115 protein-coding genes (2 of these 115 cut by a window edge) are annotated in these 115,343 nt (G+C 37.9%); 67 read left to right on the top strand and 48 right to left on the bottom strand.

Annotation, left to right across the window (positions count from 1 at the left end):
- Both kdpF and kdpC read left to right on the top strand, forming a co-directional pair.
- On the top strand, positions 1-146 hold the 3' portion of the coding sequence (gene kdpF / locus C7H19_RS07075) for a K(+)-transporting ATPase subunit F (protein ID WP_106456189.1). It extends 112 nt beyond the left edge of the window; 146 of the gene's 258 nt are visible here — the last part of the coding sequence; the start codon falls outside the window, past its left edge; it ends in the stop codon at positions 144-146.
- 6 nt (positions 147-152) lie between these two features.
- Entirely contained in the window at positions 153-734 is a 582-nt protein-coding gene (gene kdpC / locus C7H19_RS07070; RefSeq protein WP_106456188.1) for a K(+)-transporting ATPase subunit C, read from the top strand.
- 1 nt (position 735) lies between these two features.
- Here the strand turns inward: kdpC and C7H19_RS07065 are convergent, their stop codons facing one another.
- Positions 736-1,428 (bottom strand): Uma2 family endonuclease, encoded by a 693-nt coding sequence (locus C7H19_RS07065; protein ID WP_106456187.1) that lies wholly within the window; start codon positions 1,426-1,428, stop codon positions 736-738.
- A gap of 114 nt (positions 1,429-1,542) precedes the next feature.
- Positions 1,543-4,638: a M10 family metallopeptidase gene (locus C7H19_RS25290; protein ID WP_146136496.1), complete on the bottom strand. Its 3,096-nt coding sequence runs from the start codon at positions 4,636-4,638 to the stop codon at positions 1,543-1,545.
- Between the two features lie 459 nt (positions 4,639-5,097).
- Here C7H19_RS25290 and C7H19_RS07045 point away from each other — a divergent pair, with 459 nt between their 5' ends.
- From C7H19_RS07045 to C7H19_RS07035, 3 genes are all read left to right on the top strand, one after another.
- Positions 5,098-6,165 carry a universal stress protein gene (locus C7H19_RS07045; RefSeq protein ID WP_219907608.1) on the top strand — a complete coding sequence of 356 codons (1,068 nt, stop codon included), beginning with the start codon at positions 5,098-5,100 and terminating at the stop codon, positions 6,163-6,165.
- Positions 6,166-6,191: 26 nt separating this feature from the next.
- A complete protein-coding gene (locus C7H19_RS07040) occupies positions 6,192-7,037 on the top strand; it encodes a DUF1963 domain-containing protein (protein WP_106456185.1) in 846 nt (281 codons plus the stop codon).
- A gap of 201 nt (positions 7,038-7,238) precedes the next feature.
- Positions 7,239-8,378 (top strand): glycosyltransferase family 4 protein, encoded by a 1,140-nt coding sequence (locus tag C7H19_RS07035; protein ID WP_245927351.1) that lies wholly within the window; start codon positions 7,239-7,241, stop codon positions 8,376-8,378.
- A 101-nt stretch (positions 8,379-8,479) separates the two neighbouring features.
- Here the strand turns inward: C7H19_RS07035 and C7H19_RS07030 are convergent, their stop codons facing one another.
- Positions 8,480-10,066 (bottom strand): cation:proton antiporter, encoded by a 1,587-nt coding sequence (locus C7H19_RS07030; RefSeq protein WP_106456183.1) that lies wholly within the window; start codon positions 10,064-10,066, stop codon positions 8,480-8,482.
- Between the two features lie 302 nt (positions 10,067-10,368).
- On the opposite strand from C7H19_RS07030, the gene C7H19_RS07025 reads away from it, so the two are divergent.
- The 14 genes from C7H19_RS07025 (at position 10,369) to C7H19_RS06960 (ending at position 21,384) form a co-directional block, all read left to right on the top strand.
- Positions 10,369-10,869, top strand: coding sequence for a DUF2231 domain-containing protein (locus C7H19_RS07025; protein WP_106456182.1), 501 nt, complete (start codon positions 10,369-10,371; stop codon positions 10,867-10,869).
- On the top strand, positions 10,870-11,475 hold the full coding sequence (locus C7H19_RS07020; RefSeq protein WP_106456181.1) for a DUF2231 domain-containing protein: 606 nt from the start codon (positions 10,870-10,872) through the stop codon (positions 11,473-11,475).
- Between the two features lie 3 nt (positions 11,476-11,478).
- Complete coding sequence (locus C7H19_RS07015) at positions 11,479-12,378, top strand: cytochrome c oxidase subunit II (protein ID WP_342752267.1); 900 nt, start codon at positions 11,479-11,481, stop codon at positions 12,376-12,378.
- 18 nt (positions 12,379-12,396) lie between these two features.
- Entirely contained in the window at positions 12,397-14,070 is a 1,674-nt protein-coding gene (gene ctaD / locus C7H19_RS07010; RefSeq protein WP_106456179.1) for a cytochrome c oxidase subunit I, read from the top strand.
- Positions 14,071-14,126: 56 nt separating this feature from the next.
- The gene (locus C7H19_RS07005) at positions 14,127-14,726 is read left to right on the top strand and encodes a cytochrome c oxidase subunit 3 (protein WP_106456235.1); all 600 of its coding nucleotides are present in this window, start codon (positions 14,127-14,129) and stop codon (positions 14,724-14,726) included.
- A gap of 13 nt (positions 14,727-14,739) precedes the next feature.
- Positions 14,740-16,245: a GMC oxidoreductase gene (locus C7H19_RS07000; protein ID WP_106456178.1), complete on the top strand. Its 1,506-nt coding sequence runs from the start codon at positions 14,740-14,742 to the stop codon at positions 16,243-16,245.
- Positions 16,246-16,923: 678 nt separating this feature from the next.
- Positions 16,924-17,649 carry a V4R domain-containing protein gene (locus C7H19_RS06995; protein WP_106456177.1) on the top strand — a complete coding sequence of 242 codons (726 nt, stop codon included), beginning with the start codon at positions 16,924-16,926 and terminating at the stop codon, positions 17,647-17,649.
- Positions 17,646-18,008: a hypothetical protein gene (locus C7H19_RS06990; protein ID WP_106456176.1), complete on the top strand. Its 363-nt coding sequence runs from the start codon at positions 17,646-17,648 to the stop codon at positions 18,006-18,008. The genes C7H19_RS06995 and C7H19_RS06990 overlap by 4 nt, the downstream gene beginning before the upstream one ends.
- Positions 18,009-18,018: 10 nt before the next feature.
- Entirely contained in the window at positions 18,019-18,504 is a 486-nt protein-coding gene (locus C7H19_RS06985; RefSeq protein ID WP_106456175.1) for a globin family protein, read from the top strand.
- Between the two features lie 10 nt (positions 18,505-18,514).
- Complete coding sequence (locus tag C7H19_RS06980; protein ID WP_106456174.1) at positions 18,515-19,183, top strand: V4R domain-containing protein; 669 nt, start codon at positions 18,515-18,517, stop codon at positions 19,181-19,183.
- A gap of 12 nt (positions 19,184-19,195) precedes the next feature.
- A complete protein-coding gene (locus C7H19_RS06975) occupies positions 19,196-19,690 on the top strand; it encodes a 2Fe-2S iron-sulfur cluster-binding protein (RefSeq protein ID WP_106456173.1) in 495 nt (164 codons plus the stop codon).
- A gap of 24 nt (positions 19,691-19,714) precedes the next feature.
- The gene (locus tag C7H19_RS06970) at positions 19,715-20,188 is read left to right on the top strand and encodes a globin family protein (RefSeq protein ID WP_106456172.1); all 474 of its coding nucleotides are present in this window, start codon (positions 19,715-19,717) and stop codon (positions 20,186-20,188) included.
- A gap of 16 nt (positions 20,189-20,204) precedes the next feature.
- Entirely contained in the window at positions 20,205-20,528 is a 324-nt protein-coding gene (locus tag C7H19_RS06965; protein WP_106456171.1) for a 2Fe-2S iron-sulfur cluster-binding protein, read from the top strand.
- Positions 20,529-20,574: 46 nt separating this feature from the next.
- The gene (locus C7H19_RS06960; RefSeq protein WP_106456170.1) at positions 20,575-21,384 is read left to right on the top strand and encodes a tetratricopeptide repeat protein; all 810 of its coding nucleotides are present in this window, start codon (positions 20,575-20,577) and stop codon (positions 21,382-21,384) included.
- A gap of 7 nt (positions 21,385-21,391) precedes the next feature.
- Here the strand turns inward: C7H19_RS06960 and pyk are convergent, their stop codons facing one another.
- Positions 21,392-23,170, bottom strand: coding sequence for a pyruvate kinase (gene pyk / locus C7H19_RS06955; protein WP_106456169.1), 1,779 nt, complete (start codon positions 23,168-23,170; stop codon positions 21,392-21,394).
- A gap of 180 nt (positions 23,171-23,350) precedes the next feature.
- Between pyk and C7H19_RS06950 the strand changes: the two genes are divergently transcribed.
- The 6 genes from C7H19_RS06950 (at position 23,351) to C7H19_RS06925 (ending at position 29,252) form a co-directional block, all read left to right on the top strand.
- Complete coding sequence (locus C7H19_RS06950; RefSeq protein WP_106456168.1) at positions 23,351-23,599, top strand: hypothetical protein; 249 nt, start codon at positions 23,351-23,353, stop codon at positions 23,597-23,599.
- Positions 23,600-23,685: 86 nt separating this feature from the next.
- Positions 23,686-25,035, top strand: a complete 1,350-nt coding sequence (gene accC / locus C7H19_RS06945; RefSeq protein ID WP_106456167.1) for an acetyl-CoA carboxylase biotin carboxylase subunit — start codon at positions 23,686-23,688, stop codon at positions 25,033-25,035.
- Between the two features lie 110 nt (positions 25,036-25,145).
- Complete coding sequence (locus C7H19_RS06940; RefSeq protein ID WP_106456166.1) at positions 25,146-26,939, top strand: ShlB/FhaC/HecB family hemolysin secretion/activation protein; 1,794 nt, start codon at positions 25,146-25,148, stop codon at positions 26,937-26,939.
- Positions 26,940-26,960: 21 nt separating this feature from the next.
- A complete protein-coding gene (locus C7H19_RS06935; RefSeq protein ID WP_106456165.1) occupies positions 26,961-27,941 on the top strand; it encodes a bestrophin family protein in 981 nt (326 codons plus the stop codon).
- Between the two features lie 22 nt (positions 27,942-27,963).
- Positions 27,964-28,494, top strand: a complete 531-nt coding sequence (locus C7H19_RS06930; protein ID WP_106456164.1) for a hypothetical protein — start codon at positions 27,964-27,966, stop codon at positions 28,492-28,494.
- 11 nt (positions 28,495-28,505) lie between these two features.
- On the top strand, positions 28,506-29,252 hold the full coding sequence (locus C7H19_RS06925) for a segregation/condensation protein A (protein ID WP_106456163.1): 747 nt from the start codon (positions 28,506-28,508) through the stop codon (positions 29,250-29,252).
- Here C7H19_RS06925 and C7H19_RS06920 read toward each other — a convergent pair.
- The 5 genes from C7H19_RS06920 to C7H19_RS06900 form a co-directional block, all read right to left on the bottom strand.
- On the bottom strand, positions 29,239-30,195 hold the full coding sequence (locus tag C7H19_RS06920) for an asparaginase (RefSeq protein WP_106456162.1): 957 nt from the start codon (positions 30,193-30,195) through the stop codon (positions 29,239-29,241). The genes C7H19_RS06925 and C7H19_RS06920 overlap by 14 nt on opposite strands.
- A 34-nt stretch (positions 30,196-30,229) precedes the next feature.
- Positions 30,230-30,730: a CGLD27 family protein gene (locus C7H19_RS06915; RefSeq protein WP_106456161.1), complete on the bottom strand. Its 501-nt coding sequence runs from the start codon at positions 30,728-30,730 to the stop codon at positions 30,230-30,232.
- Between the two features lie 10 nt (positions 30,731-30,740).
- On the bottom strand, positions 30,741-31,166 hold the full coding sequence (gene rsfS, locus C7H19_RS06910) for a ribosome silencing factor (RefSeq protein ID WP_106456160.1): 426 nt from the start codon (positions 31,164-31,166) through the stop codon (positions 30,741-30,743).
- A gap of 101 nt (positions 31,167-31,267) precedes the next feature.
- Positions 31,268-31,843, bottom strand: a complete 576-nt coding sequence (gene yqeK, locus C7H19_RS06905; RefSeq protein ID WP_106456159.1) for a bis(5'-nucleosyl)-tetraphosphatase (symmetrical) YqeK — start codon at positions 31,841-31,843, stop codon at positions 31,268-31,270.
- Between the two features lie 130 nt (positions 31,844-31,973).
- Entirely contained in the window at positions 31,974-32,261 is a 288-nt protein-coding gene (locus C7H19_RS06900) for a ssr2422 family thylakoid membrane protein (protein WP_106456158.1), read from the bottom strand.
- A gap of 135 nt (positions 32,262-32,396) precedes the next feature.
- Here C7H19_RS06900 and thiO point away from each other — a divergent pair, with 135 nt between their 5' ends.
- Positions 32,397-34,343 (top strand): glycine oxidase ThiO, encoded by a 1,947-nt coding sequence (thiO, locus tag C7H19_RS27005; protein ID WP_106456157.1) that lies wholly within the window; start codon positions 32,397-32,399, stop codon positions 34,341-34,343.
- 2 nt (positions 34,344-34,345) lie between these two features.
- Positions 34,346-34,540 carry a DUF6887 family protein gene (locus C7H19_RS06890; protein WP_342752266.1) on the top strand — a complete coding sequence of 65 codons (195 nt, stop codon included), beginning with the start codon at positions 34,346-34,348 and terminating at the stop codon, positions 34,538-34,540.
- Between the two features lie 132 nt (positions 34,541-34,672).
- On the opposite strand, the gene C7H19_RS06885 is transcribed toward C7H19_RS06890, so the two are convergent.
- Complete coding sequence (locus tag C7H19_RS06885; RefSeq protein WP_245927349.1) at positions 34,673-35,749, bottom strand: spore photoproduct lyase family protein; 1,077 nt, start codon at positions 35,747-35,749, stop codon at positions 34,673-34,675.
- A gap of 220 nt (positions 35,750-35,969) precedes the next feature.
- Here C7H19_RS06885 and C7H19_RS06880 point away from each other — a divergent pair, with 220 nt between their 5' ends.
- On the top strand, positions 35,970-36,569 hold the full coding sequence (locus C7H19_RS06880) for a PIN domain-containing protein (RefSeq protein WP_106456155.1): 600 nt from the start codon (positions 35,970-35,972) through the stop codon (positions 36,567-36,569).
- Here the strand turns inward: C7H19_RS06880 and C7H19_RS06875 are convergent.
- On the bottom strand, positions 36,566-37,339 hold the full coding sequence (locus tag C7H19_RS06875) for an ABC transporter permease (protein WP_106456154.1): 774 nt from the start codon (positions 37,337-37,339) through the stop codon (positions 36,566-36,568). The two genes, C7H19_RS06880 and C7H19_RS06875, sit on opposite strands and share 4 nt — an antisense overlap.
- Positions 37,336-38,286, bottom strand: a complete 951-nt coding sequence (locus C7H19_RS06870) for a GGDEF domain-containing protein (RefSeq protein ID WP_106456153.1) — start codon at positions 38,284-38,286, stop codon at positions 37,336-37,338. Before C7H19_RS06870 ends, C7H19_RS06875 begins: the two co-directional genes overlap by 4 nt.
- 227 nt (positions 38,287-38,513) lie before the next feature.
- On the opposite strand from C7H19_RS06870, the gene C7H19_RS06865 reads away from it, so the two are divergent.
- Together C7H19_RS06865 and C7H19_RS06860 are read left to right on the top strand one after the other, a co-directional pair.
- Positions 38,514-38,768 carry a hypothetical protein gene (locus tag C7H19_RS06865; protein ID WP_106456152.1) on the top strand — a complete coding sequence of 85 codons (255 nt, stop codon included), beginning with the start codon at positions 38,514-38,516 and terminating at the stop codon, positions 38,766-38,768.
- 112 nt (positions 38,769-38,880) lie between these two features.
- Positions 38,881-39,987 carry a DegT/DnrJ/EryC1/StrS family aminotransferase gene (locus tag C7H19_RS06860; RefSeq protein ID WP_106456151.1) on the top strand — a complete coding sequence of 369 codons (1,107 nt, stop codon included), beginning with the start codon at positions 38,881-38,883 and terminating at the stop codon, positions 39,985-39,987.
- Between the two features lies 1 nt (position 39,988).
- Here the strand turns inward: C7H19_RS06860 and C7H19_RS06855 are convergent, their stop codons facing one another.
- On the bottom strand, positions 39,989-41,443 hold the full coding sequence (locus C7H19_RS06855; protein ID WP_106456150.1) for a DASH family cryptochrome: 1,455 nt from the start codon (positions 41,441-41,443) through the stop codon (positions 39,989-39,991).
- 78 nt (positions 41,444-41,521) lie between these two features.
- On the opposite strand from C7H19_RS06855, the gene C7H19_RS06850 reads away from it, so the two are divergent.
- Both C7H19_RS06850 and pgr5 read left to right on the top strand, forming a co-directional pair.
- Complete coding sequence (locus C7H19_RS06850; RefSeq protein WP_219907602.1) at positions 41,522-42,136, top strand: DUF938 domain-containing protein; 615 nt, start codon at positions 41,522-41,524, stop codon at positions 42,134-42,136.
- Positions 42,137-42,390: 254 nt separating this feature from the next.
- A complete protein-coding gene (gene pgr5 / locus C7H19_RS06845) occupies positions 42,391-42,588 on the top strand; it encodes a cyclic electron transport protein PGR5 (protein ID WP_106456149.1) in 198 nt (65 codons plus the stop codon).
- Between the two features lie 177 nt (positions 42,589-42,765).
- On the opposite strand, the gene C7H19_RS06840 is transcribed toward pgr5, so the two are convergent.
- A complete protein-coding gene (locus C7H19_RS06840; RefSeq protein ID WP_106456148.1) occupies positions 42,766-43,776 on the bottom strand; it encodes a type I glyceraldehyde-3-phosphate dehydrogenase in 1,011 nt (336 codons plus the stop codon).
- A 343-nt stretch (positions 43,777-44,119) separates the two neighbouring features.
- Here C7H19_RS06840 and murC point away from each other — a divergent pair, with 343 nt between their 5' ends.
- The 8 genes from murC to C7H19_RS06800 all read left to right on the top strand — a co-directional run bounded on the left by murC (position 44,120) and on the right by C7H19_RS06800 (position 53,938).
- Positions 44,120-45,520 (top strand): UDP-N-acetylmuramate--L-alanine ligase, encoded by a 1,401-nt coding sequence (gene murC / locus C7H19_RS06835; RefSeq protein WP_245927358.1) that lies wholly within the window; start codon positions 44,120-44,122, stop codon positions 45,518-45,520.
- 107 nt (positions 45,521-45,627) lie between these two features.
- Positions 45,628-46,542, top strand: a complete 915-nt coding sequence (gene murB / locus C7H19_RS06830) for a UDP-N-acetylmuramate dehydrogenase (protein WP_106456146.1) — start codon at positions 45,628-45,630, stop codon at positions 46,540-46,542.
- A gap of 33 nt (positions 46,543-46,575) precedes the next feature.
- Positions 46,576-47,619, top strand: a complete 1,044-nt coding sequence (tsaD, locus tag C7H19_RS06825; RefSeq protein WP_106456145.1) for a tRNA (adenosine(37)-N6)-threonylcarbamoyltransferase complex transferase subunit TsaD — start codon at positions 46,576-46,578, stop codon at positions 47,617-47,619.
- Positions 47,619-48,506: a tRNA pseudouridine(55) synthase TruB gene (gene truB, locus C7H19_RS06820; RefSeq protein ID WP_106456144.1), complete on the top strand. Its 888-nt coding sequence runs from the start codon at positions 47,619-47,621 to the stop codon at positions 48,504-48,506. The genes tsaD and truB overlap by 1 nt, the downstream gene beginning before the upstream one ends.
- A 259-nt stretch (positions 48,507-48,765) precedes the next feature.
- Positions 48,766-49,041: a BrnT family toxin gene (locus tag C7H19_RS06815; protein WP_106456143.1), complete on the top strand. Its 276-nt coding sequence runs from the start codon at positions 48,766-48,768 to the stop codon at positions 49,039-49,041.
- On the top strand, positions 49,025-49,291 hold the full coding sequence (locus tag C7H19_RS06810) for a BrnA antitoxin family protein (protein ID WP_106456142.1): 267 nt from the start codon (positions 49,025-49,027) through the stop codon (positions 49,289-49,291). Before C7H19_RS06815 ends, C7H19_RS06810 begins: the two co-directional genes overlap by 17 nt.
- A gap of 130 nt (positions 49,292-49,421) precedes the next feature.
- Positions 49,422-50,849, top strand: a complete 1,428-nt coding sequence (locus C7H19_RS06805) for an efflux RND transporter periplasmic adaptor subunit (protein WP_106456141.1) — start codon at positions 49,422-49,424, stop codon at positions 50,847-50,849.
- Positions 50,850-50,857: 8 nt separating this feature from the next.
- Entirely contained in the window at positions 50,858-53,938 is a 3,081-nt protein-coding gene (locus tag C7H19_RS06800) for an efflux RND transporter permease subunit (protein ID WP_106456140.1), read from the top strand.
- 48 nt (positions 53,939-53,986) lie between these two features.
- On the opposite strand, the gene C7H19_RS06795 is transcribed toward C7H19_RS06800, so the two are convergent.
- The gene (locus C7H19_RS06795) at positions 53,987-55,807 is read right to left on the bottom strand and encodes a serine/threonine protein kinase (RefSeq protein WP_106456139.1); all 1,821 of its coding nucleotides are present in this window, start codon (positions 55,805-55,807) and stop codon (positions 53,987-53,989) included.
- 105 nt (positions 55,808-55,912) lie between these two features.
- Here C7H19_RS06795 and C7H19_RS06790 point away from each other — a divergent pair, with 105 nt between their 5' ends.
- The gene (locus tag C7H19_RS06790) at positions 55,913-57,094 is read left to right on the top strand and encodes an aldo/keto reductase (protein ID WP_106456138.1); all 1,182 of its coding nucleotides are present in this window, start codon (positions 55,913-55,915) and stop codon (positions 57,092-57,094) included.
- A 12-nt stretch (positions 57,095-57,106) separates the two neighbouring features.
- Positions 57,107-57,925 carry an Rpn family recombination-promoting nuclease/putative transposase gene (locus C7H19_RS06785; RefSeq protein WP_106456137.1) on the top strand — a complete coding sequence of 273 codons (819 nt, stop codon included), beginning with the start codon at positions 57,107-57,109 and terminating at the stop codon, positions 57,923-57,925.
- Here C7H19_RS06785 and gcvT read toward each other — a convergent pair.
- Positions 57,922-59,034: a glycine cleavage system aminomethyltransferase GcvT gene (gcvT, locus tag C7H19_RS06780; protein ID WP_106456136.1), complete on the bottom strand. Its 1,113-nt coding sequence runs from the start codon at positions 59,032-59,034 to the stop codon at positions 57,922-57,924. The genes C7H19_RS06785 and gcvT overlap by 4 nt on opposite strands.
- 170 nt (positions 59,035-59,204) lie before the next feature.
- Here gcvT and C7H19_RS06775 point away from each other — a divergent pair, with 170 nt between their 5' ends.
- Complete coding sequence (locus C7H19_RS06775) at positions 59,205-59,321, top strand: photosystem II reaction center protein I (protein ID WP_106456135.1); 117 nt, start codon at positions 59,205-59,207, stop codon at positions 59,319-59,321.
- Between the two features lie 272 nt (positions 59,322-59,593).
- On the opposite strand, the gene C7H19_RS06770 is transcribed toward C7H19_RS06775, so the two are convergent.
- Genes C7H19_RS06770 through pdxA form a run of 3 tightly spaced genes read right to left on the bottom strand, consistent with a single transcriptional unit; the run spans position 59,594 to position 63,402 of the window.
- Complete coding sequence (locus C7H19_RS06770) at positions 59,594-60,508, bottom strand: branched-chain amino acid transaminase (RefSeq protein WP_106456134.1); 915 nt, start codon at positions 60,506-60,508, stop codon at positions 59,594-59,596.
- Between the two features lie 38 nt (positions 60,509-60,546).
- On the bottom strand, positions 60,547-62,316 hold the full coding sequence (locus tag C7H19_RS06765; protein ID WP_106456133.1) for a M61 family metallopeptidase: 1,770 nt from the start codon (positions 62,314-62,316) through the stop codon (positions 60,547-60,549).
- 27 nt (positions 62,317-62,343) lie between these two features.
- Positions 62,344-63,402, bottom strand: a complete 1,059-nt coding sequence (gene pdxA, locus C7H19_RS06760) for a 4-hydroxythreonine-4-phosphate dehydrogenase PdxA (RefSeq protein ID WP_106456132.1) — start codon at positions 63,400-63,402, stop codon at positions 62,344-62,346.
- An 86-nt stretch (positions 63,403-63,488) separates the two neighbouring features.
- Here pdxA and petM point away from each other — a divergent pair, with 86 nt between their 5' ends.
- The 4 genes from petM to C7H19_RS06740 all read left to right on the top strand — a co-directional run bounded on the left by petM (position 63,489) and on the right by C7H19_RS06740 (position 66,310).
- Positions 63,489-63,602: a cytochrome b6-f complex subunit PetM gene (petM, locus tag C7H19_RS06755; protein ID WP_106456131.1), complete on the top strand. Its 114-nt coding sequence runs from the start codon at positions 63,489-63,491 to the stop codon at positions 63,600-63,602.
- Positions 63,603-63,717: 115 nt separating this feature from the next.
- On the top strand, positions 63,718-64,080 hold the full coding sequence (gene psb28, locus C7H19_RS06750) for a photosystem II reaction center protein Psb28 (protein WP_106456130.1): 363 nt from the start codon (positions 63,718-63,720) through the stop codon (positions 64,078-64,080).
- Positions 64,081-64,095: 15 nt separating this feature from the next.
- Positions 64,096-64,998: a thylakoid membrane protein ThyD gene (gene thyD, locus C7H19_RS06745; RefSeq protein ID WP_106456129.1), complete on the top strand. Its 903-nt coding sequence runs from the start codon at positions 64,096-64,098 to the stop codon at positions 64,996-64,998.
- Positions 64,999-65,074: 76 nt separating this feature from the next.
- Positions 65,075-66,310 carry a glycosyltransferase family 61 protein gene (locus C7H19_RS06740; protein WP_106456128.1) on the top strand — a complete coding sequence of 412 codons (1,236 nt, stop codon included), beginning with the start codon at positions 65,075-65,077 and terminating at the stop codon, positions 66,308-66,310.
- A 12-nt stretch (positions 66,311-66,322) separates the two neighbouring features.
- On the opposite strand, the gene C7H19_RS06735 is transcribed toward C7H19_RS06740, so the two are convergent.
- Positions 66,323-66,691 carry an EamA family transporter gene (locus tag C7H19_RS06735; protein WP_106456127.1) on the bottom strand — a complete coding sequence of 123 codons (369 nt, stop codon included), beginning with the start codon at positions 66,689-66,691 and terminating at the stop codon, positions 66,323-66,325.
- A gap of 164 nt (positions 66,692-66,855) precedes the next feature.
- On the opposite strand from C7H19_RS06735, the gene trpS reads away from it, so the two are divergent.
- From trpS to C7H19_RS06720, 3 genes are all read left to right on the top strand, one after another.
- Entirely contained in the window at positions 66,856-67,866 is a 1,011-nt protein-coding gene (gene trpS, locus C7H19_RS06730) for a tryptophan--tRNA ligase (RefSeq protein WP_106456126.1), read from the top strand.
- Positions 67,867-67,934: 68 nt separating this feature from the next.
- Positions 67,935-68,825, top strand: a complete 891-nt coding sequence (locus C7H19_RS06725) for a methylenetetrahydrofolate reductase (RefSeq protein ID WP_106456125.1) — start codon at positions 67,935-67,937, stop codon at positions 68,823-68,825.
- A 109-nt stretch (positions 68,826-68,934) separates the two neighbouring features.
- Positions 68,935-69,288 carry a hypothetical protein gene (locus C7H19_RS06720; protein WP_106456124.1) on the top strand — a complete coding sequence of 118 codons (354 nt, stop codon included), beginning with the start codon at positions 68,935-68,937 and terminating at the stop codon, positions 69,286-69,288.
- Here the strand turns inward: C7H19_RS06720 and C7H19_RS06715 are convergent.
- On the bottom strand, positions 69,285-69,863 hold the full coding sequence (locus C7H19_RS06715) for an HdeD family acid-resistance protein (protein ID WP_106456123.1): 579 nt from the start codon (positions 69,861-69,863) through the stop codon (positions 69,285-69,287). The genes C7H19_RS06720 and C7H19_RS06715 overlap by 4 nt on opposite strands.
- 119 nt (positions 69,864-69,982) lie before the next feature.
- On the bottom strand, positions 69,983-70,363 hold the full coding sequence (locus C7H19_RS06710) for a hypothetical protein (protein WP_106456122.1): 381 nt from the start codon (positions 70,361-70,363) through the stop codon (positions 69,983-69,985).
- Between the two features lie 294 nt (positions 70,364-70,657).
- Here C7H19_RS06710 and C7H19_RS06705 point away from each other — a divergent pair, with 294 nt between their 5' ends.
- From C7H19_RS06705 to uvrC, 7 genes are all read left to right on the top strand, one after another.
- Positions 70,658-71,023, top strand: a complete 366-nt coding sequence (locus C7H19_RS06705) for a ferredoxin-thioredoxin reductase catalytic domain-containing protein (RefSeq protein ID WP_106456121.1) — start codon at positions 70,658-70,660, stop codon at positions 71,021-71,023.
- Between the two features lie 3 nt (positions 71,024-71,026).
- The gene (locus C7H19_RS06700; RefSeq protein WP_106456120.1) at positions 71,027-71,437 is read left to right on the top strand and encodes a DUF309 domain-containing protein; all 411 of its coding nucleotides are present in this window, start codon (positions 71,027-71,029) and stop codon (positions 71,435-71,437) included.
- A gap of 71 nt (positions 71,438-71,508) precedes the next feature.
- Positions 71,509-71,955 carry an LptA/OstA family protein gene (locus tag C7H19_RS06695; protein WP_106456119.1) on the top strand — a complete coding sequence of 149 codons (447 nt, stop codon included), beginning with the start codon at positions 71,509-71,511 and terminating at the stop codon, positions 71,953-71,955.
- Positions 71,956-72,057: 102 nt separating this feature from the next.
- Positions 72,058-72,786 (top strand): LPS export ABC transporter ATP-binding protein, encoded by a 729-nt coding sequence (gene lptB, locus C7H19_RS06690; protein ID WP_106456118.1) that lies wholly within the window; start codon positions 72,058-72,060, stop codon positions 72,784-72,786.
- Between the two features lie 67 nt (positions 72,787-72,853).
- The gene (locus tag C7H19_RS06685; protein ID WP_106456117.1) at positions 72,854-74,017 is read left to right on the top strand and encodes an LptF/LptG family permease; all 1,164 of its coding nucleotides are present in this window, start codon (positions 72,854-72,856) and stop codon (positions 74,015-74,017) included.
- A 65-nt stretch (positions 74,018-74,082) separates the two neighbouring features.
- The gene (locus tag C7H19_RS06680) at positions 74,083-74,955 is read left to right on the top strand and encodes a YML083C domain-containing protein (protein WP_106456116.1); all 873 of its coding nucleotides are present in this window, start codon (positions 74,083-74,085) and stop codon (positions 74,953-74,955) included.
- Positions 74,956-75,037: 82 nt separating this feature from the next.
- The gene (gene uvrC, locus C7H19_RS06675; protein ID WP_106456115.1) at positions 75,038-76,921 is read left to right on the top strand and encodes an excinuclease ABC subunit UvrC; all 1,884 of its coding nucleotides are present in this window, start codon (positions 75,038-75,040) and stop codon (positions 76,919-76,921) included.
- Positions 76,922-76,933: 12 nt separating this feature from the next.
- Here uvrC and C7H19_RS06670 read toward each other — a convergent pair whose 3' ends face one another.
- The 10 genes from C7H19_RS06670 to dacB all read right to left on the bottom strand — a co-directional run bounded on the left by C7H19_RS06670 (position 76,934) and on the right by dacB (position 89,945).
- Positions 76,934-77,218 (bottom strand): acylphosphatase, encoded by a 285-nt coding sequence (locus C7H19_RS06670; protein ID WP_106456114.1) that lies wholly within the window; start codon positions 77,216-77,218, stop codon positions 76,934-76,936.
- 2 nt (positions 77,219-77,220) lie between these two features.
- Entirely contained in the window at positions 77,221-78,126 is a 906-nt protein-coding gene (locus tag C7H19_RS06665) for a CoB--CoM heterodisulfide reductase iron-sulfur subunit B family protein (protein WP_106456113.1), read from the bottom strand.
- Positions 78,127-78,199: 73 nt separating this feature from the next.
- Complete coding sequence (uppS, locus tag C7H19_RS06660; protein WP_106456112.1) at positions 78,200-78,949, bottom strand: polyprenyl diphosphate synthase; 750 nt, start codon at positions 78,947-78,949, stop codon at positions 78,200-78,202.
- The gene (gene cdaA, locus C7H19_RS06655) at positions 78,946-79,869 is read right to left on the bottom strand and encodes a diadenylate cyclase CdaA (protein ID WP_106456111.1); all 924 of its coding nucleotides are present in this window, start codon (positions 79,867-79,869) and stop codon (positions 78,946-78,948) included. Before cdaA ends, uppS begins: the two co-directional genes overlap by 4 nt.
- 74 nt (positions 79,870-79,943) lie before the next feature.
- Positions 79,944-81,359 carry a diaminopimelate decarboxylase gene (lysA, locus tag C7H19_RS06650; protein WP_106456110.1) on the bottom strand — a complete coding sequence of 472 codons (1,416 nt, stop codon included), beginning with the start codon at positions 81,357-81,359 and terminating at the stop codon, positions 79,944-79,946.
- A gap of 98 nt (positions 81,360-81,457) precedes the next feature.
- Positions 81,458-82,987, bottom strand: coding sequence for a glycoside hydrolase family 1 protein (locus C7H19_RS06645; protein WP_106456109.1), 1,530 nt, complete (start codon positions 82,985-82,987; stop codon positions 81,458-81,460).
- Positions 82,977-84,134 carry an MGDG synthase family glycosyltransferase gene (locus C7H19_RS06640; RefSeq protein WP_106456108.1) on the bottom strand — a complete coding sequence of 386 codons (1,158 nt, stop codon included), beginning with the start codon at positions 84,132-84,134 and terminating at the stop codon, positions 82,977-82,979. The genes C7H19_RS06645 and C7H19_RS06640 overlap by 11 nt, the downstream gene beginning before the upstream one ends.
- Before the next feature lie 213 nt (positions 84,135-84,347).
- Positions 84,348-86,567, bottom strand: a complete 2,220-nt coding sequence (locus C7H19_RS06635) for a hypothetical protein (protein WP_146136495.1) — start codon at positions 86,565-86,567, stop codon at positions 84,348-84,350.
- Positions 86,568-86,674: 107 nt separating this feature from the next.
- Positions 86,675-87,634, bottom strand: a complete 960-nt coding sequence (locus C7H19_RS06630; protein ID WP_106456106.1) for a glycosyltransferase family 2 protein — start codon at positions 87,632-87,634, stop codon at positions 86,675-86,677.
- 808 nt (positions 87,635-88,442) lie between these two features.
- Positions 88,443-89,945 (bottom strand): D-alanyl-D-alanine carboxypeptidase/D-alanyl-D-alanine endopeptidase, encoded by a 1,503-nt coding sequence (gene dacB, locus C7H19_RS06625; RefSeq protein WP_106456105.1) that lies wholly within the window; start codon positions 89,943-89,945, stop codon positions 88,443-88,445.
- Between the two features lie 45 nt (positions 89,946-89,990).
- Between dacB and gorA the strand changes: the two genes are divergently transcribed.
- A complete protein-coding gene (gene gorA, locus C7H19_RS06620; RefSeq protein ID WP_106456104.1) occupies positions 89,991-91,343 on the top strand; it encodes a glutathione-disulfide reductase in 1,353 nt (450 codons plus the stop codon).
- 12 nt (positions 91,344-91,355) lie between these two features.
- Here gorA and C7H19_RS06615 read toward each other — a convergent pair whose 3' ends face one another.
- The 4 genes from C7H19_RS06615 to C7H19_RS06600 form a co-directional block, all read right to left on the bottom strand.
- Positions 91,356-92,189 (bottom strand): hypothetical protein, encoded by an 834-nt coding sequence (locus C7H19_RS06615; protein WP_106456103.1) that lies wholly within the window; start codon positions 92,187-92,189, stop codon positions 91,356-91,358.
- 138 nt (positions 92,190-92,327) lie between these two features.
- Positions 92,328-94,265 carry a hypothetical protein gene (locus C7H19_RS06610; protein WP_106456102.1) on the bottom strand — a complete coding sequence of 646 codons (1,938 nt, stop codon included), beginning with the start codon at positions 94,263-94,265 and terminating at the stop codon, positions 92,328-92,330.
- Positions 94,234-94,584 carry a hypothetical protein gene (locus C7H19_RS06605; protein WP_106456101.1) on the bottom strand — a complete coding sequence of 117 codons (351 nt, stop codon included), beginning with the start codon at positions 94,582-94,584 and terminating at the stop codon, positions 94,234-94,236. The genes C7H19_RS06610 and C7H19_RS06605 overlap by 32 nt, the downstream gene beginning before the upstream one ends.
- Positions 94,585-94,586: 2 nt before the next feature.
- Positions 94,587-95,138, bottom strand: a complete 552-nt coding sequence (locus tag C7H19_RS06600) for a thioredoxin family protein (protein ID WP_106456100.1) — start codon at positions 95,136-95,138, stop codon at positions 94,587-94,589.
- A gap of 49 nt (positions 95,139-95,187) precedes the next feature.
- On the opposite strand from C7H19_RS06600, the gene C7H19_RS06595 reads away from it, so the two are divergent.
- A complete protein-coding gene (locus tag C7H19_RS06595) occupies positions 95,188-95,592 on the top strand; it encodes an NIL domain-containing protein (protein WP_106456099.1) in 405 nt (134 codons plus the stop codon).
- A gap of 6 nt (positions 95,593-95,598) precedes the next feature.
- On the opposite strand, the gene C7H19_RS06590 is transcribed toward C7H19_RS06595, so the two are convergent.
- The 7 genes from C7H19_RS06590 to C7H19_RS27000 form a co-directional block, all read right to left on the bottom strand.
- Positions 95,599-97,191, bottom strand: a complete 1,593-nt coding sequence (locus C7H19_RS06590) for a gamma-glutamyltransferase family protein (protein ID WP_106456098.1) — start codon at positions 97,189-97,191, stop codon at positions 95,599-95,601.
- Between the two features lie 3 nt (positions 97,192-97,194).
- Complete coding sequence (locus tag C7H19_RS06585; protein ID WP_146136494.1) at positions 97,195-97,425, bottom strand: hypothetical protein; 231 nt, start codon at positions 97,423-97,425, stop codon at positions 97,195-97,197.
- Positions 97,409-97,603, bottom strand: a complete 195-nt coding sequence (locus C7H19_RS06580; protein ID WP_106456096.1) for a hypothetical protein — start codon at positions 97,601-97,603, stop codon at positions 97,409-97,411. The genes C7H19_RS06585 and C7H19_RS06580 overlap by 17 nt, the downstream gene beginning before the upstream one ends.
- Before the next feature lie 36 nt (positions 97,604-97,639).
- Positions 97,640-97,897 carry a hypothetical protein gene (locus C7H19_RS06575; protein WP_106456095.1) on the bottom strand — a complete coding sequence of 86 codons (258 nt, stop codon included), beginning with the start codon at positions 97,895-97,897 and terminating at the stop codon, positions 97,640-97,642.
- A gap of 20 nt (positions 97,898-97,917) precedes the next feature.
- Positions 97,918-98,832: a restriction endonuclease gene (locus C7H19_RS06570; protein ID WP_106456094.1), complete on the bottom strand. Its 915-nt coding sequence runs from the start codon at positions 98,830-98,832 to the stop codon at positions 97,918-97,920.
- Between the two features lie 187 nt (positions 98,833-99,019).
- The gene (locus C7H19_RS06565; protein WP_106456093.1) at positions 99,020-99,208 is read right to left on the bottom strand and encodes a hypothetical protein; all 189 of its coding nucleotides are present in this window, start codon (positions 99,206-99,208) and stop codon (positions 99,020-99,022) included.
- Positions 99,205-99,330, bottom strand: coding sequence for a hypothetical protein (locus C7H19_RS27000; protein WP_281261718.1), 126 nt, complete (start codon positions 99,328-99,330; stop codon positions 99,205-99,207). The genes C7H19_RS06565 and C7H19_RS27000 overlap by 4 nt, the downstream gene beginning before the upstream one ends.
- A gap of 384 nt (positions 99,331-99,714) precedes the next feature.
- Between C7H19_RS27000 and C7H19_RS06555 the strand changes: the two genes are divergently transcribed.
- From C7H19_RS06555 to C7H19_RS06535, 5 genes are all read left to right on the top strand, one after another.
- Positions 99,715-101,529 (top strand): ABC transporter ATP-binding protein, encoded by a 1,815-nt coding sequence (locus C7H19_RS06555; protein WP_106456092.1) that lies wholly within the window; start codon positions 99,715-99,717, stop codon positions 101,527-101,529.
- A gap of 151 nt (positions 101,530-101,680) precedes the next feature.
- On the top strand, positions 101,681-103,069 hold the full coding sequence (locus C7H19_RS06550) for a phospholipase D-like domain-containing protein (RefSeq protein ID WP_106456091.1): 1,389 nt from the start codon (positions 101,681-101,683) through the stop codon (positions 103,067-103,069).
- 16 nt (positions 103,070-103,085) lie between these two features.
- Entirely contained in the window at positions 103,086-103,892 is an 807-nt protein-coding gene (locus C7H19_RS06545) for an exonuclease/endonuclease/phosphatase family protein (RefSeq protein WP_106456090.1), read from the top strand.
- Between the two features lie 83 nt (positions 103,893-103,975).
- Positions 103,976-104,215: a hypothetical protein gene (locus C7H19_RS06540; protein WP_106456089.1), complete on the top strand. Its 240-nt coding sequence runs from the start codon at positions 103,976-103,978 to the stop codon at positions 104,213-104,215.
- A 228-nt stretch (positions 104,216-104,443) separates the two neighbouring features.
- Complete coding sequence (locus C7H19_RS06535) at positions 104,444-104,866, top strand: hypothetical protein (protein WP_106456088.1); 423 nt, start codon at positions 104,444-104,446, stop codon at positions 104,864-104,866.
- 70 nt (positions 104,867-104,936) lie between these two features.
- Here C7H19_RS06535 and leuC read toward each other — a convergent pair whose 3' ends face one another.
- The 3 genes from leuC to C7H19_RS06520 all read right to left on the bottom strand — a co-directional run bounded on the left by leuC (position 104,937) and on the right by C7H19_RS06520 (position 107,917).
- Entirely contained in the window at positions 104,937-106,340 is a 1,404-nt protein-coding gene (gene leuC / locus C7H19_RS06530; RefSeq protein ID WP_106456087.1) for a 3-isopropylmalate dehydratase large subunit, read from the bottom strand.
- A gap of 59 nt (positions 106,341-106,399) precedes the next feature.
- Positions 106,400-107,188 (bottom strand): ABC transporter permease, encoded by a 789-nt coding sequence (locus C7H19_RS06525; protein ID WP_106456086.1) that lies wholly within the window; start codon positions 107,186-107,188, stop codon positions 106,400-106,402.
- A gap of 153 nt (positions 107,189-107,341) precedes the next feature.
- Positions 107,342-107,917, bottom strand: a complete 576-nt coding sequence (locus C7H19_RS06520) for a Uma2 family endonuclease (protein ID WP_106456085.1) — start codon at positions 107,915-107,917, stop codon at positions 107,342-107,344.
- 177 nt (positions 107,918-108,094) lie between these two features.
- Between C7H19_RS06520 and C7H19_RS06515 the strand changes: the two genes are divergently transcribed.
- Genes C7H19_RS06515 through glnT form a run of 3 tightly spaced genes read left to right on the top strand, consistent with a single transcriptional unit; the run spans position 108,095 to position 111,329 of the window.
- Positions 108,095-109,012 carry a fatty acid desaturase family protein gene (locus tag C7H19_RS06515; RefSeq protein WP_106456084.1) on the top strand — a complete coding sequence of 306 codons (918 nt, stop codon included), beginning with the start codon at positions 108,095-108,097 and terminating at the stop codon, positions 109,010-109,012.
- Positions 109,009-110,013: an alpha/beta fold hydrolase gene (locus tag C7H19_RS06510; RefSeq protein ID WP_106456083.1), complete on the top strand. Its 1,005-nt coding sequence runs from the start codon at positions 109,009-109,011 to the stop codon at positions 110,011-110,013. Before C7H19_RS06515 ends, C7H19_RS06510 begins: the two co-directional genes overlap by 4 nt.
- A gap of 5 nt (positions 110,014-110,018) precedes the next feature.
- Positions 110,019-111,329 (top strand): type III glutamate--ammonia ligase, encoded by a 1,311-nt coding sequence (gene glnT / locus C7H19_RS06505; protein ID WP_106456082.1) that lies wholly within the window; start codon positions 110,019-110,021, stop codon positions 111,327-111,329.
- Between the two features lie 7 nt (positions 111,330-111,336).
- On the opposite strand, the gene C7H19_RS06500 is transcribed toward glnT, so the two are convergent.
- Entirely contained in the window at positions 111,337-112,236 is a 900-nt protein-coding gene (locus tag C7H19_RS06500; RefSeq protein WP_106456081.1) for a hypothetical protein, read from the bottom strand.
- A protein-coding gene (locus C7H19_RS06495; RefSeq protein WP_106456080.1) for a HEAT repeat domain-containing protein crosses the window boundary here: on the bottom strand, positions 112,233-115,343 show its 3' portion. It continues 864 nt past the right edge of the window; only the last 3,111 of its 3,975 coding nucleotides appear in the window; its start codon lies beyond the right edge, outside the window; it ends in the stop codon at positions 112,233-112,235. The genes C7H19_RS06500 and C7H19_RS06495 overlap by 4 nt, the downstream gene beginning before the upstream one ends.

Genomic DNA, 115,343 nt, shown 5'->3' with positions numbered 1-115,343 from the left:
ACCTGATTTTCGCTCCTGCCATCTATGCGGCTACAGGGTCGGATATCCCCCAAAAAACGGCTTATGCTTTGGGTTTATTAGGGCTTGTGACCGTTGCATTATCAATTTACCTCTTTTTTGTCATTTTCCAACCTGAGAAGTTTTAAACCACTATGTTTACCAGAGAAACCGTTACAGGAATTCGTGCTACCTTCGTTTTTTGGCTACTGACAGCACTCATTTATCCTGCTTTTATGCTAATTATCGGTCAAACTATTTTTCCGTATCAAGCGAATGGTAGTTTAATTAAAAATGATCAAGATCAAGTGATTGGTTCTACACTTATTGGTCAGAATTTTACATCCGATCGCTATTTTACCAGTCGTCCTAGTGCGGTAAACTATGCCGAGGGTGATGATTACAAAAAGACGGGTGTTTCGGGTGCAAGTAATTTAGCCCCTAGTAACCCTGATCTTATTAAACGCATTCAAGAAACGACAGCAACCCTTAAACAAAAAGGAATTCAACCAACAGCCGATTTAGTTTATAGTTCTGGATCAGGTTTAGATCCCCATATTAGTATAGAATCTGCTCAAGCCCAAATCGAACGAGTAGCACAAGCGAGAGGAATTTCACCCCAACAAGTCACAGAATTAATTCAGAAAAATACTGATCAAAAATTCTTGAGTCTGTTTGGTGAACCTGGGGTAAATGTTCTAAAACTTAATATTGCTTTAGATCAACTGCCACGTTAGATTAAACTTGATCTGGATCGATGCCCATTGCTCGTAAACGTTCTGCGAGTCTTGCGGCACGTTCTTCGGCTTCTTCGGCGCGTATTTCGGCAATTTCGGCACGTTCTTCGGCTTGTTCTTTCTGCTCGGCAATTTCTGTAAGAGTTACAAAAAGATTACCATTAGGATGATAAATTTTTAGCTCTGGTTCTGCAAGTTCAAAGCGAATATTTAGCCGAGGACTCACCCACTGATCGATCGGATCTATGATTTCAAATAAACTATCTGTCCGTAAATATCCTTTTAATAGATTTCGATCAGGATCATAAACATAGTATTCGTCTACACCAAAACCCTCGTATAAAGATAGTTTTCGTTTCATCTCGGCTTTAGTATTGCCTGGTGAAAGAACTTCAAACACAACTTGTGGAGCTAAGTTATCTTCTAGCCATTGTTTGTAGGAACCGCGATCGCCTTTTGGTCTTCCAAATATAACCATCGCATCTGGAGCAATCCTAGTTTTATTATCGCCTTCAATGGGGTACCAAAGCAAATCACCCGCAACGAACACGTCTGGATCATTAGCGAATAAATATTCTAGATTTTCCTTAATGACAACAATCCAACGAAACTGTTTAGTATTATCCGCCATTGGTTGTCCGTCACTGTCAGGATAAATAATTTCTGGTGTTGAAGATGGCTGTAGTTGAACCATACTTTTATCTTTTAACCAATCAAATGTACTACTAAATTAACATAACTTAAACCAAATCCAGACAAAAATAGGGTTTGGAAACCAAACCCCTAAAACCTATTAATCTAAGAATGTTTAAGCAATGACACCAATATCTGTATTAGTCATCGCTAACCCAGTATTGAGGGTGGCTAATTGAACTTGTGCCCCACCTCCTAAGCCATCTTGGTCAAAATAGAAGAAACCATTCAGGTTATTGTAAATAAAGCGTTGGACTGCATTAGTTGCGCCTGCACCAATCACAAATCGAGCCGCAGGAAGTGTTCCAACCACTAATCCTCCGCCAAAACCTGCCGCAGAAACTTGAATCGTGTCATTAATAACAACATAATCGTTGATCTGATCAATTCCTTCAGCAGGAGAGAAGAAACGGAAGAAATCATTACCAGCACCACCGGTTAATTTATCATTACCCAGACCGCCTACTAAGATATCATTACCAAGACCGCCATATAAGATATCATTACCATTACCACCTAATAAGGTATCTTGTCCGTTATTACCAAATAATGTATCAATACCAGCACCGCCCTGAAGGTTGTTATTCCAAGTATTCCCTGAGATATTATTGTTGAGTGCGTTTCCAGTGCCGTTAATCGATGCTGTTCCAGTTAGGGTCAGTTTTTCTAAATTGGCACCCAGCGTATAGCTTATAGAAGATAATACGGTGTCGATTTCTGTGGCTATGGTTGAGTATTCCCCTACAACATCTAAAGCACTGTCAACAACATAGGTATCGTTTCCAAATCCACCTTCTAGAGAATCATCACCAATTCCACCATCAAGATAATCATCGCCATAATAACCTTTAAGGGTGTCATTGCCATCTTCACCGTAGTAGAATTCGTTGCCAGCAGAGCCGTAAATGTAATCGTTGCCTAGACCACCATAGAAGGTATCATTACCTAATGCAACGGTGTCAACATAATCGTCACCAGCACCGAGATAAATCAGGTCATCGCCATTACCACCAGTAACGGTATCATTGCCATCACCACTACTAACGGTATCATTGCCATCGCCACCATCAATGGTGTTATTTGCGCTATTACCCGTAATAACATTGTTGAGAGTGTTTCCTGTGCCATTAATTGCGGCGGTTCCCAGTAAAGTCAGATTTTCGAGGTTAGCTCCCAGAGTATAGCTTATAGAAGATAGTACGGTGTCGATTTCTGTGGCTATGGTTGAGGTTTCATTTACGACATCTAAGGCACTGTCAACAACATAGGTATCGTTCCCCGTTCCACCTTCTAGGGAATCATCCCCAATTCCACCATCAAGATAATCGTTACCCAAATAACCTTTTAGGGTATCATTACCATCTTCACCGTAGTAGAATTCGTTGCCAGAAGAGCCGTAAATGAAATCGTTGCCCGTACCGCCATAGAAAGTATCATTACCTAATGCAAGGGTGTTAACGTAGTCATCGCCCGCACCGAGATAAATCAGGTCATCGCCATCACCACCAGTAACGGAATCGTTGCCATCACCACCATTGATAAAATCATTCCCTAGTCCACCATCAATATAATCGTTACCCGAATAACCTAAAAGGGTATCATTACCATCTTCACCGTAGTAGAATTCATTACCAGCAGAGCCGTAAATGTAATCGTTGCCAGTACCGCCATAGAAGGTATCATTACCTAATGCAATGGTGTTAACATAATCGTCACCAGCACCGAGATAAATCAGGTCATCGCCATTACCACCAGTAACGGTATCATTGCCATCGCCACCATTAACGGTATCATTGCCATCGCCACCATCAATGTTATCGTTGCCACCATTGCCAGACAGAACGTTATTAGCACTATTGCCAGTAAGGGAGTCATTGCCAGAACCACCGTTAGCATTTTCAATGAGCGATCGCACATCCCCATTGTACTGTAGTGCATTAAACACATGAGCGCGGGCATATTGAGTGATTCCGCCATAACCCGCATTAAGCATAGCACGTTGGAAATTTCCACCAACATTGAGATCAGACCATCCGCCCGGTGTCAGATTAATCGATAGATTGGTGGTATAGTTGGAGAAATCATAGGTATCGATCCCGTTGCCATCCCAGATGGTGCGAAAAACACGATTAGCCCCCGGTGTACCTTGTCCTACACCATTAACGAACATTTCTCCAGTAGTAGTTGAGAAGGTGTAATTGGTATTGGTGGAATTGTAGCCAAACCACGCACCGTACATCTGCTGGATCGCTCTGATGTCGTACATCATCAACGACTGTGCAAATCCCCAGGTTTCGTTAGTGTAATAGGGTAAAGCAGTAAGATTATGACCGACATAGGAGCGATAAGTCATGATGGAAAATTCCATCGAATCACGATCCGAGTTCATGGAAACATTGCGAACACCACCTGTCTCTTGACCGTGTTTTAATCCTACAGCGTGTCCGAATTCATGCCCAAAGGTGTGATAAGCATAGTTGCCAATGACGGGACTATTATAATCGATTTTGTTAAACCATACGTCGCCGCCTACGACAGAGCTACCATTAGGATAATAAGCGTATGCTGTGCCTGGATCGTTTGACATAGCCATACGAATCGTTGCATCTCGATCGCTTGCTCCTGTCAGTTCAGAAGGACTGAGCAGGGAAACATTGTAGAAGTGTTGAGTTAACCATTGTCGGGCGACATTTCTTTGGGTGGTGTTTAAGGTTTGAAAGCTAGGCCCATGAACCCCCGCACTTGGATAACCTGCCTCGTAGTCGTTGTAAAAGTTGTCAGTAAAACTAAAGCTAACTGAGGGTGATGCCCAATGAGTCCCAGCTAACAAACCATCAATATTATTGTCGAAGGTGGCTGTCGTCGTCGCTGTACCTACAGGGACTCCAAAACTTTCTGATCTCAGTGATCCTGACGAGCTTGGGCTGGGCGGATTTTCGTCAAATTTTCCCTGTGCCGTCAAACTGAGTGCTACTTGGTTTCCCTCTACTGTTCCATTGCTTAAGATCGTATTTTCACTTAGTTTGGCAGTCGATGTAGGAATTTCAACGCTAGTGGTTTTTACGAGTAACGCTGATTTAGAATCAGATGAATTTTCCTCAACACTGCTTTTAAGCTCAGTTGTACTCAGTGATACTGGGTCTTCTATGCCATTACTTAACATCGCTAAGGCATCATTTAAAATTATATTGCTGGCTGATTTGCTATCCATGATTATTTTGTGTCCTTTTCACTTATGTATTGTTGAAAGTTAGGTAAATCAAATTAGTTAGGGAAAAAAATTTTATGAATTATTTAAATGTCAAGAATTATCACAATTTTCTTAACATTTATTGAATTTGTTTTCAACACAATTTTTTCCAGCTTAAACTTTAGCCATTACCAATTTTTTTAATTATTTTTTAATAATTAAGCTAAATTGTTGGCTTATTATTTCAACTATGATTATGAAAGCTCATATCATAGGCTTGAAACCTTTAGTTTATCTTATTGAAACCATGATAATAATAGCTATAAAAAAGCGAAAATTATCAAAAATTTTACAAAAATTAAATATAAAAAAATAAAAAATTTTCTATTTATTGGTTTTCTTGAGAATTAGTATTCTTTATTGTATCTAAAATATATGACTGACAACACCTCAAATAAGTTTCCTATCGTTTCGGCTTCTATTCGACGGGGTAAACATCGTGTTTATATCGGAATGGCAGCAGGTGTGGGCAAAACTTATCGTATGTTAGAAGAATCCCACGAACTCAAAGAAGAAGGTATCGATGTCGTTATTGGTTTAATTGAAACTCATGGACGACAAGACACTATAGAAATGATTAGAGATTTAGAAAAAGTTCCCAAAAAAACGATCGCTTACAATGGAACTGTTTTAGAAGATATGGACGTAGAAGGGATTTTAAACCGTCAACCTCAGTTAGTTCTGATTGATGAATTAGCCCATACGAATATCCCAAGTGTAACCAACAAAAAACGTTACGAAGATGTCGAAATGGTGTTAAACGCTGGTATCGATGTTTTTTCGACACTGAATATTCAACATATTGAAAGTCTTAATGATTTGGTTGCAAAAATTACGGGTGTTGTCGTCCGAGAAAGAGTACCCGATCGCATCTTACACCAAGCTGATGAAATCGTTGTTGTTGATGTTACTCCAGAAACTTTGATCGAACGTCTTCAAGAAGGAAAAATTTATGCCCCGACAAAAATCGATCAATCATTGCAAAATTTCTTTCAGTTGCGTCATTTAATTGCATTGAGGGAATTAGCTTTACGAGAAGTCGCAGATAATGTCACTCAAGAAGCCGATACAAGATTGCTAGAGAAACCCGAATATAGTATTAAAGAACAGGTACTCGTCTGTGTTTCTACTTATCCTTATTCAGTGAAATTACTGAGGCGAGGTGCGAGAATTGCTCATTACTTAAGTGCTGGCTTATACGTCTTATATGTCAGTCATCCTGAGCGTTTTTTAAGCAAAGATGAAGCCTTGTATCTGGAAATGTGTGAAGATCTCTGTCAGCAATTAGGAGGGCAATTTATTCGTCATGAAGATACGGATGTCACACAAGCGATCGCCAAAATTGCTCATCAATACCGTATTACTCAAGTGGTTTTAGGACATACCCACAAAAGTAGATGGCAACTTTTGTTAAAGGGTTCTCCTGTACATCGACTAATGAGTTATCTTAAAGCAGTTGACCTACATATTGTTGTCACTGAAAAATAAACAGATTCAATTAGTAACGATATCAAATGCGACAAACACCACCACCCCCCATCGATATTACCGCGATAATCCCTGAATATGCTCCTTTGGCACGACAAACGGTGAGACTTCATCCACGAGCGGGAATCTGTGCAGTCGATGAAAGTAAACTCGGTGGTATGTTTCTCATGCCAAAAGATGAACCTTGGCCTTATGATGAAGAAAGCGGTTTCCCCTTTGTGCCAGTATTGCAGCTTCGCGCTGAAGATGTCCCTGAGATCGGTTTTCCCGAAGGAAAAGATATATTTCAGTTATTATGGTGTTTTAGTGGAGTGTTAATCTGTAAAGTTTTTTGGCGAAATCGTCGTGAAATTACCGATTTTTTCGCAGAAATGCCAGAAGATGTATTGATCGAAATCGAAGAAAATCCCTATTTTTATCCAACACCCTGTATTTTAGATCCTGAGCGAGTCATCGAATATCCTCATATATTTGATATTACTGATTTTTATCCTGATTTAGATGAGGCACTCGAAACATCCAAAAAATTCAGACTAGCGATCGCATCTATCCCTAACTTAGAATATGATGATCCATCAGACGTTTACCAAGATTTATTAAGTACAGCAGATGGTACAAAAGTGGGAGGATATCCCAACTGGGTACAAGATCCAGAAGCACCCGAAGATATGGAATATTTGCTAACTATTGCTAGTTGTGAATGTGATGCAGCAACTTGGCTAAGATGGTTACCAATTGAAGATCGTATTGGTTGGGATAACTCTGTTACCCAAGCGGCAAATTTAATGTTAGGGGATATGGGAAGTGTGAATATTTTTATTAACCGTCAGCGCGAAGATTATCCAGTCGTCGGAATTTATCAGTGTAGTTAACCAATTGTACTAATCAACTCTTTAGAGCGCCAATTTATCCAAAACATAAGTTACAAACATTAAAATTAAATTTCATGCTTGGATTAATTACCTATGATACTTGATTCTTAATAAAAATTATGTTTTTATTTTGAGTATTGTATCAGTTGTTATTTTAAGTATATGAAAAAACACTATATAGTTTATAGTTCACAACTATCAATGGAACCTAATTCAGCCCATGAAATCCATGATGTATTGTGTGCTAATTCAGTAGCTAATCTAAATTATTCTACTGCGATCATCTATCCTGATACTAAACGCAAATCAGTTAACCCGCTTGAATGGCTATACCCATTTTCTTTACAGACACCTAGTCAAAAGTTTATTGAGTTTTATAATACGGATGAGTTATTAAAAACAGCACCTTTACCCATTCCTTTTTTTTTAGAAAAATTTCAAACTAAAATACTCAATCCTAGTCATGCTATTTATAAATATTATTTACCTTATCATGTTTTTCCCGTAACAGAAATTATTCACACTCGTGACTGGAACTGTGTAAAAGCGGCGATTAAAGCGCAAATCCCTGTTATTTATGAGTGCCATTATTTTCAAGATAAGCCTTTTGAGCCTGAAATTGTTAATAGTCCTTTTTTTAAACTAGCGATTACACAAGCCGAGTTAATAAGAGAAAGTGTTATTCAAACAGGAATGCCCCCAGAAAAATCGGTTTGGCTTCATAATGGATTTAGTCAATCTTTTTTGAATCGACATTTAGAAGATGCTCAAAAATGGCGTAATGAACTTTTAAAAAATGGTCGACAATCTTTAGTCGTATATTCGGGTGCATTATATCCCTTTAAGGGTGTTAATCTATTAATAGATGTGGCTAAAATTTTATCCGATATTCAGTTTGTTGTAACAGGTGGAACCGAAGAACAAGTTAACTCATATCGTAAAATTGCTCAAGATAAACAAGTAAAAAATATTAATTTTTTAGGTTGGATTTTGCCGTTTTCTAGAGTTAATAGCCTCTTGCAAGCTGCTGATGTTTTGGCTCATCCCCATTGTTCGGGTAAATCAGCTAATTTTACAAATCCACTAAAGTTTTTTCAATATATGGCATCAGGTACACCTATTGCTATCACAGAAATTCCTCCTTTAATGGAATTTAGAAATACGCCGATTATTTCTGGTTGGTGTGAACCTGATAACCCTCATTCATTTGCAGATTGTCTTCAATGGGTAATTAAAAATTATCCTCGAAAAGCAGAAGGTTACAAAGAAAATATCGAGTTTTCTTCTCAATATACTTATGAAGGGAGAGCGGCGAAAATTTTGAGTTATATTAATCTTTAAAATCATGCTATTAAAGACAAAATTCAGTTAATAAGAGGGTTTGAGACCAAACCCCTACAATTAATTTGTAAAGCCATGTAAAGACGCGCCATGAAGCGTCTCTACGATATAACTTCCTCGCTTTGTAATTTGATGTCGATTTCTTCTAAAATCGGTGTCAGACTTGTATTTATCCAACCTGAGCGAAGTAATTCCGCATAAGTATCCGCTTCGACATCCAGCATCGTTCTTTTGTATTGTTCTTCGATTAGCGATCGCAATTGTGGATATTCTTTTTGCATAGATTGAATTTTTTCTTCAAGACTTTCTAATTCTTCTTCAACTAACTTGCTTTGATAGCGACGAAATTCAGGATCGAGATCGGGAAACTGTTCTACAGAATTATCCATTGATTTTTTGACGCGTTTTAAAGCAATTCGATGGGCTAACATTTGAGTGTATTCTTGACGTAACGGTTGATCGCCAACTAAATTTAGGGTTGTCATTAGCCATTGCATACTCAAACCTTGTACCAACAAAGTAAAGAGAACGAAACCAAAAACGATATCTATTAGTACATCTCGTCCTAGCAAGGTTTCAGGAATGCTTAAAACTAGAGCAATAGGAATAGCACCTCTTAACCCACCCCACCAAAGGGCGGTTTGTTCAGGTATAGTTAGTTTACTTTTACTGAAGGCGTTACTAATGATCGCTAAACCAAAGACGCTAATAAAACGCCCAATGGTAGCTGCACCGATCGCAATACCAATTATACCTAAATGACTAGCAAGACTATCGTAACGAATCTGAGTACCGATCAGTAAAAATATAATCGAATTGAGAAAAAATGCAATAAATTCCCAAAATTCAGTGACCACAAGACGGGTGCGCGGACTCATGCCAACTTGTGAACCAAAATTACCAAGAATCATACCCACCGCAACAACGGAAATTACACCCGAACCGCCGAGATGTTCAGCCACAAGATATGATCCATAAGCAGCAACTAAAGTTAAAGATTGTTCAACTAAAGGTAGATCAAAACGTTGTGTCAGATAGGATACACCAAAACCGACTACAAGACCGATCGCTAAACCAACACTGACAAAAGTTAAAAAACGAGCAACAGTACCACTGAGAGTAAATGCTTGTGTTCTTAAACAGATATCAAGTAGCAGAACAAAAGCAACAATTGCGACCCCATCATTTAATAAACTTTCTCCCTCTGTGACTGCTTTTAAGCGTGCATTTGCCCCTAAATCTTTAAATAAAGCAACCACAGCAACGGGATCAGTCGCCGAAAGACCTGTACCAATTAAAAGCGCGACTGGCAAAGAAAAAGCCGTCAATTGATTTAAGGCAACACCCACCAAGAGTGTACTAACAACTACACCAACAGTGGCATAAAGCCCAATGGGTAGCGAATATTCTTTAAATTCTCGCCATGAAAAGTTCCAAGCGGCTTCAAATAATAAAGGGGGTAAGAAGATTTCTAAGATTAACTGCGGTGAAAGAGAAACTAAACGAACATTAATAAACGCGAAACCCAGTCCAACAATGACGAGGAGCAGGGTATAGGGAAATCTGCGAAACCAAGGAAAAAGCTTAGATCTAGAGATTGCAGCAACACTTAAAGACACTGATAAAACAATCAAGAATTGCTCTAGATTATTCTCGATCGCTTCACCAGCCGTAGCCTCTAAACTCATTTTTTATACCTTTAGATAGATACATATAAATCGTGCCTTAAATTGTGGCATACTCCCGAAGTAGATGCTATAAATTTCAAAAATGTTTCATATTTAACATCATAAATGTATAACTTCTGTATAAATGATTATGGTTTAGACACTTAAGCTTTTTGTACGATAAATTAGTAAAAAATCCGAGCAAATCACTCAATACCTTGTATTGTGCATAACAATTTATCTCTCAACATTAGTAAAAATGCGAGCATAAATAGCGTTCAACTTTTAAAAATATTAAACTTGACTACCTTGGAAAACCGAAAATGTTTGATGATCTTTTACCCCCGCTCAATGAACACAATTTACCCTATCCCGACACGATACATCCGATCGTTGTTCATTTTGTGATTGCGATGGTCTTATTTGCTTTTTTGTGCGATATAATTGGCTATTTTAGCCAAAATACTCGTTTATACGAGGTTAGCTGGTGGAATATGCTGTTTGCGACTATTTCTATCTTTATAGCGATTATTTTCGGGCAAACTGAAGCAGGTTTAGCACAACCCTACGACGCAGTTAAACCTATTTTGAACTTACATACTCTAATCGGTTGGTCACTTTCAGCCATTTTAGCTACGATTACAGGATGGCGGTTTATTTTGCGTTCTCGTGATCCACAAAAAGTACCTGTTAGTTATTTGGCAGTGAGTTTAGTTCTAGTGGGTATTGTGTGTTTTCAAGTTTATCTAGGTGATGAACTCGTCTGGGTTTATGGACTTCACACCGTGAAAGTCGTTGAAGCGATCAAAGAAGGTACACTATAAATGAATACAGAATTGATTGATCAATTAACCCCATCTGTTGGAGCCAATGGTTTACCCTACCATATCCCAATCCATCCTAATCTCGTTCATCTGACGCTTGGTTTATTTATTATTGGAATTGCGTTTGATATTGCAGGGGCATTGTTCCCATTTCAAAGACCGATTTTCAAGTTTTTGGCTTTAACCGCGACTCGTTCTAACTTTTTTGATGTCGGTTGGTACAATGTACTAGCCTCCGCAATTATCACCTTTTTTACGGTTGCTAGTGGCTTTTATGAAATGTTGTTAGCCACGCCATCGCCTGATGTAGTGAGTGCTTGGGGACTTCACGCGCTAGATACAATGGTCTGGCATGGTGTCGGAGGTGTCTTATTACTCACCCTCATTGTCGGGATGGCGATTTGGCGAGGCTTTCAGCGTTACGCATGGCGAAAAGAGCGCGGGCGACAAGTTCAGTGGAGTTATCTTATAGCGGGTCTATTAATTCTATTTTTGATGTTTCTTCAGGGAACTTTAGGCGCACATCTAGGAGGCGAATTTGGTGTACACGTGACGGCTGATTATTTGTTACGTTCTGGAGAAGATCCTAATTCAATACTTAAGTAACCAATGATGAAATCTAAAGATATAGTATTCTTGATTTTTTTCGCTATTTTTCTCGCCCTAATTAGTTGGGGAATGGCGATCGCTTCTTACTCTTGGCTTCCTCCCGAAGCATCAGCCGAGTCTAAACTCATTGATAATCTGTTTGCTCTTTTTGTTTTCTTGGGTAGTTTTATTTTCTGTGGGATCACGGGAACCATTCTTTACTTACTTTTTACCCGAAGCGTGAGCCGTTTCGATACCAGTGATGGGCCGCATATTGAAGGCAATATCCCCCTAGAAATAGTCTGGACAGCGATCCCAGTAGTTTTAGTCTTGTTCCTTGCCTCGTATAGTTACAAAACTTATGAGCAGATGGCAATACGTGGCCCGATGGATCTGGTTCATTTAGATATGCCGGGGATGGAAAGTGCGTATGCTGCTCCCGTAGAAGATCAACCTACTGAAGAAATAGAAGTAGAGGCTAAACAATGGGCCTGGACATTTTATTATCCTCAAGCAAAGGTCACGAGTTCCGAACTACACGTCCCCAAAGATCAACGAGTTCGTTTAAAAATGCAAACGAATGATGTGATTCATGGTTTTTATGTCCCTGCTTTTCGCCTCAAGCAAGACATTATTCCTAATAAAATCATCGACTTTGAATTTACGCCAACAAAAGAAGGCTCCTATCTCATTCAAGACTCACATTTTAGTGGAACCTATTTCGCCATTATGCGGAGTCAAGTGGTGGTCGAACCCTCTCAAACCTATGAAAAATGGTTATCTGATATGGCGACTCATCCCCTAGTAAGAGCACCAAACCAAGCTTATAAAGAATATGCGATCCGTTCTAAACCGGGTATCAAAACAGGTTGGCCAACCGTTGCCCCTGCTGATCCCCCAATGGTTAATAGTCTCGAATAATTAAAAGGAATCTCATTTATGACTAATGCTCCAGTAGAAGGACTTGATCAGATTGTCAATAAATTAAAAAATAAACCCGCGTCTGAGTGGCGACCCTATTTTAGTTTCAGCACTGATCATAAAGTGATCGGGATTCAGTATCTGGTTACATCCTTCGTTTTTTTCCTCATTGGTGGTTTATTAGCGATGGTGATTCGCGCTGAACTGATTACACCCGATGCCGATGTGATTAGTCGAGCGTTTTATAACAGTATCTTTACCATGCACGGAACGGTGATGATCTTTTTGTGGATTTTTCCGTCTCTGGTGGGTCTGGCTAACTATCTTGTTCCTCTGATGATTGGGGCGCGAGATATGGCTTTTCCGCGTTTAAATGCACTGGCTTTTTGGCTGGTTCCTGTCGCTGGAACGATTCTACTCTCTAGTTATTTGTTACCCAGTGGTACGGCTCAAGCGGGTTGGTGGTCATATCCTCCTGTTAGTATTCAAAATCCAAGCGGTGATTTAATTAACGGTCAATTTTTGTGGATTTTGGCAGTTGCGATTTTAGGCGTTTCTTCGATTATGGGAGCCGTCAACTTTGTCGCTACAATCTTTAAAATGCGAGCGCCTGGCATGACTTTTTTTAGAATGCCTGTTTTTGTCTGGACAGTTCTTAGCGCACAAATTCTTCAACTAACCGCCCTTCCTGCACTGACTGGAGGCGCGATTATGTTACTTTTTGACCTTTCTCTAGGAACGAGTTTCTTTAACCCCGAAACAGGTGGTAATCCAGTTCTCTATCAACATTTTTTCTGGTTTTATTCCCATCCTGCGGTTTATGTAATGGTTTTACCCGTTTTGGGCGTTTTTTCAGAAATCCTGCCTGTATACTCCCGTAAACCCCTATTTGGTTATCGAATTGTTGCGGTATCATCGTTACTAATTTCGATTGTGTCGGTTTCCGTCTGGGTACATCATATGTATGCTAGTGGTACGCCTGGTTGGATGCGAATGCTATTTATGTTTACAACGATGTTGGTTGCTGTTCCCACAGGCGTTAAGATTTTTGCTTGGACAGCGACCCTTTGGGGTGGCAAAATACGTCTACAAACGCCGATGCTGTTTGCTTTAGGTGCAATTATTATGTTTTTGTTTGCTGGCATTACAGGCGTGATGCTGGCTTCGGTTCCCATTGATATTCATGTCAATAATACTTATTTTGTGGTTGGACATTTCCACTACATTGTTTACGGCACGATTACAATGGGGATGTTTGCTGCAATCTATCATTGGTTCCCGAAAATGACGGGCAAAATGTATTATGAAGGCTTGGGGCAACTTCATTTTTGGCTTGCTTTTATTGGAACTAACCTAAATTTTTTGCCGATGCACCCCCTCGGTTTACAAGGGATGTTGCGCCGTGTTTCCTCATATGCACCTGAATACGCTTTTTGGAATGTTCTGGCGAGTCTTGGCGGTTTTCTCCTCGGTATGTCTACCCTTCCTTTTATTTTAAATATCGTCAGTTCTTGGATTCAAGGGGAAAAAGCCCCCGCTAATCCTTGGCGGGCTATTGGGTTAGAATGGTTAGTCTCCTCACCTCCACCAGTGGAAAATTTTGAAGAAATTCCGATCGTTATTTCTGTACCCTATGGTTATGGAAAATCTGATCCGTTAGTTTCTAATGAAGCAGCACTAAAAGCCGAATAAATGGCAATGGTAGGGGTTTGATGCTCCTACCTTCTTTTTTATTACTAGGATTAAACATGGATAGTTCAATTAAAACAGAATCATTACACCACACCGAAGAACATACCCACGATGTCCAAGGAACCAGTCTATTTGGTTTTATTATTTTTCTACTTTCTGAAAGCGTCATCTTTTTAAGCTTTTTTGCGGGTTACATTGTTCTGAAAACCACTTCCCCTAGTTGGCTACCTGAAGGAGTCGAAGGACTCGAAACACATGAACCATTAATAAATACTATTGTATTAGTTTCAAGTAGTTTCGTGATTTATTTTGCTGAAGAAGCCCTAAAAAAAGGCAAGCTTAATTTATTTCGATTCTTTTGGTTACTCACTTCAGCAATGGGAATTTATTTTCTCGTTGGACAAGCTAAAGAATGGAGTGAACTTAGTTTTGGCTTAACATCGGGTGCTTTTGGTGGAACTTTTTATCTACTTACAGGATTTCACGGACTACACGTCTTAACGGGCATTCTTCTACAGTTTTATATGCTGTTTCGCTCTTTCATCCCTAATAATTACGAGCCTGGACATACGGGAGTAACGCAGGTTTCCCTATTTTGGCACTTTGTTGATGTGATTTGGATTATTCTGTTTTGTTTAATTTATCTTTGGCAGTAAAGAGGAACAACCCATGATTATAGATGATCAATATTACGACATAATTATTATCGGTACGGGTGCAGGTGGTGGGACTTTAGCCTATAAATTAGCACCTACTGGTAAGAAAATTTTAGTGCTAGAAAGAGGGGATTTTATGCCCCTCGAAGAACAAAACAGAAGTAACGTTGATGTGTTTAAAAAAGAACGCTATTATCCTCCTGAAAGATGGTTTGATATTAATGGTGAACCCTTTTCCCCACAAACCAATTATGCGATCGGTGGTAATACTAAAATCTACGGCGCAACCCTAATGAGAATGCGTGAGCGAGATTTTGAAGCGGTGAATCATCAAGACGGTATTTCTCCCGCTTGGGGTCTAAAATATAGCGATTTTGAACCCTATTACACCGAAGCGGAACAACTCTACAAAGTTCATGGGCAAGCTTCAGATGACCCCACAGAACCCCACAGAAGCGCAGATTACCCCTATCGGGCCCTCGATCATGATCCCCAGGTCAAAGACATTGTAGACGCACTTTCTAAACAGGGTTTACATCCATCGTCGTTACCTTTAGGATTAACACGCGAAACCGAAGACCCAACCAATGATTCAGAAGTTAGCGGAATCGTTCCAGCCTTAACTCATCCCAATGTGACGGTCAAAACTTCAGCTAAAGTCGTTTGTTTACATACTAACCCCTCTGGAAGTGCCATCAAAGCAGTAGAAGCAGAAGTCGCAGGACAATCTTATTTATTTATGGCGGATATTATTGTACTCGCTTGCGGGGCAATTAATTCGGCTGTTTTATTGTTGCGATCGGCTAATGATGTTTGTCCCAATGGAGTCGCCAATAGTTCGGGGATGGTTGGGCGTAATTTCATGAAACATCGTATTACATCAGTAGTACAGCTTAGTGCTAGACCGAATTCGGGTAAATTTCCCCGTAGTGTAGTGATTAACGATTTTTACTGGGGTGATCAAGATTTTCCCTATCCGATGGGACAAGTTCAAAATACGGGGGGACTTCTCCAAGATATTATTTTTGCTGAATCTCCGCCCATTTTATCGGTACTCGCTAAAGTAATGCCTGGTTTCGGACTCAAACAAATGGCGACTCATTCTATAGGTTGGTGGGTACAAACCGAAGATTTACCAAATCCCACAAATCGCGTGCGAATTGAAGGAGAAAGGATCTATTTAGATTATACGCCTAATAATACAGAAGCTCATGAGCGTTTAGTTTATTTTTGGACAGAAGCCCTCAAAGAAGCCGAAAAAATAACGAATCAACGGGGGGGATTACATCCTTATGGAGAAATGCCCATTTCAGTTGTAGCAAATCAATGTGGTACGTGTCGCTTTGGTGAAGATTCTACTACTTCGGTACTTGATCTTAATTGTCGTTCTCACGATGTAGATAATTTGTATATCGTCGATAGTAGTTTTTTCCCTTCTAATGCAAGTGTTAGCCCTGCTTTAACCATTATTGCTAATGCGCTACGGGTGGGAGATCATTTAATAGAACGCCTTAAATAAATATAAATTAAAGTCATGCTCGTAGGGGTGCGGAATGCACTGCACGCCGTTTCGCGGAATTTAAAATTCCACGAGCGGTGCAGTTTGGTTGCCAAACCCTTAGATGAGTTTAAGTAGTAAAGCATAATAAAAATATTTTAGCGATCGTTTGACTTTTATCGCATAAAACAGATCGCAACTCAAAAACCTAAGTCAATTGTTCAATAAATAAACAACAAAACTTAGACTTTGATAAAAAGGTAGAAATTGAGATTGAGACAAATCAAAAGAGCATATTGGATGTTGTTCTTAGTCTAGATGACTCATCAAAAAAAAGCAGTGATCTAGATCACAGGTTAGCAGTGATCTCTATCTCATCATTTAGGGTAAACTATACTTTAAGCGATATGGCAGACCCAAAAACTATTTCTGTAATCCGCCCTTATCTTAAAATTACAAATATATATTTTTATCAAGAAATACAAAGTTTTGCTTCAAAAATTAACTTAAAAAATACGAGATTAACTAGCTTTCGGAAAAAGTGCCAAAAAGTAATTAAGTAAAATTACTGAGCTAAATTATAAGCGTTTTCAATTTAGTTAGAGAATCCGTAAATTCAACATCTTTTTTAAGAAATCAATTTGTCTTAAGATCAAATTAAATAAAGCTAAATAAAACGAATTAAAGGATTTAATAACAATGGTTTTTACCTCAAATGCAACCATAAAAACTGAAAAAATCCCAATTCCTCGACCCGAACACTGGCTGAAAAAAAAATATCCGCAAAAACATCACCATTACCGACTAGAAGACTTTTTTACTTTTCATACACCAAGCGGAACAATCATCGACTGGAACGATTGCCGTAATATTTTAGCAAGTGAAGATTTTATTATTGGTCTCATCGAAGGTTTAGAAGCAGAAGTTGGTAACGCTTCTGGCGTTGTCATGTATCAAATTGGTAAACAATGGGGAATAAAAGACGCAGCATTTTTTCGTCAATGGTTTACAAAAGAATACCAATATGAAAAAGAACTCCATCAACTCAATTTAGCCTATGTTTTAGAGGCTTGGTGGTGGCCTTTTACAAGTCAAGGTTGGGGAAATTGGGATGTAGATATGGGTGAACAAAAAAACGGTTTTATGTTCATCAATATTTATGATTCGGCAGTAGCACGTACTCTAGGAGATGTTGGTAAACCAGTTTGTCACATTTATGCTGGCTTAATGGCGGGATTTTTTAGCGAATTGATCAAAAAACCTCTTAGTTGTATCGAAATTCAATGCTACTCAATGGGTGAAAATTATTGTAAATTCCTTTTGGGCAAACAAGATCGCATTGATGCAGCGACTTTCTGGCAAAACGAAGGCGCGATCGCTAAAGACATCGAAAAACGGTTAATTAATGGAGAATATCTCAAATGATCAGCCTAACCGTTTTAGCTCAAATCAGCGTTGAAGACTTTTTCAATGATTCTAACTGGCGAGGGCAACCACATCAAATCAAACCTTTTCCTCAACCGGCGATCGATCCGACTGCACAACTATGGCTTAACGTAGAGGAATTCTTAAAGATCAGTAATTGGCAAGGTTCCTCAATATTAGATCAAGCCCTACCGACCCAAACTAAAAAAGCATTGCCTTTAACCTTATCTGTTCAAGAATATCTTAAATGCAATGGGTGGGACAGTAAGCTAACTATAACCAAACCGGAAGTAATGCCGAAACAACCCACAAAAACGGCGCGAAAAATGCAAGTAAACGACTTAACTAAACTATTTTAAGGACAAAACCATGCAAACCGACTTTGAAGATTTTTTTCATCGCTCTGAACATCATTATTTACAAAAATCAGAGATCCTACTGTTCAGACAACATATAGGAATTCTACGTCAACGTTTAGCGACTTATGAAGCCTTACGAAATAAAGAAATTGAGATATTTCAGGCTGTCGCAAATCAACTCGAAGTAGAATGCACCACAGAATCAACACAACAGTTAGGAAAAGCTCTAAAACATTGGATTTGTGTCATGCGTTACTGTGCAATGGCGATGTTGCTCAACAACCCTGAATTTTTACAACATCGTCTCCTAGAGTGGCTGACTGACATCGTTACAGCCCATCAAATGCAAACACTAGAACAAAAACTCTATGAGATATTAAACGACCAACTTACACAAATGTTGCCCCCGCGACAAAATGAACTCATTAAACCCTTTTTACAACAAGCTCAACAAACCCTCTTGAGTGATACCAGTAAAGCCGAAGTTTTAACCTAGGAGAAGACATATGATTGATATTGCAGAATTAATCGACAAACAACCCGTAAAAGGCAATTATTTCGCACCCGATGTCTATGTACAAGGTGATGTAGAATTGGGTTTAATCGAAAATCGTCACGGTTCCCGACTCCTCGCCTTACCCGAAACACTTTTACAAGGTTTATTTGCTGCACTTGAAGAAGAACTAGGACTCAGTGGTAATGTTGCCCTTTTTAGTTGTGGTCGTTGGTGGGGAAAAAGTTTCTATCGACGGTTTACCAAAGAAATAGAAGGATACTACGGTAAACCTTTGGGACAAATGGAAATGATTGAGTTTCTTCAATGTTTTAAAGAATGCTGGAAAACTCACGGTTGGGGTGTACTCGATGTTGACTTAAAGTATTATCATCAGGGGTTTATCGTCCTCAAAATTGTTAATTCTCCCTTTATTGAAGCCGCGCCCCATCATCAACGACCAATGGGTGCATTAGAAACAGGTCTTTTAAGTGCTTTCTTTAGCCAACTGACGGGACAAGAATTACATTGCGTGCAAACCGCTTGTGAGTCACTAGATGCAGAGTGTAATTATTTTGTTGTTGGTCTTGCAGACCGTTTAAAAACAATTTCCGCTTGGATGGCAGAAGGTCATGACCATGCAACAATCATGGAATTACTTTGCCGAAATCAAACAACATAAGGAGATATTGGAGTGACTAAACTGATTAAACTTGATCCAATAAATCAAGAAATTGCGCTTCAAACTAACGATAATTTACTTGCTGCTTTGCTCAAAAAAGATTTGAATGTTTCCGAAGAATGCGGCGGTCGGGGGATGTGTTCTACGTGTCATATTTATATCAAAGATGGCATGGACAGTCTATCACCTCTTAATCGTCGAGAACAAAGAACATTAGAAGTTATTACGACAGCAAATCATTATTCTCGTTTAGCTTGTCAAGCGCGAGTTATTGGTCAAGGTGTTGTCATTGAAATTCCATCGGGAATGTATCTCAATGAAATTGATAATATTGAAGATTTAATTGGTCGTCGCGCTGAAAAACCGATCCTTCATCCAATCACCAGTAAGGTTTTAGTCGAAGAAGGAAAATTAATTACTCGCTCAATGATTACTCAACTGAAAGACACTAAAATAGCGGTTTCTGACTATTTAGCTAAAACCTCGGATGCGTCAATAATACTCTAATTATCAACAAACTAAAAGTGAATTATGTTAAAACAATTAGCCAGTTTAAGTATTAAAACAGATGGACGTTATGCGACAGAATCTGAGTTAAAGTTTTTAAAAGATTATTTAGATTCTGTTGAGTTACGGATTAGTACTTACGAAAAAATTCGGGATCAAGAAGAAGAAATTCTACAAAAATGGGAAGCCGTAAAACGTAGCCATACAGAAGATCTTTATCACATGGGGGATTATGATATGACAAAAACTTGCCGCCGCGATCAGACTAATTCTCTTCGGTTTGCAACAACAGCAATGTTATTAGATGAATTAGATCGGTTTAGAGAAGGTACATTAATTTGGTACAAAACGATTGTTAACTCTTTTAAATATCAAGCCTACGCTAAAGTTAATTATCTTTTAATTCAAGAGGTCATTAGGCTTTATTTATCGGCTGAAGAAGTCGAGTTAATTAATCCAGCTTTTCAGCTTGAACACACAATTTTATCATCCAATTAGTTAGAGGATTTGTCCAATGATTAGTCAAAAAAATTATACAGTAACTCTGCTCAATGAAAAAAAAGGCATTCAACAAACTCTTGAGATTAATGCTGATGAATACATTCTTGATATTGCTGAAGAATCTAGCCTAAATCTACCTTATTCTTGTCGGGCGGGTGCTTGTTTTGACTGTTTAGGTAAAGTAGTCGAAGGGAAAGTTGTACAAACGGAAAAAGCCCTCGAATTTTTAAGACCAGATGAACTAGCCCAAGGGTATATACTTTTATGTGCATGTTCTCCTCGTTCTAATTGTACAATTCTTACCCATCAAGTTGAAGAATTGTTTGGCGAAGAGTAAATAAAAAGGTTTAATTACAGTCATCAATCAAAGGATTTTTAAGACAATGGATAATCAAGGTAAATTAGATGGAGTATCTGCTGTTTGTGCAGTTGGAGGCGCGATCGCTGCTCTTGTCACGAATTCTGCGGCGGCGGCAGCCCTTCCCTTAGCAGGTGCAATGATGCTACAAATTTATAACCGCAAACAACTCATGAATGAGATTAATAATCATGGGCAAAATGTGGAAAAAACACTAAATCTGATTCAAGAACAACAAAATCAATTTTCACTTTTCTCCGAAAAAATACAATTGATTCAGACAGATTTTGCTACACAAATCAAACTACAAAAACAAAATTATCTCAATAATTTTGAGAGACAAAACCAAAAAATAGAACAACATCAACAACTTTTGAATGAACTGAATCAAATTACAAATAAACTCATCACTAAACAAGAAGAATTAAGCCATGTAGTCGAAGAACTCAAACAAATTGAAAACGTAACTCAAGGATTACTCAATAGTCAACATCCTTATGAAATGTACTATCAAAGAGGATTGAGCCATCAACGCTTAGGTGATGAAAATGGAGCGATCGCAGATTTCACCACCGCCATTCAACTTAATCCCCATTATGCCAAAGCCTATCATATGCGAGGACTACTCAACGCCAATCTATGTCAATATCGAGCGGCTGTTTCCGACTTACGTTATGCGGCTAAATATTACTTTGAAATTGGCGATTTAGACAGCTATAAAACAACCAGAAGCCTAAGCAAAAAGTTGTGTGATGGCATCAGCGACATCGAAGCCGTGATCACCCAAGAAACCTTTGAACCCATTACGGCAAATCATTTGTTTGACGTAAATTAAAATCGTGCTACTGATCCCCACTACTAATCAAAGCACCCGAATAAACCGTACCTCTTTGAGCATCCAAAGACAAAAACGTTCCATCTCGAATAATTTGAGTCGCATTTTTAAACCCAACAATCACAGGTATACCCAACTTTTGCCCAATAACAGCCGCGTGATTGCCTGAACTAGCATCCTCCGTAATAATTGCGGAGGCTTTTCGCATCATTTCGAGAAAATTTGCGTTAGTCGATGGAACAACCAAAATTTCACCCCGATTAAAATCACCGATTTCTCTAGCACTTTTCGCCACTCTCGCACGTCCACTCGCCGCACCTTGTACAGCACACGTCCCGCGACCCAAAATCGACTTAACTACCTCTACTTTCACTAAATCCGTTGATCCCGCCACACCTTGAAGGGTTCCCGCCGTCATCACCACCAGATCCCCATCATATAAAAGCTGATCCTCTTGGGCTAAATTCATTGCCGCTTGAAAAGTTTGACTAATTGTCGCCAAATCCAACATAATCATCGGTCTAACCCCCCAAACCAACTGTAACTGCTGCGCTACTTCTCGATGAGGCGTAACCGCTATAATCGGGGTTCTGGGACGAAACTTAGAGACATTTCGCGCTGTTGCACCCGTTTTCGTCAAAGTCATAATCGATGCTGCCCCCAATTGTTCCGCAATTTGGCTTACAGCACCAGAAATCGCATTTGGAATAGACTTTCTGCCTTTTGAAGACTCTTTATAAGGATCATTAATTTCTTCTCGCTCAATCCGTTCCGCAATTCTCGCCATCGTCGCAACCGCTTCTACGGGATACTTACCAACCGCCGTTTCATTGGATAACATCACCGCATCAGTCCCATCGAGAATCGCATTCGCCACATCGGAAACTTCAGCGCGAGTCGGACGAGGATTATTCGCCATACTATCTAACATTTGGGTCGCCGTAATAATCGGAATTCCCAAACGATTTGCCGTACTAATTAAGCGTTTTTGCCAGATGGGAACTTCTTCGGCAGGTAATTCAACCCCGAGATCACCTCTAGCCACCATCACACCGTTACAAAGGGAGAGAATTTCCTCCATTTCTTTAACGGCTTCAAACTTCTCAATTTTGGCAATTACTGGAACCGATTTACCAGCACGAGCAATTAAATCTTTAATCTCTAAAATATCTTGTGGATTACGAACAAAACTCAACGCTACCCAATCGATCTGTTGTTGTAGCCCGAATAACAAATCTTCTTTATCTTTATCTGTCAGGGCTTTTACTGATAGATAAACCCCTGGAAAATTGACACCTTTATTACTAGATAAAACGCCACCAACAATGACCCGACAATGTAAGTTTTTTTGCTCCCGATCTATCTTAATTACCTCCATTTCGACTTTTCCATCATCTAACAGAATTCTCGCTCCTTCTGGAACTTCATCGGCTAGTTGTTCATAGCTGACATAACTAATTTCCTGATTACATTCCACGTCTCGACGACTTGTCAAAATATAAGGATCACCCGGTTTAAGAGTAATAGTCTGACATTTATATTTCCCTAGACGAATTTTTGGTCCTTGGAGATCTTGTAAAATACCAACGGGTTGATTAAGTTCAAAAGCAATCTGACGAATCAGACGAATACTGTTAAGATGGTATTCGTGATCTCCATGAGAAAAATTGAGGCGAAACGTGGTCGCCCCAGCTTGAATCAACTGGCGCAAAACATCTTTATCTTGGGTAGCGGGTCCGATGGTAGCAACAATTTTAGTTCGACGAGGGAAATTAGAAGATCGCATTTTTATGTCGGAAAAGTAAGCAAAAGGTTATGATACTAGGCGATGGGCTTGTTTGGCTATCCTTTAAGAAAAAATGCCTAAATTTTTAGCAAAGGATAAAAGATAGTCTCAGTTCAGTTTTAGTTTTTTCATTCCCATCTTAAAACATTCCGACACCATAATCTTTAAGGAATTTGACACATGGATGCTTTTAGCCCGACTCCCCCTGCTTGGACTCAAACCGCGATTCATGCTTACCGATTTTGTTGCCCTCGGTGTCAGGCATCCGCGTCTAAGGCTCAACAAGTTTGGATGAATCGGCGTTCTCCTGTAATGGGTGAAGATTTTCGTCGGAAATGGCAAGAATTTTATCAGTGTGAATGCGAACAATCTTGGTGGGCTTGGAGTAGCGATCGCCCGCCTTCGGAGTTAACGAAACCCGATGAATGAAATGAGATCGACAAAACGGGATATTCTACTTATATGTAGTGCTTTAATTATTTTTTGCTCTTTGTGAATTGACTCAAACCTTCAAGATGCCATTTTCTAAGATTCTAATTGCTAATCGGGGAGAAATTGCCCTACGGATTTTACATAGCTGTGAAGAACTGGGAATATCGACTGTTGCCGTTCATTCAACCATTGATCGCAATGCCCTTCATGTTCAGTTAGCCGATGAAAGTGTTTGTATCGGCCCGCCACCGAGTAGCAAAAGTTACTTAAATATTCCTAATATTCTCTCGGCAGCTTTAACCCGCAATGCCACAGCTATTCATCCTGGCTACGGTTTTTTATCAGAAAATGCGCGTTTTGCTCAAATCTGCGCGGATCATCAGATTACCTTTATTGGCCCCAGTCCGTCGGCTATTCAGGCGATGGGAGATAAATCGACGGCTAAAAAAACAATGCAAAAAGTCGGAATACCAACGATTCCGGGTAGTGGTGGCTTGATTTCTTCAGAACAAGAAGCTCAGGCGATCGCTCTTGATATGGGTTATCCTGTTCTCATTAAAGCAACTGCGGGGGGAGGAGGACGAGGAATGCGCTTAGTTCGCCATCCTGAAGAACTACCGAACCTCTTACAAGCCGCCCAGGGAGAAGCCGAAGCCGCTTTCGGGAACTCTGGGGTTTATATGGAAAAATTTATTGATCGTCCCCGTCATATTGAGTTTCAAATTCTCGCCGATAGCTACGGAAATGTGATTCATTTGGGAGAGAGAGACTGTTCAATTCAACGACGACATCAAAAATTACTCGAAGAAGCCCCTAGTCCTTTTCTTACGCCTCATCTGCGTAAACGAATGGGAGACGCGGCGGTTAGAGTGGCTAAATCGATTAATTATGTGGGTGTGGGTACAGTTGAATTTTTAGTCGATCAATCGGGTAATTTTTATTTTATGGAGATGAATACCCGCATTCAAGTTGAACATCCTATCACTGAGATGATTACAGGTTTAGACCTAATTAGTGAACAAATTCGCATTGCCCAAGGGGAAAAACTAAGTATAAAACAATCACAAGTTGAATTTAAAGGACACGCGATCGAATGTCGGATTAATGCAGAAGATCCTAACCATAATTTTCGCCCCTCGCCTGGTAAAATTAGCGGTTATTTACCACCCGGTGGCCCTGGTGTGAGAATGGATTCTCATGTCTATACAGATTATGAAATTCCGCCTTATTACGATTCATTGATTGGTAAACTCATTGTTTGGGGACCAGATCGAGAAACGGCAATTAAACGCATGAAACGTGCTTTAAGAGAATGTGCAATTACTGGTGTTCCGACTACCATTGGCTTTCATCAAAAAATTCTAGAAGTTCCTGCTTTTTTAGAAGGAAATGTTTATACAAATTTTATACAAGAACATTTATTAAATGGTTAATGTATACTAGATAACCGATTGTCAAAATTATTTTGCGTTTTTGTAGCAATCATGCTTAAAATAACTGAAAAACAATAGCAGGTTTAGTCTTTCTGGCTTTTCATGAATTTATGACATCTGGGCTTTTGCAACAATTTTATGCAATTTTTTTCGGGGTTGTCAGTTTGTTGCTGGCTAATAATTTATGTTTAAAACCGCTTCAAGCTCAATCTTTGATATTCAATTTAGAACAGCCATTAAATTTAGATTATCGAGATATTCCCTCATTTACTAACATTAACTCATCCTTACCCTCAGAACCACAACAACCTATTCCTTTACCTTCTCCTCTTCCCCCACTAGAAGAACTTTTACCCTCTCCTGTGATACCGATTTTGCCTGAAACAGAATCTTTAGATATTCCAGGCAAAATTTTTGTACAAAACTTTGAATTTGAAGGTAATACCGCTTTTAGTGATACAGAATTAGCTCATATTATTAAACCCTATACTAAACGACTAATTACTTTTGTTGAACTTCTACAAGCACGTTCAAAAATTACTCAGTATTATGTCGATCAAGGATATATTACCAGTGGTGCTTTTATCCCACCACAAACGATTAAAAATGGGATAGTTGTTATTACAATATTAGAGGGAAGTCTTGAAGATATACAGGTGAATGTACAGGGTAGGCTAAATCCTAGTTATGTCCGCGATCGTCTGAAGATTGCTAGTAGAAAACCCCTGAATATTAATCGATTATTAGATGCTTTACGACTGTTACAACTTAATCCGCTTATTCGGAAGATTTCGGCACAATTAGAAACAGGAACACGTCCAGGTAATAATATTCTAACTGTTGCTGTAGAAACTGCTAAAACCTTTTCTTCAGATGCAATTTTTGATAATGGGCGTACTTCTAGTGTTGGTGAATTTCGTCGAGGTGTCCAAATAAGTGAGGGAAATTTACTCGGTATAGGTGATAGAATCAGTGGATGGTATCTTAATACTGATGGTAGTAATGATTGGAATATTTCTTACAAAATTCCGATTAATGCTTATAATGGAAGTCTAGAATTTAATTATCGGAATGTCGGCAGTAGAGTAGTAGAAGAGCCATTTAATCTACTGAATTTAGAGTCAGATTATCAAAAATATTTGGTTTCTCTACGTCAACCCATTATAGAAACTGCAACACATAGTTTAGCTTTTGGCTTGACTTTTGATCATCAAAAAAGTAAAACCAGTTTTTTAGATGATCAACCTTTAATTGAAGGTAGCGCAGATAATCAAGGACGAACTAATGTTTCTACAGTTCGTTTATTTCAAGAATGGATTAGTCGAAGTAAATTTGAAGTTTTTTCAATTGTTTCTGAGTTTAGTTTTGGTTTAGATGCTTTTGGGACGACGGAGCCATTTGATTTTAGAATTAATCCTAATGCACCTGATAGTAACTATTTTTTATGGCGAGGACAAACTCAATGGGTTCGTCTTTTAGCTCCAGATTTTTTATTATATATTCATAGTGAAATTCAATTAGCTGATAGTCCATTAGTTCCGATAGAACAGTTTGGTTTAGGTGGTTTAAATAGTGTTCGTGGTTATCCACAAAATTACGTTTTAGGAGATAACGGATTTTATACAACTGTTGAATTACGAATCCCTATTTATCGCACTTATTCTTCAGATAATGTCTTACAAATTGTTCCTTTTTTTGATGTCGGGCGAGTTTGGAATAGTTTTGGTGTTCTTAATCCAAATCAACAAACTTTGGCTTCAGCCGGGTTAGGTTTACAATGGCAATATAAAGATCTGATTAAAGCTCGTATTGATTGGGGTATTCCTCTAATTAATGTAAAATTAAATAAAAATTCTTTACAAGATCATGGGATTACTTTTTCCATTATTATTAGTCCATTTTAATTGAATTACTGACATATAACTATGAGCAATTTTAAAAAAATCTCTCAACATCATCAAGAACAAAAAACATGGTTTAAAACGACATTTCGTCTGAAAGGATCAGTCATTCCATCTATTTTTTTTAGAGTCATGTTTTGTTCATTTCTGGCTTTAATTTTAGCTTATGCTTATGCAATAGGTTACAAATCAGTCGCTTTACCCATTGATGGCACTATTTCTAGTTTAGTTTTGGGATTATTATTAGTTTTTCGCACGAATACCGCATATGAACGGTTTTGGGAAGGACGCAAACTTTGGGGAGAACTCAATAATAAAATACGCAATTTAACTAGAGCGATTTGGGTTTTTGTTGTTGAAGAATCTCCCGAAGATAGAAACAGAAAAATTTCTATATTATATCTTTTAGTTGCTTTTGCCGTTGCGACTAAACTACATTTAAGAGATGAGACAAATTATTCAGAATTAAAAGATTTAATGACAGATAAAAAATATGAAAAACTTAAACATATGAATCATATTCCTTTAGAAATAGCTTTTCTGGTAGGAGATTATTTACAAGAACAATATCAACGCAATTGTCTAAATTCTTATCAACTAACAGCAATGTCTAAAATCTTAGATCAGATGGTTGATACATTGGGTGGTTGTGAACGAATTCTTAGAACTCCGTTGCCTTTAGCCTATTCAATTCATCTTAAACAACTTTTATTTCTTTACTGTCTGTCTTTACCTTTTGAATTAGTTGATCGTCTACAATGGTCTACTCCTATTGTTGTGGGTATTCTCAGTTTTACTGTTTTTGGTATTGAGGAAATCGGTTTAGAAATTGAAAATCCTTTTGGCAAAGATCCTAATGATTTACCTTTAGATCAAATTTGCGAAAATATAAAAATTAATCTCGAAGATTTAATCTCTTTTGCGCCAAGTGTGAGAAATTGGAGCAATAATAAAAGTTTAGTCCAGCAAGATGCCGAATCAGAACAACCCTTGTTAGAATATTAAACACTTAAGTATGTAAATAAATATGATTAGTCATAAAAATTTAGAAAATTTGTCTTTTGAAGAAGCGATAGACATTACACAATCTCTGATCTTAAAAATGAAAACTAATGAACTATCAGCATCAGAGATTGAATCAATGATCGTCGCATTAGTAAAAACCGAAAACGGGGCTAGAGGTTTTTTTGTCACCTATCTAACGGTTGTTGACAAAATAGCCGATCATCCCTCTCCTGAAGTGATTAATGCTCTTAAAGCTTCTCCTGAAATTGTTAGTCAATTATTAGTCAAAAATCTCGCTATGTCTACCGCAACTGCAATCTTACATCGACGCAATGATGATCAAGAAATGGCACAAGGATCGGATCAAGTTCGTCACAGAACTACACATCTAATTAAACAACTACCTTCGGATACATTATCTAATCATTTAAACCAACTTAAAGAAAGTCTCGAACAAAATAAAGGAGAATACACAGATTTCTTAAAACGTTGGAAATATGATACGGAACAAAAAGAGGCAATTTATCAATCTCTTTTAAGTTTAGAAGTCTAAAAAAACAAATCATGGCTATTACTTTAGCAAAAGAAGCGATCGCATCCCTGATTAATATGGCCTCTCAAGGCGATATTGATCCTTGGGATGTTCCCGTGATTGAAGTCATCGATCGTTTTTTAAGTGAATTAGGATTACAAGATCTTGATACTGCTTTAGTACAAGCAAACTTACCTCAATCGGGTCAAGCTTTTTTATGGGCATCAATGCTCGTTTTATACAAAGCAGACACCTTAGAACGTATTGCAGAAGCAGAAGAAGAGGAAATTTTAGATTTAGTCAACTTTGAGGAAGAGGATCTAACCAGACGTTTACCTTTAAGTTTAGAGCAACACATTCGTAGACGAACATCTGTACCACCTGTCCAAAAGCGACGCGTTACCCTTCAAGAACTTATTACTCAACTTCAAGAAATAGCCAGCGAACTCGAAACCCGAAGCGCACCTAAACCCGTTTTAGCCCGACAAGTTCGACCCCATCGAGAAACCCTCAAAACAATCACCGAACTCGCTCACCAAGAAAATTTAACCGAATTAGCCGCAGAATTAGATTATTTCCTAGAACAACAATTTATACAGCGAGAAATAAACTCGATTAATTTTGAAGAATTATTAAGCTGGTGGAGCGAGAAAAAGGGCATCGAGCAACATCAAGATCGAGTAGCCATTTTTTGGGCGTTATTATTGCTGTCTTCTCAATCCAAAGTCGAATTATGCCAAACTGATTTTTATCAAGATTTGACCATTAATAAACCATAGACGTATCGCCATTCACTTCGAGCCGCATATATTTACTCAAAGTCATAAACTTGCCGGCTAGGGTTTCCGCTACATTTGGACTAATCCAACCCATTTGTTGCAGTAAATGAATAGCGACAGCATATTTAGCCCGTTTAGAACCGTCTAAAACCTTAATCGCTAAACCCATTCCTTCGCCAACTCGTCCGATACATTGTACCCCTTCTGCACCAGATTTACTGACAATTTCCCCTTCTGCTAATTGCATTAATTCGGTGTCAAATAACCCCTCACCGGCAATCATGCGCGGATAATAAGTCATTGCTCTTTCAACTCGTTCTAAATCTACATTTTGTCCAGAGGCTAACTGAGCGTACAAATGTGCCATCTGACCTAATTGCATGGAATAAGTAGGGGCTCCACAGTCATCATGGGCACTAATGAGTTCATCACCGGGCATTCCCAGTAATTCAGAAATCTTATTTAGAATGAGTTGTTGTACAGGATGATTTCGGTTGAGATAATTATGTAATGGCCAATCACACTGACGACAAACCGCTAACATTCCTGCGTGTTTACCCGAACAGTTATGCTGTAAAGGACTTTGTTTCCCTTCAGGAATAGGACACTGTAAAGCATTAGAATCTACATCAGAACGCCAGAGAATGTTAAAAACTTGTCGTGATTGTTCTATAGTTCCCTGATGAGAACTACACATAATGGCTAAATCTTTGTCTGTCAATCCGTAGCGTTCTATAGTTCCTGTACTGGTAACGGCTAACGCTTGGAAGGGCTTAAGCGCAGAACGAATAAAAGCATTAGTCTCTGAATTGCCCGCCACTAAAAGCACTCTGCCTTTATTATCACAGACGCTGGCTTCTACATGGTGAATTGATTCGATAATTCCTTCTCTGAGTAGATGGACGGCAATTTTAGCGGTTGTAGTACGTTTGCCCCTAGTCATGTGCAATTCGGTTATAGTAAAAGAATAGATATATTTACAAGAAAAGCAATAAAAGACTACTGCTAGTGATGATTATCCCTGATATAAGGGCTGTCCTTTGCAAACGATTTAAAATCGGCCGAATAGAGTAAGTAACTATCAGTCGATCTCTGGCTAAAATTTCTGATGTTTTAGTCCAAGTTTGTCCATCATACCATCCAGACTCTTCATAAAACACTTTATCCGATTGTAGGCGATCGCAAACATATAACCAGCCGAGATACAAGCGCGACAAAATTAATCCCGTAAAAATGCTAATCCCTAAAATACTAGATAACAGAAACTTCAATAAAGCTTTTTGTGGTGGAAAACTAGCGGCGGCGATGGGTGCAATCAAACATAGTCCCCAAAATGCTACCCACGCTAATTTCTTGCAGTATGGAATTAATTCTAACAGACCCCACCGAAAAAACCAAGATTCTTTTAATGCTTCGTATTCATTGACGGGTTGCTGTTCAGTTGGAACCGGACAAAAATCTAAAGATGATTCTCTCATAGAAGTTTGCTCACACAGAGTGGATAGGGGAAAACTCGATACGTTCAGCATGACCCCAAAACGCTTCTAAATTATAAAATTCTCGCTCATCTGGTAATAAAATATGAACGATCACATCTCCATAATCTTGTAAGATCCAGCTTGCTTCGGTTTTTCCTGCGACTCTTAAAGGGATTTTCTCGTGGTTTTGGGCGACTTTTTCTTCGATTGCTTCAGAAATCGCTCTCATTTGTGTTCTTGAAAAACCCGTCATAATAATCAAGTAATCTGTCAAGTAAGAAACATCAGTCGTTCTTAAAATCGTGATGTCAGCCGCTTTTTTTTCGTCTGCTGCTTCGGCGATCGTTTGCACTAATAATTCAGTTTGATGATCTAGAACCGAAGGAGAATCAATTAAATGAGTATTTTGTCTGGGAGATGGTGTTTGATTGATCATGCAGTGCTTGTGTTTACTATTTACAATAATAATTAATTGAACTATTTTGCTCTCTCTATTCTATTTTAACTCTTTCTTTTTTTCGGGACAATAAAACTTTTTTAACTTCGTTGTTTTACAATTTGTAAAGCCCAATTCCGAGTTAGAACAGTTCGAGGATGGATTGTTAGATAACTGTTTAATAAATATTTTAGAGAATAATCACAGGTTTGATAGACACTTTTATAAAGATTTTCTTTACTTTGTTGGCGTAGTGTTTCTAATTCTATGCTATTGCCGCGACTGGGTTCTAAAGCATCGGCCACAAAAACAACACAACTAAGCTCACTCATCCCAGGCCGACCTAAAGTATGATTGCTGATAGCCGTTAATATTTCTTCATCAGTTACGCCAAACTCATTTTGAGCAACGATCGCACTTACATCAGCATGCAATAAATGAGGATTTTCTGCACAAACTGGGTCAATTTCTATGTGATTCGCTTTAGCCATTTCTAATAATCGACTGGGTTTAAAAAATTTAGCCAAATCGTGCATTAATCCCGCTTGTCCTGCTTTATGGTAGTCTAAATGGTGATGCTTTGCTAAATCAATACTCATCTGTTCCACACCCAAAATGTGTTGCAAACGATGTTCAGAAACGTTTTCCGCTAACCAAGATAAGACTTGCTCTCGCATAGCTCCGTTTATTACACAATAGAATAAGACTATTTTAACTAACTGCTCCAAAAATACTAAATTTATCTATTGTTGATGGTTAGATTGATCGAATAAAAATATGTTATGGTTTGCTTTGCTTCATGAGCGATTATTTACGGAAAACCGAGGTAAGGATTACGGTAATAGTCGCACTAGCAATTAATGTGAAAGCAAGTTGTACAACCCATTGTGTCGCTTGTCTGTAGTCAGCAAATCTTTCATCAAAACGCTTTACATCTGTAGACAATTTCTCAACATCGTTAGATAATCTTTCAACATCGGTAGATAATTTATCAACATCGGTAGATAATTTATCAACAACAGTAGATAATTTATCAATTCTTACGATTACGTCTGTTAGTGTGGGTTCGTTGTTTGGTATTGGTGTAGTAGTCATTTGAGTTACCCCATTGGATTGATATTGATCGTATCGTCTCAATTGAGAAATCTTAAGGAAATAGTAACATCGACTCATCTAATTATTTAAGACGCATCTTATAAAATAAAAAATAGGCTGCTGTGAGAAATAAAAATGAACGCAACAAATGAAATAATCGTAATCGGTGGGGGAATAATTGGATTAGCGATCGCAGTTGATCTTAAACTTCGTGGTTCATCTGTGACGGTACTTAGCCGAGATTTCCAACAAGCGGCGAGTCATGCAGCAGCAGGAATGTTAGCCCCATATGCGGAGAAAATCCCCCCAAGTTCTCTGTTAGATCTTTGTCTTAAATCTCGTTGGTTATATCCAGAATGGGTGAGAAAAATCGAGGATTTGACAGGCTTAGATACGGGATATCATCCCTGTGGCATTCTTTCACTCGTCTATGAAAAACCCTCATCTTTAGATGATACATGGCTAGATCAAGAATCAATTAAGCTTTATCAAAGCGACCTAGGATTAGATGTCGTCGGCGGTTGGTGGTATCCTGATGATGGTCAAGTCGATAACCGTAAGCTTGTCATAGCGTTGCGTCAAGCGGCCATTAATTTAGGAGTTGATTTAGTTGAAGGCGTTACCGTTAAAGCAATTCAACAACAACAGCATAAAGTTAAAAGTCTTCTTACCTCAAACGGCGAATACGAAGCCCAAACCTATATTCTAGCTTCTGGATCTTGGGCGAGTCAACTATTACCAATTCCTGTACATCCCATCAAAGGGCAAATGGCCGCCCTTAGAATGCCAATAGATTCGGACAATATCCCCCCCTTACAACGGATTCTCTTCGGTCCCCAAACCTATCTAGTCCCCCGTCAGGATGGACGTTTAATCATCGGTGCTACCTCAGAAAAAGTCGGATGGAAAACGGGTAATACTCCCGATGGCTTACAAACTCTTTTGAGTCGTGCGATTCAACTGTATCCCCCTCTCAAAGATTGGCCAATTGAAGAAACTTGGTGGGGTTTTCGCCCAGGTACTCCCGACGAATTACCCATTTTAGGAACGAGTTCTTGTGATAATCTGATCTTGGCACTGGGGCATTATCGGAATGGAATTTTACTTGCTCCTGTGACGGCCTCTTTGATTGCAAATTTAGTTTTACAAGGCAAAACCGATCCACTATTAAATCAGTTTAGAGACTTCCGCTTTTCGCCAAAATCTTCTACTAATCCTATTATGCTCAATTCTGCTGCTATGCCTTTAACAATTTTCAACGGTAAAAATACTCAAAGTGAACTCATTACCCCTTCAGATGAGTTAGTCATTGCCGGACGTAAATTTCGTTCTCGCTTGATGACTGGTTCGGGAAAATATGCCAATTTAGATTTAATGAGACAAAGTATCATAGCGAGTGGTTCTTGTATTGTTACCGTCGCAGTGCGTCGCGTCCAAACCAAAGCCCCAGGACATGAAGGACTAGCCGAAGCGTTAGACTGGTCTAAGATTTGGATGTTACCGAATACCGCCGGGTGTCAAACGGCAGATGAAGCCATTAGAGTAGCGCGTTTGGGTCGAGAAATGGCTAAATTATTAGGGCAAGAGGATAATAATTTTATTAAATTAGAAGTGATTCCCGATGCGAAATATCTTTTACCTGATCCCATCGGAACTTTACAAGCGGCTGAACAATTGGTTAAAGAAGGTTTTGCGGTTTTACCTTATATTAATGCTGATCCCCTTTTAGCGAAACGATTAGAAGAGGTCGGATGTGTTACAGTCATGCCATTAGGATCACCCATTGGATCGGGTCAAGGCATTAAAAACGCGGCAAATATCGCAATTATTATCGAAGAATCTAAAATCCCTGTTGTCGTCGATGCTGGCATTGGAACACCGTCAGAAGCCTCTTACGCGATGGAATTAGGGGCTGATGCACTACTGATTAATAGCGCGATCGCACTGGCTCAAAACCCTTCCGCAATGGGGCAAGCGATGGGTATGGCGACAGTTGCCGGAAGATTAGCCTATCTCGCGGGAAGAATGCCCATTAAACACTATGCGAGTGCAAGTTCTCCGTTAACAGGAACTATTGGATAATTATGCCTGATTTTACTCAAATGAGCCGAAAAAAGCTTAAAAGTTATATCCTTCAACATCCTACCGATGATGATGCAATTACAGAATTATTCGTTAATAGACGAAGTCCTGATGCTAAAATTTATCCTTTTCCGTACGACATGAGTAAACAAGAATTAGATGACATTTTCCGTAACGCTATTCAAAAAGATCAATAAATTTTACAGACGCGATATATCACGTCTCTACTAAACAATATGTAGGAATAGGGTTTGGAGACCAAACCCCTACAGTTTACTGTATCAGATCCCTATATGTTCTCCCTTTATTCAAAACTGGCTCAATGCCCTCTAAGTCCAATAAAGGATCTTAGCAAAAGGAAAACGTTTGTGTAATTCCTCCTCAAAAAAACGGCGCATTGTTTTCATCAAAGAGGAATCATAAACATACTTACTACTACCAAACTTGTTCCGTTTGAGGACGCGAGTCGATTCATCCATGTCTAACTTGCTATTAGGATACCAAGTTTCTAAAGTTTCTTTCGATTTTGGAGTAAATCGATGAGTGATTAACTCGAATGTTAGATTAGTTTCAAAGTCTATTGCTGTACTAATCGAGTCAAATAAATTTTGATAATGTAACTGCCAATTTTCCATCGGCATAATTGGCGCAATGACTAAACCAATAGGATAACCACCGCCATAGAGTGCTTTCGGTAAAGCCAAGCGTCGCAATGCTTGAAGGCGTGAATTTACCGAGGCTGTACCCCCCTCTAATTGTCGGGAAAGTGGGGCAGCATTGACACTCATTCGACAACGAGTGCGATCGTTATGGGGTAAATGCAATAAATTATCTACTCCGTCAAACTTTGATACCCAACGGAGATGACCCCCCTCAAACGAGCCAAAGAAACGGATACATTCTGCTAAACTACCTGTTAGATGTTCGATACCAAGAGGATCGGTATAACAACTAACTTCATAAGTGGTAACGTCTGAAGAACTGGCATAGGTTTTTAAATTCTCTAAGATTTGTGGCAAATTGGCATAAGCACGGATCATCGGAGGTCCCTGTAGACTACCAGCGAGATAGCAATACTGACAATGAGCGGGACAACCTTGAGCAAGATGGAATTGCCAGTCAGCAGAAGGAGGAATTGGACTAAGCTTAAAAGAACTTGGCGGAGCAGTGACAACGGCTAAAGTACTTTTAGCTATACGATAAATTTCTCGCTCATCATCTCCTTTGATTGAAGTGAGTCGGTTATGAGGGAGCTTTTCTACAGGCAAGTTTAGTGCTTCTACCCTTTTGAGGATCTGTTGTCCCCAAGGTTCTTGAAGGGCAGCAGGAGTAAAAATGACGCGCTCAGGCATCCACAGACGCGCCGATGAGCTAGTTTCTTTTTTTGCAAGTTCAGCTAATAACAAAGCTTTTCCTATTGCTACATCTATCTTTATTATTAACTAAACCTGAGTGATTAGCTGTTGAGAGAGAGGTCGGATTATACTCTCTAATGATGGTAATTGCCGAATCAATACAGAATATTAACTGCAAAAGAATACAAAGTTTACTTAAACTAAGTAGGTGGTCATCATTAAATGTAGAATTAGTTCTGATTATAAGTTAGATCACCTGAAAGCTATCCATATGGGGAAAAAGTTAAAAAACACTGTTTTATTAATAGATTACGAGAATATTCAAGATATTGATTTATCTATTATTCAAGAGCATGATATCGAAATTAAAATATTTGTCGGACAGTCACAAAATAAAATTCCTATTGAATTAGTGCTTTCTTCTCAAAAATTAGGTCAACGAGTAGAATGGATACAAATAGAAGGGACGGGTAGTAATTCACTTGATTTTCATATTGCTTTTTATCTTGGCAAGCTTAGTAATAATAACCTCTCGTTTATCATCTTATCGAAAGATAAAGGATTTGAACCATTGATTAAATATCTAACTAAACAGAATATTAACTGCAAAAGAATACAAAGTTTACTTGAAATATTAAAACAGAAAAGCCAAGATAAGACTCAACAAATAGATTTAACAGAAAAAGTTCTAGAAAATCTGGCCAAAATCAATAATTCACGTCCGACAACTCGAAAAACCTTGCGTCATCATATAAAATCTTTGTTGCTACACGAGAAACTCAGTGAGTCAGAGATTGATCAGCTAGTTAATAACTTATTTCATGAAAAAAAAGTTTCAGAAGTGAGTAACAAAATAACTTATCATTTCTAAACTAACTGAGTATTAGCATTAAAAAAGCGACGATAAACCCCTTCTGTAATCAAAATTGCGGTGAGTAAATTTGTAAACGCAATCATAAATAGAATTAAAATTTGATAAGATGCCGCATTCAATGGATCGCCACCCGCTAAAACTTGTCCTGTAAACATTCCGGGTAAACTAACTAAACCGACGACCATCATTTGATTTAAAGTAGGAATTAAACTAGCGCGGATCGCTTCTTTTTGATAGGAGGAAATCGCTTGATATGAGGTTGCACCAAGACAAAGATGAGTTTCTATGCTACTGCGGTTTTGTTCAATCACACTGCTCAGTCTTTCACCCGCTAAAGATGCACTATTCATCGCATTTCCTAAAATCATCCCTGTTAATGGAATTAAATACTGAGGATCGTACCAACGATCGGGTTTAATAATTAATGCTAAAACATATCCCAATGTTAAAACAGTACTCACCACCAAAGAACCGCCAACAATGGGCAATAAACCTTTAATTTTTTGACCAATACGGTTACGTGCGACAATACTCGCAATCATCATCATCAACCCCAATAACCCCAAAACCGCTAAAGGATTATTTAGAGCAAAAATGAAAGCAATCACATAGCCAACAACGAGTAATTGTAATATTGATCGTCCTGCTGCAATGATAAATTGTCCTTCTAATTCTAGATTTGAAAAGCGAGAAAGTGCGATCGCAACCCCAATAATTCCCAGTGCCAAACCTAAATCAGTTGGATCTAATTGAATAATCTCATTCACCCGCGAAGCATTCCTTTATGAGATCTTTTACAAATATACATTGCTTGATCCGCTTCTTGCCAAGCATTACCTAAACCTAAAGATGGATTGCGAAACGCTAAACCTATAGAAGCACGAACCCCCTGTGTGAATAGCTGTGTGTGGAGACGCTCAACTATGATTGAACCATCTTCACAACCCGCATCCACCAGCAGTATAACAAATTCATCACCGCCAATTCGTGCGACAATATCTTGCTTGCGTATTGTAGATTTAATAATTTGTGCTGCGTTTCTAATCAATATATCGCCACTTGCATGACCATATGTATCATTCACCTTTTTTAGATCATCAAGATCGATCGAAACCACGCAAGCGGAATTACCATAGCTACGACAACGATTTTCTTCTGCTGTTAATAATTGTTCCCAACCTCTTCGGTTATAAATTCCCGTTAAAACATCCGTCATCGCTTCTACTTTCGCTCTTTCAGTACGGCGAATTTGCTCAGTGAGTTTTAAATCATTGTCGAGGAGACTACAAAGCAAACGGGCTAATAATTCAATTAATGGTAACTCAGCCGCGATCGCTTGTGATTGAGGACTCGGATCAATAGCGCAGAGTGTACCAAATAAAGCACCACTCTCTAAGAGTAGAGGTATACCAACATATGCCCCAATTGTAACTTGTTGTGCGATCGGGGTTGCTGCATAAGCTGGTACAGCCGACGCACAGGGAGCAATTCTTGGGCCTCGCCCTGCCACCATTTGACTACAGAAAGAATCAGCCCAGCGAAATACGGTTCCTTCTTTTACTCCATAACCATGATCTTCGGCTTTAAGTACAATCCAATCACTGCCTTCTGTCCGCGTAACCATCCACAAATTGAAATTAAGACGCTGAGAAAGGTATTTTAAAACTTCTACTGAGGCTGTACTAAAGTCGGGATATGGATAGATATCCATCATATTGTCTTGTACTCTCTAAATTTCGTATTTTTTTGAAAAGTTCATGAGTTAAAAACACGCTTTTCTATTCTACGATAATGATCTAAAATCTGAGCAAAAACATGACTCAATTGTTAAAATAAACCTCACTTCAGATATAGCTCATCTATTCCCTAAAATAGAAGAATTTAATCCTTTCTATCAATTAAAATCTATGAAAAAGTTCTAAAAGTAGTGAGCTATACCCAATGATGACACCCACCCCTCTAAAAGGTACTGAACTAATTGACTGTGCCAGAGCAAATGGTAATGATGGAATTGAAGTAGCATCCAATCGATGTGGTTATGAGCAAGATATTAACGCATTTGAATCCGAACTTAAAAAAGCCTGTCAATCAATTGGTGTAGAGTTCAACAGCTTTAATGACATTCTGAAATCAACCACCGATTATCATAAAGATGCTGGACTAATTATTGCACCTGATACAGCCTCCGAGCTTTAATTTTTTATAGTTCACTTGTATTAAAAAAATTCCTGATAACAAATTTTGGGGGAGCTATTCCCTTTTTGCAAAAAATTTGGTTTCATAAGGATAAGTTTTAGGTATCAAGTGAGTGAATAAAATTCCCCCTGTTGATTTAGCCCGTCAATATCGCTCGATTAGCGAAGAAACAGAAATAGCCGTTTTAAAGATTCTTAGTTCTGGTTACTATGTCGGTGGTGCTGCTGTTACGGATTTTGAAAAAGATTTTGCTGACTATACAGGCGTAAATCATTGTATTGCCTGTAATTCTGGTACTGACGCGTTGTATCTCGCGCTACGTGCTTTAAACATCGGTACAGGGGATGAGGTGATTACTTCTCCATTTACTTTCATTGCAACCGCAGAAGCAGTCACCATGACGGGGGCAAAACCAGTCTTTGTCGATATTGATTTAGATACTTTTAATCTTGATCTAACTCAAGTTAAAAACGCCATTACACCGAACACAAAGGCGATTATTCCAGTACACCTATTTGGTCAACCTGTCAATATGACACAGTTGATGGAAATTGCGATCGCACACAAGATCTATGTTATCGAAGATTGCGCTCAAGCGACCGGAGCATCATGGAACGGTCAAAAAGTTGGTAGTATTGGTCATATCGGTTGTTTTAGCTTTTTTCCCACGAAAAATTTAGGAGCTTGTGGCGATGGTGGCGCAGTTACAACTAATGATAGCGAGATCGCCTCTCAAGTTAAGATGTTAAGAGAGCATGGCAGTTCGGTTCGTTATCGTCATGATGTCATGGGAATTAATAGTCGTCTGGATGCGCTTCAAGCGGCTATTCTACAAGTAAAACTCCGTTATTTAGATCAATGGAATCAACAGCGTCAAGCAGTCGCTAACCGATATCAAGAATTACTTTCACCGTTGCCTAATCTTAAACTACCTCAAGCGATTTTAGGCGGTCATCATGTTTGGAATCAATATACTATTATGATTTCTCATCGAGATGAAGTTAGAGAAAAATTACAACAAATGGGAGTAATTTCGATGGTTTATTATCCTATACCCTTACAACTTCAACCCGTATATCAAGATTTAGGATATCAGATTGGACAACTTCCGAATTCAGAACAAGCATCCTATGAAGTGCTATCTTTACCGATGTTTCCTGATTTAACCATCGAAGAACAACAACAAGTTGTTTATTGTTTAAAAGATTGTTTATCTTAATTTATTTACGGCTTATTGCTCCATTATAAATTTTTTCGTTGTCCTGAACCGATTTAAAAAAATCAACCACAGGACGCGGATAATCCACCCCTAAAATCACTCCATATCGCTTTTGTTCTTCTTGGGATAACTTCCAAGGTTCATGAATTTTATCACCTGGAATTGATTCTAATTCGGGTAGCCAATATTTAAGATATTCTCCATTAGGATCATAATCTTTTGACTGTTTAGGGATATTAAAATAACGAAAACCTCTCGCATCATTTCCCACGCCTGCGGTATAATTCCAGTTACCCCAATTACTACAAACATCGTAATCGATCAACATAGATTCAAACCATTCCGAACCCATTTGCCAATTAATACCGAGATTCTTAGTTAGAAAACTAGCCACATTTTGCCGTCCACGATTTGACATAAAACCTGTTGCTAATAATTCCCTCATATTGGCATCTACTAAAGGATAACCCGTCTTTCCTTCTTGCCAAATTTTAAAGCGTGTCTCATCTACTTTCCAAGGAATATCTAATCCTTGTAACCCAGAAAGATAGAAAATTTTATTACCATGTTTAGCACAAATAAACCTAAAAAAGTCGCGCCACAATAATTCAAAAATTAACCAATAAGTTGAATCATTTTTAATGCGTTCTGATTCGTATTTTTGGACTTGTTCATAAATATAACGAGGAGATAAACAACCCAAAGATAACCACGCAGAAAATTTAGAAGAATAATCAGATCCTAACATTCCATTACGAGTTTCTTTATAAACTTTTAAACTATCTTTGTGCCAAAAGTAGTCTTTTAATCGGGTTAAACCGGCTGTTTCTCCTCCTTGAAAGATAAGTACTCCTTTTTCGCCAAGAATAGGTTTTTCTACACCTAAATCTTCAAAACTTGGAATTGTTCCAACATCGATTTCAGGTAAAGACGGTAATTGTTTAGGAAAAGGAAAAGTATGACGGATAATAAAATCTTTTTCGACTTTTTTGCGAAAATTAGTAAAGAGTTCAGGTAATTGATTAATCTCAAAAGGTAAATCATCGGGATGATAAAGCGTCGTTCCCCAAAATCCTTTTATCTTAATATTATTTTTCGCTAAAGCTTTTTCAACTGCTAATTCTTCTGCAGTAACTTCTTGATGATAATAAACAGTAGAAATTTCTAGAGTTTTGACCAAATCAGTAATAATATTTTCGGGTTTCCCCTGACGGATAATTAAATCACTCCCTAACTTTTGTAAGGAGTTTTTTAAATTAGTAATACTGAAGAGTAAAAATTGTGTACGAAAGCTTCCTGTTTTTGGAAAACCAAAAGGAGTTTGACCAAATTGACGAGAATCAAAACAATAAAAAGGAATAATCTGAGCTTTTTCTTTTAAAGCTTGATACAAAGGCTCATGATCATGAATTCGTAAATCGTTACGATACCAAATTAATATTCTTTGTTGCGTCATGATTTAAAAAGCGAGTTCGTTCTCAATCTGAGAAAATATAACAGATTATATAATAACGCTATCTCCATAAATCTTTCTATGACTGATGCTAAACAATATGCCCCTGCAACCGAGCGTAACCGAGAGCCGATTTTAGAGGTTCTTTTACGAGTTTTACCCCCAACGGGCAATATTTTAGAAATCTCAAGCGGTACAGGTGAACACGCGATCTTTTTTGCTCCTCGTCTCAAACCTCGTATCTGGATACCTTCTGATCCTCAACTCTATCTTAGGGAAAGTATTACGGCATGGCGTGAAGAATTCCCTTCAGATTATCTTGCTGCACCCTTAGCTATTGATACAACCGATGAGCATTGGAGTGTAGAAAAACAAAATGTAAACATTGTAGCTATTGTAAACATTAACATGATTCATATTGCCCCTTGGTCTGCTTGTTTAGGTCTAATGGCGGGTGCAAAGCGTATTCTTCCCCCTCGTGGTATTCTTTATCTTTACGGTCCCTACAAGCAATCTGGTAAACACACAGCCCCTAGTAATGAAGCTTTCGACGAATCGTTACAAGCTCGTGATCCTGCATGGGGCGTTCGGAATTTAGAAGATGTTGTAAATGTAGCAAAAAAACAAAATTTACAATTGCTCGAAGTTATACAAATGCCCGCAAATAATATATCTGTCGTCTTTGAGCGTTTTTAATTGGGTTTGGAAACTTTCCGATTAGCAAAAATTATATTTGCTATAAGAATTACTTTGTCAAGAATATCTTTACAATTCGTAATAAAACTGTTACATTTATTTACATAAGGCAAGCAAAGGAGATAACAAACATGACAAACCCAAGCCAAAAAGGCAGACACAGCGCAATCATCGCCTGAGAATTGGGAAAGCATGAGGATCTTTGCTCACCACAAAATTAATATTTAAACTGCACTAAAAAAGAGGATAAAAAAATGTTTGCACCTTTAATCGTTCTTGTTCGTAACTACTTAGGGAAAGCCAAATTTAACCAACTCAGAGGAAAAGCGATTGCACTGCACGCCCAAACCATCACCAATTTCTGTAACCGAGTTGGAATTGCGAACAACGTTAGACAAAATTTAATCCGTCGTGCGAAAGATAACGGAAAACGATTAGGTCTATTAGCTTAGTGGTTATGAAGGTTCTCCTCTCTTCTTAATTTTTATTGAGTTCTCCTATTGAATAAACCTCGGTTCACCACCGGGTTTTTTTTGTTAGAAGATTTTGAAAAAACCCAATAAAAAAGGGTGAAGCGAAAGCCACCCTAAGATATTTTTAAGAGATGAAATGAAAAAACTAAATAATAATTACCACTTGCTGGCGACAACTTCGGCTAGATCAACTACACGTTGCGAGTAACCCCATTCGTTATCATACCAAGCAACAACTTTAACCATATCGCCACCAACTACCATTGTTAAGCTGGCATCGACAATAGATGATGCGTTAGTTCCGCGATAGTCAGAAGATACTAAAGGTAAATCATTATAATCAAGAACCCCTTTCATATTACCTTCGGCGGCGGCTCTAAGAACATCGTTAACTTGTTCTGCGATCGTGCTTTTTTCAACTTGAGCCACTAAATCAACAACCGACACGTTAGGAGTGGGAACGCGCAAAGCAATACCATTGAGTTTTCCTTTCATATCAGGAATTACCAAAGCAACCGCTTTAGCAGCACCCGTCGAAGTTGGAACAATATTAACGGCGGCGGCTCTAGCACGACGTAGATCCCGGTGACTAGCATCGAGAATACGTTGATCACCCGTGTAACTGTGAGTCGTCGTCATCGTACCTTTGATAATACCAAAGTTTTCATGAATGACTTTAACGATGGGAGCTAGACAGTTTGTCGTACAGCTTGCGTTACTAATCACATTGTACTGATTAGGATCGTAATCTTTTTCATTAACACCGACGACAAAAGTTCCAACACCTGCACCTTTTCCGGGGGCGGTAATTAAAACCTTTTTCGCACCAGCAGCAATATGCTTAGATGCGCCTTCTTCATCGACAAAAACCCCAGTTGCTTCAATAATCAGATCAACTCCCCAGGAATCCCAAGGCAAGTTTAAGGGGTTGCGATCGGATACACATTTAATTGTATTTCCGTTAACTGTAATAGTATCGTCATCAGCGCTAATATCAGCGTCTAATTTACCCAACATTGAATCATATCTGAGTAGGTGGGCGTTGGTTCTTGGATCAGAGGTATCATTAATGCCTACTACCTCTAGCTGACTATTCTCACGCCCTAACCAGCATCTTAAGAAATTACGTCCGATACGTCCGAACCCGTTGATCGCTACTCTAACCACTGCGTCTTGCCCTCTATGTTTTTGTTCAATAGATTAGATGATTAATGACCCCAATCATACCTTAAAGGCAGTCCCATTCGATCCCCAATCTTAAGAAATTATTTATTTAACTTTTTTGTTAAAGAACAGGTGTTCCTACTAACTTCTTAAACTCTAGACTTAGATGATCTGACAAAAACACAACTTTTTGCTATGATATGGCACCTACATCCATTAAAGAGAGTCACTATTCTCTAAACCAAAAATGTAGTTTAATGATGTGGTGTGTTAGGAGACATCAAAGGTGAAAACAGTTGATTTTAATGGCAAACCTTTTCATTTTATTGGGATCGGCGGTATTGGTATGTCAGCTTTGGCCTACATTTTAGCCAAGCGTAATATTCCTGTATCAGGCTCGGATCTTAAATCAAGTCACATTACCCGACGACTTGAAGAAGTGGGCGCACTGATTTTTAATTCTCAAGAAGCAACCAATTTAGATATCTATCATTCTAAAACAAAAAATCTCACGATAAATATTGGCGATGAAACAAACGGAAATGGTTTACCCCATCATCCTCAAATTATCTGTTCTACAGCGATTCACAACAATAATTTAGAATATCTGGCGGCTCTTGAATTAGGATATCCGATTTACCATCGCTCAGATGTTTTAGCGGCTTTGATTGCAGAATATCAAAGTATTGCAGTCGCAGGAACACACGGCAAAACAACAACCAGTAGTTTAATTGGATATATGCTATTACAAGCGGGCTTAGATCCCACAGTAATTATCGGGGGTGAAGTCGATGCTTGGGATGGTAACGCACGAGTTGGTAAAAGTCCCTATTTAGTAGCGGAAGCGGATGAATCTGATGGCTCATTAACTAAACATTGCGCCACAATTGGCATCGTGACCAACATTGAACTCGATCATCCTGATCACTATCAAAGTCTAGATCAAGTCGTCAAAATTTTCCAGATTTTTGAAGATCACTCTGATATCTTAATTGCTTCGGTTGACTGTGCCAATGTGCGTCAGTATCTCAAACCTCATATTACTTATAGTCTAAATCCAGATACCTTAGCCGATTATCTCGCCAAAGAAATCACTTATGATCAAAATGGCTCTCAAGCTCAAGTTTGGGAAAAAGGACAGTATTTAGGGCAACTCGAAATAAGTATCCCAGGATCACACAATGTTAGTAATGCACTTGCTGCGGTGGCAGTTGGTCGCAAATTAGGACTAGAGTTTAATATAATTGCTGATGCGATCGCTACATTTACAGGAGCAAAAAGACGCTTTGAATTTTTAGGCGAAGTCAATGGCATTACTTTTATTGACGACTATGCTCATCATCCCAGTGAAATTAAAGCAACATTAGCCGCAGCACGTTTGAAAGTGCTACACAATCAATATAAAAGAGTTGTAGCCATTTTCCAACCCCATCGCTACACTCGTACAACGACTTTTTTAGAAGAGTTTGGGGCTTCATTTGATGATGCAGATGTGGTTATTCTTACTGATATTTATAGCGCTGGAGAAACCAACCTACAAAATATACAAGGTCAAACCGTCGTTGATGAAGTGAAAAAACATCATAATAATGTATATTACTGCCCAAATTACCAAGAAATAAGTAATTTTACCGAAAATATTTTAGAATCAGGCGATTTAATCCTATTTTTGGGTGCTGGCAATCTCAATCAAATGATTCCTAAAACAATTGCGGTTCAAACGGAGCGTAACAAAATCATTGCTTAGATGTCAAAAACGATCGCTTACATTCAAAAAGCGAAAAAATTCTAGTCTTATCCCCTTTATCACCTTTTATTTGCTACATTAAATCTAATTTCTGTCCATCAACGCCTATGAACGCTCCTATACTCCTAGCTGGCACGAATTGTTTATTAAATCCTGGGGTTTCTCTTTCTAACTATACGTCCTATCGAGTGGGTGGAGAAGCACAATGGTTTGTTGAACCACGCAACACAGATGATTTATCGGCAATTTTTCAATGGTGGCAAACACAAGATATTCCCCTAACCTTATTAGGTGCTGGCTCAAATTTATTAATAAGTGATCAAGGTTTACCCGGTTTAGTTCTAAGTACTCGTTATTTACGTCATAGTACATTTGATCATGAAACTAGCCAAATTACAGCAGGAGCGGGCGAACCTCTACCTAAACTCGCTTGGAGGGCGGCTAAACGGGGTTGGCGTGGTTTAGAATGGGCAGTGGGAATACCAGGAACTGTGGGCGGGGCTGTGGTGATGAATGCAGGAGCGCATCAAGGATGTATTGCAGATAGTTTAGTTAAAGCGGTGGTTTTATCCCCTAATGGCACGATTGAGACAGTAACAGCAGAAGCATTACAATACAGCTATCGCACCTCCGCGTTACAAGGCGATCGCCGTTTAGTTTTAGAAGCAACTTTTCAGTTACAATCGGGTTTTGCTCAACAAGACGTAATGGCAGATACCACCCATCATTTACACCATCGCAAAAATACCCAACCCTACGATCGTCCCAGTTGTGGTAGTGTTTTTCGTAATCCTAAACCCTATGCAGCCGGTTGGTTGATCGAGCAGTTAGGATTAAAAGGTTATGCGATCGGTGATGCCCAAATCTCACAACGTCATGCTAATTTTATTATTAATCGCGGTCAAGCGAAAGCAGAAGATATCCTAACTCTAATTCGGTATGTACAGGAAGAAGTTAGCCATCGTTGGTCTTTACTTTTAGAGCCTGAAGTCAAAATATTAGGTAAATTTGAGGTAGTTTAGAAGATAGAGTATTTTGTTTGAAACGAGATCTTAGTGGCAACTATTTTAGCGATCGAAACTAGCTGCGATGAAACCGCCGTCGCCATTGTAAATAATTGTGAAGTACATAGTAATATTGTCGCTTCACAAATTGATGTGCATCGCGTTTATGGGGGAGTTGTTCCAGAAATTGCCTCACGTCAGCATTTAGAAATGATTAATCTTTGTATTGAACAATCTCTATCCGGAGCCGAATACCAATGGTCGCAAATAGACGCGATCGCCGCAACCGTCGCACCGGGGTTAGTCGGTTCCCTGATGGTGGGTGTAACAGCCGCAAAAACACTAGCGATCATCCATAACAAACCCTTTTTAGGCGTACATCATCTCGAAGGTCATATTTATGCTTCATATCTCAACGATCCACAGCTAAAACCCCCTTTCATCTGTCTTTTAGTCTCTGGGGGACACACGAGCCTCATTTATGTCAAAGATTGTGGCATCTACGAAATGTTAGGCTCAACCCGTGATGATGCAGCAGGTGAAGCCTTTGATAAGGTCGCAAGATTATTAGGTTTAAGTTATCCAGGTGGTCCCGCTATTGATCGCATTGCCCAAACGGGGAATACAGAAGCGTTTCCTTTACCCGAAGGTAGAATCTCTACACCGGAAGGAGGGTATCACCCCTACGATTCTAGCTTCAGTGGCTTAAAAACGGCGGTTCTACGCTTAGTAAACAAGCTTCAGACCGAAAATGGTCAAATACTACCAATTAATGACCTTGCCGCCAGTTTTCAAGCGACCGTTGCTAGAGCGTTGACTAAACGTGCGATCGCTTGTGCTTTAGACTATGGAGTGAAAACCATTGCAGTCGGTGGAGGAGTCGCGGCTAATAGTGCGTTAAGGCAACATCTCACCGCAGCAGCAGCTAACCACGATCTTGATGTACATTTTCCCCCGCTTAAACTCTGTACCGACAATGCAGCGATGATCGGTTGTGCCGCAGCAGATCACTTTAACCGAGGTCATCGATCTTCGTTATCTTTAGCTGTACAATCTCGTTTACCGATTACAGAAGTCATGAGTTTATATTTATAATGTTTGGTCTGATTAATCTTAATAAACCTGCCGGTTGGACATCTCACGACTGTGTAGCCAAAGTTCGGAAAATACTCAAAATAAAACAAGTTGGTCACGGAGGCACTTTAGATCCTGCCGCGACAGGTGTTTTACCCATTGCTGTCGGTAAAGCAACCCGTCTTTTACCCTATTTAACCACTCAAAAAGCTTATCGGGCGAGAATACGTTTAGGAGTGACGACAACGACTGATGATCTTGAAGGAGAGATTATTCAAACTCACTCAGGTCAACATTTATCCCTCGAAAATGTACAACCCCATTTAAGACAATTTATCGGAAAAATAGAACAAATTCCCCCGATGTATAGTGCTATTCAGCGAGAAGGAAAGCGAATGTATGAATTAGCTAGAAAAGGCGAAATTATAGACATTCCGAGTCGAATCGTTGAAATACATGATATTGAAGTTTTGAACTGGACTGGCGGCGAATTTCCCGAAATTGAACTGGCGATCGCTTGTGGTTCGGGTACTTATATTCGTTCGATCGCTCGTGATCTCGGAAAAGCTTTAGGCATTGGCGGAACTTTAGCCCAGTTAATTCGTACCGAAAGTTGTGGGCTACATTTAGCCGATAGCATCACTTTAGAACAATTAGAAATACTACGCACACGTAATAATTTTACTTTAATTTCTCCATTAAGCGCACTAACTCATTTAGAAACAATTTATTTATCCTCTGATGAGGCGCAACGCTGGTGTCAAGGACAAATTATAGCAATTTCATTTGAAAATAAGATGGAGCAATCAGTCAAGGTTTTAACAGAAGAAGGACAATTTTTAGGGATGGGAATAATTATTAGTGACTCGGATAACTTTATTTTAAAACCGAAAGTTGTTTTAGTTTAAATTGCGCTTAAGTAAGAATAGAAGTTAGAGCGTGACCGTATTGTTATTTTGCCGATTCCTTTGGGGTAAGGCTATTAAAAATATAATACTAAATTCACTATGGCTGTCCCCTCTAAAATTATGTAGGCATTTGGGAACCAAATCCTTTTAGGAATAGGGTTTGGAGACCAAACCCCTACGCTCAATTTAAAGATTCCGATTTATACGGATTTGGTACAATAGCCAAAGAGCAAATATTTTTGGTATATACTATAAATAAATGCGATTTGATTGGGATAACATTAAAGATGAATCGAATTTTCTTAAGCATGGTATCAGATTTGTTGACGCAGTAACCGTTTTTGCTGATCCTTTTCTTCTGTTTACGGAAGATTTTAAACATTCTCAATATGAAGAAAGAGAATGGGCTATAGGAGAAATGGAAAATGGCTCAATTGTTGTAGTTGTTTTTACCATACGTGACGAAATAATTAGAATTATCAGTGCTAGAAAAGCCACAAAAAAAGAGCGTAAACAATATGAAGAAAGAATCTGAGTTTCCCTTTGATAAAGCTAGACGAGTAACACCAGAAGAACATCAAAAGTTTACGGAAGCCCTTACTGAGCAGTTTGGCATAAATTTAAGAAAACGGGGCAGACCTGTTAAAGATGAAGAAGAAAAATATGAGCCCATTTCTATTAGACTTCATCCTAAAGTTTTAGCTTGGGCGAAAGAAGAGGCAAAAAAAAGAGGAATCGGCTATCAAAGTGTTATTAATCAAGCTTTACTTGAGCAAATTACCTAAATTTATCTTTTAAACAGCTTTCTATGCTTCGTTACATCTCCCCACAGTGAAGCAGTTTTAAGTTATATTAAAATATAGAAACAAAAGTTTACATCTATCGAGTTCCCGTTCACATCGTAGAGGGCTAGACGTGACGCAAGACATCTTTAAAAACAACGGCAACCAACCCCCAACGGAAATACAAGACGAATATCAATTCGTTGCGACACCAACCAAAAAGCCCAAACAGTCATCCTTACTATCGGGTAGTAAAGGTGTTCTATTTGGTATTGGATTAGGTGCATTATTAACCTTGGCGGGAACCAAATTCATCGCTCAACCAAAAACGACAGAAGCCCCTCAGAACGTTACTCCCGTAGTCTCTGCCCCTGCTCAAAGTGTTACAGTTTCAACCGTTCAATTATCCCCCGTCAATCGTACACTGAAAGCAACAGGTACCGTCACGGCTGATGAATTGATTACCGTCAATACTCAAGCTAATGGATTACAAATACAAGAAATCTATGTCGATGAAGGAGCATCTGTTAGCGCGGGACAACTTTTAGCCCGATTAGATGATTCTATCCTACAAGCCCAGTTAGCCCAAGCACAAGCTAGTGTCGCCCAAGCCGAAGCCCGTTTAGCAGAACTCAAAGCAGGAACCCGAACCGAAGAAATAGCAAGGGCTAGAGAAATCGTTAGACAGTCCATAGCAGAACTAACTCAAGTAAAATCAGATTGGGACTTAGCGAAAAAAAGATTATCAAGAAATCAAACCCTAGAAGCACAAGGAGCGATCGCACGAGATAGACTTGACGAAGCGATCAACGATGAACGTAGTAAACTCGCCATAGTACGCAGAACCGAAGCAGAACTGAGAGAAAATCAACAAAAACTAGCCGAATTACAAGCAGGTCCGCGTTCTGAAGTCATTGCCCAAGCAACAGCCCAACTCGCCCAAGCAAAAAGTCAAGTACAAGTGATTACAGCACAACTGAGAAATACTCGTATACTCTCGCCAGTCAACGGCAAAATTACTAAACGTAACGCTAGGGTAGGAGATACAACAAATTCAGGCTCACAAGGGGCATTATTTGAAATTATCGAAGCAGGACGCTTAGAATTACACGTCAAAATCCCTGAAAATCAATTAACCGCTATTCGTACGGGTCAAAAAGTTGAAATTACCTCCGATGCGGATTCCAGCCTCATACTGATAGGAACCATCCGAGAAATTAATCCTGTAGTTGATGTAGAATCGCGTCAGGCAACGGTAAAAGTAGATTTACCCTTTTCAAACACCCTCAAGCCTGGAATGTTCCTACGGGCTTCTATTGTGACAAATAGCGCAACAAGCATAACAGTGCCGATGGATGGAGTGTTACCGCAGTCGGACGGTAAAGCAATTGCATATATTGTGCAATCTAACAACACAGTCATTGCTCAAACCGTTAGTTTAGGTGAAATTCTACCCAATAATCAGATCGAAATCACCAACGGATTAAACCCAGGCGATCGCATTGTGATCAAAGGTGCAGCCTATCTTAATGATGGCGACAAAATTCAGATTAAATCCTAACTTAAACTATGTCTTTTAATCTATCCACTTGGTCAATTAAAAACCCAATCCCGATTTTAGTTAGTTTTCTTGTACTAGCGTTGGCGGGGTGGTTTTCTTTTATTAGTTTAGGCATTGATCGTAATCCTAATATTGACGTACCCGCAGTGATTATTACTGTAACGCAACCGGGCGCGGGGCCAGTGGAACTCGAAACCCAAGTCACTAAAAAGATCGAAGACGCAGTGGCAGGTTTAGGTAATATCGATCAGATTAGCTCAAACGTTGCCGAAAGTTCAAGCACTACTACCGTTAATTTTGTCCTTGGTACTGATAGCAACCAAGCGACGAATGATGTTCGTAATGCGGTGGCACAAATTCGACAAGATTTACCGCAAGATATAAATGAACCTATTGTTAAAAGATTAGAGTTTTCTGGCGGTTCTGTAATTACTTATGCCATATCATCAGATAAGCGATCGGTAGAAGAATTAAGTGATTTAGTAGATCGCAGAATTAGCAGAGTTTTAGCCAATGTCCAAGGTGTAGCACAAGTCGATCGCATTGGTGGAGTCGATCGAGAAATTAGAGTAGACTTAGATCCGAGTCGCTTACTCGCATATGGTATTACTGCGACACAAGTCAATGAGCAGATCCGCAATTTTAATATTAATTTACCTGGGGGACGTTCTGAAGTTGGTGGAAGTGAACAAACCGTTAGAACCCTTGGCAGTGCGAAAACAGTAGCAGATTTAAAAAATTATCGCATCGTTTTACCCAATGGTGATAATGTTCCCCTTGAGAATTTAGGAAAAGTAGAAGATAGTTTCGCAGATCCTAGATCTTCGGCTTATTTTAATGGTAAACCTGTTGTTGGTTTCTCTGTTTTACGGAGTACGGGCAGTACCTTAGTCACCGTTGAAGAAGAAGTTAGAAAAGCGATCGCTAATTTAGAACAAAGCTTACCCGATGATCTTAAATTTAATCTAGTTTTTACACGCGCCAAAGATATTCAAGAGTCTTATCAAGGAACCCTTAATGATCTAATTAGTGGTTGCATTTTAACCGTTATTGTGGTAGGGCTTTTCCTTAGAGATTGGCGAATGACCCTCATTACCGCGATCGCACTTCCCCTATCCATCATTCCCACATTTTGGGTGATGCAAGCTTTTGGCTATACCCTGAATGGGATGACGCTACTCGGTTTAGCCCTTGCTATTGGGAACTTAGTCGATGATGCGGTTTGTATGGTGGAAAATATCGATACTCACCTACTTGAAGGCAAAACACCCTATCAAGCGGCTATCGATGCTTCTAGTGAAATTGGGTTAGCGGTTTTAGCCTCTGCTGCAACTATTATCGCTGTTTTCCTACCTGTTGCATTTATGGGAGGTATACCGGGACAATTTTTTAAACCCTTTGGTGTTACTGTATCGGTTTCGACGATTTTTTCCTCATTGGTTGCCGTAACGATTACGCCGATGGTCAGTGCGTATGTACTGAAACCAAAAAGAGTGCAAAACTTAGATCAAAATACATATACTTCAGGTTGGGGTATTTATAGTCGTTTACTCAAATGGGCGTTACATCATCGTATTACAACACTGATTATTGCGATCGCTTTTTTCATCGGTAGCTTACAACTCATTCCCTTCATTCCTCAAGGTTTATTTAGCAACCCCGATACAGGTTTAAGTACCGTTAGTGTGGATCTTCCCCCCGGTTCAACTCTTGCTGATACAACCAAAGTCGTTCAAGAAACCACCCAGTTATTACGCAATAATTCTGAAGTGAGTAGTGTTTTAGCCAATATTGGGGGCAGTAAAGTTAACACCGCAACAGTATACGTTAATTTGATTCCCAAAGATGAAAGAAATATCTCTCAACAAGAATTTGAAGAGAAAATGCGCTTAGAATTTAGAGAAATACCAGGGGCGCGGGTATCTTTTCGGAGTCAGGGCGCGGGAGGGGGTAGTAAAGACGTTTCAATCGTCTTAAAAAGCGAAAATGGCGAATTATTAGAACAAACGGCGAATACAATAGAACGACAGATGCGAAGTGTTCCGGGGTTAGTCGAAGTCACATCGAGTATTAGCCTCGTTAAACCTGAAATTATTATTACACCTGATCCGATCCGGGCGGCGGATCAAAATGTCTCGGTACAAGCGATCGCACGTACAGCCTCACTCGCCTTAATTGGGGATAATGATTCTAACTTAGCTAAATTTAATCTAAGCGATCGACAAATTCCCATTAGAGTTAAAATTGCTTCTATTGAACGCAGCGAAATTGATACCCTAAAAAACTTAAGAGTACCCAGTTCTGATGGTATCCTAGTTCCGTTGAACTCAGTTGCTAATATTAGTTTAGGAAGTGGCCCGGCTGAAATTGAACGCTTTAACCGTAGTCGTCGTGTAGAATTAGGGGCAAATTTAGAAGGATTATCATTAGGACAAGCATTAACCAAAATTCGCGCTTTACCAGCAATGAACCCCCTACCCGCAGAAGTTACAGAAGAACCTTTTGGGGAAGCGAAAATTATGCGAGATATCTTTAGTCGTTTCCTTGGGGCATTAGGTTTAGCAGTATTGGGAATTTATGGCGTTTTAGTTTTACTCTATAACAATTTCCTCTATCCTGTGGCAATTTTAGCCGCTTTACCCCTTTCCATTGGTGGGGCGTTTTTAGGGTTACTCATTGCCCAAAAAGAATTAGGATTATTTGCCTTAATTGGTATTGTTTTATTAATGGGGTTAGTCACTAAAAATGCGATTCTTTTGGTCGATTTTGCCCTTGCTGCCCTACAAGAAGGTAAATCACAATATAAGGCTACACTAGAAGCAGGAATTAGCCGTTTACGTCCCATTATGATGACTTCGGTTTCTACAATCATCGGGATGATTCCCATTGCTCTAGAATGGGGTGCAGATGGCGAAACTCGTAGCCCAATGGCGATCGCAGTTATTGGTGGTTTTACCACATCGACGCTATTAACCTTAATCGTTGTCCCCGTGATTTTTACCTATATTGATACTTTCTATCAAAGATTGAAAAATATGTTTGTGAAAAAGGGGAAAAAAGAAGTTAGAGAATATTCGGAGTTGAATTAGAATTAGCTTCTAGATTTAGTTATAGAGGGTTTGAAAACCAAACCCCAACTAATTAGTAGAATTGGACAAAACTTTAATTAGAAATTGATAATCAAATACACTATCCGACTTAGAAACAATCGTAATCTCATACAAACCACTTTCTTTTAAAGTTCCTGTCCAAGAGGTTTCCGTCGAATCATCTAAAAGATTATTTTGACCCGATGGAGAATATATAGAAATTTGTGTCTCTTGAGGTGCGCTGATTTGAAATTCTACTTCTTGATTTTCTTCTAACTGTATAACATAAGCTTTTCCTTGACCGGGTTCTAATGTTCCTTGACGACTAATGTCATTTTCTGTGGGTAACTCTGTGATTTTAAGGGATGTTTCATCTGATTGTAATTTTCTCAGATTATCTAAAAGCATTGCACTCAAAACTTGTCCCGTTGGTTGTTCCATATTATCCTTATCTTCTGAAGGAAAATCACGAGAAAATTCAGCATTTGCTAAATCATATAGCGCACGCATATTTAAGTTTAAGTCATTAGCTTCTTTGATAATTTCTTGACGACGCAGACGATCGTAACTCCCTAAACCCCCTCTTGCTTCTGCGCTTAAAGAACTTAACTGAGTTATTAATTCTGAAGCAAATTCATCGCGTTTTTTTTGCCCTTCTTTTTTTTCCACTGGATCTGAAGACGATATTTTTAATGCGTCATCTGGGTAGCGACTCGAAAAGACTTGATCTACTAACATTTGAAAAAATTGATTATTGATCCCCAACTCCTGACGACGTTTGCGTAACTCCGCTTTACGTTCCCATTCTGCTGCTTGTTCGGTGGAAACGGGGAAAAGCGCGGGATCAGCAGGAGTAGAAGGATCAGTGTTTTCAAAAGTTAGCTTTGGGGGTGCTGGAGTTTTTAACCAAGTTTTGCCGACAAACCATCCAATCGTCCCAGATCCGAGACTAACAGCTAAAATTAATCCTAATTGACTTAAACAACCTAAAAATCGACTCTGCTTTTTAGGGGAGAGTGTTACCATAGTTTCCTTCTGCGCTTTAGTAGATACAGTGAGATCAAGAGGAGGAGAAGGAAGAAGATTGATCGTGGGTTGGGTTTCGATCGTCTCGGGTTGTTCTAGACAAATTATCACATCTTGAGCCGTTGTAAAGCGATCGCTTATTACATCCGTTACCATTTTGCTAAAAAGATGCTTCAGTTTTGGACTCAAAATAATATCTTCTCGTAAATTGCGAGTTTCTCCCTCAAAGAGTTGTGATGACTCATATTGCGTGAATAAACTCAGTAAGACGATCGCAAGTTGTGATAGATCTTGTTGAGGAGACGCAGTAAGAGAAGCATTTTCTAGGGTCTGAACTTGGCTAAAATTAATGATAAAGGGTAACTGATCCCATTTACGACAAATCAAGTTATCTAGCGAGATATCTTGATGATAGACACCTTGGGAGTGAAGATAGTCTACAACGCTTAACAGTTGCTTCAGTAAATCAATAATATCGGTTTCACTAAAGTATTTTTGTTGACTTTTATATAGCTTAAACAGTTCCCGATAAGTAAATCCAGGAATATAGTCTCTAACGTAATATAAACTTGTATTTTCGGCGTTATTTACCGTAAAAGTTTCTCGAAACCGAGGAATCTGAGGATGATTTAATTGATAAAGAATTTGTGCTTCAAGCTTAAACTGAGTTTCTCTTTTTGTGCGATCGCTCTTATTCTCGTCAATATAGCGTAACTCTTTAATCACGCAAAATTCATCAAAACGATAAGTATCCTTAGCAAAATAAGTTCCAGTGTACTCATTTTCGGCTAGAGGTTTGATCATCACATAGCGATCGTTTAAAATAACAGGGGTTTCAATCACACCGTTGTAGGATATATGGGTTAAGTACAGAGAATTCTTTCTAAAATATCAACTAGGTTAGCAGATTTGGTAAAGACTGCACCTTAATACCGATAAATTAAAAATATGCAATACCGACGTTTTGGCCGTACTGAACTACAAATGCCCGTTTTTTCTTGTGGTGGAATGCGCTATCAATATAAATGGCAAGATGTTCCGTATCAGCAGATCCCTGATGATAATCAATTAAATCTTGAAAATACGATCCGTCGTGCGATCGATCTTGGTATTAATCATATCGAAACCGCGAGAGGATATGGCTCATCTGAATTGCAACTTGGAAAAATATTACCAAAATTACCAAGAGAAAAACTAATCATTCAAACAAAAATTTCTCCAAAAAGTGATGTTAGAGAATTTCGTCGTCAATTTAATCAATCTTTTCAATTTCTCAATTTAGATTATATAGATTTACTGGGAATTCATGGCATAAATACACCTGAAATTTTAGAAGAAACCATACGCCCTGGTGGTTGTCTAGATGAAGCGAAAAAATTACAACAACAAGGAAAAGTTAGATTTATTGGCTTTTCAACTCATGCCTCAACTGAAACTATTATTAAAACCATAGAAACTAATCAATTTGACTATATTAATTTACATTGGTATTACATTTTTCAAAATAATTGGCCAGCAATTTCTACCGCCCATAAACATGATATGGGAGTTTTTATAATTAGTCCATCAGATAAAGGAGGACATTTATACAATCCCCCCAAAAAATTAGTTGATCTTTGTTCTCCACTCAGTCCAATGGTGTTTAATGATTTATTTTGTTTGAGTCATCCTCAAGTACATACACTCAGTCTTGGTGCGGCTAAACCATCAGATTTTGATGAACATTTAAGAACTATTAAACTTTTCAATAAAGCTGATCAAATTTTACCTCCAATTCTAGAAAAATTAGAAGCAGAAGCAATTAAATGTTTAGGGAAAGAATGGTTTAAAACTTGGCGTTTAGGTCTACCCACATACCAAGAAACACCAAACAATATTAATATTCCTACTATTCTTTGGCTGAGAAACTTAGTCTTAGCTTATGACATGGTTGAATTTGCTAAAGCGCGATATAATTTATTAGGAAATGGGGGTGATTGGTTCCCTGGAGAACAAGCCGCAAAAGTCAAAAAACTTGATTTAAGTAAATGTTTGGCTAAAAGTCCTCATGGTAAAATAATTCCAGATTTATTAGCGGATACACATCGTTTATTACAAGCAGAATCAGTCCAACGTTTATCGAGTAGTTAATGTCAGGAAACCATGAAAACGGATACAATTTTTTATCGTCTTTTTCAATCTTTCCCTTTTATTTTCTTTGAATTGCTTAGACTAGATCCAGACTTAGCCGAAGTTTATCAGTTTTCATCGGTGGAAGTGAAACAACTTGCTTTTAGAATTGATGGAGTATTTTTAGCCCAAAGGACGGATTTACCCATTTATTTCGTTGAAGTTCAATTTCAAGATGATTCTAATTTTTATGCTCGTTTTTTTGCCGAAATCTTTTTATATCTAAGCAAAACACCTTTATCTAATAACTGGCGAGGAGTAATTCTTTATCCAAATCGTAGTGTAGAATCACAAGAAACTGAAAGATATTGGGAATTACTAGAATCTGAAAGAGTAACACGGATTTATCTAAATGAACTAGACAATATTTCTGAAACATCTATTGGTTTAACGACAGTTCAATTAATTACGACGAATAAAAATCAAGCGATTGAACAAGGACGAAATTTAATTAATCGAATCAGAGAACAAATTACAGATGACAGACAAAGGCAAGAACTTTTACAATTAATAGAGACAATATTAGTCTACAAATTACCTCGAATAAGTCGCAAGGAGATAGAAGCCATGTTTAGCTGGAGTGATTTAAAACAAACTAGAGTTTATCAAGAAGCATTAGAAGAGGGACGCGAAGAAGGACGCGAAGAAGGACGCGAAGAAGGACGCGAAGAAGTAAAAATAACTGCTATTCCCCGTTTATTGTCTCTAGGATTGAGTATAGAACAAATTGCAACAGCTTTAGACCTATCAATAGACCAAGTTAGTCAAATTGCACAACAGCAAAATCGCTAAAGTGAGCGAGAAACTTTATAAAATGGCTTTTTAACCACCGTAGCTGGATAGGTTTTACCGCGTATTTCGACTTCTAAAGTTTGTCCAATATTCGCTAATTCTGAGGGGACATAAGCAAGTGCGATCGCTTTTCCTAACGTCGGTGATAATGTACCACTCGTCACCTTACCCACTACTTTACCATTAGACCACACGAGATAATCATGTCGAGCAATATGTCGTCCCTCCATTTGTAACCCAACCAAACGACGAGACAAACCATTTTTTTTCTGCTCATCTAGAACAGAACGACCGACAAAATCACCTTTTTCTTTGAGATGAACCAACCACCCTAGACCCGCTTCTAAAGGCGAGGTCTGGTCATCAATATCTTGACCGTAGAGGGCTAATGCAGCCTCTAAACGTAGAGTATCCCTTGCACCCAGTCCACAAGGCGTTACACCCGCTTTAAGTAAGGATTGCCAAAGTTTTTGACCTGCTTCGGGTGATAACATAATCTCAAAGCCATCCTCTCCAGTGTATCCCGTTCTGGCAATGAAAGCAGGTTGCTCAAAAATAGTGGTTTCAAGGTGTTCAAATAATTTTAATTGACTAAGATCATCTGAAACCAAAGATTGTAGAATTCTTTGAGCGTGTATTCCTTGGAGTGCAATTAAGACTTTTTCTTGGGAGACATCTTCTAATGTGACGGAATATTTTTCCAGATGAGAGAGTAACCACGCTTTATCTTTTTCGGTTGTCGCTGCATTGACGATGAGTATTCCTTTCTCTGCTTCTTGGAAATAAAAAATTACATCATCAATAATCCCACCATCAGCGTTTAACAAAACTGTGTATTGTGCTTGTCCAGGTTGCAGTCGTGCTAAATTTGAGGGAACGAGAGACTGTAGCAAGGTCAGTAAATCTTTTCCCGTTAGGATAAATTTTCCCATGTGGGAGATATCGAACATTCCGACACTCGTTCTGACTGCTTCGTGTTCTTGCTTCAAACCGCTAAACTGAATGGGCATATCCCAACCCGCAAACTCGGTCATTTTGGCTTGTTGTGCGACAATGAGATGATATAACGGAGTTTTTAACGCTTGGGATACTGTTTCAGATACTACCACGATCGCAAAACCTTTATAAAAATGTCTATCTGTAGTTAGGGTAGTACAGAATTGGGCGATCTACAAGTCTTGTCCTCAATTCTGAAGTGATCCCAAAATAAGCTACAGTAATTCAAGGTATATTTTTCTAAGACTTCTGACAGTTAAAAAAATAAAAGGAGAAACGTTCAATGATTACCCTTAAGATTGTTGTCTATCTGGTTGTATTTTTCTTTATTGGCTTGTTTGTCTTCGGTTTTCTCTCTAGCGACCCAACTCGTAACCCCGGACGCAAAGATTTTGAATAAAGACGGTTTAGTCAGAATTTAGGATATCAACTAGAGTTAAATAAAAGGGACGCTAGGTTATTAGATCTACGTCCTTTTGATTATTAAATCGGCTTTTCACCCATTGAAGAAAGTCTTTAACAAGTTTTAGATAATTAATTTCTTCTACATAAATTATCCGCTTTTATATAATTGTAGGGGTTTGGTTACCCAACCCTATATATATCTTGATTTGGAACACCATACCCTACAGGACATTTTTATCTGAGAAGCCGATCATTTAACCCAAAATATTAATCTAACGGAATAACATTGACCCAATCTTTATATTTTGGATCTTCATTTTGAGTAATTGCTGTAAGCTTTTCTCTCAATTTTGTGGCGATTGGTCGTTCTTCAGAAAGTTTAAAATTCTCGATTTGATAAACTGGGGCAATTTTCGCAGCCGTTCCACATAAAAAGACTTCATCTGCAATAAATAATTCTGTTTTATCTATAGGTCTTTCGACTACAGTAATTCCTAAATCTTTAGCAAGAGTTAAAACACTATCTCTTGTAATCCCTTCTAGGATATCTTGTTCAAATCCAGGGGTAATAATTTGACCATTTCTAACCATAAAAATATTCATCCCCGTTGCTTCACAGACTTTACCTTGGGAATTCATTAAAATGGCTTCATCAAAACCTGATTCTACTGCTTCGGTTTTTGCTAAAGCGGAAGTAATATACGCTCCAGTGATTTTACCTCTAAGTGGGAAACTACGATCTTCTTGACGATACCAAGAACTAATTCTACATTTAATCCCAGAAGGCGATAAATATTCCCCCATTTCTAAACCATAAACTAAGAAATTTTTCTCGATATTGTGTAATCTGGGAGCAATTCCTAAACCAGAACTATAGACTAAAGGACGAATATAAAAAGATTGATTGGGTTTATTTTTTTTAACAAAATCAATAATAATTTGATAAATTTTATCAGCAGGTAAATCGTGATGTAAAAATTTAGCACTTTGACTCAAACGTTGACAATGACGCTCTAATCTAAAGAGTAAAATTTCATTAGGATTTTGCGGATTGGGAATTCCTCTTAAACCGCCAAACGCTGCTGTACCATAATGTAAGGCATGAGTCGCAACTGATAATTTAGCATCTTCAAACGGAATAAATTGATGCTCAAAATAAGCGTATTTGAGAAAGGTATCCATGTTTCTAGTGTAATTAATAAAAAAGTAACTAATGGTGTTTATTTCTGTCTCACCCACTCCAAAAAATTTTGTTTTTGACTATCGGATGGGTTTTGTATCCGCACAAGTTCATAACGTAAGGGTTGCGAGGCAGCAAGTTTAACTGGTAAAGTTCTCAGTTCATCTTGATGAAAGACAGTAATTTGAATGATATCATTCTCTTGGTAGTCTTTGAGACGATCGCTGATCTGATCTCCACTGACTCTAAAACCATCGATCGCTAGTAGTTCATCTTCTGTATTAATTCCTGCAATTTGACTCGGCGATCCAATTTCAACAAATTTTATTATTTCTTTACCATTTTCTGAGTTTACCTTGATTCCCAGTAATGGTACTCTTTCATCATCATAGACTGATTTAAGTTGTATTCCAAATGGTTCTAAATATTCCTCAAAGGGTAACTCTTCTACACCTAAGATAAAACGAATATAAAAATCACTTAAGTCTGTTTCTGCAACAGATTCTATAACATTTTTCAATTCCTCATCTGTATAGCCTATTTCCAATTTGCCGTATTTTTCCCACATAATCCTCATTACATCATCAAAAGAACGTTGATTATTATGACGCTGACGTATCAATAAATCTAGCATCATCGCAATCAGTTCACCTTTGAGATAATATGAAATCTGAGAGTTATCGCTATTAGCATCTCTGCGATACAATTTAATCCAAGCATCAAAACTCGATTCACTAACGGGTTGTACTTTTCTTCCAGCTATCGATAAATAACGACTAATTTCTTTACTCAATAAATCTAAAAACGTTTTACTATCATAAATTCCCGCCCTCATGGGAAAAACGATATCATAATAACTCGTCACGCCTTCACAAAACCAAAGGGCATTTGTATAATTTTCTTGTTCATAGTCAAAAACTTCCAATGCTTTCGGACGAATTCTTTTTACATTCCACAGATGAAAGAATTCATGGGCAACTAATTGTATGAAATTATTGTATTTATCTCTGGCACGAAAACCAAAACGAGAATAAATTAAAGTACAAGACTCTTTATGTTCTAGTCCACCATAACTATTTTTAGAAAGATGTAAGAGGAAAATATAACGCTCATAAGGTAATCCTCCAAACATTCTAGCTTCGGTTGCAATAATGTTCCGTGTATCCCGAATCAATCGTTCAACATTCACATTCCCTTGTCCCCAAATCGCTAATTGATGCGGTATTCCTAAAACTTCAAAGTCATATTTCTGATGAATTCCCACTTCAAAGGGACTATCAACTAGAGTATTAAAATCTTTAGCAATAAAAGTATTTTCTTTGCCATCTACTGAGGGTAAAGATGTTGTTACTTGCCACTCGTTTTGAGGTGGAATAATGGTTACTGTAACCGATTGTTTGACTAATTCGGGAACAAATAAAAATAACGCCGCGCCATTAAAATAACCATGTGTTGCATCAAGATGATTAGTTCTAACCGTTAATTCATTCGCAAAAACTCGATATTGTACCGTAATTTCTGATTGATTATTTGTTTCAACTTGCCAGTGATTTTTCGAGCATTTACGATGTTTTAATGCTTGTTGTCCCTTAACTGAAAAGTCTTGTACATGACGCGAATATTCTCGCACTAAATACGATCCTGGTGTCCAAACCGCCATCTTTAAATCTAATACATCATCAGACCAACCGCTAATCTGTAGCGTCACTTCAAATAAATGGGAGGTTGGTTCGCTCATCCCAACCTGATAAGATACGACTGGACGAGTTTGCGTCGGTTCAGTGGATCGAGTTAGTGTAGCTGTTGTCATATCCCAATAATTAAGCGAGTACCATTTTTAATAGCTTAACGCTCCTGAATAGCTTTGGTTGAATCTTTTTTCGGTTAATTCTACACAAAGATTGATCGCTGCTTTCATACTTGCATTCCGCGCTATTCCTTTTCCTGCAATATCAAACGCGGTTCCGTGATCGGGTGATGTCCGAATAAACGGTAATCCAATTGTAGTATTAACGGCTTCATCGAACGCCATCAGTTTAACGGGAATTAACCCCTGATCATGATACAAAGCTAGATAAGCATCGGCTGGTTTACTATTGACAAAATCACGATACCATGCTACACCCGGTGTCACCCACATCGTATCAGGTGGAATTAATCCCTTTAAATTCACTTGAGGATAATTTTTTTGTTGCTCAAGAAACCAAGAATTCATCCAGTCTATCTCCTCGGTTCCGATTTGTCCTTGTTCTCCACTATGAGGGTTAAGAGATGCGATCGCAATTTGGGGATTTTTGATGCCAAAATCAGTTTGTAAACTCCTAATCAATAACTCTAACTTCTGCGTCATCAATTCGGGAGTGAGAACCTGAGACACTTGATTTAAAGGAATATGAGTCGTTGCGAGTAGCGTTCGCAGTATCCAACCCGTATAAGGCGATTTTCCCACAAAAATCATCCCATATTGCTTAGTTTGGGATTTCTCGGCTAAAACTTCAGTTTGACCAGGGTAATTATATCCTGCCGCTTTCCATGCCGATTTTGCAATAGGGGCTGTGACAATTCCTTGGAAAGTTCCTTCTAACGTTAAATTAATTGCAGTTTCTAAATACTGATAACTCGCTTCTCCACTTGCGGCGTTACCCTGTCCAAGACTAATTTGAGTTAAGCTAGTCGGTAAATCTATGATGGGGAAACTATCGGGCTCACAGAGATCGGTTCTAGTTTGACGTAACTGGGTAAACGTCTTTTCTAAAAGAGTACGGGTTCCAATGACCGTAAAATCACAATTTTCCTTGATTTTCGAGTCAGCGAGTGCCGATAGAACGATTTCGGGTCCAATTCCGGCGGGATCTCCAGTTGCGATCGCAATTTTTGGGCGTTTTTTTAATTCCATCTTAAGAATTGGGCTGGTCTAGTTTACAATAACAATGATGCGTAAACTCAATTATCTCTAGCATAAAACATTTAGGAGAATCAATAATGACGGCTGAAAGTATGTTATTTAATGGTGCTATTTTAGCTCCTATTTTAATTTTAGTAGGTTTAGCTTGGGGCTTTTTACTTCTAAAAATTCAAGGTGGCGAACCCGAATAAATTTTGATTCTGTCGATTTTTTCAGGGTAAGTAATGCCGATATGGGCTTATAAACTAAGCCCAATAACTTAACTAAAGATAGAGATATTTTCTCTCACATTTTCCTACAATAAATATGACGACTCCTTCGATTGAATTTTTTGTTGGACTTACAGAAGACTTAGAAAATGTTAGTTTAAGACGACAAAAAGATACAGGTGTAAGAACGGTTATGATGACGTTTAAAACCCTTAAAGCCATTGAAAAATTTAAGAGTTTTACTCAAAGAACTTATGGTGACTTAAGATTAATCGACGATGAAGGAGTAATTAGCGTTGAACCTTCTTCAATAAAATTCTTTTTCGCTGGTGATGAGGGAGATGAGATCAGACGAGTTGAATGTAGTTTTCAATTAATTAAAGATCAACACTGGGAACGGTTTATGCGCTTCATGAATCGTTACGCTCAAGCTAACGGTATGGGATATCAAGATAAATAAATATTAATTAAAATTATGAAAATTGCGATTACAGGTGGTACAGGATTTGTTGGAACTCGCTTAATTGAAAAGCTAAAAAATGAGGGACATTCAATTATTCTATTGACTAGAAATGCTGAAAAAGCTCGAAGAAGTTTTTCTGATTTAGAAATTATTCCCTACAAAATTACTGAATCAGGAGACTGGCAAAAGGCAATATCGGGCTGTGATGCGGTGATTAATTTAGCGGGTGAACCCATTGCCGAAAGATGGACACCAGAGTATAAAAAAGCAATTTTAGAAAGTAGACAACTGGGTACTCAAAATGTAGTAGAAGCTATCGGAAAAGCTAATCCTAAACCACAAGTTTTGATTAGTGCCTCAGCTATTGGTTATTATGGAACCAGTGAAACAGCAACCTTTGATGAGACAAGTGTTTCAGGAAATGATTTTTTGTCCGAAGTTTGTCAAAAATGGGAACAAGAAGCCGAAAAAGTTAAGCAATATGGGGTACGTTTAGTAATTCCAAGAATAGGGATTGTTTTAGGAAATGGTGGCGCATTAGGGAAGATGTTGCCCGTTTTTAAGTTATTTGCAGGTGGGCCAATTGGAACAGGTCGTCAATGGTTTTCTTGGATACATCGAGAAGATTTAGTAAACTTTATAATAGAAGCACTAAAGCGTCCTGAAATAGCAGGAACGTATAATTTAACTGCACCAAATCCCGTAAAAATGAGCGAATTTACTAAAATTTTAGGAGAAGTGTTAAGTCGTCCCTCTTGGTTGCCTGTTCCTGGAATTGCTTTAGAAGTCTTGTTAGGTGAGGGTTCAAAAGTAGTTTTAGAAGGACAACAAGTTTTACCAAAAGCGACTCAAAATACAGGTTTTAAATATCAGTACCCAGATCTAAAATCGGCTTTAAAAGAAATTATTACTTAAAAGCTTCATCAACAGAGATAGTACGATAAAACTTGAATAAATAAATTTTTACTCCAGTTAAGCCAAAGTTAAAGATATGTCTTCTGAGCTAAAAAATAAACCTATTTTATTTTTACTATCTAAAATAAGAAATAAAATTCTGATTACTTTATATTATATTTATGCAAAAAATAGTAAATCTTTATTTGTTAGCCGAAAAGTTAAAAAAAATTTATTTAATTTACCTAAAAATTTAAAATATCAAAATTCACCGCTTAAGTCTGATGAGACAATTTTAAAAACTTCATCTTCATTAGTTGTCGGAAAATGGGGCGGGAGAAATCCAGCTTTTTATCACTATGACTCATCAGTTCTGGATTATTATTCTAATTCAATCAAACTTTATCAGGGAACTCCTTTAGAAGAAAGTAAAACATTTCAGAATGTTATATATTTTCCTGAATATAGATGTTTTTATTTAAAAGATGGTTCAAGGATTGATTATTCTTGTATACCAGAATATAGAATAGCCCCCGAAAAAATTCAGATACCGAATAATTTAAAAAAAGTTAATCATAAATTTATTTATGGCGGTCATCTTTTTCGGCATTACGGACATTTGATCACAGAATGTATTTGTCGATTATGGTATGCAGCAAAAGAGCAAAACTATCCGATTATTTATTCTGAAAGTCCTAGATTTTCTGTAAAAAGAGATTATGTAGATATTTTTATGAATACAATTGGTTTCGATAAATCTCGATTTTTTGCTTTTGACGAGCCAATTTTATTAGAAGAGGTAATCATCCCCTATCCATCATTTACGATGAACTATCATGCTCATTCTGTTCATCGATTATTACCTGAAGCTGTGGCACAAGCTATTTTAAAAGAGCCGCCTAAAAAAATAGCCCAACCGCTTTATATGTCTAGAAAAAACCTTAATAAAACTAATTCTTTTCGCAGCCTTATAAATGAAGAAAAATTAGAAGATATCCTGCGTGAAAAAAACTTTAATATCGTTTATCCAGAACAATTAAATTTGACAGAACAAATACAATTAGTTAATCAGCATGAGGTGATTATTGGAGTTTGTGGCTCGGCATTGCATACGATTCTATTTGATTTATCAAATAGTCATTTAGTCTGTTTAGGAGATCTAGATTATATTCATCCAAATTTTCTTTTAGTTGATGCCATAAAGTCAAAAGATTCAACCTATATAGCCGCTCTAGAACTTGAGCAAAATACTCCAGAAGAAAGACCGAAAAAAACAAGAATTCTCAATCTAGAAAATGCGGTTTCAGCACTAAAATCAATGGGATTACTTTAGAAAAAAGACACTTTACTTTTGCCAGACGACTAAAATCACTCCGCAGACAATAAAACCCATACCAAATAAACGATAAATCGGAATGGATTCTTTAAAGATAAAATATCCCATCAAAACGGAAAAAATATAAATCAAAGAAGCTGAAGGTCCAGCCACACTTAGTTTAACACGAGTGAGAAGAAGAATATAAGCGATCGCACCCAAACCATAACAAGCTAAACCAGCAATTAACTCAGGAACAGTCAGAATATTAAAAATATGACTAATTAGATTATTTCCCGTTACTTTTCCCAATTTTAGAGCACCAACTTTTAAAAAAAACTGTCCTGTAGCACTCACCAAAACCGAAAAAAGCAGTAAACCAAATTCTTGTAAACTCACCGTATAAAATCCTTGTGATACCCGCTCCCTTTGTTCCCAAATAGAGTAACGTTAATCAAGTTCTCTGTCAATCAGCACGAATGTAGGTTTTAAAATGATAAAATGTCCCAACGAATCATTAGAATCATTCAAAGTTAATCAAAGTTGCGGATAACGAGCATCACATGAGTTTACAACGCGTTTTATCTGGAGTACAACCAACTGGAAATCTACACTTAGGCAATTATCTTGGGGCAATTCGTAACTGGGTTGAAATTCAACAAGAATATGAGAGTTTTTTCTGTGTCGTCGATTTACACGCGATTACAGTTCCTCATGATCCTAAAACCTTAGCACAAGATACCTACAAAATTGCGGCTCTCTATCTCGCTTGTGGCATCGACTTACAATATTCTACAATTTTTGTTCAATCTCATGTTACCGCCCATAGCGAACTTGCTTGGCTACTCAACTGTATCACTCCCTTAAACTGGTTAGAACGCATGATCCAGTTTAAAGAAAAAGCAATTAAACAAGGAGAAAATGTCAGTGTTGGTTTACTCAATTATCCAGTTTTGATGGCGGCTGATATTTTACTCTATAATGCCGATAAAGTTCCAGTTGGTGAAGACCAAAAACAACATTTAGAATTAACCAGAGACATCGCAGTACGAGTCAACGATAAATATGGAACCCGTAAAAACCCCGTTCTAAAAATGCCTGAACCGATGATTGCGAAGGAAGGGGCGCGTGTTATGAGTTTAACCGATGGCACCAGCAAAATGTCTAAATCCGATCCATCCGAAATGAGTCGAATTAACTTATTAGATACACCAGATGTGATCCAAAAAAAAATTAAACGCTGTAAAACCGATCTGGTTAAAGGTTTAACATTTGATGACCCAGAACGGCCAGAATGTAATAATCTTTTAACACTTTATCTCTTACTGTCGGGTAAAACCAAAGAAGAAGTGATAGCCGAATGTCAAGATATGGGATGGGGACAATTTAAACCCTTACTGACAGATACCGCTATTGCTGCCCTCAAACCGATTCAAGACAAATATTATGAAATAATAGATGATCAAGGATATCTTCAATCCGTCTTGCGAGAAGGACGATTCAAAGCCGAAACCGTAGCCAATGAAACCCTCTCTAGAGTAAGAAATGCTTTGGGTTATTTACCACTTTTTTAGAGAAAAATAAAATAGTTTGATTAATAGGGGAATTTTCCTTTAAAATCTAATATTAAAAATTCAAGTTTATGACCACTCCTTTTCGTCAGGCTATAGAAAATAAAAAGTTTTTGGTCACTGCTGAGATTTGCCCACCGAAAGGCGGTAATCCTAAGCATATGATCGAAATGGGCTTATTGCTCGCTTCTCGGGTTCACGCCGTTAATATTACCGATGGGAGTCGCGCTGTTATGCGAATGTCATCCATAGCCGCCTCGGTTATTTTATTACAACATGGTATTGAACCGATTTGTCAAATGGCTTGCCGCGATCGCAATATTATCGCCTTACAAGCTGATCTCATGGGAGCTTACGCGTTAGGAATTCGTAATATACTCGCCTTAACTGGAGATCCCGTAAAAGCTGGAGATCACCGCGAAGCAAAAAGCGTTTTTGAACTAGAATCTGTCCGTTTGCTCAAATTAATCGCCCAGTTGAATAATGGCTTAGACTTTAATGAAAAATCATTACCAGATGAGCCTTTAGACCTATTAGCTGGGGCGGCTGTTGATCCACAGTGCAAAAGTTGGTCGGGGTTACAAAGTCGTTTTGAGAAAAAAATTACAGCAGGGGCACAATTCTTTCAAAGTCAAATGATTACTGATTTTGAGCGTCTTGATAAATTTATGAATCAAATTGTCGCGGGATCAGATAAACCCATTTTAGCGGGAATTTTTCTGCTCAAATCGGCTAAAAATGCGGAATTTATTCGGAAAAATGTCCCAGGTGTGGTCATCCCAGATGAATTAATTAAGCGGTTAGCCGAGGCAAGTGATCCTTTACTTGAAGGGGTTAAAATCGCAGCCGAACAAGTTAAATTAGCTCAACAACTCTGTCAGGGAGTACATCTTATGGCAGTAAGACGAGAGGACTTAATCCCAAAAATTTTAGATGAGGCTGGAATTTCGTCTATAGCTTAAAAAAATATGTAACAGATTTCTCTTCTACTACGTTTTGTCTTTGGACAAACAACAAATTTTATTTGTAGAATAATGCGGATGAAAACTAATTTTATTTGGTCACTCGCTAATGAACTTTAATCCTAAAAAAGAACAACTGATTAGTTTAGATCCGACTGGTTGCAATTCGCCTAAACGAAAACTGATTTCGATTGGTGTGGTTCCGACAGGCTATATTTCAATTGGGATTGTACCGATGGGAATTGTTGCTATTGGAGTTGTGCCGATGGGGGTAATTTCTTTCGGTACAGTGGCAATGGGAGCGATCGCAACGGGACTGGTTTCAATGGGACTTCTGGCTGTGGGGGGCGAGACAATGGGGTTAGTTAACTTAGGACAATTGCAAGTTGGCCCCGTTAGAATCGAAGCAGAACCCCACAACCATCAATCTAACCCATCTAGTTCGCCATCCCATCATCATTAGATAGACGCTGCTGGATCGGGCTGATTAGTATTAGAATCAGACATATTTAACGATAGCATTGTCCGTGAAACTCCCGTAAAGAGAACACTAACTCCGACCAATGTTCCAAGTAACCAAGGTGCATTAAACGGCCAGCCAAACCACACCATCGCGCCTAAAACTAAAGTCAATATTCCATTAATGAGTACCCAAGTCCAATTAGGTTGATTACGCACTTTAAAGGCCAAAAACAATTCAAATACGCCCTCAGTTAGCAAGAAACTACCTAATAATAAAGTCAGTGAGAGAATACCTGTTCTAGGATAGATTAAAAGCATGACACCTGTGGCGAGATAAAGAATACCTAACAGTAGCTTCCAGACAAACCCTTCCTGTTCACGAGTCCCAAAAGCATTACTTAATTTAGCGCCTGCCGCAAAGATCAACAATAAAGAGATCCAAGTTTCAACAACACCCGTCGCTATATTCGGTAGAACAAGTCCAGCAATTCCTAAACCAACTAAAAGAAGACCAGACCAAAAAGACATTCCTCTAGTAAGATTAGTTTTTTGTTGTGGTGAAATATCAGTTGTCATATTATTTTTCCCTCCTATATTAGGACACTATAAAATTTAGGTTAGACAATTTCTAGAAATATAAGATCATTCCTCAGACAGACACAATTATTCTGTTGAATCAATCAAAATTAGAAAAATTATCGATCGTTAAGATTTTCTAACTGAGTTCTGACAATATTGAGATAGCCATCATCGTTGAGAGTATCTGATGAAAGACGACCTTTATTGATCGCACTTCTGACTAAAGTTTCTGCATCAACATCACCAGTTGCGATCGCTGTTTTTAAAGCCGCATGACTTGGAATTCCTTGATCAGCAAAATATCCTTGATATGCTAATTGAACAAGTGTTACTGGCTCAATATCCTCTTCTGTCGGAGTAGATTGACTCCCGAAATTTTCTTGATCTTCAGTATTAGGAGTAGATGGGCGGTCAGAATTTCTATTTTCAGCCATTGTCGGAGCAGCAACCGTCCATAAAGCAAAAGTCGATAACATTACAATTACTAAGCGTTTCATATTTTCTCCTTAAATAAACTTTTTGCTGAATCTTTTCTTTTAAAAAAGAACACAAATTGAACATTAGTTTTATTTTGGCAATCGGTTTAATTTTTTTGTTCTTTAAATAGATAGATCTGGTGAGCCTATCTAAAAGGAGATAATTAACGAGTCTAATTCAGGGATTGGGGAAAAAGAGCTATCCCTTAAGAGGTAAGCATTAAAGATAAAAAAGATACTCTGATGAGCTAAACGATTCCAATGATCGCTAAAATAAGCAAGTAAGTAAAAAATGAACAGAGTAACGATTAGCCCATGACCGTAGCAAAAAACAATTCTACAGAAGAAGACAAAATGCTTGAGGCGATGAAAAACTTTGCCGAACAGTATGCGAAGCGGACAAACACTTATTTTTGTAGCGAACCATCTGTAACGGCTGTTGTCATCGAAGGATTAGCTAAACACAAAGAAGAACTCGGAGCCCCTTTGTGTCCCTGTCGTCATTATGAAGACAAAGAAGCAGAAGTGAAAAACACATTTTGGAATTGTCCTTGTGTGCCGATGCGGGAAAGAAAAGATTGTCACTGTATGTTATTTATTACGCCAGATAATGAATTCGCCGGTGAACAACAAGAAATTTCCTTAGATTATATTAAAGAAGTCAGAGCAAGTATGGCATAAGCAATGTTTGAATCATTTGATTCCGTTCCTCAAGCATTTTGGCAAGGTGTAGAAGAATTTAATCAACAAGAATTTTATGCTTGCCATGATACCCTTGAGGCTTTGTGGATGGAAGCCCCAGAACCAAATAAACGTTTTTATCAAGGTGTATTACAAATTGCCGTTGGCTGTTATCATTTGGGCAACCACAACGGGCGCGGAGCAATGATTTTATTAGGGGAAGGAATTAAAAGGCTTAAAGATTATCTTCCCCTAAACGAAGAAATAGACGTTACTCAGTTGGTAGAAGAAAGTAGCGAACTGTTACACTTAGTACAGCAAACTGAAGCCTCAGAACTTGCCGAATTAGTACAGAAGTTCGATGAAAATGTTTTTTCTTGGCCTAGAATCATTCGAGTGAGTCAAACCGTCTAAAATCTATCACTAGACAAATCCTTAAAATAGAACAAGTTAAATTATTAATAATCGTACTTTGTGATCAGCCAATGATGACTTTTAATCTACGGACTTGGACAATCGGTTTAATGACGAGTTTATTGAGTGTATCTGGAGTAGCCATCACCGTAGCCGATGCCCAAACTCCCCAAACAGGAGGGGCTTTAACGGTTCGTTCTGATATCCAAGAAGCCAACTCACAAACGGGAGTCGTCACCGCGAGGGGAAATGTACAAGTTTTTTATCCCGCCCGCAAAATTCAAGCTACATCCGCCCAAGCTCAATATTTTAGCAAAGAACGCCGTTTGGTTCTTAGTGGTAATGTTTATGTGTTGCAAGAAGGTAATAGTATGCGAGCCGAAACCATGACTTATTTAGTCGATGAAGGGCGTTTTATTGCCACACCACAGTCTAGTCAACAAGTCGAGTCCATTTATATTGTCACCGAATCTCAACAACAACCAAACCAAGCTCCTAATGCGTCTCCAACGAAATGAAAAACTTAAATTGAGTACCTTTGTCCTGAAAACGCTAGAATTTAATGTTTAAGGCGGGTCAAATCAAGCGCTCGTTAATTAAAATGACCTAAAACTGATATCGTGACTTTATTTCTGGATAACATTCATAAATCGTATGGTAAACGAGCCGTCGTTAACCGAGTTAGCATTACAGTTGCTCCAGGCGAAATTGTTGGGCTACTGGGACCCAATGGTGCAGGAAAAACGACAACTTTTTATATTGCGACTGGCTTAATTAAACCCAATCAAGGTAGAGTGTTGTTAGATCAGCGCGAGATTACGGGTTTATCTTTGAACCAACGCGCCCGTTTAGGTATTGGCTATCTCACCCAACAAGCAAGTATTTTTCGTTATCTATCCGTCGGTGAAAATATCGAATTAGCTTTAGAGCAGTCTAACGTTCCTTATCCACTCAGAACAACCAAACTACATGACTTGTTAAAAGAATTTCGCCTTGAAAAAATTGCCCGTACAAAAGGGGCGTATGTTTCCGGTGGTGAAAGACGACGAACCGAACTTGCTAGAGCTTTAGCCGTCGGCGTAACTGGGCCAAAATTTTTACTTCTTGATGAACCTTTTGCTGGTGTTGATCCTATTGCAGTAGCCGAAATTCAAAGTATGATTGCTCAACTACGCGATCGCCAAATCGGTATCCTCATTACTGATCATAACGTTAGAGAAACACTAGCGATTACCAATCGAGCTTATATTATGCGAGAAGGACAAATCTTAGCATCAGGAAACCCCGACGAATTGTATTCTAATCCTTTAGTCCGTCAATACTACTTAGGAGATAAATTTTATGTTTAAGCAAATAATTAACTTATTTTAGAATACTCTTAACATTATTCTTTTATGGCGTGATGGCTAACCCAATATGAAAATAGGTCGTTTTAACTCTTATTTAAGGTCGATTCCCGGTTTTTCACTATTAGATCGATATTTATTCCTTGAATTGTTATTACCTCTTCTATTTGGAATGGGGTTATTTACATCCCTAGGTATTGCCATTGGTACTTTATTTGATTTAGTTCGTCGGATTACTGAGTCAGGTCTTTCTTTAACCGTTGCCTTACAAATTCTTTTCTTGAAAATGCCAGAATTTATTGTTTTGGCTTTTCCGATGTCGATGCTTTTGGCGACTTTAATGGCTTATAGTCGTTTATCGAGTGATAGTGAATTAATTGCCCTACGAAGTATTGGTATTAATATTTATCGTTTGATTGTTCCTGCTTTGATTCTTAGTATTATTGTTACTGGCTTAACCTTCGCCTTTCATAATTATATTGCTCCTGCATCAACTTATCAAGCAACAGTTACTTTAGCTAAAGCCTTAAAAAGAGAAAAACTTCCTTTTGATAATGATAATATTATTTATCCTGAATATACCAAGATTAAACTAGAGGATGGAAATACTCGAACCGTATTACTTCGGTTGTTTTATGCGGAAGAATTCGATGGAAGACAAATGAAACGGATTACAATTCTAGATCGAAGTCAACCAGAAGTGAATCAAATTATTACATCACAATCGGCGGTTTGGAATCTCGAAAATAATAAATGGGATTTTTATAATGGAACAATTTATTTAATTGCTCCCGATGGAGATTATCGTAATATTGTCCGTTTTGATCATCAAGAATTATCTTTACCGCGTGCGCCTTTAGATATTGCTAACCGGGGTAGAGATGCGGCAGAAATGAACATCCAACAAGCAAGAGAATACCTAAAAATAGTACAATTAAGCGGAAATCAAGTCAGAGCCAGAAAACTTGAAGTACGGATTCAAGAAAAAATAGCTTTACCTTTTGTCTGTATTATTTTTGCTTTAATTGGTTCAGCAATGGGGGTACGCCCACAAACAACAAATCGAGCAACGAGTTTTGGGATTTGCGTTGTTTTAATTTTTTCTTACTATTTACTGTCTTTTATAAGTAGTTCCTTTGGGGTTTGGGGCGTATTAACACCCGTTATGGCGGCGTGGTTGCCCAATGGATTAGGATTAATTGCCGCAATTTTATTACTCGTGCGATCGGCTTAAAATTGTTGAAGATTTTTCTAAACGGATCTAGGATAAACTTAGAGTAAAAAAAGGGGTTGGTTTGTATGAGTCATTCTGAAAATAATTCCTCAATGCGTTATTTATTAGCGAGTCTTAAACCCTTTGCACGATTAACGTTTTGGGGTCCCCTAGGATTGCTTTCTCTCGGTTTGATTTTCTATTGGCAATATCAACAACATCCCGAATGGCTCAATCAAATTACAGAACAACCCGAAACACTTGATAGTTATTTCAGATCGCCTTCTGTTCCTTCAAATCAACCTAACGCAGTTGCTCCTAACGCTCAAACTCCCCAAAACGCAACGAATGACCCGAATAATCCCGATCAAGGTCAATGGGCGACAGAATGGAAAAAAGGACTAACTCAACAGCAAATCATACCTTACTCGATTAATCAGACCAAAAACCCTGACCAATCGATTAATAACCCACAAAAAACACAAACATCTACCCTATTTCGCCCATTACTTCCACCTGTCAAGCAGAGTAATCAACCACCTGCAGCCGTCAAACCCTATCAGGTTCAGTCTGCACCCATCTCAGAAAATTATTTAAAAACAGCAGTTGAGCAAATCCCTACCAGTAATCGGTCTAGTTATTACAATACCAATGTTGCGCCCGTGAATTCGGGACAACCCTACAATACTTACAATCCTAATCAGTCCTATCAAGGGGTTAATCAGCCCGTTAATCAGCCCGTTAATCCAGCAGTGACAGGTTATCAACCTCCTTACAGTGGGGGTTATGCTAATCCTCCAGTTGCCGCCCCTGGATACCAACCCCCCAATTATGGCTCAGTTTACGCCAGACCTAATAATCCGGCTTATGCGGTGCCTCAAACTCAGCCAAGGGTTTCGCCTAACCAACCTGGTTATCAGGTACAACCAACGATTACACCACGTGCGGCGGGTTTTTAAATTAACTAAAAAATTATATGTCTTTGGGGGTTTGGTTTAACCAAGCTCCCCTTGTTATATTAATTTTTATTAAAATAGAGATATGAGTCGCAAAAGTTTAACTTTAGAAAGTAGTCTGATTCGAGATCCCGATCGTCTCGAAAGTCGTCTAAAAGAAATTCCGACCGAATCTGGCGTTTATTTAATGCGCGACAAGAGCGGTGAGATCCTTTATATTGGTAAATCGAAAAAGTTGCGATCGCGGGTTCGTTCCTATTTCCGGCCTTCCCAACCCCTCAACCCTCGCATTGCCCTCATGGTGCAACAAGTGGTTGAAATTGAATTTATTGTCACCGATACGGAAGCCGAAGCCCTCGCCCTTGAAGCGAATCTTATTAAACAACATCAACCCTATTTTAATGTCCTCCTCAAAGACGACAAAAAATATCCATACGTTTGTATTACTTGGTCGGAAAATTACCCACGCATTTTCATCACTCGTAAACGGCGCACCGATCACGCCAAAGATCGTTATTATGGCCCCTATGTAGATACGCGGCTACTGCGTCAAACATTACAAATCATTAAGCGAATTTTTCCCCTCAAACAACGCCCAAAACCCCTTTTTAAAGATCGTCCCTGTCTCAATTATGATATGGGTCGCTGTCCAGGTGTCTGTCAATTATTAATTTCCTCCGAAGATTACCGCAAAACCGTTCAACAAGTGGCGATGATTTTCCAAGGTAGAAGCAGCGAATTAGAGGAAAAACTGCAAACCCAAATGGATCAAGCTGCAGAAAACCTCAATTTTGAACAAGCGGCAACTTTGCGAGATCAGATCAAAGCTTTGAAATCCCTCAACGCCGATCAAAAAGTATCTCTAAGTGATGATACGGTTTCTCGTGATGCGATCGCACTTGCCGCCGATGAACAACATTGTTGTATTCAACTGTTCCAAGTCCGGGCAGGTCGGTTAGTTGGTCGGTTAGGATTTTTCGCGGAAACTCAGTCGGGAACGCCAGGAGCCATCTTAGAACGGGTACTGGAAGAACATTATATGATGGCTGAAGGGGTGGAAATTCCCACCGAAATTCTAGTGCAGCACGAATTACCCGAAGGAGAAATTTTAGCAACTTGGTTAAGTGAACGCAAGGGGCGCAAAGTTCAAATTGTTGTACCCCAACGCCAAACCAAAGCAGAATTATTAGAAATGGTGCAACGCAACGCACAATATGAGTTAGAAAGAACGCAACGTTTTGCCGATCGTAATCTACAATCATTACAAGATTTAGCCGAAATTCTTGATTTAAGCGATCTACCCCGACGCATTGAAGGCTATGATATTTCTCATATTCAAGGTTCTAATGCTGTCGCTTCACAAGTTGTTTTTATTGATGGTGTCGCAGCCACACAACACTATCGTCATTATAAAATCAAGAACGAAAACATAAAAATCGGTCATTCTGATGACTTTGCCAGTTTAGCTGAAGTGATCAGTCGTCGTTTTCGTCGTTATGCTGAAGATCCAAGCATTATAGAAGAAAATGATGATTTTCCTGATTTAGTCATGATTGATGGGGGAAAAGGTCAACTATCTTCAGTGGTTGAAGTTTTACAAGAGATGAACCTACTAGAATACGTCAAAGTTATTAGTTTAGCCAAACAGCGAGAAGAGATTTTTCTTCCTGGTGAGTCTGAACCTTTAGCCACTGATGCCGAACAATCTGGCGTACAATTATTACGTCGAGTTCGAGATGAAGCGCACCGGTTTGCAATTACTTTTCATCGTCAACAACGTTTGAAAAAAAGTAGACGCTCTCGTTTAGATGAAATTCCTGGTTTAGGGTTTGAACGTCAAAAACAATTATTAGCCCATTTTCATTCGGTTGATTATATTCGGGAAGCTTCCGTTAAACAGTTACAAGAGGTTTCAGGTATTGGCGAACAATTAGCCAAAGAAATTTATAATTATTTCCATCCCGTTTAAGTTTAGCCTGATTTAACGTCGCATTTCAAAACCTTGTAACCCTTCGCTCGGTTTCATTTCTATAGCAACATCAGTGACGATCGCATTAGGAGAACCTCCATAGCACCATTTAACCATTTTGTCAATAGCTTGGGATTTTCCTTCAAAAACGGCTTCAACTCGTCCATCAGGGAGATTTTTAACCCAACCACTAAGCTTTAGGGTTTGAGCTTGTCTGCTAGTGTAATAACGATAGCCGACACCTTGCACTTTACCAGAGATAAAAACATGGGCTTGAATGAGTCTATTTTGTGCCATTTCTACAAACCTAGCTTTTCTAAAACAGGTAAGGTGGAAACAACATGACGCTCTAAACCTAATTCTTTGGGGGTTTTTCCTAAAGCTAAAGCGACTAACTGGGGTAAATGTAGCACGGGTAAACCGAGTTTTTGACCGATAACTTTTTCAATTTCGGGCTGACGCGAATCTAGGTTAAGATGGCACAAAGGGCAAGGGGTTACCAGACAGTCGGCACCTGCATCAATGGCTTCTTGAATGTGATGGGCTGCCATTCTAAAAGATTTTTCTTCAGCATAACTCGAAAGCGGCCAACCACAGCATTGAGTTCTACCTCGATAATAAATGGGATTGGCTCCAATAGTACGGAAAACATTTTCCATCGATTCGGGTTGAAAGGGATTATCGTAGGGTATCGTGTCTTGCGCCCTGAGAATATAACAGCCATAAAATGCCGCACAATTGAGATTAGATAAAGTGCGAGTCACTTTTTTTTGTAGTCGCTCTAATCCGTAGTCGCCCACTAAAACCCAAAGAAGATGTTTAACTTCTGTTGTTCCTTGATAGGGTGAGCAATGTTCTTTCGTGAGATAATTATTTACTTGTTCTAAATAAGCTGGATCATTATTTTGAGCTTTTTTAAGACGTTCATCTACATGACCGATTACGCCTTGACAGGTGCTACAGTGGGTAAGTAGTGGCAGATTTAAGGCTTCTGCGAGGGCAATATTACGGGCATTGACGGTATCTTCTAAGAGTTGAGAATCTTCTTTATAAGTTCCTGAGCCACAACAGGCGGCTTTTTTGAGTTCAATCAGTTTAATATCAAGAGCTTGTGTTAAAACAGCAGTAGATTGATAGAGTTCGCGGCACGCTCCTTGGGCAACACAACCGGGAAAATAGGCGTACTGTAGAGAGGTTGAGGGCATGAAATTTAATGATAGAGTCTATTACTATGATGAGCGATGCAAGTAACTGATGGTGAAAACATCAGAGAATATTTTAGATTTTCCCGAAACGTCGATCGCGTTTTTGATAAGCTTGTAGGGCGAGATGAAAATGCTTCCGATCAAAATCGGGCCAAAGAGTATGAGTGACATAAATTTCAGCATAAGCCATTTGCCAAAGTAGAAAATTACTAAGACGCATTTCGCCACTGGTACGGATGAGTAAATCAGGGTGAGGGATGCCAGATGTATACAAATGATGTTCAAACAGGGACTCGTTAATGTCTTCTGGATTAATTTTACCTTGCTGAACTAAAGTTGCGATTTCTCGGCAAGCTTGAATAATTTCTTGTCGTCCGCCGTAGTTAGTTGCTACAGTAAATTGAGTTCCTGTGTTATTTTTAGTTTCATCCATCGAGCGCTCGATTTCTTCTTGTAGTGAAACAGGAAGGGCGGATAAATTCCCAACAAAACGGATTTTGACATTTTCTGTCATCATTTCTTTTAATTCGCGTCGTAAAACCCGTTCAAATAAAGTCATTAAAAATTCGACTTCTTCTAAAGGTCTACCCCAATTTTCGGTAGAAAAAGCATAAGCGGTTAAAGCAGGAATTCCCCAATCTCGACAACACCGCAGTAAATCTTTGAGTGTGTCTACCCCGCGTTGATGCCCCATGATACGCGGTAAACCCCGATGTTTTGCCCAGCGACCATTACCATCCATAATAACCGCTACGTGAAAAGGCAAACAATTTCGATCAAGATCACTTGGTAATTCTTGTAACACTTTAAGCTGAACAGTCATTTCTTATTTTTGGGGTTCGGTGCAGATGATGTACGGAAGAATAGTTTGTATAGATTATGTCCTTGTATGCCAATTGTACGACCTAATCGGCCTAAACTGGGGGTTACAGTTTCCCGTTCTACGGCGGGTGAAAATCGTTCATCTAATAATTCTTTTAATTTACTGCTAGTTAAAGGACGATTCAGTAATCCTCGTTCTGCGAGTGATATTGAACCTGTTTCCTCAGAAACAATGATACACAAACAATTATCTAATCGTTCGGTGATTCCCATTGCAGCCCGATGACGGGTTCCAAGTTGACGGGAAGCAGTGCGATCGCTTAATGGTAAGATTACACCTGCTGATATAATTCTCGCGCCTCGAATAAAAACAGCACCATCATGTAAGAGGGTTTTCGGTTGAAAGATTGTTTGTATGAGTTCTTTAGAAACTTCTCCATTTAAACTCACACCTTGATTAATAAAAACGCGAGTATCGACGCTACTAACGGTTTCTAGTACCATCAAAGCACCGGTTCTATTTTGAGACAGTTCTTTTACTGCATCAACTATTTCATCTATCACATTATCGGGTCTAGGACTAGGTGTACCACGTTTAAAGAGTTGTAGAATTTGTCCTCGGCCTAATTGTTCCAAAAACCGCCTAAACTCTGTTTGATAGACAAACGCCATTGCAACAGACGAACCTATGACTAATTTTTCTAAAACAAAGCTAAGTAATACCATACCTAATCTTTGGCTGATCACCGAGGCCAACATTAAAATAATTAATCCTCTAACCATCCATAAAGTACGACGTTCTCCAACAATAAAGAGAATCGTATAAACCAGAAAGAGAACTAATCCAATATCAATCAGCGCGGTACTATTGGAGATCAGCCAAGAAATAAGCAAACGGTGGTCAGGAAAAAAACCCGACATGAGAAAGAAATTCAAAATGAAAGATCACTCTAGGAATGCTCACAAAAGTTTTGGTTATTGAATGATTGTAGTCCCTAACCCCTAAACTCTTGCTTTAGACGCTCTGGAAGCCTATCTTGTCGCAATAGATCCTCATTGGTTTCTCTGTGCAAAATTAGATTAGCTTCGCCTTCACTGACGATAACAGCCGCCGGACGAGGTAAACGATTATAGTTAGAGGCCATACTATAGTTATAAGCCCCTGTCGCCATAACGACCAGAATGTCACCAGGTCGAGCAAGCGGAATTTGAGCATCTTTTATTAGAATATCCCCTGACTCACAGTGTTTTCCCGCAATTGTCACGGTTTCCTGACAGAATGTAGACATCTTGTTGGCGATGACGGTTCGATAAACAGATTGATAAGTAATGGGGCGTGGGTTATCCGACATTCCTCCATCAACCGCAATATAGGTTCGTATGTTGGGAATTTCTTTGCGACTGCCTACGGTATAAGCGGTTACACAAGCAGTGGCAATGAGCGATCGCCCAGGTTCTGCGATGAGTTTCGGTAAGGGTAAGTTATTGATTTGACAAGCATTCATCACCGATAGGGAAACGGTTTTCACCCATTCTTCGATACTTGGGGGATCATCACTTTCTGTGTAGCGAATACCCAAACCTCCACCGACATTAATTTCTGTAATGGATAAATTATATTTATGAATGGCTTTTTGCATCCACTCAATTAAAACGCCCCCTAAATCTTGATGGGGTTGTCGTTCAAAAATTTGTGATCCGATATGAGCATGAAGCCCTAAACAGTTTAGAATCGGTTGTTGTGAGACATAAGTTAGTACAGCATCCATTTGATTTGGATCGAAACCAAATTTACTATCTAAATGCCCTGTGCGGATATATTCATGAGTATGACATTCAATTCCTGGGGTGAGTCTCAGCAAAATTGGGATCGAAGAAACGCCTAAATCTGAACCTAATTTAACGAGGGTTTCCAATTCTAGCCAGTTATCAACAATAATCTTACAGCCGATCGAGAGCGCGTATTTTAATTCTGATTCTGATTTATTATTACCATGAAAATAAATTTTATTTAAGCTTTGCTCGGCGATGCCCATTTGTTCGAGGGCTGTTAAAGTGGTATAAAGTTCGCCACTGGAAACCACATCAAACCCTAAACCTTCACTCGCTATTACTCCACAAACCGCCAAACAACTCCAAGCTTTAGACGCGTAAATAACTTGAGATTCACCTGAATAATAGGATTTAAAGCTATCCCGATATTGACGACAAGCAGTACGCAAGGTCATTTCATCTACAATATACAACGGTGTGCCATACTGAGCCACTAAGGTTGTTACATCACATCCACCGATTTCGAGATGGTTTTTACTGTTGACTCTTGCACTTAGGGGTAAAAGATTTTGATTAGGGGAATTTTGCGTCTCTAGATACTGTTTTCCTGATTGTGCTAATGGTTCTGCTGATAACATATTTAATATAATTTTCAGTTGGGAAGAGTCTGAAGGCTATCAATGTGCCGCCTTCTTTATTAAGTGTACGATGAAAACTAGACCGCAAAGAATCCAATCTAAGAACTAAGGTTCGATTTTATTAAAGATTCTCGGATTAATTTAGCATAGGTTTGGGAAGGTCGATCGCCTAAATGATCCTCAACAAGTCTTTCTGTACCTTGAGCATAATCGATCGTTAATAAACCAAAACGCGGTGTATACGAACCCCATTCATAATTATCCGTTAACGACCAATAAATATAACCAATCATCGGTACACCTTCATCACGTAGTCGGTTAACCTGTTGTACGTGCGCTTCTAAAAATTTACTCCGACGCAATTCATCTGGACGAGACGCGGCAATGCTATTATCAGGTTTACGACGTAACGCCATGCCATTTTCTGCTACTAAAATGGGACAATTGTCAAATATTTGTGAATAATATTTACAAAAGAAATGTAAACCTTCTGGGAGCGATCGCCAATTCCACCATTTACTCGTAATTCCACTCATCACCCAAGCGCGAAAATCTTTTGCCTCAAATTCAAAGTCGGAAAAAGAGGGAAGACGGAAAGTATGAGCAAAAAAAGGATCATAATAATCAATAGCGATATAATCAAAGACTTTTGGGCGATCAATTGATTCTAGTGTTTGAAAAAACGGTTCAAAGACTTGTAGATTAAAGCTTCTGCGGGCAACCCATCGGGCGATTTTTCGGGCAATTAATCCAACTCGATAGGGAAGATCCCGACTAAAAGGAAGATCCGCGATAATTAAAGCATTTTCTAACTCTTGCGCTCGTTTTTTAAAATAATCTGGCAGTTGCTCCCGTTGTAGAGTATTTTGTTTTAGGGATAATAGATCCCAAATCACCTTTTCTGACCAATATAAATCACTACAATAAGTATTCAGAGAGACTTGAGGCGTTAACCAATCATTCGACTCATAAATGTGATGGATGCAGTCATAAGCGCGAACATGAGCCACCAATAGATTATTATAAGCTTTTAGAGCCGCCTGAGTTCCCCACGCTCCGCCAGAAGGAAACATCGTACTTAAATAAGTATTCGGAACGAGAATATTAGGCTCATTAATCGTGATATACCATTGTATGGGTGGTAGTTCATATTCATGAATCAAACAACGGTTAATATGAGTTACCGTCATTTGGACATATTTTATAAAAAGATCGATCGTTTCGGGTTCTAACCAAGCATCTAGACCCAACCAAGCCGGATGTGTAAAATGAGAGAGGGTAACAACGGGTTCTAGTCCGTGATGACGACAAGAAGCAATTAGTTTAGTATAAGCATCAAGAACATTTTTATCAAAAGCTGGCGGATTAATAGGTTCAAGCGTCGTACAAGGTTGAATTCTTGCCCATTCTAGACTAAGACGAAAGCTATTAACACCCAAATTCTGACAGGTTTTAAAATCTTCTTCATAACGAGTCCATAATTCGGCGGCTGTACCCGTTGGCATAACTAACCCGTGTATTTCGCTTTCTGACCAGTTATTTTGTGGTTGTCCTATTCCGTTATAACCGCCTTCGCTTTGATATCCTGAAGAAGCAACACCCCAAAGAAAATCAGAATTATTGAACAAGACTGGCTACCTCCTTTGGAGACTGTATATCATTGAGAATAAATTCAGCAATATCAAGGGCTGCGCGGGGTTGCCCTGATGCTAAAGCTGCTTGACGCATTTGTGCTAAACGTTCAGGATAATTGAGTAGATAAATCACAGTTTGTGCAACCATTTCAGGGAGACGTATTTGGATACCTGCGCCCGAAGCTGCAATTACATCGGCGTTTTGTTCTTCTTGACCTGGAATTGGATCGATTATAATCATTGGGATACCACGTGCTAGGATCTCACTGGTGATCAATCCTCCTGCTTTGGTAATAATCAGATCGCTGGCGACAATGAGATCATCTACATAGTCGATTGAACCTATTTTAACCAATTTTACTTGTTCGCTGTCGGTGAGATCTTCGATCGCATCTAGTAGAGTCTCGTTTCTTCCTGCAATAACAATTAGGGTTAAAGGAGTCGCAGAGGCTAAAAAATCAGTAATAATAATTTTGACTCGTTGTGTATTTAAACCACCGCAAAATATAGTAATGACTGGACGATCTAATAATAGATTATGATTTAATTGCATTTCTGCTTTACTTTTTGGTTCAAGAACTTCTAATTTAATCGGAATTCCCGTAATATGTAATAATTCTGGATTTGCGCCTCGTTGGGTTAGCATATTTACCCCAATTTGACTAGGGAGAAAATACCCATTAATTTCATGATTAAGCCAACTACTATGAGCGATCGCATCTGTAACAACGACATAATGAGGGATTGACCAATTATTTTTCTGTTTTAATAATTGTATTAAACGACTCGGAATTTGTTGAACGGAAATAATCACATCTGGATTAATTTCAGTGACTAAATCTTCTAATTTTCTAAAAAACAGAAACTCTAATCTAGCAACAGAAAGATTACCATCTAGAGATTCTTCTACATCATCGCCATCGGTACCCTCATAAATAGCTTTGTATAATGTGGGTATTCTTTCGCTCAATTGCTTATAGATTTGAGTTATGCTAGTGCGATAGATTGGACTCGCATATAAAAGCGCATCTTGAGAGTGAACTTCTACATCAGGATAATGGGAAAATGCTTCGGTTAAAGCTTTAGCTGCATTTAGATGTCCAGCGCCAAGGGAAGCATATAAGATAAGAATTGTCGTCATAGAGAAAGTAGCAAAGTCATTGGTTCATACTATGTCAATATAGTCGATTCATCAATAAACAACATCTATCTAACTGTATTCGTTCGTGAGTCCTTAAAATAACTGAGAGACATTTTCATAACTTAGCGATGGCAAAACTTCCTCCAGATATACGTGCTACACCAACCAACCAAGAGGAAAATTTTTAATGTAAGTTACTGGTTACAACAATTTTTATTGTATGTTTAAAGTAAATGTATTATATAATTTATAAACGCTTTTTTTAGTTGGCTCATAAATCCATGCTTTTAAGATTACTTTATCTCCAGTTAAAGCAGAAAGCTCAATTTCAGCATTCCACCCTGAGCGAAGCAAAGCGGGATTATTAAAAGCTTGAGCAACATCAGGGCGTTCCAAATTTACTGAAGCGTATGCTGTAATAATATTGTCATCTCCTACAGTAATAATTACCGTATCGGCAGGTTTATTCTGTGTAGGCAGCATAGCCCATCCTGCAATCTTAATAGGAGTATTTTTGACAATAGTCTGTTCGCTATTAGTAGAACTGTTGATAACATCAATTACTCCAACATTTTGTGCAAAACTAATTTTGCCTAAATTTTTGATAGTAAATTTAGGTTCAACTCCCGATAAAAGGTTTTTTTCAGAAATAAATTTTTGTCTCATTATTCCTTTTAAGGTAGTACTACCTATTTTATAAGCTTTGCCATTCTCACTATCAAAACTCCACGCTGTTATTTGAGTCGCATCTGCAGGGATAGTGTCAGCAGATAAGGTATATTGCCAACCAGAGTGATCATATTTTTTTTGCTGCAACGCTTGAGATAAATCTCGACTCTCTTCTTTAACTTGAGCAATTGCTAAAGGAGTAACCCGACTATTGGACTGTTCAGCAGTTAAAATTACTGCATCGGCTGGTTTTTGTGCTTTAGGATTAATTGCCCATCCTGATACGACGAAATTATTGTCTAAATTTACTTTTGTTAAATATTCAGGCTGAGTATTTTTAAGCGTTATCTTTCCAAATTGTCTCTCTATTGGCATTCCTGTTTTATTTGGAGTATCAAAGATGCTATGATCGACTAATTTAGGTGTTATAAAACCTATGTCATTGAATTGATTAGCACGAGCTTGAGTCATGTCTATGTCATGGGGGTAGATTTTCGATTTTATGCAATCGCTATCGAGGAATACATTTATTAATAACAAACAAGATTTTCCATATAAACGATCTTCTTTAAGAGAAGACATTCTTTCAATTCCATAAACAAAATTAGTCAGCGACAAAAATATTAAACTTGAAGATAAAAAGACAGTGATTAAAAAAAATAACCATTTTTGTGAGCGACCAAATCCCTTTGTTTTGAGATCTCTTAAGATAAGAGGTATTAAATAAATTAGTGCGATTGCTAGAAAAGGAGAAAAATTTAAGTATCGAGATGCTAAGGCCTGTTCGCTCCCACCAAAACCCAGTCGCCCTGTTGTTAACAGCGCATTTAATATAGAGTAAGATGCAATTGCCAGCCAAGGAATTGCTTGATAAAGCAGTTTTTTATTTGATAAATTTATCAAAAGATAAAAGCATATTAAAATGATGAATATCACTAATATCAATCCAATAACAAAGCTATTTGTTAAGTCCCCTTTCCCTAAAGGCGCGCCAAGAAAAGTCAAAAAATACTTAATAATAACATTGATTGGTTGCTGAATAACTTTTAAAGGACTAGAAGTTATATCTGGCTTATGAAAGTTATAAAAATATAAACTTATATTAGCAGTAAAACAAGCTAACCATCCCATCAATAAGATTTTTTTGCTTTTCCAACTTTTTAAGGATAAATCAGGCAAAAATATTAAGAGTGGAAAAATAATAATCCAAGCTAGCATTCCATTAGCATATGAATAAGTACTAATAGTTGCTAAAATAGCGCAAATAACAAACTTGATGTTATTTTTAAGTGAGGAATACAGTACCACTAGGCAAGATGTGATACAAGCAATAGGAATGAATACAACAAGCTGTATACTCCATAACCAATTTTCTGAGACGGGACTAAAAATTAAAAGATTAGTAAGTAAAATGAGAAAAAGCAATAAAATATCTGTTTTGCTTAAAGTTAATTGACTGAGTTTGAATATATTAAAAGAAATTAAACAAGCTAACAAAAAACTAACTAACATGGGATACCTAACGTCCCAATTCGTTAAATAGGCTAAACCTATAAAAATTAATTTTGTAAAAAATTTTCGGCTGTCATTATGTTGAGCAATGAGATCTTGAAAAGTTAGCGGAGAATTCTGTGATAGCTTAATAAGAATTATTCCTGGAACATCCCAATCATCCCAAAAAGGGACATTAACTGCATTCACTATAATGAAATGTGCCAACAAAAAAGCAGGTATAATAGCTATAAACAAAGCAATAAATTTCAAAGATAAACCTAAGAATTTTGTCTTAAAGTACATAGAGAATTGAGTTTATAACAAATAAGTAATACTATTTTTATAGTCAGGAGTTAATCAAGAATTTAATAGCTCCATTAAGGTTTTATTTGGTTTTGACAACATTCAATTATCTGATCTACTATATAATAAGGTCTTTGCTTAATTTCTTCATAAATTCGACCGATATACTCACCAATTATTCCTAAAAAAATTAATTGGACTCCTCCCATAAAAAATGTAGTTGTCAGTCCAAAACTCCAAGATAAGAATTCTTGACCCAGAACCCACTTAGAATATAAACCTATTAACCCTAAAATCAATGAAAAACCAGCAGAAATAAATCCGAGCAATGTGGCAATTCTCAGAGGCACAACCGAAAATGATAAAATTCCATCAAATGCTAATTTTACCAATTTTACTGGAGTAACTCTAGGCTCGCCTCGATAGCGGGGGCCTCGTTCAACTAAAATTCCAGTCTGCTTAAAACCTGCATAGGCACGTAAGCCAGTGAGATATTTGTTTCTTTCTGGCATATTTCGCAATGCCAATACGACTTTTTGATCAATTAGTGAAAAGATTCCCGCATCTAAAGGAAGTGTAAAGCCAGATAATACATTCAAAATACGATAAAAAGTGACAAAACCTAATCGTTTTATCCAATTCTCTTTACGCTTTCTCCGAATTGCGTAGACCACTTCATATCCGTCTTTCCACTTCTCTACAAAATCAAAAATTGCTTGAGGAGAATCTTGCAGGTCTCCATCCATAAGAATGGCGCATCTTCCTCTTGCATGATCAATGCCTGCAGATAAGGCACATTGATGTCCAAAATTTCTGGAAAGCGAGATGATTTTTATCTCTTTATATTGCTCACTTAATGTTTTAAGAATTGTTAATGATTGATCTATACTGCCATCATTTACAAAAATAACTTCACTGTCCCCCTCAAGAGAATCTAAAACTAGCTTCAACTGATTCCATAATTCCCAAAGAGTTTCTTCTTCGTTGAAGATTGGAATTATAATTGTGTAGTATACTTCATTAGTAATATTCATATTTTATTAAGTATTAGCCATAGATAAAATTAACATTTATACAATTAAACAAAAATTCCTCTAGCTTAATATAAAAATGATTATTTTCTATAAATAAAATTACTTAGACCTCTTATAAATACAAACTTTAATCATCATTAAAGAAAATTTTAATAAATTTTATATCTATGTTATATTAAATAAATCTTATTTTAATACAAAAAGCATCTTGATGCAATTATTACTATTAAAAAATAAGCATACAATTACAACTTTCTTTATTACCAGAGTTAAAGATTTAAATCTTTAATTTAACATTTTAGCAAGTTAGTGCTTAAACATAGTTGAGTTTAACATAATTCAGTACTTTGTCAAGCATTGTATAGGAAATCCTGTAGCGTCAATTATCGGAATTCAAAGTTTAGAACCTGACAGGGTGACTAGCAAGCTTTGATTGTTGTATAGTAGTCCTCCCACGTGATCCCATAGGAAAAATCTTGAAGCGGTCGAGTGCATTTTCGACTCGAACGCGGAGTCGTGCCAATCCTTGATACAATTGTTTGAATTCGCTTCGGTAAGCTGGTCTAACTCACTGTATGGCATCTTTGTCTTGAGCGGCTCACTAACCCTTGTGCATTCACTTATAGTTATATTCTCTAGCTATTCATGCAATAGAACTACTATAAAAGTTTGCTTAACCTGAATTAACCTTAACAAGAGTGCATCGAAATTGTCAAGAAATGGAGAGAGCAAGAATCCACTAGAATAAATTATTATTAAACTTCAACAAGAAAAGTTGAATCAACGCAAACAACAGTTAGGTAAAGTACTACAATAAGCTAGAGTTATTATTAGAACATTTTTTCAATTGACTTAATAATAGAATAATCTCATCAATTCCTTGACGAAGATTAGTATTAGGTTGATCTGATGTATTAATCATAATACTAAAAACCAGCGTTTCACCATTGGGAATATCTAAATATCCTGATAGTGCAGATATTCCCGAAAGACTACCAGTTTTACCTTGTAAATTTCCTTGTATTGGTGTATTTTTAAATCGATTGGCTAGAGTTCCATTAATCCCACCAACGGCTAAAGAATTACGATAGACTTTTCCTTGTGGTGTTTGCGAGATATTTTGTAAAAGTGTAACAAAAGTATCGGGTGTTGCTAAATTATGCCGCGATAAACCCGAACCATCCACAATTTTATAACTATTTTCATCAATTCCTAATTGTGTTAGTTGTTTTTGGAGTATGGAAGTTTTCGGCTCATCGTTGGCTTTATTTTCTAAAAGCTTTAAAAGTGTCTCTGCATATAAATTATGACTTTCGTGATTTACTTTTTGGATGAGTAATTCTAAGGATGGTGAAATAATAAAAGCAATCTCATTTTCTAAACGATTACTATCATTACCAGAAATAATTTGTTTTTGAGCGACGCTTATTCCTTCATTTTCTAAAACTTCTGCTAAAGTATCGAGAAAATACTTATTAGGAGCAATAATTGCTATTTTTTCTGTATTTGGAGTAACATTATTCCCAAGTTGTCCGCGAATGATTAAACGAGATTGGGCGAAAAATCCTTGAATTGAAATATTATTATCAGTTGTAGAATCAGTGGTTGTTGTTAAATTTTCAAATTGCCATTGTTTAGCAGCTATTGAATCAGTCCAAGATAATTGTAGTTGTTGACCGACTTGAGTGGGCGTTAAAATTAAATCAAAAGTATTTTCATTCAAAACAAAAGTATTAGCAGGAACACCATAAGAAAAGAATAGATCATCCCATTCCCACATCGGAGGAATTCCCGAATTATTAAAATAACCTTCTTGAATAATGAGTTTTTCTATTTTTTGTATTCCCTGTTGTTTGAGTTGTTTAGCTAATGCTTTTAGAGTATCGGTGGTTATAGTTGGATCACCTTGTCCAACAAGTCTTAAAGTTGTTAGATTAGGAGGATGACCAACACGATAAATAGGAGTGCGGATAAAAAATTGTGAACCGAATTCTAATAAAGCAGCAGCAGTCGTAAGCAGTTTAATATTAGAAGCAGGAATAAAAAACTTTTCAGAATTTTTAGCATAAAGGTTAAAATTAGAATTAAGGGGTTGAATTAAGATACCCCAATGCGATCGCATAAATTCCCGACGCTGAATAATCTCCTCGATCTTCGTTCCCAACTCATTTGGACAGATCGACTTAGAAACATTATTTTGTGCGATTATAATATTTGGGTTCGTGCCTTCCTTGGTTTGAGGAATTTGTATACCAACCCACAGCAGCAACACCAACAACGGTTGACCCCATTTAAAAGAGCGTATTAGCATTCTAATTTGATTCGGATTTCATATCTTACACAGGATAAACGACGTATGAGTTACGATTTTGATTTTTTTGTCATTGGTGGTGGATCGGGCGGTATAGCCACTGCTAGACGTGCCGCAGAATACGGCGCTAAAGTAGGTTTAGCAGAAGTAAGTCGTCTCGGGGGAACTTGTGTTAACCGAGGTTGTATTCCTAAAAAATTGATGGTGTATGCGTCTCGTTTTCCTGATCATTTTGAAGAAGCAACAGGTTACGGCTGGAGTCCTGTTCATAGTACCTTAGATTGGTCAAAATTGATCCATGTCGTTGAAGAAGAAGTAACCCGACTTAATGATATCTATCAAAGAATGTTAGATAATTCTAAAGTCAAGATTTTCCCAAAATACGCTAGGTTTATTGATCCCCATACTGTAGAAGTGGGAGACGAAAAAATAACGGCTGATAAAATTTTAATCGCAGTTGGGGGGCATCCCTTTCGTCCAGATATTCCAGGGATCGAACATACTCTAGTTTCTGATGATATGTTTAAATTAACCACACAACCGAAACGAATTGTAATTTTAGGGGCGGGGTATATTGCGGTAGAATTTGCTTGTATTATGAATGGACTTGGTACAGAAGTCACTCAAATTGTTCGAGGCGATAAAATTCTCAGAGGGTTTGATGATGATGTACGATCGCTTATACAAGAAGGAATGGAAAAACACGGTATCCGCATCCTAACTAATAGTATGCCGTCTTTGATCGAAAGAACAGAAGAAGGATTTAAAATTCATATCGAAGGAGATCCCACATCAGAAGTTATTGTTGCTGATGCAGTTGCTTTAGCTGCTACAGGAAGAAAACCGATGATCGAACATTTGGGGTTAGAAAATGCTGGGGTAGAAGTTGTAGATGGATCAGTTGCAGTGAATGAATATAGCGTAACTTCGGTGGATAATATTTATGCAGTGGGAGATTGTTCTAATAAAGTTAATCTAACACCTGTGGCGATTAATGAGGGACGCGCTTTAGCAGATACGGTGTTTGGGGGAAAACCTCGTGTGATGAGTTATGAAAATATCCCCTCTGCTGTGTTTAGCTCCCCAGAAGCTGCATCAGTCGGTTTAACTGAAGAGGATGCTAAGGCGAAATATGGCGAAGATGGCGTAAAGATTTATCGTTCTAAGTTTCGTCCTATGTATCACACACTGACGGGAAAAGACGAAAAAACGATGATGAAATTAATTGTAGAAACCGCTACTGAAAAAGTGGTTGGGGCGCATATGGTGGGAGAATATGCGGCAGAAATTATTCAAGGTGTGGCGATCGCAATTAAAACGGGTGCAAAAAAAGCTGATTTTGATGCAACCGTTGGCATTCATCCTAGCGCTGCCGAAGAATTTGTCACCATGCGATAACATTTAATGATTTTATTGTAAAGGCAATTGTTGAGCATCGGAACTAATAAATTGATTATATTTACTATGACTAAAGTCGTGATAAATATAAATTTGATGATACCAAGTTTTTAGATGTTGACGAGTTAGTAGATGATAAGCGGGGCTGAGTTTTTTTAGGGAATGATTCTCATTAAATTCATTAACCGCTAATCGAATTCCTGTATAATCGTTATAAAGTTCTATTTCTGAACCAATAACATCATCTAAATAGCAGTAAATTCGGGGTAATAAATATTTTTCGTCTTCGTCAAACATTTTAAAAGCTGCGATGGTTGATGAATAATAATCAAAATCATGAAACATTGCTGCAATCGGGGCGGGTTGATATTCTTGAAAAAAATTGGTGACGGTTTCTCGAATATCACCTAATACTAATTGAGCTTTTGTGAGGCGATTTTTAAGTTCTGGGATATTCATTTTAAAAAAAGATTCTTGCCAATGATAGGGTAAATCTCTATAATCTATTGGTTTTGGTAATCCTTCTCCTGTATCAAACCCATAAATATCTATATCTATGCCAAAAATTTTTGAGACTTGTTCAGCATGATATTCTAAATTTATTAAACCATTTCCACCAGCAACCCCAAATTCTACAACACTAATTCTTGAATAACCTAATTTTTTGGCTAGGGCTGCGCTATGATAAACACAATAGCCATAATGGGGTCGATCGATAATTTGTAATGCTAAAGATTGTTCATAACTAAGATTGCCAAATTTTTGAAGTAAATTAAGGCTTTTTTGTTGTAGCCAGTCTGGGTTTGCACCAATATTTAAAGCTTTTAGCAATGCTTGTTTAAACATGAGTTTTTGTCCAATAATTTATATAATCAATAAATAATATATCCTGAGAATACCCAATTTAGCTAGGGAAAAAAACATTAAAAATTAATAATTTTATCCATTAAATGTTACAAACTCTAACAAAACATGGTATTGCTCTCACTTTTGATAAAAACTTTCAAAAGTATATTCTTCAGTTTTAACCTTTAATTTTCCCTTTTTCCATCCCAGAGAAATCGGAGAACCATCTAAACTCATACTTTTGTATAAATCATATGCTCGCTTATATTCTTTGCCATCTCGACGCAGCATAGGTAAAAGATTAAGCTGATTATAAGTAAAGTCTAATTGTTGTTTGGTTGTAGCTTCTAAACTAACTTTACCTTTAGCTAATGCTGTTATATTCAATCGTTGTTTTTGTTGAATATTTTGTTTAAAAATCTCATAACTTCCATGAGTCTCATTTTCTCCAACTTCTAAAGCAAAACCACTATATATACTCGCTTTTGGAGACGCTTTTAAGGTTTGTTGCGATGAATAAATCTCTTGATATTTTTGGTCTTCAATTGTCACAGTTCCTTCATAATTTAAATTAATTGGGTAAATGGCTAACCAAGTTTTTTCGAGTTGGATAAACCAAATATTCTCTTGTACTTCTATTTTTGCTGATTTCGGTAACTGAAAGTAAAAAGGTTGATCCGCAGGACGTAACCAAATTAAGATATTTCGATATTGTCCAATTTGATCACCGTTATTTTTTCCTGGTCTAAGGCGTGTATTACCTGTATTTGCCACAAAAAAATCAACACCTTTAACCGAATTGTAAGCCAATAACTTAAAAGGTGCGACATCTCCATCAGCAAAAGTACCCGCAAGACTTCCCATCTGATAAGTTTGCCCAAAAAACTGTGTTTCATAATAACCGGGTTTTTGATCATTTCCGGGTTTCCAGTTTTCGTATAAAGGTTTAGTACTGAAAACTTCTACAGGTTTATTAAATTTTTTCTGTGCAACCGCAACAACCGCCAAAGGAGGACGATAGGTACTGGTAATCATGTAGAGTGTATCTAATGTGGGGCGAGGGTTAGATAAAGGCGTATCTCCAAAATATAGCCAAAAGGTTCGCGCTGCATCTGAGCTTAAAACGGTATTTCCCCCGCCATAGTCGCGTTTAACCGGTCCCCCCCATCCTCCTCGATAATACTTAATTGCAGCAGCACTAGAAAGCCAATCTAGAGCAGATTTAGCGAGTTGCTTAACTTCTGGATCTTTAGCAAAATCGTAGAGATTGAGATAAGGCGCGAAGGTATGCCCATGATACACCTCTGAGTCCCATTCTCCCATTCCAATGTTGTATAATGCCCATACATAACGTTGTAATTTTTGTTTGTAGCGTTGGCGTGTCGCTTCATTTCCCGTCTCTTCTGCCATCAAATAAACCGATGTTTCTCGCATTGCACGTAGGTTATCGGTATTGCGTCCATCTACCCAAAGTCCGCGTCTTTTAATACTCCAATCTTCTCCAGTTCCGTCACCATTGCCGTATATTGGATGAGGACGCGTTAGGGGATCTTCTTGTGTCCATTGTTTCGCTCCATCATACATTTTTTGACGGTATGCGGGATCTAAAAAAGAACCGAAAAGAAAATATTTACGGATTTGTCCTTTGAGAGTGAAACTAAAATAATAATCGATGCCGTTGGTATGTGCGTGATCTTTACTTTGTGCGTCTTCTTGTTGTAAGTATACGATCGCTCGTTCTCGGTTTCCGGCTAAAAAGTCAAACATTGCGTTAGGATACGATCGCTTTTCATTTTCTTGAAAAGTATTTCCGTATTGTTGGGGGTTAGCGAAAGCTTGAATAATAGCTTTAGAGCGTTGCTGGAATTGGGTTTCGAGTTCGTTTGTCCATTGGTTACGGAATTTCTCATCAACGGCAAAAAGTTCAACACCTCCAACTGTAGTCGTTTGGGTAGAAGGGTTTGAGGGAAATTGGGGGTAAACAACTGCCGTACAAGACGCGATAAAAAGAGGAAGAATAACCCAAATTAGTCTTTTTTTAAGTTTAGATCCAATCTTCATCTTCGGGAAATTCATCTAGATTGCTTTTTTCTTCTGTATTCGTCTTTTCTTCGTCGTCGGGAATAGGAATAGAAGGAGTAGTGATGATGGTTTCGGGTAATATTTCTGCGGGTTTTTCGCCATCAACTTCGACAACAATAACATCATTAATATTCAGCCAAACGATTTTCCCAAAAGAATCACAGGCTGCTATTAGTGTAGATTTTTCTGGAACATCTTTGGCAAAGAATTCACCTAACATACGGGAAGAAATAGAGTTTTTTTGTCCTTCTACTCCTATTCCTAAAAAGATATATTCATTTCCATCACTGAGATGTTGTAGTATAATAGCCATTTTTATTCACTGACGACTTGTGCGCCATGACTACGAGGATCTGCATTCTCGGTACTTCCTAGGTTAAAATTGGAAGTCTGACCCGTAGAAGAGGCATAGGGTAAGGTACTATCTGCAATTAAAGCATTTAGGTTCGCTTCTATAATTGATTTCGGTTGTTCGCCGATGGTTTGTGCGATCGCTTTTCCTCCTTTGTTAAGATAGACAAAATGGGGAATACCATCGACTCGATAACGCAAAATTTCGGGGAGCCATTTGTTATTGTCCACATTCAACATAACAAAATTAACTGAATTGCCGTATTGCTTTTTAATTTCTGCGATTTCTGGAGCCATTGCCTGACAACTGGTACACCAATTAGCATAAAATTCAGTTAGAGTCGGTTTACCATTGGCTAAAGCAGTTTCGATAGGGATAGATTGTTCTGCTTGCGCTTCTAATGAAGTTGAGTTAGTTTGAGTTTGAAGACCGAAAAAAAGAGCAGCACTCAAAATAACAGCAGCTAGAGCGATAATAATATTTCTGATTCGATTATCGGTTGTTACTTGAGTCATTGAAATAAAGCCATTTTTTTATACATTATTTACTACTTTAATAGATTTCATGAAAAAACGAGTAACGCTAACGTTTCCCCAAAAAACGGTACATATGCCAGTAACCTACTTACTTGCCAAAGATTTTAATGTTGCTGCTAATATTATTCGCGCTCAGGTAGCCCCAAATCAAGTGGGAAAACTGGTTTTAGAGTTATCGGGTGATATTGATGCCTTAGAAGCCGCGTTAGAATGGCTTAAAGCACAAGGGATAACGGTTTCTTTAGCGAGTCGAGAAATTTTGATCGATGAAGAGAAGTGTGTAGACTGTGGTTTATGTACGGGGGTTTGTCCAACAGAAGCTTTAACTCTTGAGCCTAATAGTTTTAGACTTAAGTTTCTACGTTCTCGTTGTGTGGTCTGTGAACAGTGTATCCCAGCTTGTCCCCTACAAGCGATTTCAACTAATTTTTAAGTTTTACTAATATCCTAATGCTAATCCATCAGCGCGAGATTCAGAAGCGGCGACTAAAACCCCATTTTGTTTAATAATTATTTGACCTTTGCCGAACATAGTATGAGGACTCATTGAAATTTGATGACCGCGATTCACTAAATCTTGCACTATTTCTGGGGGTACACCCCTTTCTAAAAGTACTTTATTTTCTCGCAAAAATCGCCATCTAGGGGCATCTAAGGTAGCTTGGGGATTAAAATGATAATCAACTAGATTTGAGACGACTTGGAGGTGTCCTTGGGGTTGCATTGGCGCGCCCATCACCCCAAACGGGCCGATCGCTTGTTGATCTTGCGTGAGAAATCCTGGGATAATCGTATGGAATGGTCGTTTAGAAGGTGCCACTTGATTCGGATGATTTGCTTGTAGTGTAAATCCTGCACCTCGGTTATGTAAAGCAATTCCTGTATCTGGAACTAAAATTCCTCCGCCAAATCCTTCATAATTAGATTGAATCAACGACACCATTAAATCTTGATCGGCAGTACATAAATATACGGTTCCTCCTGTGGGTAAACCTGCATTAAATAGAGAAGTAGCAGTATCTTGGATCAGTTGTTGTCGCTGTTTTGCATAAGTTTTATTAAGTAATTGCTCACAAGTTACACTCATATGAGCTAAATCGCCAATATGATGATAGACATCAGCAAAAGCTAACTTCATTGCTTCTATTTGACGATGCAACCTTTCCCCACTCTCATAAGCACAGTTTTTCATGTCGAATTCTTCTAGAATATTGAGTGCCATCAATGCAGCTATTCCCTGTGTATTCGGGGGTATTTCCCAAACTTCTAGGTTACGGTATGTTGTAGAAATTGGCTCGACCCATAATGTTTGATGTGCGTTAAGATCATCTAGAGTAATAATTCCCCCTGTCTCTGCGGCGAAATTTGCGATCGCTTCTGCTAGTTTCCCCCGATAAAAGCTTTCTCCTCCTGTTGTTGCTATTTCTTTTAGAGTTTCTGCGTGTTCCTGACTTCCCCAAATTTCTCCTGTTTTTGGTGCGCGTCCTTTGGGAAAAAAGATATCTTTAAAAGGTTGATATTCTTTTCCTTTGAGTGGAAGATAGAGACTTCGGGGACGTTCCCAAGCTTCTGCGGTAAGTGGTGAGACAGGGAACCCTTCTGTTGCGTGACGAATAGCACTTATAAATAATTCTTCAAAGGGTAACTTTCCCCATTTTTCCCACAAACTACGCCATAAAGCAACTGCACCAGGTACAGTTACAGCTAACCATCCTCGTAAGGGCATTTCATCGAATCCCGCAAAATGATCTAGACTAAGATTCTGAGGACTTTTTCCAGATCCATTAATTCCGTGTATTTTACCATCCCAAACAAGCGCAAACGCATCCCCTCCAATTCCGTTAGAAGTAGGTTCAACAACTGTTAGAGTAATAGCAGATGCTACGGCTGCATCAACCGCATTACCTCCTTTATTAAATATTTCTATTCCTGCTAATGTTGCTAAATGTTGACTGGTTGCGATCGCACAACGTTTTCCTAAGATAACGCGACGTTGGGAAGAATAGGGGTAATGGTTTAGATCAAATTGCATTAATTATATGACTTGCTGATTTTGTCGCTGTTTTTGATTTTTGTACTCATTAATGTATTGCTCAGTAAATACTTGTTCTCCCAAACTTAATAACTCTTCTTTTTCTGCTTGGGTTAACCATTGTTCATTTGCTGAATGCTTGGGATCTCCACCAGACTCTAAATATCTTTGACGAGCGATCGTAAATAAATATAGCATTCTTTGAGCTTGTTCTTGTTTAAATTGACTCATCATCTTGTACAAATTGTAAAGGAACGATTTCACCACTGGGTAAGATTATTGAAATAGGTAGAATTGGACTTAAAGTTAGAATATACCAGTAACCTCTCCTTTCATCATATAAGCTACCTTGGATTAACGCGAGAGTTTCTAAAGCATTAAAGACTAAAAATTGTTCTTCCGTAGGTTCCATTAAATAAATAGCTTCGTGTAACTTAAATAAATTTTATTAGTACAAATTACCTCTTCTCACCTCTCGTACTATCTCACAAATTTCTTCTATCGTCATCGGTTCAATATCTTCTCTTGCTTTTTCTACTCGTTTTTCCCAATCATCCCAGTCAAATTTATTCATTTTTTCTAAAGTAATTGTGTCTTCTGTCAGCGTGACGATAAACTTTTCTCCTGCTTGAATTTTTTTCCTAATTTCGGAGGGTAGTTCAAGGTTGCCTTCTGGTGTAACAGTAGCTATAAGTGAAGATTCCATATCTTTACCTCTATGAGAATTTATTCAGTAAAATAGTCTATATCTATTTTCTTGACTTCATAAGATTTTATCGGTGATACTCCTACATTATAGTCAATCATCAACTCAGTTAAAGCCTGACCATCAATTAAGATAATTTTACTTTCAAGATTTTTCGCATAATCAATCGCATCTTTACTAAACTGAAAAGTTGTAATAAAAATTCCTTTCTTTGCTTTTTGCCCTAATAATGCTCCTGCAAATTTTTGAATTTCTGGTCTACTAACTGTATTATTCCATCGTTTAGCTTGAATGTAGATAATATCTAAACCTAAGCGATCTTCTTTAATAATCCCATCAATTCCTCCATCTCTTGATTGACCTACGGCTTGACCTGCCTCTTTTCTAGAGCCACCATAACCCATTTTAATTAATAATTCTACTACTAATTTTTCAAAAAATTCAGGTGAACAGCTTTTAATTGCTTCTAAAAGTTCATAAGCTAAAGACTCTCTAATTTTTTGATAGAACATTTCTAAAGATTCTTCGGGTGTTCTCTCAGTCTCTGATAAACTACCGTTATTGGCTTTCCTCGGTAAGTCATTACTATTTTGAGGAGATTGAAAATTTCTAAACTCAGCAAAATTATTTAAAAAATTAGTGTTAATTTCAGATAGTTTTTGTTTAAGAACGTCTTGACCACGTTCAGTAATTTTAAAATATCCTCTTTTGGTTTTAACTAGAAATTTAGCTTTTTTTAAGTAAGTACTAGCCCAACCTACTCTATTATCAAATGTTGCTTGTTGTCCACTCGGTAATAAATGTTTTTTCTCGCTATCTGTGAGTTTAAAAAAAGTAGCTAAATATTCTATTGAGTCTCTTAATGAATGTTCTTGCTCATCTTCCGTGTATTGGAGCAATGGTAACATAATCGTTTGAAAATCAGGAATACTCATAATATAAACACTTTACTGGCTATTTTCAGTATTCCCTAATGCTTCGGTAAGATTACTCAGTGGATAAATTGTAATATTTGTAGTATTGTAATATAGTAGCAATCGGTTAACTTTTGTGACAACAATGACCGCTAAACGGTTATAGCTTCTTTTAAAGATATTCTTAATAAAACGATCGCTATTCTGCTCAATCTTCAGAGAGATTTGATGATTCAGTAGCTTCTTGTGCCAACTCATAGAGATACTGTTGATACTTATTAGCAATTTCTGTAGCTAATTCACTCATTTGTGAGGCTTTTTCTTCTGCTAGTAGCGCAACTTTTAAAGCTTCTGCTAATTTAGCTTGTTGTAGTGAATTTAACGATAACTGTGTCATAATAATTCTTCCAAAATGCCAACGGCTCTACTTACTAATATTTTAGTCTCTAGCACGCGACCTAACAATTCTCCTAAATCTTCCCCTGCTTCTTGAATCACTTCACTTTTGACATAAGGCAATGAGATACTATCAACCGTTATCTGAATTCGTCTGCTGGCATTATCTCGAAATAATAATGAATTATTAAGAGTTGATAATAACTGAATTAAAACAAGATTCTCTGAAAAAAAGGTAATAACCCTCTAATGATTTCAAGACCTCTGTTAGCTTCTTGCTCAATTTGATTTAACTCCTGATTCAGAGTGTGGATAATCTCTAATATTTCTGAAGGAATAGCCATATATTGTTATTTTCCAGAACTTTCTTTCGGATTACTAGATTATATACTTTATATTCCATATTTCTTCTGTAAGATTACTGAGTGGACAAATTGTAATATTTGTAGTATCGTAGTATATTAGTAGTCGGTTAACTTTTGTAACAACAGTGACCGCAGAACGGTTATGGCTTCTTTTAAAGATATTCTCAGTTACTATCGTCAATATAAAACGATCGCAATTTTCAGCATCGTTGCATCCAGCATTTTTGAAATTCTCGATCTTGTTGTTCCCTATGCAATTGGGCAAATTTTAAATGTACTATCCAACCAACCCTTAGATAAACCTATACAAACTTTAACCATCCAAATAGCCAATATAACCCCATTTGCAGACGGAAAACTGCTATCATTGGGTGTACTAATGGGATTAATTTTTATCGTTACGGTTGTGCGTTCTCCTATTGAACCTTGGATGGGAATATGGTTTCATTGGGAAATATCCTTAAGAGCGCGACGTGATAAACTAAAACAAATTCTGGCGAAAATTCTCACACTTCCTCTATCTTTCTATGATGAGAATAACCCAGGACGCATCGCAAACCGCATCGCTAAAGGGATCGAAAACCATACTTATAGTTATCCAGAATTCGCAGGACAATTATTACCGAAATTAGCTAGAGTTTTGGGTATATTTGTGATTATTCTGTTTATTGAAAAATGGACAGCGATCGCTTTTTTGATTTCCTTTGTTCTAATTTTATATTTTGGTCTGCGAGATCTCAAAGAATTAATTAGACAAGAAGGACTTTTCGATAGATATAGCGAAAATACTCAAAGTCGTGTTTCAGAAATTATTACCAATATCAAAACGGTAAAAGCTTTTGCAACAGAGGGAATAGAACTAGAAAGACAACGACAACGACTCGAAAAAGAGTTTCAATATGTTGTTTATCGTATCCATAAAGGTTATGTTGATCTGATCACTTGGCAAAAAACCGTTATTCATGCGTCTTTATTTGCAGTTATGTTGTTTACCCTCATTGCAACGGTACAGGGAAAAATGTCGATCGGACACTTTATTACAACCTATACTGTAGCATCGATGGCTTATGCGGAACTGACACCTATTAGTCAACTTGCGGAGGTGTTTTCCCGTCGTTATTCTTCGATGGTTCGTTTACATGATTTTATGAACCTTCCATCGGGTACAGATGCAGGAAGTTTACACCTGAATACGGATGATTATTCCTATAATTTTACGGGTAAGGTTGAATTTTCTCATCTGACGTTTGGATATGATGCAAATCGTCCTGTACTCAAAGACATTAATCTTCTAATTAAACCTTATCAAACTATTGCTTTAGTGGGTAAATCAGGATCAGGAAAATCGACATTAGTTAAACTCTTGTTCCGTTATTTTGAACCCACTCAAGGAAAAATCTTGATCGATGGGGAAGATATACGAACCCTCGATGTATCATCATATCGTCGTCGGTTAGCGATCGTCCATCAAGAAGTCGATGTTTTTAATGGAACTATTTTAGATAATCTCACCTATGGACATCCTGAAGTTAGTTTTGAGAAAGTCGAGGAAGCGTGTCGTATTGCTAAGGTAAATGAGTTTATTAATGAACTCAAGAGGGGATACTATACCGTAGTTGGTGAACGTGGGGTACGTCTTTCGGGAGGACAAAGACAGCGTTTGGGTATTGCAAGGGCGTTAATTGTTAATCCTGATGTGTTAGTCTTTGATGAAGCGACTTCTAGCTTAGATTATGAGTCAGAACGTGCGATACAATTGGCAATGCGATCGATTTTAGGAACACGTACTACAATTATTATCGCCCACCGTTTGAGTACGATTCGAGAAGCTGATAAAATTGTGGTTCTTGATGCAGGTAGAATTGTTGAAATCGGTAGTCATGATGAGTTACTGAGTCAACAGGGTATTTACCAACGCTTACATTATTTGCAAGAAACCGGTGAATTATTAGCTTAAATTTAAAAGTGTAGGGGTTTGGTTTCCAAACCCTTTAAATGTATCACAGAATAAAGCAATATTTGAAGAATAATCCCGTATTTTTAACGAGGTAAAAGGAAAAGCGATCGCTTACCCTATAATCACATATCGTTAATAAGATTAGTAAGAGATGATGACTCGTCTTGTATCTTCTATTTCTACGGTTTGGGGTAGTCTTTTTTTATTAACTGCTTGTGGTCATCTTACCGCTAACCCACGTCCAAAACCATTACCTCAAGATACCTACATTCAAGTTTATTTTAATCAAAATCAAGCTGAAGGAGTAAATTATACTGATCCTTATCGAAATATACCCAGACCAGGTGATAATTTAGAACAGATTATTATTGATACTATTCATTCTGCAAAGACTTCTGTAGATATTGCAGTTCAAGAATTCCGTTTACCAAATCTTGCTAAAGAATTAGCTAACTTACATCACAAAGGCGTTAAAGTTAGAATTATCTTAGAAAATAAATATAGTAGTCCTCTCAGTCAATTAACCTCAAGTGAAATTAATCAGTTAGATGAAAGAGATCAAAAAAGTTATTTAGATTATTTCGCTTTAATTGATCAAAACAAAGACAAAAAACTCAGTACCTCCGAAATTAATCAAAAAGATGCTTTAGTGATTTTAAAAAATGCAGGAATACCCATCATTGATGATACCTCAGATCATTCTAAAGGTAGTGGATTAATGCACCATAAGTTTGTAATTGTTGATCAATCCACTGTAATTATTACTTCAGCTAATTTTACATTAAGTGATACAATTGGCGATTTTACAAATCCTCAAAGTAGAGGAAATGCTAATAATTTACTCAAAATAGAAAGTTCTGAACTCGCAAAAGTTTTTACTCAAGAATTTAATTTAATGTGGCAAAATCATCAGTATGGAGTCAATAAACCTTATCGTAAACCTATTCAAATTAAATTAGATAAAACAAATATTACTGTAAAATTTTCTCCCAATTCATCAAAAATTACTTGGAACTATACCAGTAATGGATTAATTGAGAATACTTTGAATAATGCTACAAAAACAGTAAATTTAGCTTTGTTTGTTTTTTCTGAACAAAAATTATCTAACGCTTTAGAAAATCGTCATCAACAGGGTGTAAAAGTTAGAGCATTAATCGATCCGAATTTTGCTTTTATTAATTATAGTGAAGGATTAGATATGTTAGGAATTGCTATTAGTAATAAATGTCGTTATGAAAAAAATAATAAACCTTGGAAAAATCCGATTAAAACAGTTGGTGTTCCTCAGTTACCATCAGGTGATAAACTCCATCACAAATTTGCTTTAATTGATGATAATATTGTTATTACAGGCTCACATAATTGGTCTGCTTCCGCTAATTATCAAAATGATGAAACTTTACTTATTCTGCAAAATCCTGTAATTGCGGCTCATTTTCAACAAGAATTTGAGCGTTTATATAAAAATGCTTTATTAGGAATATCTCAAAATTTACAGAATAAAATAAAACAAAATCAAGAAAAATGTAAAAAGTAATTAATAAATCAAAAAAATGAAACTTATAAAAATATTCTTTTGTTGTCTAATTATTATATTAATCGGCTGCACCAATCAAGATAAAATAACAAAATTAACGGTAGCTGGTTATAATGTTGAATCTGGGGATGCTGATCCTGTTTTTTTGGCGACAAACTATATTGCACCCATCAATGGTGTAAAAATTTGGGGATTTAGTGAAGTACAAGGTGAAAGCTGGATATTACCTCTAAAAAATGGCACAGAAGAGGGCGAAGGAAGTAATTTTACTGCGATTTTAGGCACAACGGGAAAAGCCGATCGCTTATTAGTTTTATACAAAGATAATGAATTAGAAGAAATTAAACATTTTGAACTAAATAATATTAATATTGGTGGAAAAGTACGCGCCCCTTTGGTGGTTCAGTTTCGTCTCAAAAAAACAGGACAAGAATTTTTATTTATGGCGAATCATCTCTATCGTACCAACAAAGTCGCACGACAAGAACAGGCACAACTTTTAAATAAATGGGCAAGTCAACAAACTTTACCTATTATTGCAGTGGGGGATTATAATTTCGATTGGAATGTTAAAAGTAGTGTTCACGATCGAGGATATGATCTAATCACTCAAAATAATATCTTTAAATGGATTCAACCTAAATCTAAGTTTCCGACAACTTGCGGTAACTACAATACTATTTTAGACTTTGTGTTTGTCTCAGGAAAAGCCCAAAAATGGCCAGCAACTTCTACAATATACGATCGCCCCAACTATTGCCCAGATACACCCCTTAGCAGTGATCATCGTCCGATTTTTGCATCCTTCCAAATTCAAGAATAAATAGGGAAAACCGTCATCATAAAGGCGTTGCTCTTTTTTGAAAGACATGGTAGTATAATACTACAGAGTAAAAAGGGGAAAATATGCGCCTAAAAAGTTGGGAATCACCCCGCCGACAAGGACGAAACGACAAAGGTAAAGGCGGTTCAGCTAGACAGCGACAGGTGAGAAAACAAATGAAAATGCTTAAACAAAAGCTAAAACAGGGTGTGGAACCCATCGACAAAAAAGGAAAAGACAAGGAGAGAGAGATCAACCTCTCTCTTTTTTTATGGACTGTTTTAGGAAAGGTAAGTAAAATTTCCTATTCTTCATTCATCTAAGTATTGTTACTGAATATACCATTTTTTAAAACGACTTAAATCCGTAAATTCAACTAGCTAAACTTTATAAAAAAATACAAAAAAAATGATCTAAAACTGAAAATCAGTAATACATTTAAAGTAGAGTGCATTTAAAAAATGAATAACCTGTGGCTGAACTTAGTTATTTAATCAGCGAGTCAGGTAATGGAGGAGTGACACCAACCCTACTTTTAAGGTAATTTGAATATGATTACTAAATCCTCGCGCTGTAAATTTAATTCTTCCCTTTTAGGTTTCTTTTCTTTTAGTTTAATGTCTGTTGCTGTTCCTGCAATGGCTGAGGATACATCTATTATTACTGAACCAAAACCATTAATTATTCCTACAGGACAGTTAAGAGACTTACAGGGAATTGAATCTAAAAATCGAGTCGGTGATTTTGGCGGACTTAATCAAGGAAATAAGGAAATTATGACAAATTCGTCTGATAATCCTTATTCGGGTCGAAAAATCATTGTTTTTTATCCATCAAGACAAGATACTCAACCTGAAAGCAGTTTAACATTAGAACCTGAACCCACATTAATTGGTGATTTGACAATTAATCAAATTGTAAGCGAGATGGTGGGTCAACCCGATCGCAGTACGATTGAACTTTACTTTAGATAAAGTATATGTCAAGTTGGGATAAAATAAAGGGTTTGGAGACCAAACCCCTACAAATCATAGGTTATTTTAACTATACGAGATCTCGAACATCCGCTACTTTGCCCGATATAGCCGCAGCAACCACCATCGCAGGACTCATCAGTAATGTCCGTCCCGTGGATGAACCTTGACGACCTTTAAAGTTACGATTAGAGGAAGATGCACTCACTTGATCCCCTTGTAGCTTATCAGGATTCATCGCTAAACACATTGAACAACCAGCTTCGCGCCATTCAAAACCTGCATTAACAAAGATTTGATCTAAACCTTCTGCTTCTGCTTGCTGTTTGACTCGTTCTGAACCCGGTACAACGAACGCTTTCACCCCTGCTGCTACTTGATGTCCTTGGGCGATCCTTGCTGCTTCTCTAAGATCACTAATACGACCATTAGTACAACTGCCAATAAAACAAACATCGACTTTAGTTCCTTTGATGGGATCTCCAGGTGTCAGTTTCATGTATTTATAAGCTTCTTGTGCGATCGCTTGATCTCCATCGGCTAAACTTTCGGGAACGGGGATCACTTCACTAACTCCGATACCTTGTCCTGGTGTAATACCCCATGTCACCGTCGGTTCAATTTGCAAAGCATCAAAGATCACAACATCATCATAAACCGCATCCTCATCACTGCGTATACTTCTCCACCAAGTTACCGCTTGATCCCATTCTTCATCTTTGGGAGAAAAATCACGACCTTTAAGATATTCAAACGTCACATCATCAGGATTAATATAACCGCATCTTGCACCCCCTTCGATGGACATATTACAAATTGTCATACGTTCTTCCATCGACATCATCTCAAAAGTTGTCCCAGCAAACTCGTAAGCATAACCTACACCCCCTTTTACTCCTAGTTTACGGATAATGTGTAAGATCACATCTTTTGCATAAACACCACTTTTGAGGGTTCCGTTTACTTCGATACGACGAACTTTTAATTTAGCTAAAGCGAGAGTTTGAGACGCGAGAACATCACGAACTTGAGAGGTTCCGATCCCAAATGCGATCGCCCCAAATGCACCATGTGTCGAGGTATGGGAGTCACCACAAGCTATTGTCATTCCGGGTTGAGTTAACCCTTGTTCTGGCGCTATAACGTGTACAATTCCTTGATTTCCTGAACCGATATTATAGAAACGAATACCATTACTCGTTGCATTGGTTTCTATTGCTTCCATCATTTGTTCTGCGAGATCATCGACAAATGGACGCGCTTGATCTTCAGTCGGTACAATATGATCAACGGTTGCGACGGTGCGTTCAGGGAATAATACTGTTAGTCCTCTTTCTCTTAGCATAGCGAATGCTTGCGGACTGGTTACTTCATGAACGAGATGTAATCCTATAAATAATTGGGTTTGTCCTGAAGGTAAGATTTTAACCGTATGTAAATCCCAAACTTTATCAAATAGTGTTCCTTTACTCATTTACTCACAAGGGATGAAAATTCTAATCTGAAAGAGTCTCTGTATAATCTGATTTTACTCTAATCTTGTTGATGGGAAAATTGATTCGCCCCCATAAAAGCCAATACGATCGCACTTACGAGTAAAATTGGGATCACGAACCAAGGAAATTCAGCCAAAGGAGAATAGGCAGCCGCCCGCAATCCTAAGCTAGTATAAGTTAGAGGCAGAATAAAAACGATTACTTTGAGGAAAAAGGGTAAAGTTTTCGGATCGAAAAAAGTTCCGCCCAAAAAAGACATCGGAACAATCAAAAAATTATTATAGAGTCCGACACTTTCTAAGGATTTCACTCTAAGTCCCACTAATACACCAATTCCCGCGAAAACTGCACAATTTAAGACTAAAATCAGTAAAAAAAGAGGATTTAAGAAACTTGCAATCTTGCCAGTAAAAAGAACTGCTACTAAAATAACTGATCCTGCTGTCATGACTCCGCGAAGAATCCCTGCAAACATTTTACCTAAATACAAAGCCAATGGATGAACGGGTAGTAATAGTAATTCTTCAAAGGTTTTGCTAAATAAGCGATCGCCACAAATCGAAAAAGTCGTACCACCGAAACTAATCGCCATTGAAGATAAGGCTACCATACCAGGGAGAATAAATTCTAAATAATTATCCCCCGCAGAAGGTTTCATCGCCTGATCGACTGCACTACCTAAACCAAGTCCGAAAGCGATAATATAAATTAGAGGTGAAACCAGTCCAGTTGCCGCAATTTGTACAACTCTTGCGCGTAAATCGAGCCATTCGCCCCAAAAAACGGTTACAGTATCATCGAAAATTGTTCCGAGTTGAAATTTCACAGGTTTAGAATTAATTAATACTTTTTCTTAATATTAATTAATATTTTGTTAAAATTCAAGCCGATATCGATGTAGATTTGACTGAAAGAGAAACGATTTGTAGAAGAATAACAAAAGTTATTAAAAATCAAATTACTTGTTTTTGATTAATTTTTACCAAACTAATTTTAAATCCATGACAAAATTAGATAATACATCTTCTCCAGATAAACTCTGAGGATAATCTAAAATTTCTACTTCTTTGCCTTGACGATAGATTTCTACTTGTTTTGTTTTTCGATTAATTAACCAACCTAAGCGTGTTCCATTTTCGATATATTCTTTCATTTTAGCTTGAGTTGCTTTTAAACTATCTGTCGGCGACATAATTTCAATGACAAAATCTGGACAAATTGGACTAAATTTCTGTTGTTTTTTTGAGGAAAGATTATTCCAACGCTCTTTTAAGATCCAAGAAGCATCAGGAGAACGATTTGCACCATTTGGTAATTTATAACCTGTAGAAGAATCGAAAGCAATTCCTAAATCATTCTGACGACTCCATGATTGAAGTTGATAAGCAATTTCAATATTTCGATTTCCTGTTTCTCCTCCCGTTGGCGGCATAATAATTAAATCTCCCCTAGCATTTCTTTCAAATTTTAATTCTCGATTATCTTGGCATAACTGATAGAACTGTTCATCAGTTAGTTGAAAAGAATCAAATTTAACTTCAACAGGATTCATCATAATCCCTCACTCAAAATATATCTATGTTCCTACTATTTTAGATTAGATTTTTATTTCCTATCGTCGAAAAATAAATAAAATCTGCCAGACGGTAGCATAAACTACAAAAAACCAAATCAAACCAAAGATATATTTTAAAATGGAAAACACTATCATTGATGAGTGTGAGTGTGTGCGATGTCCATTTCTACCACTAATCCAAAACTTAATCAAATCCTTTCTAGCCAAGACTTAAGCGTATTAAACGAGCGCTCTAATCTAAAAGGTATACGACAACTCGCGGGTCATCTTGGTATTATGGGAGTGAGTGGCTATTTGTGGGCTACTCAGATGAATCACTGGCCGATCGCTATACCTGCTCTCATTTTATACGGTTTTAGTTTAGCGGCTATGTTTGCACCGATGCACGAATGCACCCACCGCACAGCTTTTGCTAATAATCGTCTTAATGAAATTGTCGCTTGGTTTGCTGGACTACTATCATTCTATAACAGCACTTTTTATCGTCGCTATCATAAATGGCATCACCGTTATACCCAGATCCCCGATAAAGATCCTGAACTAGATGATCTCAAACTCAATAATTTAAAAGAATATATCATCGAAGTTAGCGGTTTAACTTGGTGGATCGGAAAAATTCGCACACATACTCGCATTGCTCTCGGAAAAGTCGAAAATTATCCCTTCATTCCCGAAACAGCACAAAAAGAAGTTATCCGCTCAGTCCGTTTACAATTATTAACGTATTTCAGTGCGATCGCTATTTCTGTAATTTTTGGACAGCTCTGGTTTTTCTTGTATTGGTTATTTCCTTTGATGGTGAGTCAACCCATTTTACGGATGTATTTACTCGCCGAACATACAGGCTGCACTAATGATGATAACTCGCTTACGAATACTCGCACCACTTTAACAATTTGGCCGATGCGTTTTTTGATGTGGAATATGCCCTATCACGGGGAACATCATTTATATGCGTCGATCCCGTTTCATGCCTTAAGTGAGGCACACGAAAAACTTAAATTACATTTTACACACGTTGATTCAGGTTATATCAACGTTAATCGTAACATAATCAATAATTTGGGACAATGACCCATTGTTTCACCCTTCTAAACTTTCCCCTACAGTGTGGGGTTATTTTGCCTGAAGCACAACTCATTTATCAAACCTATGGCGAACTTAATAGCGATCGCACCAATGTAATTTTATATCCGACTTCCTATGGGGCGCAACACACCGATCTTGAATGGCTGATCCGTCCTGATCGTATTCTAGACCCGACGCGCTGGTTTATTATTATTCCCAATATGTTCGGAAATGGTCTATCGAGTTCTCCGAGTAATAGTACATATATATTGGCAAAAGATGGATTTTGGTTTAGTCATTTAGATAATATTCACGCCCAAGAAAAATTATTACGAGAAGTATTTGGGATAGAACATTTAGCATTAGTGTATGGTTGGTCAATGGGCGCACAACAAGCGTATCACTGGGGGGCATTGTATAGCGATCGCGTAGAGAAAATTATCGCACTTTGTGGAACAGCCCGCACCACCGATCATAATAAAATATTTCTAATGAGCTTACGTTCAGCGTTAACGGCTGATCCGACTTGGACAGGTACACGCTTTGATGGTATACCAGAAAGAGGATTTAAAACGTTTGCGCGGATCTATGCAAGTTTTGCCGCATCACAAGAATTTTATCGAGAAGGATTATATTACTCACTAGGATACACATCACTCGAAGATTATTTATATAGATTTTGGGAAGCTAGTTACCGTAAGCGAGATCCACATAATTTATTATCCATGATCGATACTTGGCTAAACTGCGATGTTAGTAATAACCCGATATATCAGGGAAATTATCAAAAAGCTTTAGCGTCTATAAAAGCAAAAACCCTAGTCATGCCCGCGACAACGGATCTTTATTTTACCCCAGAAGACTGCCAAAATGAGGCTAAAATGATACCAAACGCCGAATATTTGCCAATTACGTCGATTTGGGGTCATCGCGCTGGCAACCCCTACCAAAACCACCCAGACGAAACCTTTATTCGTGAAGCTGTTAGAGATTTCCTTTTACGTTAACTAATATGACAGAAAAACTCTCCTTTATTGCACAATGCCAAAAAATTCGTTACTTTCTTATTTCGTTTACCGATCTTTTTGGCGTACAACGAGCGAAACTGGTTCCGATGGAGGCGATCGATAGTATAGCGTCTAATGGTGCGGGTTTTGCGGGTTTTGCGGCGTGGTTGGATATGACACCTGCTGATCCCGATATCCTCGCTATTCCTGATCATAATAGTCTTTTTCAACTTCCTTGGCGGCCTGAAGTTGCTTGGATGCCGGCGGATCTGTATACAATGGATGGACAACCGATCGCACAAACCCCCCGTTTAGTATTAAAGCGCGTCCTAAAACAAGCCGAAGAAAAAGGATATCGAATTCGGACTGGGGTTGAATGTGAGTATTTTTTACTAGCTGCCGATGGACAGAATATATCTGATCCACGCGATCGGGCCAATAAACCCTGTTATGATCAAGAATCTTTAATGCGACGTTTTGATGTGATTTCAGAAATCTGTGATGGGATGATTAAACTAGGATGGAAACCCTATCAAAATGATCATGAAGACGCAAACGGTCAATTTGAGATGAATTGGACTTATGCGGATGCACTAATTACAGCCGATCGACACGCCTTTTTTAAGTATATGGTCAAATCCATTGCCGAGCGTCACGGGTTACGGGCGACATTTATGCCGAAACCCTTCCCTCACCTGACGGGAAATGGCTGTCATACACATCTTTCCGTCTGGGATAATGCAGGAACAACCAACCTCTTTCATGATCCACAAGGCGAATTAGGTTTATCTAGTTTAGCCTATCAATTCATCGGCGGTGTACTACATTCTGCCCAGGCTTTGTGTGCTTTTACGAATCCAACGATTAATTCATACAAGCGAATTCATTCCCCTGTAACGGCTTCGGGTGCAACTTGGTCGCCGAATACAATTAGTTATAGCGGGAATAACCGTACTCATATGATCCGCATTCCAGACATGGGACGCTTTGAATTACGACTTGCTGACGGCGCGGCTAACCCCTATCTTTTGCCTGCTGCTTTAATAGCCCTTGGACTCGATGGAATGGAGAACAAGCGAGATCCTGGCCCACGCTACGATAATAATAGCTACACCGATCCTTTGCCCATTGGAACCGTCAGATCATTACCGACGAATTTACTAGATGCCCTACGTTGTCTAGAATTTGATCTCGTGTTGCCCAATGCACTAAATGTAGAATTTGTCAAGTCTTATTTGAAATTAAAATATCAAGAATGGGATGAATATAGTAAACAGATCAGCCCTTGGGAGATGGAAAATACGATCGATTGTTGATTTTCCTTTAGGGATTGTAAACGAAGACGCTGTTTAGATAAAGACCTAGCCAATCTTCAGACTCGTATGGCGCGATAATATAAATATTTTCATCAGTCCAGAAGCTAAAACGATAGACCATGAGAGGGGAAAGATTCTGCTTGAGGAATTGATTAAGGCGATCGTAACTCAAATCCTCCTGATCTCGCTCAGAAAATAACCTATCAAATTGATGAATTTCTAGGGTTCCTGAAGCTTGCAGGGCTGTAAAAATCGCTAATTCTTTAGTATGAGCAGCAGCACAGACAAGCTGATGAGTGTATTCATAATAATAGCCTCCACCAAAATCGCCGTTAAGTTGAATTGAGCCTAGTTCTAATATGATTGCTTGAATTTTGAGCAATGATCCTATGGTCTGTTCTGGGAGAGGTTGAGAGGGTTTTGGGGTGGGTAAAGGCGATCTCGCAATGACATCATTAGGAATCTCAGATGGAATGTAAACCGTCGGTGCAATGCAAATCCAATCTTGATCGGGTGTTTGTCCAATAATAATACCAGGGGAATTCGACCAACCTTCATACGGTAAAATAAAAGCCTCACAATTGTGTAAATCAGTCTCTAGAATTTGCTGTAACTCTAAGAACTTAGTATCTCTTAAAGCTTTCTGGGAAGAATCTAAAGAAAAATCTGGAAAACTTTTGAGATATTCCAGATCTTGCCAACTTTTGAGGACAGGAGCAACATCAGTCAGACGTAACCAACCTTTTTCTCGACTAAGATTGAGTAAGTTAAATTCTCCTTTTTCTGCAACTTCCCAAACAAATGGAACTCCTTTACCGCCATCTTCATGATAGGGAAGATAGAAATAAAGTGAGGGTTCGATGAGGACTTGTAATGTCCCTAAAATTTGTATTGTTTCTGGTTTCATAGGTTTGCTTTAGCGGTTGCTCTCACGAAACGATTACTATCTTGAATCAGTTGCTCTTTTACAGTGTTAGGAGTTGCAGGATTTTCGGCTACTGCGTAACGGTCTACCCAAGAGATAGACTGCGCTGCCTGTTGTAGAATTTCTACAGGGGTTAAAGGATGTAACAACGTTACCAGTCGTACAAAATCATTCTCTGATTGAGCATATTCGACGAGAACTGAGGCTAAATCATCTGTTTTTGGATTATAAATGCGGCTTAAGCTAATAAGAGTCGGATTGGTTTGACGTGAGGTAGGTTTAGGGGCCAAATTGCGTAAAAGGGCATAGTTGGCAACAGCCCGACGCACTTCTACGGTATCGTCTAGGGCGAGTTGTTCGAGATAGGAAAGTGGCAAATTTGGATTAGAAGCTACAGCAATACGAACCGTCGCATCTTCATCTTGTACTAAAGATTCTAATACACTAACTGGAGTTCGGGGATTGGTTGCGACTTTGCCCCGTACTTGAGCTTCTCTATCTCTTGACAAAATCTCAAGAATATGCGTAGAAACCTTAGCATTCAACGCAACGGCTTCACGTACAGGTAAGGCTCGATCCTGAGCAAGTTGTTGCCAATGAGATTCGGTTAAGTTGGGATGATTAACTAATATTTGGCGGACATTAGCATTAGAATGCTGGATAAATTGAGTTAATAATTCAGTTGTTAGACTAGGATTGCGAGCTAGAGAAATTAAGACAGATTTTTCTAATTCTGTATTAATTATTTTTCCCGCGAGTTCTAAAGGTAGATTAGGTCTTGATACTATACGTTGGCGAATATATTCTGATTTATGGTCTAACAACTTTTCCATCAAATTAATCGGAATTTCGCTTCTTTCTACCATTGCACGCGCAACAGTTTCATGCCGATTCAACAAACTTTCTAGCAATTGAGGTGAACTATTAGGATTTCTGGCAATTCCCCGCAAAACAGGCTCATATTCATCGTCGATCATCGTTTCTAATACAGAAAGCGATGTATTACGGTGATGTGCAACATCAGATCTAATCCAAGAGGCTTGATGAGTCGCTAATTTTTCGAGTGTACTAGCAGGCATTTGAGAGCCTTCAAGATCTCTAAGTAAAAATTCAAAGATTTTTTTTTGAGTGCGTGAGTCTTTTTCAAGGGTTTGTTCTACTGCTGCTGCTAAAGCTGTTCCGGGGGTTTTTAGATTATAAGCATTAACAATTCCTTTTTCTACTCCCAATAATTCTAGGACTTCTACAGGTGTATTCGGATTATGAGTCAGTTGATGACAAACTTCATGACTCGAATCTTGAGCTAATTTGGTTAAGATTTCTACAGGAGTATCTTTATTTGCTGCAACTTCGGCTCTAACTAGATCTGATTCATCCTGAGCTAGTTTTTTTAAAATTGGTATAGGTGTGGATTGATGTAAACGGTTACAAGCTAAACTTAGTCTAATCTGAAAACTAGCATCTTCAGCGAGTTCTAAAAGACTATTGAGAGGTAAATTAGGATTTTTTGAAACAACAGAACGAACAGTCTCATCATCATCTTTAGCTAATTGTTCTAAAATGTGAATTGGCGTTTGAAGGTTTCTCGCTACAGAAATTTTCGCATTTTGATCGCCTTTTTCTACAACTTGGGCTAAAGCATAAGGAGTATTTGTTCTTTCGGCTAGTATTTGATTAGCTTTTTGAATTTCTTCTTTCTCTTGTATTTCTAATTGAATTTTAGTTCTAGTTAAGTGATCGAGACGAGGATTTTCTAGAACAGCTTCACATACTCCGTACTTACCTTTATCCAAAGCGAGATATTCTAACAAATCAACGGGAGTATTAAGGTTTTTTGTAATATCGATTAAGGTATGAGAAAGTCCCGAAGAATTTTCGATTTGTTCAACCGCTTGTCTAAGAATATGAACGGGAGCATTAGGATTCTTCACAATTTGTTGTAATCCGCCTCCACTTTGAGCAATTATTTCTAGAATTTCTACTGGTGTATTAGGATGTTTTGCGATCGCTTCGCTAATGTCTCTCCAACCAGAAGTAAGAGCTTGTTCTAAATATTCTAGACGTTCGTTTTCGGGTACTGCTAAATTGCAACCTAGTGCAAATCGAAGCGAAGCATCTTGATTATAACGATTAAAATCATCAGCTTCTTTTTTATGTTTTTGCCATAATTGTTCTCGTAGATTTACTGGTGTACTTGAATTACTTAATAATCCTGCAATAATTTTTTGATTCGTAATGTCACAATTGTATGACATATTGAGGAAGTACATTAGACGATCAAGAAGTTGATATTTGGGTTCTAGTCTGTCAGATCTAGATGATGTACTTGTTGAGTCAGAAGCTCTTTCAACAGTAAATTTACCTTTCCATTCAACAGAAGATTTTTGATGACTGATATATTCGAGTGTTTGTTGTTCTTCTTCGTTGAGAGAAGCAATTAAGTCATCCCAATCGTTTAAAATTGAGGCTTGAAATTCTGGCCCTTGTTGCATCCAAAATAAAACTAACTCTGGTGATTGATGACGATCGATAAACACTTTAATACGGTTCAGTAAATGAGGAGTGGCATCAGGCGCAATTTGACTCAACATTTCTGTCATGGTATTAAGAGAAGATGAGACCCCTGATAACTGTTCTAATATTTCTACTGGTGTTTGTGGAGCGCTCGCTATATTAACTTTGATATAATCTTCTGCCTCTATTACTACTTGTTTTAACAGGTAATTTCTTAAACTCTGAGGTGTTTTTATATTTCGAGTAACAGCTAACTGTACTCTAGGATTTGGATATTGACTTAAGCTTTCTAAAATTTCTACTGAAACTTGAGGATGTGTCGCCACCTCCATCAAAAAATTAGTTTTATCTCGTAGCCATTCTTCTGAACTTTGTATAATCGGCGATCGATGAGAATTAGCTAATATATCGGCTTTTAGTGCTTCAAGATCGACATTTGCTATTTCAGCTAAAATCCAAGTTGGTGTATTCGGTTGTCTTAAGAATAAATAAATATCTTTATATGAATCATTAAAAAATCGCTCTAAAATACTGGCTGGTAAATCCTGACGGCTGCGAATAACGACTTGTTGAGT

This window comes from Aphanothece hegewaldii CCALA 016, assembly GCF_003007785.1.
In the GTDB taxonomy this organism is placed as follows: domain Bacteria; phylum Cyanobacteriota; class Cyanobacteriia; order Cyanobacteriales; family Microcystaceae; genus Chroococcus; species Chroococcus hegewaldii.
This window is presented reverse-complemented; position numbering and strand designations above follow the sequence as displayed.

Excerpts from the sequence above, each read along its gene's own strand:
- C7H19_RS06935 (WP_106456165.1), top strand. The coding sequence starts at position 26,961 with ATGAGCAATTTTAAAAAAATCTCTCAACATCATCAAGAACAAAAAACA.
- C7H19_RS06500 (WP_106456081.1), bottom strand. The coding sequence starts at position 112,236 with ATGAAACCAGAAACAATACAAATTTTAGGGACATTACAAGTCCTCATC.
- C7H19_RS06740 (WP_106456128.1), top strand. The coding sequence starts at position 65,075 with ATGTCTTCTGAGCTAAAAAATAAACCTATTTTATTTTTACTATCTAAA.
- C7H19_RS06870 (WP_106456153.1), bottom strand. The coding sequence starts at position 38,286 with ATGATGGATATCTATCCATATCCCGACTTTAGTACAGCCTCAGTAGAA.
- trpS (WP_106456126.1), top strand. The coding sequence starts at position 66,856 with ATGAGTTTACAACGCGTTTTATCTGGAGTACAACCAACTGGAAATCTA.
- C7H19_RS07015 (WP_342752267.1), top strand. The coding sequence starts at position 11,479 with ATGATGAAATCTAAAGATATAGTATTCTTGATTTTTTTCGCTATTTTT.
- C7H19_RS06855 (WP_106456150.1), bottom strand. The coding sequence starts at position 41,443 with ATGACGCAACAAAGAATATTAATTTGGTATCGTAACGATTTACGAATT.
- C7H19_RS06535 (WP_106456088.1), top strand. The coding sequence starts at position 104,444 with ATGATTACTAAATCCTCGCGCTGTAAATTTAATTCTTCCCTTTTAGGT.
- pgr5 (WP_106456149.1), top strand. The coding sequence starts at position 42,391 with ATGTTTGCACCTTTAATCGTTCTTGTTCGTAACTACTTAGGGAAAGCC.
- murC (WP_245927358.1), top strand. The coding sequence starts at position 44,120 with ATGTCAGCTTTGGCCTACATTTTAGCCAAGCGTAATATTCCTGTATCA.
- C7H19_RS06540 (WP_106456089.1), top strand. The coding sequence starts at position 103,976 with ATGCGCCTAAAAAGTTGGGAATCACCCCGCCGACAAGGACGAAACGAC.
- C7H19_RS06710 (WP_106456122.1), bottom strand. The coding sequence starts at position 70,363 with ATGAAACGCTTAGTAATTGTAATGTTATCGACTTTTGCTTTATGGACG.
- C7H19_RS06850 (WP_219907602.1), top strand. The coding sequence starts at position 41,522 with ATGACTGATGCTAAACAATATGCCCCTGCAACCGAGCGTAACCGAGAG.
- murB (WP_106456146.1), top strand. The coding sequence starts at position 45,628 with ATGAACGCTCCTATACTCCTAGCTGGCACGAATTGTTTATTAAATCCT.
- C7H19_RS06940 (WP_106456166.1), top strand. The coding sequence starts at position 25,146 with ATGACATCTGGGCTTTTGCAACAATTTTATGCAATTTTTTTCGGGGTT.
- C7H19_RS06865 (WP_106456152.1), top strand. The coding sequence starts at position 38,514 with ATGATGACACCCACCCCTCTAAAAGGTACTGAACTAATTGACTGTGCC.
- C7H19_RS06515 (WP_106456084.1), top strand. The coding sequence starts at position 108,095 with ATGTCCATTTCTACCACTAATCCAAAACTTAATCAAATCCTTTCTAGC.
- C7H19_RS06610 (WP_106456102.1), bottom strand. The coding sequence starts at position 94,265 with ATGAATTTCCCGAAGATGAAGATTGGATCTAAACTTAAAAAAAGACTA.
- C7H19_RS06600 (WP_106456100.1), bottom strand. The coding sequence starts at position 95,138 with ATGACTCAAGTAACAACCGATAATCGAATCAGAAATATTATTATCGCT.
- C7H19_RS06915 (WP_106456161.1), bottom strand. The coding sequence starts at position 30,730 with ATGAGAGAATCATCTTTAGATTTTTGTCCGGTTCCAACTGAACAGCAA.
- thiO (WP_106456157.1), top strand. The coding sequence starts at position 32,397 with ATGAACGCAACAAATGAAATAATCGTAATCGGTGGGGGAATAATTGGA.
- C7H19_RS06810 (WP_106456142.1), top strand. The coding sequence starts at position 49,025 with ATGAAGAAAGAATCTGAGTTTCCCTTTGATAAAGCTAGACGAGTAACA.
- pdxA (WP_106456132.1), bottom strand. The coding sequence starts at position 63,402 with ATGGAATTAAAAAAACGCCCAAAAATTGCGATCGCAACTGGAGATCCC.
- C7H19_RS06965 (WP_106456171.1), top strand. The coding sequence starts at position 20,205 with ATGATTAGTCAAAAAAATTATACAGTAACTCTGCTCAATGAAAAAAAA.
- C7H19_RS07020 (WP_106456181.1), top strand. The coding sequence starts at position 10,870 with ATGAATACAGAATTGATTGATCAATTAACCCCATCTGTTGGAGCCAAT.
- C7H19_RS07000 (WP_106456178.1), top strand. The coding sequence starts at position 14,740 with ATGATTATAGATGATCAATATTACGACATAATTATTATCGGTACGGGT.
- dacB (WP_106456105.1), bottom strand. The coding sequence starts at position 89,945 with ATGCTAATACGCTCTTTTAAATGGGGTCAACCGTTGTTGGTGTTGCTG.
- C7H19_RS06550 (WP_106456091.1), top strand. The coding sequence starts at position 101,681 with ATGATGACTCGTCTTGTATCTTCTATTTCTACGGTTTGGGGTAGTCTT.
- cdaA (WP_106456111.1), bottom strand. The coding sequence starts at position 79,869 with ATGTCGGGTTTTTTTCCTGACCACCGTTTGCTTATTTCTTGGCTGATC.
- ctaD (WP_106456179.1), top strand. The coding sequence starts at position 12,397 with ATGACTAATGCTCCAGTAGAAGGACTTGATCAGATTGTCAATAAATTA.
- uppS (WP_106456112.1), bottom strand. The coding sequence starts at position 78,949 with ATGACTGTTCAGCTTAAAGTGTTACAAGAATTACCAAGTGATCTTGAT.
- lysA (WP_106456110.1), bottom strand. The coding sequence starts at position 81,359 with ATGTTATCAGCAGAACCATTAGCACAATCAGGAAAACAGTATCTAGAG.
- C7H19_RS25290 (WP_146136496.1), bottom strand. The coding sequence starts at position 4,638 with ATGGATAGCAAATCAGCCAGCAATATAATTTTAAATGATGCCTTAGCG.
- C7H19_RS06970 (WP_106456172.1), top strand. The coding sequence starts at position 19,715 with ATGTTAAAACAATTAGCCAGTTTAAGTATTAAAACAGATGGACGTTAT.
- yqeK (WP_106456159.1), bottom strand. The coding sequence starts at position 31,843 with ATGCGAGAGCAAGTCTTATCTTGGTTAGCGGAAAACGTTTCTGAACAT.
- uvrC (WP_106456115.1), top strand. The coding sequence starts at position 75,038 with ATGAGTCGCAAAAGTTTAACTTTAGAAAGTAGTCTGATTCGAGATCCC.
- C7H19_RS06595 (WP_106456099.1), top strand. The coding sequence starts at position 95,188 with ATGAAAAAACGAGTAACGCTAACGTTTCCCCAAAAAACGGTACATATG.
- C7H19_RS06590 (WP_106456098.1), bottom strand. The coding sequence starts at position 97,191 with ATGCAATTTGATCTAAACCATTACCCCTATTCTTCCCAACGTCGCGTT.
- C7H19_RS06930 (WP_106456164.1), top strand. The coding sequence starts at position 27,964 with ATGATTAGTCATAAAAATTTAGAAAATTTGTCTTTTGAAGAAGCGATA.
- C7H19_RS06555 (WP_106456092.1), top strand. The coding sequence starts at position 99,715 with ATGGCTTCTTTTAAAGATATTCTCAGTTACTATCGTCAATATAAAACG.
- C7H19_RS06685 (WP_106456117.1), top strand. The coding sequence starts at position 72,854 with ATGAAAATAGGTCGTTTTAACTCTTATTTAAGGTCGATTCCCGGTTTT.
- thyD (WP_106456129.1), top strand. The coding sequence starts at position 64,096 with ATGAAAATTGCGATTACAGGTGGTACAGGATTTGTTGGAACTCGCTTA.
- psb28 (WP_106456130.1), top strand. The coding sequence starts at position 63,718 with ATGACGACTCCTTCGATTGAATTTTTTGTTGGACTTACAGAAGACTTA.
- C7H19_RS06700 (WP_106456120.1), top strand. The coding sequence starts at position 71,027 with ATGTTTGAATCATTTGATTCCGTTCCTCAAGCATTTTGGCAAGGTGTA.
- truB (WP_106456144.1), top strand. The coding sequence starts at position 47,619 with ATGTTTGGTCTGATTAATCTTAATAAACCTGCCGGTTGGACATCTCAC.
- C7H19_RS07025 (WP_106456182.1), top strand. The coding sequence starts at position 10,369 with ATGTTTGATGATCTTTTACCCCCGCTCAATGAACACAATTTACCCTAT.
- rsfS (WP_106456160.1), bottom strand. The coding sequence starts at position 31,166 with ATGATCAATCAAACACCATCTCCCAGACAAAATACTCATTTAATTGAT.
- C7H19_RS06785 (WP_106456137.1), top strand. The coding sequence starts at position 57,107 with ATGAAAACGGATACAATTTTTTATCGTCTTTTTCAATCTTTCCCTTTT.
- C7H19_RS06775 (WP_106456135.1), top strand. The coding sequence starts at position 59,205 with ATGATTACCCTTAAGATTGTTGTCTATCTGGTTGTATTTTTCTTTATT.
- kdpC (WP_106456188.1), top strand. The coding sequence starts at position 153 with ATGTTTACCAGAGAAACCGTTACAGGAATTCGTGCTACCTTCGTTTTT.
- C7H19_RS06990 (WP_106456176.1), top strand. The coding sequence starts at position 17,646 with ATGATCAGCCTAACCGTTTTAGCTCAAATCAGCGTTGAAGACTTTTTC.
- C7H19_RS07065 (WP_106456187.1), bottom strand. The coding sequence starts at position 1,428 with ATGGTTCAACTACAGCCATCTTCAACACCAGAAATTATTTATCCTGAC.
- C7H19_RS06790 (WP_106456138.1), top strand. The coding sequence starts at position 55,913 with ATGCAATACCGACGTTTTGGCCGTACTGAACTACAAATGCCCGTTTTT.
- C7H19_RS07030 (WP_106456183.1), bottom strand. The coding sequence starts at position 10,066 with ATGAGTTTAGAGGCTACGGCTGGTGAAGCGATCGAGAATAATCTAGAG.
- accC (WP_106456167.1), top strand. The coding sequence starts at position 23,686 with ATGCCATTTTCTAAGATTCTAATTGCTAATCGGGGAGAAATTGCCCTA.
- C7H19_RS06770 (WP_106456134.1), bottom strand. The coding sequence starts at position 60,508 with ATGGATACCTTTCTCAAATACGCTTATTTTGAGCATCAATTTATTCCG.
- C7H19_RS06670 (WP_106456114.1), bottom strand. The coding sequence starts at position 77,218 with ATGGCACAAAATAGACTCATTCAAGCCCATGTTTTTATCTCTGGTAAA.
- gorA (WP_106456104.1), top strand. The coding sequence starts at position 89,991 with ATGAGTTACGATTTTGATTTTTTTGTCATTGGTGGTGGATCGGGCGGT.
- C7H19_RS06725 (WP_106456125.1), top strand. The coding sequence starts at position 67,935 with ATGACCACTCCTTTTCGTCAGGCTATAGAAAATAAAAAGTTTTTGGTC.
- C7H19_RS06720 (WP_106456124.1), top strand. The coding sequence starts at position 68,935 with ATGAACTTTAATCCTAAAAAAGAACAACTGATTAGTTTAGATCCGACT.
- C7H19_RS06950 (WP_106456168.1), top strand. The coding sequence starts at position 23,351 with ATGGATGCTTTTAGCCCGACTCCCCCTGCTTGGACTCAAACCGCGATT.
- leuC (WP_106456087.1), bottom strand. The coding sequence starts at position 106,340 with ATGAGTAAAGGAACACTATTTGATAAAGTTTGGGATTTACATACGGTT.
- C7H19_RS06695 (WP_106456119.1), top strand. The coding sequence starts at position 71,509 with ATGATGACTTTTAATCTACGGACTTGGACAATCGGTTTAATGACGAGT.
- C7H19_RS06510 (WP_106456083.1), top strand. The coding sequence starts at position 109,009 with ATGACCCATTGTTTCACCCTTCTAAACTTTCCCCTACAGTGTGGGGTT.
- C7H19_RS06960 (WP_106456170.1), top strand. The coding sequence starts at position 20,575 with ATGGATAATCAAGGTAAATTAGATGGAGTATCTGCTGTTTGTGCAGTT.
- glnT (WP_106456082.1), top strand. The coding sequence starts at position 110,019 with ATGACAGAAAAACTCTCCTTTATTGCACAATGCCAAAAAATTCGTTAC.
- C7H19_RS06890 (WP_342752266.1), top strand. The coding sequence starts at position 34,346 with ATGCCTGATTTTACTCAAATGAGCCGAAAAAAGCTTAAAAGTTATATC.
- C7H19_RS06565 (WP_106456093.1), bottom strand. The coding sequence starts at position 99,208 with ATGACACAGTTATCGTTAAATTCACTACAACAAGCTAAATTAGCAGAA.
- C7H19_RS06765 (WP_106456133.1), bottom strand. The coding sequence starts at position 62,316 with ATGACAACAGCTACACTAACTCGATCCACTGAACCGACGCAAACTCGT.
- C7H19_RS06705 (WP_106456121.1), top strand. The coding sequence starts at position 70,658 with ATGACCGTAGCAAAAAACAATTCTACAGAAGAAGACAAAATGCTTGAG.
- C7H19_RS06585 (WP_146136494.1), bottom strand. The coding sequence starts at position 97,425 with ATGATGAGTCAATTTAAACAAGAACAAGCTCAAAGAATGCTATATTTA.
- C7H19_RS06900 (WP_106456158.1), bottom strand. The coding sequence starts at position 32,261 with ATGACTACTACACCAATACCAAACAACGAACCCACACTAACAGACGTA.
- C7H19_RS06630 (WP_106456106.1), bottom strand. The coding sequence starts at position 87,634 with ATGAATATTACTAATGAAGTATACTACACAATTATAATTCCAATCTTC.
- C7H19_RS06570 (WP_106456094.1), bottom strand. The coding sequence starts at position 98,832 with ATGAGTATTCCTGATTTTCAAACGATTATGTTACCATTGCTCCAATAC.
- C7H19_RS06665 (WP_106456113.1), bottom strand. The coding sequence starts at position 78,126 with ATGCCCTCAACCTCTCTACAGTACGCCTATTTTCCCGGTTGTGTTGCC.
- C7H19_RS06985 (WP_106456175.1), top strand. The coding sequence starts at position 18,019 with ATGCAAACCGACTTTGAAGATTTTTTTCATCGCTCTGAACATCATTAT.
- C7H19_RS06920 (WP_106456162.1), bottom strand. The coding sequence starts at position 30,195 with ATGACTAGGGGCAAACGTACTACAACCGCTAAAATTGCCGTCCATCTA.
- C7H19_RS06880 (WP_106456155.1), top strand. The coding sequence starts at position 35,970 with ATGGGGAAAAAGTTAAAAAACACTGTTTTATTAATAGATTACGAGAAT.
- C7H19_RS06800 (WP_106456140.1), top strand. The coding sequence starts at position 50,858 with ATGTCTTTTAATCTATCCACTTGGTCAATTAAAAACCCAATCCCGATT.
- C7H19_RS07040 (WP_106456185.1), top strand. The coding sequence starts at position 6,192 with ATGCGACAAACACCACCACCCCCCATCGATATTACCGCGATAATCCCT.
- C7H19_RS06680 (WP_106456116.1), top strand. The coding sequence starts at position 74,083 with ATGAGTCATTCTGAAAATAATTCCTCAATGCGTTATTTATTAGCGAGT.
- C7H19_RS07005 (WP_106456235.1), top strand. The coding sequence starts at position 14,127 with ATGGATAGTTCAATTAAAACAGAATCATTACACCACACCGAAGAACAT.
- C7H19_RS06605 (WP_106456101.1), bottom strand. The coding sequence starts at position 94,584 with ATGGCTATTATACTACAACATCTCAGTGATGGAAATGAATATATCTTT.
- C7H19_RS06715 (WP_106456123.1), bottom strand. The coding sequence starts at position 69,863 with ATGACAACTGATATTTCACCACAACAAAAAACTAATCTTACTAGAGGA.
- C7H19_RS06545 (WP_106456090.1), top strand. The coding sequence starts at position 103,086 with ATGAAACTTATAAAAATATTCTTTTGTTGTCTAATTATTATATTAATC.
- C7H19_RS06815 (WP_106456143.1), top strand. The coding sequence starts at position 48,766 with ATGCGATTTGATTGGGATAACATTAAAGATGAATCGAATTTTCTTAAG.
- C7H19_RS06995 (WP_106456177.1), top strand. The coding sequence starts at position 16,924 with ATGGTTTTTACCTCAAATGCAACCATAAAAACTGAAAAAATCCCAATT.
- C7H19_RS06520 (WP_106456085.1), bottom strand. The coding sequence starts at position 107,917 with ATGATGAATCCTGTTGAAGTTAAATTTGATTCTTTTCAACTAACTGAT.
- C7H19_RS06640 (WP_106456108.1), bottom strand. The coding sequence starts at position 84,134 with ATGACGACAATTCTTATCTTATATGCTTCCCTTGGCGCTGGACATCTA.
- C7H19_RS06575 (WP_106456095.1), bottom strand. The coding sequence starts at position 97,897 with ATGGAATCTTCACTTATAGCTACTGTTACACCAGAAGGCAACCTTGAA.
- C7H19_RS06580 (WP_106456096.1), bottom strand. The coding sequence starts at position 97,603 with ATGGAACCTACGGAAGAACAATTTTTAGTCTTTAATGCTTTAGAAACT.
- pyk (WP_106456169.1), bottom strand. The coding sequence starts at position 23,170 with ATGCGATCTTCTAATTTCCCTCGTCGAACTAAAATTGTTGCTACCATC.
- petM (WP_106456131.1), top strand. The coding sequence starts at position 63,489 with ATGACGGCTGAAAGTATGTTATTTAATGGTGCTATTTTAGCTCCTATT.
- C7H19_RS06925 (WP_106456163.1), top strand. The coding sequence starts at position 28,506 with ATGGCTATTACTTTAGCAAAAGAAGCGATCGCATCCCTGATTAATATG.
- C7H19_RS06615 (WP_106456103.1), bottom strand. The coding sequence starts at position 92,189 with ATGTTTAAACAAGCATTGCTAAAAGCTTTAAATATTGGTGCAAACCCA.
- C7H19_RS06980 (WP_106456174.1), top strand. The coding sequence starts at position 18,515 with ATGATTGATATTGCAGAATTAATCGACAAACAACCCGTAAAAGGCAAT.
- C7H19_RS07035 (WP_245927351.1), top strand. The coding sequence starts at position 7,239 with ATGGAACCTAATTCAGCCCATGAAATCCATGATGTATTGTGTGCTAAT.